Below are 113,319 nucleotides of genomic sequence, written 5' to 3' on the forward strand. Positions count from 1 at the left end.
AGTTCGGCGCGTGCAGCGTCCAACGCATTGGCAGCCGCCTGCAATGCGCGGTTTTTCTGCGCGGTGCTGGCACGGCCGATCACGCGGGAAGCTTCGCGGGCGGCGCGACCCAAGCGGGTCATATAGTCAAGAACGGACTCAGTCATGGTCTGCAATGGTCTTTGCTAAGGTCTTGGTAAAGAGTAAAGCGGCAGATTATAGCTGTCGCGTCCCGGGACTAACAGCGGTGACGGGCGGATGGTCGAAATGGAGCGCAATTTGCCGACGTTCAGCCGTGATTAAGTTGCATATTGTTATCATCACGACTCAATCAGCCCTGATAAACGCTGTTCATCATGACCAATCTGACTGTTCGTGCGTCCGCTACGCCCCCGCCCAAGGGGCTGCCGGACGCATTTTTCGACCGCGACGCCCAAACGCTGGCCCGGGATTTACTGGGCAAAATCATCCGCCATAAGGTCGGCGACCTGTGGCTCAGTGCCCGGATCATCGAGACCGAAGCCTATTACTACGAAGAAAAAGGCAGCCACGCCTCCCTTGGCTACACAGAAAAGCGTAAGGCTTTGTTTCTGGATGGCGGCCACATCTATATGTATTACGCCCGCGGCGGCGATTCGTTGAACTTCAGCGCTCAGGGCCCCGGCAACGCAGTGTTGATCAAATCCGCCTATCCATGGGTCGACGAACTGAGCGGGCCGGCGAGCCTGGCGCAAATGCTATTGAACAATCCCGATGCCCGGGGCCGCCCTCGCCCCTCGCAAAAGCTGTGTGCCGGGCAGACGCTGCTTTGCAAGGCGCTGGGGCTGAAGGTGCCAGTCTGGGACGCCAAACGCTTCGACCATGAAGTACTGCTGGTGGAAGATGTCGGGCCGGCGCCCGGCCACATCATCCAGACCACACGCCTGGGCATTCCCCACGGGCGCGACGAACACTTGATGTACCGCTTTGTTGATGCGGCTTATGCGCCTTACTGCACGCGCAACCCGTTACGCCGGGGGCAAGTCGAAGGGCACGATTATTTTTTGTTGTCCTGACAGCTGCTGAATCTTGATGCAAAGGAGATCCTTGTGGGAGCGGGCTTGCCCGCGATAGGGCCATACCGGTCGACATTAATGCTGACTGTCCCGGCGCCATCGCGGGCAAGCCCGTTCCCACAGGGTTTTATGGTGTTGTTTAAATTGTGTTCGCCCACCAAGGGCCAATTGAATTTGATGGAGTTGTTTTTATGGGCCCATGGCTCGATAGCGTGACCGGTTGGCTGACGGTCAATCCGCAGTGGTTGGCCGCGGCAGTGTTCATTGTGGCTTGTATTGAATGCCTGGCGATTGCCGGGCTGATCGTGCCCGGCACAGTCTTGTTGTTTGCCGTGGCAGTGCTGGCCGGCAGTGGCGCGTTGTCATTGGGTGAAACGCTGCTACTGGGTTTCCTCGGCGGCGTGCTGGGCGACATCGTTTCGTACTTTTTAGGGCGACATTTCCACCAGAACATCCGTCGCCTGCCGGGGTTGCGTCATCATCCGGAATGGATGGCCGGGGCCGAGGCGTATTTCCAGCGCTATGGCATCGCCAGCCTGTTGGTCGGACGCTTTATCGGCCCGCTGCGGCCGATGTTGCCGATGGTTGCCGGGATGTGTGACATGCCCTTCCCGCGCTTCGCCGTCGTCAGCCTGTTGGCTGCCGCAGGCTGGAGCCTCGCCTATCTCCTGCCGGGCTGGGCCACCGGGGCCGCTATCCGCTTGCCATTGCCGGAAGGTTTCTGGCCTGAAGCCGGGGTTGTCGCCGGCAGCATTGCGGTGATGGTCGGTCTGAGCGCAAACAGCAGCCTGCGCCGCCATCGCCGGGCGACCATCTGGATCAGCAGCATGAGCCTGTCGATCCTGATCGGCCTGTTCATCGGCTATCCGCACCTGACCGCCCTCGACCAAGGATTGATGACCTTGATCCAGGAACACCGCAGCCCGCTGCTCGATGAAGTGGCCGTGGTGTTCACGCTGATCGGTGAATTTCGCAACATGTTTATGCTCAGCGCGCTGCTGACCGTCTTGCTGTTGCTGACACGACAATGGCGACACGCGCTCTTCGCCGGCGGCACCCTGCTGTTCACCGCGCTGGGCAACACCGCGACCAAGCACTTTTTCGCCCGTGTGCGCCCGGAAGTGCTGAGTGATCCACTGACCAGCTACAGCATGCCCAGCGGCCATGCCTCGGGCTCTTTCGCATTGTTCTTGACGCTCGCGGTGCTGGCCGGTCGCGGACAACCGCCGCGCATGCGCCTGACCTGGTTATTGGTGGGCTGCTTGCCGGCGCTGATGATTGCCTTGTCACGGGTGTACCTGGGCGCGCACTGGCCGACCGATGTACTGGCCGGCGCGATGTTGGCGGCGTGCGTGTGTGCGGCGAGTCTTTGGCTCACTCAACGCCAGACTTCGCTCAACGCCATGCCGCCGAAAATCTGGTGGCTGGTACTGCCGTCGTTGGTGGCGTTGTTCGGTTTCTTTGTGTTGAGGCACATGCCGCATGCGATGTTGAGATACGCGTACTGAAAAGATCAAAAGATCGCAGGGGGCAGCGGGGGTAGCCATTTCATTAGGGTGTACGCCAATTTAATGTAGGAGCTGCCGCAGGCTGCGATCTTTTAGCGCACGTCAGGTAAACAACTCACCCTGCAACTCATCCAGCAACGCCTGAATCGCATCCAGGCGCTGCTGCGGATCATCAAGTTGCAGCAGGTCTATCTTGTCCACCTCGGCAAACGGCAACAGGTAGGCCAACTGGTTGGCCAGCGACTGTTGCCCCGTCGCTTCGGTTCCCATGCTCAGCGCTTCGACCATCGGGTGTTCCGCCAAAGCCTTGAGCAGCGCGACCAGGTCGGCGTCCTCATCCTGTAGCGGTTGCTCGGGCTCGTCTTCCAGCCACTCGACGTCGGCAACGATCAACTGGTCGCGCTGCACCTCGGTGCCCACAACATGGAAACGCCGCCCGCCCTTCACCCGAATGCCCAGCAGGCCATTGTCCTGCTGGTGGAAGTCGGTGATCAGCGCCTCGCACCCCACTCGTGCATAGCCTTCGGGGGCGATGCCGACTTCTTCGCCGTCGAGGATGCACACCACGCCGAAGCCGCCGCCCTGCTTCATGCAGCGACCAATCATGTCCAGGTAGCGCGCCTCGAAGATCTGCAAGTCGAGGATGCAATCCGGAAACAACACCGTGTTCAGCGGAAAAAGCGGCAGACTCATAGACATTTCCTTACACCACCATCGACACCGCCAACGGCAGGAACACCGCCGTGGCCACGCCCATCAGACTCATCGCCAGTGCCGCAAAGGCACCGCACTCTTCACTTTCCTGCAAGGCCACCGAAGTGCCGACGGCGTGGGCGGTCATGCCCAGGGCCATGCCGCGGGCCTCTGGGCTGTGAACACCGAGACGGGTCAAAAGACTCGGCCCGAAGATCGCCCCAATCACTCCGGTAATCAACACGAACACCGCCGCCAACGCCGCGACGCCACCAATCTGCTCCGCCACCAGCATGGCAATCGGCGAGGTGACTGATTTGGGCGCCATGGTCATCAGGATCATGTGTTCGGCACCGAACCACCAGCCCAGCAACACCCCCATGCCCGTGGCGACTACACCACCTATCACCAGCGTAGTAAATATCGGCCAGAACAACTGCCGGATCCGTCGCAGGTTGAGGTACAGCGGCACCGCCAGCGCAACAGTGGCCGGCCCGAGCAAGATGCTGAGGATCTCGGTGCTCTTGCGGTATTCGACGTAACTCAGACCGCAACCGACCAGTACAGCGATGACCAGCAACATGGAGACCAGTACCGGTTGCAGAAAAACCCAGCGGGTTTTCTCAAAGGCTGCCAGCACCAACTGATACGCACCCAGCGTAATGCCAATACCGAACAATGGATGATGAATCACCGACGCCCAGGCGCCGTGCCAATCGAAAATCATTGGCCGTCCTCGTGATCAGCGTGAGGCTTGACCATGCGCTGCATCAGCACGCCGGCGAAGGCCATCGACAACAGCAGCGACAGCACCAGCGCACCAGTGATCGCCCAGAAATCCGCGGCAATGTCGGCGGCGTAAACCATCACGCCCACGGCCGGTGGCACCAGCAGCAACGGCAGGTAACGCAACAGGCTGCTGGCCGCGAGGTTCAGGGGTTCACCGACTTGACCGCGGATAATCAGATATCCCAGCAGCAGCAACAGGCCAATGATCGGCCCCGGCAGTACCGGCAAAAACAGATGATTGAGGGCGGTGCCAAGCAATTGAAAAAGCACCAGCCAGGTCAGGCCACGTAACAACATCCACACCTCCCGCGCGCGTTCCCCACAAAGAAGGGGCCCGGCATTATAAGCATGCCAACGCTATGAATCGGCATTCGCCAAAAGCATGGATAGTTGACCGGAGCAATTTGCCATGTTGATCTAAAGTGGTTCGCAAGGGGGTCATACCCCCGCTCGAAAAACTAAAAACCGATGAACCCAAGGAGAGTCTCAATGCCCTATGTTCCAGTTGCGGAGCTCAAAGATTATGTCGGCAAGGAACTCGGACGTTCCCAGTGGCTCACGATCGATCAGGAACGCATCAACCTGTTCGCAGAAGCCACAGGCGATTATCAGTTCATCCATGTCGATCCGGTCAAAGCTGCGCAAACACCTTTTGGCAGCACCATTGCCCATGGTTTCCTGTCGTTGTCACTGATCCCCAAACTGATGGAAGACATCCTCATCCTGCCCGAAGGCGCGAAGATGGTGGTTAACTACGGTCTGGACAGCGTTCGTTTCATCCAGCCTGTGAAGGTCAATTCCAGGGTGCGTCTCAAGGTCGACATGAACGAGGTCATCGAGAAGAAACCCGGCCAATGGCTGCTCAAGGCCACCGCCACGCTTGAAATCGAAGGGTCGGACAAACCGGCGTATATCGCCGAGCCACTGTCCCTCTGCTTCGTGTAAAGCATCCCGGATGCGAAGCAGCTCACGCTGTTTCGCGCCGTGTCTGTGCCGTGTCTCTATAAATGCGACACATAGCTGCGGCATACTCGGTCGCCTAATTGCCCGGATCCCGCTATGCGCACACTTGCACTCCTTGCTCTGACCCTGTTGCTCACCGCTTGCGGCGATGGCGAATCGCTGTTGCCCCCCGATGCCCGTCTGCCGGACGGCGGACGCTATCGCGGTGATCTGGTCAATGGCTTGCTGCAAGGCGAGGGCCGCATCGATTACCCGAACGGCAGCTGGTACGCCGGCCAGTTCGACAAAGGCCAATGGCATGGCCAGGGCGAATGGCATGGCAGCAACGGCGAGGTCTATCGCGGGCAATTCCAGCAAGGGCTATTCGATGGCCAAGGCACCCTGACCACCACTGGCAGCAGCTATACCGGCGGTTTCAAGGCGGGTAGACGCGACGGTGAAGGTACCCTCAAAGAAAACGCCATGACCTACCGCGGCGAATTCAAGGCCGATCAATACTCAGGGCTCGGTCGTCTGGAACTCGAAGACGGCAGCCAGTACCAAGGTCAATTCGCCCACGGCAAACCCAACGGCGAAGGCCAGCGCAGCGATGCCAGCGGCAATCTGTTCACCGGGCATTTCGCCGACGGTCAGCTGGAAGGCAATGGCACCTTCAACAGCGCCGATGGCGATATCTATGTCGGCGGCTTCAAGAACAATCAACTGCACGGCAAGGGCCGCTACGAGAACGCCGATGGCGATGTCTGGCTCGGTCACTTCAAGGAAGGCGTGCTCAGCGGCAAGGGCGAGTTGATCGGCGCCGACGGCAGTCACTACATCGGCCAGTTCAGCGACTGGCGATTCACCGGCCAGGGTCGCCTGAACCTGGCTGATGGCAGTTTCTATGTCGGCCAGTTCGACGGCGACAACTATCAGGGCCAAGGCACTCTGGTACTGACCGATGGCACGGTGCAAAGCGGCACCTGGATCAGTAGTCAGCGCGTGCGCGACGCCGACGGCAAGCTGCTTCCCGACCCTCTCGAACTCGGCTTGCTGGCTCAGGGGCGCTTGCTCGACGATGCACTGGCCAACGTGCCGGCCTCGACCCCGGCGGTCGAACTGTACACCTTGACCCTGGGTGGCGACGGCAAGCAGAGCGTGTTCCTGCGCGAGTCCGACTACGTCGCCAACATGCTCGCCAGCCGTTTTGGCGCCTTCGGCCAGATCCGCCTGGTCAACCATCGCGATCACCTCGGCGACCGGCCGATGGCCACCCGGGAGAACCTGCGCCGCGCCGCCCAGACCCTGGCCGAACGCAGCGGCCCGGAAGACTTGCTGTTCATTTATCTGACCAGCCACGGCACCAGCGAACACGAACTGGTGCTCGACCAGCCCCGCATGGAACTGGCCGACCTGCCGGCCGACGAGCTCGCCGCCGTCCTCGCGCCCCTGAAGAAGCGCGACAAAATCATCGTGATTTCATCCTGCTATTCCGGCGGTTTCATCCCCGCCCTCAAGGACGAACGCACCCTGATCATGACCGCCTCGCGCGCCGATCGAGTGTCCTTCGGGTGTTCGGAAGAAGCCAACTTCACTTATTTCGGCGACGCGCTGTTCGCCCAGGCGCTGAACCAGACCGACGATCTGGAGCAAGCCTTCAAACTGGCCAGGGCCACCGTGGCCGAGCGTGAACTGGCCGACAGCTTCGAAGCTTCCGAGCCACAGATCTGGGCGCCGAAAACCGTTATCAGTCATTGGCAGCTGTTGCGTAAACAACAGGCACGAAAGGCACTGCAAAGTGTCTCTATCAGCAAGGATGAAAAGAGCAACTAAGCTGAATAGTATCAAGGGGGAATTACTATGTACTTGACGCCTCAGCATGTATTGCTTGCCGGAGCTACCGGATTAACCGGTGAACATTTGCTTGACCGTCTGCTCAACGAGCCAACGATTACACGGGTATTAGCCCCCTCACGCCGGCCATTGGCCGAGCATCCTCACCTGGAAAACCCGGTCGGCGACCCGGCGGTGTTTTTGCCGCAATTGAACGGTCGCGTCGACATTGCCTACTGCTGCCTCGGCACCACGATCAAGCAAGCCGGCTCCGAGCAAGCGTTTCGCGCAGTGGACCTGGACATGGTGGTGGCCTTCGCCAAACGTGCGCGGGAAATGGGCGCACGGCACTTGATCGTGATCAGCGCCTTGGGAGCCGATCGCAGATCCTCGATTTTCTACAACCGGGTTAAAGGCGAGATGGAACACGCATTGCGCGCGCAGAACTGGCCGCAGCTGACCATTTGCCGGCCTTCGCTGTTATTGGGCGATCGCGTCGAGCCGCGACTAGGCGAGCGGGTTGCCGGCCCGTTGTCGAAATTGATTCCGGGCAAGTACCACGGCATCGAAGCCTGCCAACTGGCCCGCGCCATGTGGCGCCTGGCGCTGGAAGAGCAGGATGGCGTGCGGATTGTCGAGTCGGATGAGTTGCGCAAGTTAGGCAAGTAATCTTGCGGCGTCTGATTGGACGCCATCGCGAGCAGGCTCGCTCCCACATTTGATTGGCGGCGTTCACATATTCTGTGTCCACTGAAGATCTAATGTGGGAGCGAGCCTGCTCGCGATAGAGCGCGAAGCGCTCTCCTACAATCCGCCAGTCGCTTGAAAACTTACGCCAATCACCGTCAACAACGACAGTGGCAACAGCAACGTGTCGAGCAATGCACTGGCCGGCAGATCAACACCCGGATAACTCGGCGCTTCGGCGCCAAATCTGTCCATGGCGCAGCAACCGCCATTCATCGCATACAAATCCAGACGCGTCCCCGAATAAACCACCGGCGCTCCAGGCTTGGCGGCATCAAGGGTTCGTGCCGTGGCGCAGCCCGCCAATTGCAAAGCCAACAGGATGATCAGCAGCTTATTCATCGCTGCTCAAATGGTGTTCGCCCCAGCGCGGCAGCATGTCTTGCGGGATATTCAAACAGTTGAGAATTCGCGCCACGACGAAGTCGATCAAATCATCAATGGTCTGCGGCTGGTGATAGAAGCCCGGTGACGCCGGCAGAATGGTCACGCCCATGTTCGACAGCTTGAGCATGTTCTCCAGATGAATGCTCGAATACGGCGCCTCGCGCGGTACCAGAATCAGCTGGCGGCGCTCCTTCAAGGTCACGTCGGCAGCCCGTTCGATCAAGTTGTTGCAGGCCCCGGTCGCGATAGCCGACAAGGTTCCGGTGGAACACGGCACCACCACCATCGCCGCTGGCGAGCCAGAGCCCGAAGCCACCGGCGACATCCAGTCTTCCTTGCCGTACACCCGAATCTGCCCGGCGGCGGCGCCGGTGTATTCAGTGAGGAAGGCTTGCATCATCTGCGGTTTCGACGGTAGCGAGACATCAGTCTCGGTGGCCATCACCAGTTGCGCGGCCTTGGAAATCAGGAAGTGCACCTCGCGGTCTTCACGCACCAGGCAATCGAGCAGGCGCAAGCCGTACTGGGCGCCCGAAGCGCCGGTCATCGCCAGCGTGATGCGTTCCGGACCATTGTTCATTGCAGCGCCTCGGCCAGTTTGCCGTGCAGGCCGCCGAAGCCGCCGTTGCTCATGATCACCACGTGAGTGCCAGGCTGAGCCTGGCTCTTCACGCGCTCGATGATACCTTCCAGCGAATCACTGACGATCGACGGCACGGTGCACAACGCCGCAGTGGCACCCAGATCCCAACCGAGGTTGGCCGGCGAATACCAGATCACCTGATCGGCATCGACCACACTTTCCGGCAAGCCATCGCGGTGAGCGCCGAGCTTCATGGAGTTGGAACGTGGCTCGATGATCGCGATCAATGGTGCGTCGCCAATGCGTTTGCGCAGGCCGTCGAGGGTAGTGGCGATGGCAGTCGGGTGGTGTGCGAAATCGTCGTAAATGGTGATGCCACGGACTTCCGCGACTTTTTCCATCCGCCGCTTCACGCTTTTGAACGCGCTCAGTGCCGCGATGCCCATCGACGGCACTACGCCGACGTGACGCGCAGCAGCCAAGGTAGCCAAGGCGTTGGCGACGTTGTGTTGACCGGTCATGTCCCACTCGACCACGCCTTGAACGGCGCCTTCGAACATTACTTCGAATTTCGAACCGTCTTCACTGAGCAGTTTGACTTGCCACTGACCGCCGGCACCGGTGGTTTGCACCGGGGTCCAGCAGCCCATTTCGATGACGCGCAGCAATGCCGGCTCGGTGGTCGGATGAATCACCAGGCCTTCGCTCGGGATGGTCCGAACCAAATGGTGGAACTGCCGCTCGATCGCTGGCAGATCAGGGAAGATGTCGGCGTGATCAAACTCAAGATTGTTCAGGATCGCCGTGCGCGGACGGTAGTGAACGAATTTCGAGCGCTTGTCGAAGAACGCGCTGTCGTATTCGTCGGCTTCGATCACGAAGAACGGCGTATCACCCAGACGCGCCGACACCGAGAAATTTTGCGGCACGCCGCCGATCAGGAAACCCGGGCTCATGCCGGCGTGTTCCAGGACCCAGGCGAGCATGCTGCTGGTGGTGGTTTTGCCGTGAGTGCCGGCAACCGCCAGCACCCAGCGGCCTTGCAACACGTGATCAGCCAGCCATTGCGGGCCGGAGACGTACGGCAGGCCTTTGTTCAGCACGTATTCGACGGCAGGGTTGCCGCGGGACATGGCATTGCCGATCACCACCAGGTCCGGGGCCGGATCGAGCTGCGCCGGGTCGTAACCTTGGGTCAACTCAATGCCCTGGGCTTGCAGCTGAGTGCTCATCGGCGGATAGACGTTGGCATCGGAGCCGGTCACGTGATGGCCCAGCTCTTTGGCCAGAACCGCCATCGAACCCATGAAAGTGCCGCAAATACCAAGAATATGAATGTGCATAGTCGACCTCGTAAAACATGGCCGCAGGTTAGCGTAGGGAGGGGAAAATCGCACCTTGTGTTTCAAGACAAACACCACACCCCCCCTGTAGGAGCGAGGCTTGCCCGCGAAGGCGTCCTCGAGTACGCCAAAAGCTTCGCGGGCAAGCCTCGCTCCTACAGGGGCAGGATCCGGTGTATCTAGCGAGCGATACCGTGTTTGCGCAGCTTTCTGTAGAGGGTATTGCGGCTGACGCCCAGTTGTTCGGCGGTGTGGGTCATGTGCCAGCGCTGCTGCTCCAGCACAGTCAGCAACGCCAACCGCTCGGCATCGTCCAGCGGATACTCGGACGGTTCGTCAACCACCGACACCGTTACTGCCCGGGCCTGGCGAATCGTCGCCGGCAAATCCTCCAGCCCGATCCGGCCGCCGTCACACAGCGCTACCAGGGTCCGCAGCACATTGCGCAGCTGCCGCACATTGCCCGGCCAGGCAAAATCCAGCAAGGCCTGCCGCGCCGGGGCATCAATCAGCACCATCTCCCCGCCCGCCTCTTCGGCCAGCAAAAAGTCGAGCAACTGTGATTTGTCAGCGCGCTCGCGCAGCGCCGGTAACGCAACCTCCAGCCCATTGAGCCGGTAATACAAATCCTCGCGAAAACTGCCGTCCTGAACCCGCTCAAGCAGATTGCGGTGAGTGGCGCTGATGATCCGCACATTGACCGATTCCGGCTCACCGCCAATCGGCACCACCTGACGATCTTCCAGCACCCTTAATAGACGGGTCTGCATGCTCAGCGGCATGTCACCGATTTCATCGAGGAACAAAGTCCCGCCATCAGCCTGCTGCAACTTGCCGCGCATGCCTTCCTTGCGGGCACCGGTGAAGCTGCCGCCGCGATAGCCGAACAGTTCGCTCTCGATCAAGCTTTCGGGGATCGCCGCGCAATTGAGTGCGACGAAAGATTTTTCCGAGCGTTGACTGGCCTGATGCACGGCTTTGGCGAAGGCTTCCTTGCCGGAACCGGTTTCGCCGTTGATCAGCAACGGCACGTCCCGTTCAAACACGCGCAAGGCCTTGCGGAAATCCTCCTGCAACGCGGCATCGCCCAGGCAAATGCCTGACAAGCGCGGATGCTCGGCAACCATCGGGCTTTGCACCACCGGCACCGGAATACTGCGCGGCTGGCCGCGCAATACGGCAAACAACCGCCGCCCGTCACGGGTGCGCAATGGCCAACTGGCGCTGGCATTGGCGCTCGCACGGCCGAGCAATTCATCCAGCGAGCAGTCGAAAAATGCCTCCACCGGTTTGCCCAACAGCCCGCCACGAATATGCCCCAGCAAATTCAGCGCACTCTGGTTCACCGCACAAATCCGCCCTTCCCCGTCAAACGCCAGCAACCCTTCGCTGAACAGCCCGACAGATTCGGCCTGCAGATGAAAACGCAGCAACCATTGATTGTCGAAGTAACGCAGGAAATAGCAGCTCTCGATCATCTTCGCCGACAGATTGACCAGGGCCATCGTGTGGAACTGGCTCTGACGTGAAACCTCGTGACGCGCCGAAGACACGTCGAGCACCGCCAGCAGCTCGCCGTGAGGATCGAACACCGGGCTTGCCGAGCAGGTCAGGCCGGTATGTCGGCCACGAAAATGTTCGTCCTGGTGGATGGTCAGGGACTGACGCTCCACCAGGCAGGTGCCGATGCCGTTGGTACCTTCGCAGGCTTCGCTCCAGTCAGCGCCGAGCCAAAGGCCGGCGCGCTCGAAAATCTTCCGTTCGGCGGGCGCGGTGACGCAATTGAGGATCACCCCGCGGGCGTCGGTCAGCAGCACCGCGTGGCCGGCGCCGGAGAGTTGCTGATGAAGGCTGGTCATTTCGTTGCCGGCGATCTGCAGTACTTGCTGCAAACGTTCACGGCTTTCCAGCACGCGGCCATGTTCGAGCACCGTCGGCGCCATGGTCAGGGCCGGGTCGAGGTGATAGTCCTCAAGACAACGCAGCCAGGAACGGGCAATGGACGGATCGCTGCCGGGACCGTGCAGGTGGGATTTGCCTTGGGTCACGGTCAGCACTTGCTGGGCATGGCGACTCAAATGGTTGTCGTGCATTTCTTATTATTCTCCCCGAGAGGTTGACACCGACCCTGTAGGAGCGAGGCTTGCCCGCGAAGAACGATAACGCGGTGCATCAGGCAAACCGAGTCATGGCCTTCGCGGGCAAGCCTCGCTCCTACAGAGAGGGAGGTTCGAGCATCCTCCAGCCTAGCCTCCAATGCAATGCTGGCAAAACCCATCGGTCACAAGCTGTGCCACAAACGGTACAAAGTGTCACGGAGGCTGTACCGCAAGCGTCACAAACGCCGCCCATCTGTCCGACAAAAAACACGCAAGGCCTTGATTTACCTGACCTGCAAGGCGCTGGCCCGACCTTTGCTCTACGCTTAATGCAGCGCTTTAGCGCGTCCTCCCTTATAAGCACAAAAGCCAAGGAGAAACCCATCATGCGTTACGCTCACCCCGGTACTGAAGGCGCTATCGTTTCGTTCAAGAGCAAATACGGTAACTACATCGGCGGCGAGTTCGTCGCGCCTGTCAAAGGTCAGTACTTCACCAATACGTCGCCGGTCAACGGCCAACCTATTGCCGAATTCCCGCGTTCCACAGCCGAAGACATCGAAAAGGCCCTGGACGCTGCCCATGCCGCCGCCGATGCCTGGGGCGCCACGTCCGCCCAGGCGCGCTCGCTGGTCCTGCTGAAAATCGCCGATCGCATCGAACAGAACCTGGAAGTGCTGGCGATCACCGAATCCTGGGACAACGGCAAGGCTGTGCGCGAAACCCTCAATGCCGACATCCCGCTGGCCGCCGACCACTTCCGCTACTTCGCCGGTTGCATCCGCGCCCAGGAAGGCAGCGCCGCCGAGATCGACGGCAACACCGTGGCCTATCACATTCATGAACCGCTGGGCGTGGTCGGGCAGATCATTCCGTGGAACTTCCCGATCCTGATGGCCGCCTGGAAACTCGCCCCGGCCCTGGCCGCCGGCAACTGCGTGGTCCTTAAACCGGCCGAGCAAACGCCACTGGGCATTACCGTGCTGATGGAACTGATCGGCGACCTGCTGCCGCCCGGCGTGCTCAACGTGGTGCAAGGCTTCGGCAAAGAGGCCGGGGAAGCCCTGGCCACCAGCAAGCGCATCGCCAAGATCGCCTTCACCGGCTCGACCCCGGTCGGCTCGCACATCATGAAATGCGCCGCCGAAAACATCATTCCGTCCACCGTGGAGCTGGGTGGCAAGTCGCCGAACATCTTCTTCGCCGACATCATGCAAGCCGAACCGACTTTCATCGAGAAAGCCGCCGAAGGCCTGGTGCTGGCATTCTTCAACCAGGGAGAAGTCTGCACCTGCCCGTCCCGCGCCTTGGTGCAAGAGTCGATCTACGACGAGTTCATGAAAGTGGTCATGAACAAAGTCCTGCAAATCAAACGTGGCGACCCGCTGGACACCGACACCATGGTCGGCGCCCAGGCGTCCGAGCAGCAATTCGACAAAATCCTTTCGTACCTGGAAATCGCCAAGGGCGAAGGCGCCGAACTGCTGACCGGTGGCAAGGTGGAAAAACTCGAGGGCAGCCTGGCGACCGGGTATTACATCCAGCCGACCCTGCTCAAGGGCACCAACAAAATGCGCGTGTTCCAGGAAGAAATCTTTGGCCCGGTGGTGAGCATCACTACCTTCAAGGACGAAGCCGAAGCCCTGGCCATCGCCAACGACACCGAGTTCGGCCTGGGCGCCGGCCTCTGGACCCGCGACATCAACCGCGCCTATCGTATGGGCCGCGCCATCAAGGCCGGTCGCGTGTGGACCAACTGCTACCACCTGTACCCGGCGCACGCTGCGTTCGGTGGCTACAAAAAGTCCGGCGTCGGTCGTGAAACCCACAAAATGATGCTCGACCACTATCAGCAGACCAAAAACCTGCTGGTGAGCTACGACATCAATCCGTTGGGCTTCTTCTAAAAATCGGGGGCGATGCAGGTAGTTCTGCATCGCCCTTCAGTTGGCCATCGCGGGCAAGCCCGCTCCCACAGTGATTTGGGTCAACCCCAATAGGTGAATGTATCCCATAACCCTGTGGGAGCGGGCTTGCCCGCGATGGCGTCCTTAAATACACCGTAAATCATCGCCCTGCTGGTCTGGCATGGGCTTTGCGTGCCCGCATCACACATAAACGCCATACCCGAAAGTCCAACAGATCAAACAATAAAAAAGACAGAGAGGACTTATGACTTCTACTACACAGCTCAAACCCACACTCGGCACCCTGCATTTATGGGGTATTGCCGTCGGCCTGGTGATTTCCGGCGAGTACTTCGGCTGGAGTTACGGCTGGGGCACCGCAGGGACCCTGGGTTTTCTCGTCACCGCCCTGATGGTGGCGACGATGTACACCTGTTTCATCTTCAGTTTCACCGAATTGACCACCGCCATTCCTCACGCTGGCGGGCCGTTTGCCTACAGCCGCCGGGCCTTCGGTGAAAAAGGCGGACTGATCGCCGGCATTGCGACCCTGATCGAATTCGTCTTTGCGCCACCGGCAATTGCCATGGCCATCGGCGCCTACCTCAACGTGCAATACCCGGAGCTGGACCCGAAGATCGCCGCTGTTGGCGCCTATTTCGTGTTCATGGGCTTGAATATCCTCGGCGTGAGCATTGCCGCCACCTTCGAGTTGGTGGTCACCGTGCTGGCGGTCGCCGAATTGCTGGTGTTCATGGGCGTGGTCGCCCCGGGCTTCAGCTTCAGCAATTTTGTGCTCAATGGCTGGTCAGGTTCCAACGAATTCACCATGGCCTCGATCCCCGGCATCTTTGCGGCAATCCCTTTCGCGATCTGGTTCTTCCTCGCCATTGAAGGCGCCGCCATGGCCGCTGAGGAAGCCAAGGACCCGAAACGCACGATTCCCAGGGCTTACGTCAGTGGCATTCTGACCCTGGTGTTCCTGGCCATCGGCGTCATGGTGATGGCTGGCGGCGTCGGCGACTGGCGCCAACTGTCGAACATCAACGATCCACTGCCTCAGGCGATGAAAGCCGTGGTCGGCAACAATTCGACCTGGATGCACATGCTGGTATGGATCGGCCTGTTCGGCCTGGTAGCGAGTTTCCACGGGATCATTCTTGGCTACTCGCGACAGTTCTTCGCCCTGGCTCGCGCCGGTTACCTGCCCAAAGGGCTGGCCAAACTCTCGCGTTTCCAGACGCCGCACCGGGCGATTCTGGCGGGCGGCGTAATCGGCATCGTGGCGATCTACAGCGACGGCCTGATCAACCTGCAGGGCATGACGCTGACGGCTGCGATGATCACCATGTCGGTATTCGGCGCCATCGTGATGTACATCATCAGTATGCTGAGCCTGTTCAAGTTGCGTAAAACCGAGCCGAACCTGGAACGCACCTTCCGTGCACCGGGCTACCCGATCGTACCGGGCATCGCGCTGTTTCTGGCCGTGGTGTGCCTGGTGGCGATGGCGTGGTTCAACACCTTGATCGGGTGTGTGTTCCTCGGGTTCATGGCCGCCGGTTACCTGTACTTCCAACTGACCGCCAAACAGCGTTCCGACGCGCCGGCGGATGCAATGCTCGAAGGTATTTAATTGCACCGGTGCCGGGCGCACGCCCTATTTGGGAGCGCCCCATTCCTGTAGGAGCGAGGCTTGCCCGCGAAGGTGTCCTCGAGTACGCCAAAAGCTTCGCGGGCAAGCCTCGCTCCTACAGGTCATCAATTAACCAGGAGGACACCATGGCCGTATTTGCCCATACCGTCGGCGCCCAGACCTACCGCTTCGACAGTCTCAAAGACGTCATGGCCAAGGCCAGCCCGGCGCGCTCCGGGGATTTTCTGGCCGGCGTTGCCGCCCTCAACGATGGCGAACGAGTGGCTGCGCAGATGGCCCTAGCTGACATCCCGCTGACTCACTTCCTGCAGGAAGTACTGATTCCTTACGAGGCCGATGAAGTCACCCGGCTGATCATCGACACTCACGATAAACAGGCTTTTAAAGCAGTCAGCCACCTCACTGTCGGCGGCTTTCGCGATTGGTTGCTCAGCGACGCCGCCGACGAACAGAGCCTGCGCGCCCTCGCTCCGGGACTGACTCCGGAAATGGCCGCCGCCGTATCGAAGATCATGCGCGTGCAGGACCTGGTGCTGGTGGCGCAGAAAATCCGCGTGGTCACGAAATTCCGCGGCACTCTGGGCCTGCGCGGCCGGCTCTCGACACGCCTGCAACCCAATCACCCCACCGACGAACCGGCCGGCATCGCCGCGAGCATTCTCGACGGCCTGCTGTACGGCAACGGTGACGCGATGATCGGCATCAACCCGGCTACCGACAGCATCGCTTCGATCTGCGCCATGCTGGAAATGCTCGATGCGATCATCCAGCGCTATGAAATTCCTACACAGGCCTGCGTGTTGACCCACGTCACCACCTCCATCGAGGCGGTGAATCGCGGCGTTCCGCTGGACCTGGTGTTCCAGTCGATCGCCGGCACTGAAGCGGCCAACGCCAGTTTCGGCATCAACCTCAACGTCTTGCAGGAAGGCTATGACGCGGGCCTGAGCCTGAATCGGGGCACGTTGGGCCAGAATCTGATGTATTTCGAGACCGGCCAGGGCAGCGCCTTGTCAGCCAACGCTCACCACGGCATCGATCAACAGACCTGCGAAACCCGCGCCTATGCCGTGGCACGCCATTTCAAACCGTTTCTGGTGAACACCGTCGTGGGCTTCATCGGCCCGGAATACCTCTACAACGGCAAACAGATCATCCGCGCCGGCCTCGAAGACCACTTCTGCGGCAAGCTGCTGGGCGTGCCCATGGGTTGCGACATCTGTTACACCAATCACGCCGAGGCAGATCAGGATGACATGGACACCCTGCTGACCCTGTTGGGCGTGGCCGGGATCAACTTCATCATGGGCATCCCCGGCTCCGACGACATCATGCTCAATTACCAGACCACCTCGTTCCACGACGCCCTCTACGCCCGGAAAACCTTGGGCCTGAAACCGGCGCCGGAGTTTGAACAGTGGCTGGCGAACATGGGCATCTTCACCCAGGCAGACGGCAAAATTCGCTTCGGCGACAACCTGCCGCCGGCCTTCCGCCAAGCCATGGCGCAACTGGGATGAGTATTGAGATGGATAAACCACCTGTCGATCCACAAAACCCATTGCTGGAACTGCGGCGCCTGACCCCGGCACGTATTGCCCTCGGTCGTACAGGCACCAGTATGCCGACCAGCGCACAGCTGGATTTTCAGTACGCCCATGCACAGGCCCGGGACGCGGTGCACCTGCCGTTCGACCACATGGGGCTCAGTTCGCAACTGACCGAGCGTGGACGTGAGAGTTTGCTGCTGCACAGCGCCGCCACGGACCGGAACAGCTATCTGCAGCGCCCCGATCTGGGGCGCAAGTTGAGTGATCAGTCGGCGCAGACCCTGCGCGACTACGCGCGGAGCCATCCTGGCGGGGTGGATCTGGCCGTCGTGGTGGCCGATGGTCTCTCGGCACTGGCCGTTCATCGCCACACCTTACCGTTTCTGGCGCGCATGGAAGAACAGACAGCCGCTGAGGGCTGGTCCCTGTCGCCGGTGATTCTGGTGGAACAGGGCCGAGTCGCTGTGGCTGATGAGATTGGTGAGCTGCTGGGCGCAAAAATGGTGGTCATATTGATCGGCGAACGCCCCGGATTGAGCTCACCAGACAGCCTGGGGTTGTATTTCACCTATAATCCCAAGGTCGGACTGACAGATGCCTATCGCAACTGCATCTCGAATGTCCGGCTCGAAGGCTTGAGTTACGGCATGGCGGCACACCGCTTGCTGTATTTGATGCGCGAAGCCTGTCGGCGGCAGTTATCGGGGGTCAGTCTGAAGGACGAAGCCCAGATTCAGACGCTGGAGTCGGACATTGGTGCAGATATGAAAGGTAATTTCCTACTGAGCCCGTCGGATACCTGAACCGTTTCCGCATTGCGTTTCTATTCAGGTTTCAGGCAGGATCGATGCACGGCCGCCAGGGTTCCCCGTCGCCGTCACCACGTAAGACAGCCACTTGAAGACGAGACCTACCATGCGGATTATTCAAGCGACCCTCGAACACCTCGACCTGCTGACCCCGTTGTTCGTCAAATATCGTGAGTTTTACGGTTCCCTGCCGTATCCGGACTCGTCCCGGGCGTTCCTCGAGAAACGCCTGCGGCGCAAGGAATCGGTGATCTACCTGGCCCTGGCCGATGACGACAACAACAAACTGATGGGTTTTTGTCAGTTGTACCCGAGCTTTTCGTCTCTTTCGCTTAAACGCGTGTGGATCCTCAACGACATCTACGTCGCCGAAGACGCCCGCCGCCAGTTGGTGGCCGACAACCTGATCCGCACCGCGAAAAAAATGGCCAAGGAAACCAATGCCGTGCGCATGCGCGTGTCCACCAGCAGCAATAACGAAGTCGCGCAGAAAACCTACGAATCCATCGGATTCAAGGAAGACACCGAGTTCAGGAACTACGTGCTGCCCATCAGTGACGGGCTGTAACGCACTGGGGCCTTTGTGGCGAGGGGGCTTGCCCCCGTTCGGCGGCGCAGCCGTCGTAAAACCTGAGCATGCGGTGTATCAGAAAAACCGTGACTACCTGGTTTAGGGGTCGCTTCGCAACCCAACGGGGGCAAGCCCCCTCGCCACAAGGATTGTGCAAAGCCAACAGACTCATGGTCGCCCCATCGACATCCCCCGCTACAAACTCGACGCGTTTTTCACTTGTCACCCCGTATAATGCCCATTCTTCCGGCTCGTAAGAAAAATCACACTTAGCTGTAGTCTTACGCGAAGCCATCCGCACAGGCCTGCAGAGTCGGGCCATCACCACAGGTGCTTTCCATGGATTTCAACCCGATCGACCTTATCCTGCATCTCGATGTTTACCTCGACCTGCTGGTAACTAACTACGGGGCATGGATTTACGCCATTCTGTTTCTGGTGATCTTCTGCGAAACCGGTCTGGTAGTTATGCCATTCCTGCCGGGCGACTCCCTGCTGTTCATCGCTGGCGCCGTAGCGGCCGGTGGCGGCATGGACCCGGTGCTGCTGGGCGGCCTGCTGATGCTGGCGGCGATTCTCGGCGACAGTACCAACTATGTGATCGGCCGCACCGCCGGCGAAAAGCTGTTCAGCAACCCGAACTCGAAAATATTCCGCCGCGACTACCTGCAACAAACCCACGACTTCTACGACAAGCACGGCGGCAAAACCGTGACCCTGGCGCGTTTCATGCCAATCATCCGTACCTTTGCCCCGTTCGTCGCCGGTGTCGGCAAAATGCCTTACCCGCGTTTCTTTGCCTTCAGTGTTCTCGGAACCATCCTCTGGGTGGGCGGCCTGGTAACCCTCGGTTACTTCTTCGGCAACGTACCGTTCATCAAGAAGAACCTGTCACTGCTGGTAGTGGGCATCATCCTGCTGTCGCTGCTACCGATGATCATCAGCGTGATCCGCAGCCGCCTCGGGAATGCCGCGTCCAAAGCCGAACCCCGCTGACTCACGATGTGGTCCCTTAGCGCCTGGCGACGCCAGCGCACCCTGACCAGGCATCCGATTGCCGACGACATGTGGCAACGGGTGCGCCATCACCTGAGCTTTCTCGATGGCCTCAGCGCAGCCGAAGACCAGTGGCTGCGGGAAGCCTGCGTGCTGTTCCTGCAAGACAAACACCTGACCGCCCTGCCCGGCGTCGAGCTTCACCAGGAGCAACGCCTGCTACTCGCCGCCCAGGCCCAATTGCCGCTGCTGCACCTGGGCGATCTGAACTGGTATCAGGGCTTTCACGAAATCATCCTCTACCCCGACGATTTCCTCAGCCCCCAGCGCCATCGCGATGCCAGCGGCGTTGAGCACGAATGGGACGGCGAACACAGCGGCGAAGCCTGGCAGCAAGGCCCGATCATCCTAGCCTGGCCCGGCGTGATGGCCAGCGGTGGCTGGGAAGGCTACAACCTGGTGATCCACGAACTCGCGCACAAACTCGACATGCTCAATGGCGACGCCAATGGCCTGCCCCCGCTGCATGCCGACATGCGCGTCAGCGACTGGGCCAGGGTCATGCAAGAGGCCTATGACGACCTCGACCGGCAACTGGATCGCAACCCTGACGCGCAAACAGCCATCGACCCATACGCGGCGGAAAACCCCGCCGAGTTCTTCGCCGTCACCAGCGAATACTTCTTCAGCGCCCCGGATTTGCTGCACGAGGCTTATCCACAGGTTTATGAGCAGCTGAAGCTGTTTTACCGCCAGGACCCGTTGGCCCGGTTGCGGCAACTTCTGGCCGAGAACCCGGTCTATCAGGCACACGACTAAGGTCTACACGACCTCTGGCACATAGCAACGGTGGCGGAATATGCCTATAATCGCCGCCACTTTTTGGTCAATCCGGCCAAGTTTTTCTGGTCAACTAACGGGGGCACCGCCCAATGAGCTACAGCAAGATTCCGGCTGGCAAAGACCTGCCGAACGACATCTACGTCGCGATCGAGATCCCGGCCAACCACGCGCCGATCAAATACGAAATCGACAAAGACAGCGATTGCCTGTTCGTTGACCGTTTCATGGCCACCCCGATGTTCTACCCGGCCAACTACGGTTACATCCCGAACACCCTGGCTGACGACGGTGATCCCCTCGACGTGCTGGTCGTGACCCCTTACCCGGTTGCCCCAGGTTCGGTGATCCGCGCACGTCCAGTCGGCATCCTGAACATGACCGACGACGGCGGCGGCGATGCCAAAGTGATCGCGGTTCCACACGACAAGCTGTCCCAGCTGTACGTCGACGTGAAGGAATACACCGACCTGCCTCCGCTGCTGATTCAGCAGATCGAGCACTTCTTCGCGAACTACAAAGATCTCGAAAAAGGCAAATGGGTGAAGATCGAAGGCTGGGCCGGCGCAGATGCCGCCCGCGACGCGATCACCAAGTCGGTTGCTGCCTATAAAGGCTGAGAAGCCGCGGTAAGCTTCTAGCTGCGACGTTTGAAGAAGAACCCCGGTTGATCCGGGGTTTTTTGTGGGTGCTCCGCTCAGACACTGACCTTTAACGGTACGTGGAACGCTTCTTGGCTTCGGTTTTTGCCTGTTTAATTTCCACTAAAAGCGCCTTACATCCAGTCTTAAATTTCCCTCGAAATTTGAACGGATCGTTTATTCAAACCCCCATCCTGCGCCAGTAGACTCGTGTTTATGAAAAAGAACACTAGCGGCCCACGATTTAAAGCGCTCCTTGAAGCAGCGAAAATCACAACCACAGGATTTGCCGCTTTCTTCGACACGGAAGCGCAAAATATCCATAACTGGTACACCCGAGGTGTGCCCGCCTACCGCATGGAAGAGGTCGCTAGACTACTGTCTGTAAACAGCGACTGGCTGAAAACCGGCGAGGGCCCAAAAGAGTCCTCACGCCTGCGCGTGCTCGACGAATCCGGCAACACCTTCGACGCCCAGGCCATCCGCGGCATCTATACGGTGATCGAGTCCATCGACGTCGAGCTGCCCTTCTACATAGAAACCGCCACCGCCCCGGGCTCCAACAAAACTCACGTTATCAAAGACCCCAGCCAATCCATCCGCCTGCCACGCGGCCACCTGGACTCCCTGGAAATCAACCACGCCGACGCCATTTGTACCCACATGATCGGCAACAGCATGGGCGAAAAGATTGAAGATGGTTCGACGCTTGCGATCGACCGCGGGCTTACCCAGGTTATTGATGGGGAGATTTATGCGATCGAGCACGACGGGATGTTGCGGATCAAATACCTGCATCGGATGCCGGGGAATGCGTTGCGGTTGCGCAGCTATAACAAAGCCGAGTATCCAGACGAGATCTTCAATGCCGAGCAGATCGACAAGCAAAACATCAGGGTATTGGGGTGGGTATTCTGGTGGTCGACGCTCAATAAACGCCGGCCGTCTGTGCCCTTCCTGTAAGCACGCAACCCTGTGATCCACTGTGGCGAGGGGGCTTGCCCCCGTTCGACTGCGCAGCAGTCGCAAACCATTCACTATGGCGGACAGTACGCTTACCGGGTTTACGACTGCTTCGCAGCCGAACGCGGCCTTCGGCAGCTGCTACACAGCGCAATCCCTCTACCCCGCATACCAAGCTGGGAATTTCTCAAAAAAATCAGTATGCTGCGCCCCACATTTGCGCATCGACCCTTCTTCAGGCTCAGATCGCACCGACAAGGCAGATGACTTTCTCGCCAAGTCCCACAGCCGGACGCAAGATCCGGGTGTACGTTTTGAAGGCTGGCGCGGTTTACCAAAAATAAACCAAGCCAGTCCCCGAGAAGCCGGCCACAAGCCGGCTTTTTAATGTCTGGAAATAAATCCTGAATATGCTTTGACCAATTCACCTGCAGACAACCCATATGTTGAGCCGCACATGAGGCGACATGCTGTCCGACAACTGGACGGTGAGCCGAATAGGCGTCATATTCGGCTCACTATATGAGCCGAATAGCATTTTTAATCGGCTCAGTCATTCCAAGAGTACCGACTCCATGGCACCTCACTGGATCTGGCAGCAGCCTGATTGGCCGAACTTTCAATGGCAAGCCGAGCGTTTGGCGCCACTGTTGCGCGACTGCGTTCAGGCGCAAGGTCGGTTGATGGGCATGGCCAGTTCGGTAGGCCGCTCGTTGAGCGCGCAAAGCGAACTGGATGCGCTTTTGCAGAACATCGTGACCTCGTCGGCGATTGAGGGCGAACAGCTGAATATCGGCTCGGTTCGTTCGTCATTGGCGCGACGATTGGGGCTGGAACAGGTCGCGGGCGATAAAATCAGCCAGCGCAGCGAAGGCCTTGCGCAATTGATGCTCGACGCGACCCGGCATTTCGCTGAACCACTGACATTGGTTCGATTGCTGGATTGGCACAAATGGCTGTTTCCTGAGCAAGACACGGATCTCGCCGCCCGATCGATCCATGTCGCAGCCTTGCGCGGCGACGAGCCGATGCAAGTGGTGTCCGGGCGCCTCGACAGGCCTACCGTTCACTTCGAAGCGCCGCCTCGCCTTGGTCTTGAACGACAACTCGATACCTTCCTGACCTGGTTTGAAGCCAGCCGAAATCAGATTGGCCTCGACCCTTTGCTGCGGGCCGGCGTCGCGCATTTCTGGTTCGTGACGTTGCATCCTTTCGACGATGGCAACGGTCGCCTGACGCGAACGATCACTGATCTGGCCTTGGCTCAGGGCGAGGCTCAGGCCATCCGTTTCTACGCCATGTCGGCGAGCATTCTGGGTGATCGTTCAGGCTATTACCGAGTGCTGGAAACCAGTCAGAAAGCCACGCTGGATATCACCGAGTGGCTGGAGTGGTTCCTGCAAACCTTGTTGTGCAGCTTGCAGCAAGCCATGACGCGGATTGAGTCGGTACTGGGCAAGGCGCGTTTCTGGCAGGCACATCGGGAATCCGGACTGTCGACCGAGCAGACCAAAGTACTGAATCGCTTGCTCGATGGTGGGGAACGAGGTTTCGATAATGGCATCAGCGCCGCTCAATACCAGGCAGTGGCAAAGGTTTCCAAAGCCACCGCAACCCGTCATCTGGCCGAACTGCTGGAGAAGGGCTGCCTGAAACGCCTGCCCGGCGGCGGGCGCAGTACTCGATATCAAATCTGCGATCCCGATGACTCAACAGATTAATCATGATCGATATAGCACTGTGGCGAGGGGGCTTGTCGGAACGCCGCATCGCCCCGTTCGGCTGCGTAGCAGTCGCAAATTGCTGAATGCGGTATGCCTGAAGAAACACGCCGTCTGGTTTAGGGGCCGCTCCGCGCCCCAGCGGGAGCAAGCTCCCTCACCACAGGGTGTGTTTTCACCCGGAAACTGCAGCGTCATAGACCCCGCTTATTTGCCCATAACCCCTATGTCTGCTAGTGTCGCGCCGGTTTAACGTCAACCGGAAATAGCCGCCATGGCCCGCAAAAAAGCTGCACTGGATTTCGAACAATCCCTCGCTGACCTGCAAACGCTGGTGGAGCGTCTGGAGAACGGCGAATTATCGCTGGAAGACTCGCTGACTGCTTTCGAGCAGGGCATCGGTCTGACCCGCGATTGCCAGGCGGCGCTGGCTCAGGCCGAGCAGAAGGTTCAAGTGCTGCTCGAGCGTGATGGTGAGCTGGCCGAGGAACCCTTCGACGCGGATCAGCCAGAATGATTGCGGCGTATTCGGCGACCAGCCAGGCCCGCGTCAATGCTGCACTGGAAACCCTGTTCAACGCCCCAGGCCCTGAACTCGCCCGCCTCTATGAAGCCATGCGCTACAGCGTGATGAACGGCGGCAAGCGCGTGCGCCCGTTGCTGGCTTACGCTGCATGTGAGGCGTTGGGCGGCAAGGCCGAGCAAGCCAACGGCGCGGCCTGTGCGGTTGAGCTGATCCACGCCTATTCGCTGGTGCACGATGATTTGCCAGCCATGGACGACGACGATCTGCGTCGCGGCCAGCCGACGACGCATAAGAAATTCGACGAAGCTTGCGCGATCCTCGCTGGTGACGGTTTGCAGAGCCTGGCCTTCAGCGCCCTGCTCGACCCGCGCCTGAGCAGTTGCGACGCCGAAATCCGTCTGCAGATGGTTAGCGCCCTGGCGTTGGCGGCGGGCCCGGCGGGTATGGTCGGCGGGCAAGCTATCGATCTCGGTTCGGTGGGTCTGAAGCTCGATCAAAAAGCCCTTGAATACATGCACCGGCACAAGACCGGCGCGTTGATCGAGGTCAGCGTCAAGCTCGGTGCCTTGGCCAGCGGTCATGCGGCGAAGGACGAACTGAAGTCCTTGCAGAGTTATGCACAGGCCATCGGCCTGGCATTTCAGGTCCAGGACGACATTCTCGACGTTGAAAGTGACACCGAAACCCTCGGCAAGCGCCAAGGCGCCGATATCGCTCGGGACAAGCCGACCTACCCGGCACTGCTCGGTCTCGACGCGGCCAAGGCCTACGCCCTGGAACTGCGCGATCAGGCCCTGCACGCGCTGCGACCGTTTGACGCGGCGGCTGAGCCATTGCGCGATCTGGCCCGGTACATCGTCGATCGCCGCAGCTAACGGCGTATCCGCCAAAAAAAACCAACGCGTGGGCAGGGGGCGATGCATCAGGTAAACTGCCGCATCTTTTATACCTATAACGATTCGCCTGATGCCCACGACGTTTCATGAGATTCCCCGCAAGCGCCCGACCACGCCCCTGCTCGACCGTGCCAACACGCCGGACGGCCTGCGCCGGTTAGGCGAAGCCGAGCTGGAAACCCTGGCCGATGAGTTGCGCCTGGAATTGCTCTACACGGTCGGTCAGACCGGTGGGCATTTCGGTGCCGGCCTGGGCGTGATCGAGCTGACCATCGCGTTGCATTACGTCTTCGACACCCCGGACGACCGGTTGGTGTGGGACGTGGGTCATCAGGCCTACCCGCACAAAATCCTCACCGGCCGTCGCGAGCGCATGGGCACCCTGCGCCAGAAGGACGGCGTTGCCGCCTTCCCGCGTCGTTCCGAGAGTGAGTACGACACCTTTGGCGTCGGTCACTCCAGCACGTCGATCAGCGCAGCGCTGGGCATGGCGATTGCCGCCCGCCTGCAACACAGTGATCGCAAGGCGATCGCAGTGATTGGCGACGGCGCACTGACCGCCGGCATGGCCTTCGAGGCGTTGAACCACGCGCCGGAAGTGAATGCCAACATGCTGGTGATCCTCAACGACAACGACATGTCGATCTCGCGCAACGTCGGCGGGCTGTCGAACTATCTGGCGAAAATCCTTTCCAGCCGCACTTACGCGAGCATGCGCGAAGGCAGCAAAAAGGTTCTGTCGCGTCTGCCCGGCGCCTGGGAAATCGCCCGTCGCACCGAAGAATACGCCAAGGGCATGCTGGTTCCCGGCACGCTGTTCGAAGAGCTCGGCTGGAACTACATCGGCCCGATCGATGGCCACGATCTGCCGACCCTGATCGCCACCCTGCGCAACATGCGCGATCTGAAAGGCCCGCAATTCCTGCACGTGGTCACCAAAAAAGGCAAAGGCTTCGCTCCAGCGGAAGTCGACCCGATCGGTTACCACGCCATCACCAAACTCGAACCTGTGGATGCTCCGGCCGCCGCGCCGAAGAAAGCCGGCGGGCCGAAGTATTCCGGTGTGTTCGGTGAATGGCTGTGCGACATGGCCGCGGTCGATCCGCGCCTGGTCGGGATTACCCCGGCGATGAAGGAAGGCTCCGACCTGGTGGCGTTCAGCGAGCGCTTCCCGGAGCGTTATTTCGACGTGGCGATTGCCGAGCAACACGCCGTGACCCTCGCCGCCGGTATGGCCTGCGAAGGCGCAAAACCGGTGGTGGCGATCTATTCGACCTTCCTGCAACGCGCTTACGACCAGCTTGTGCATGATGTGGCGGTGCAAAACCTCGATGTGCTGTTCGCCATCGACCGCGCAGGTCTGGTGGGCGAGGACGGTCCGACACACGCGGGCAGCTTTGACCTGTCGTTCCTGCGTTGCATCCCCGGCATGCTGGTGATGACCCCGAGCGACGAAAACGAACTGCGCAAAATGCTCAGCACTGGCCACCTGTACGACGGCCCGGCGGCGGTGCGTTATCCGCGCGGCACCGGCCCGAATGCGCCGATCGCGAAAGACCTCGAGCCGATTGAAATCGGTAAGGGTGTCGTCCGCCGTCAGGGCAGCAAAGTCGCCCTGCTGGTGTTCGGCGTGCAATTGGCCGAGGCACTGAAAGTCGCCGAGAAGCTGGATGCGACCGTGGTCGATATGCGTTTCGTCAAACCGCTCGACGAAGCTCTGGTTCGCGAAATCGCCGGCAGCCACGAGTTGTTGGTGACCGTCGAAGAGAACGCCATCATGGGCGGTGCCGGTGGTGCGGTCAGTGAGTTCCTCGCCCGCGAGAACATCCTCAAGTCGGTGCTGCACCTGGGCTTGCCGGATGCCTATGTGGAGCACGCCAAGCCTGCGCAAATGCTGGCCGAATGCGGGCTGGATGAGGTTGGGATCGAAGAAGCGGTGCGGCAGCGCCTGCAATTGCTGGTCTTGTAACCCCCCTCCCCTGTAGGAGCGAGGCTTGCCCGCGAAGGCGATTCAACAGGCAACATAGATGTTGGACGTTACGGCCTCTTCGCGGGCAAGCCTCGCTCCTACAAGTACCGTGTTTGTTACGGATTGCCGATGAAACTCCCCCATCTCACCCTGGCGCTGGCCCTCCTGCCGGCCGGCCAACTCTTGGCCGACACCTTCGAACGCGACCAAGCCCTGAAACTGCCGGACGTACTGATCAGCGCCAACCGTCAGGTCGAAGCGCGCAACGACAGCAGCGCCGCCAACACGGTGTTCACCCGCGACGACATCGACCGTCTGCAACCGAGCAGTGTCACTGACCTGCTGCGCCGCGTACCGGGCGTACAGGTCGGGCAAACTGGCGGGCGCGGCAGTCTGCCGGGGGTCTATATTCGCGGTACCAAGTCGGCGCAAAGTCTGGTGCTGGTCGACGGCCAGCGCATCGGCAACTCGACCTCCGGCGACAGCAACCTGCAACACATCAACATCGAACAGGTCGAGCGCGTGGAAGTGCTGCGGGGTTCGCGCTCAGTGATTTACGGCAGCGATGCGATTGGCGGGGTGATCCAGATCTTCACCCGCCGTGGTGGCGAACAGGGCTTGCAACCCCGCATGCACGTGGGGGTTGGCAGCAATCAGACCTGGGAACGCAGCCTTGGATTGTCTGGTGGCGATGGGCAGACACACTTCAATCTCGGCGCCAGCCTCGATGAAACCGCAGGCATCAATCGCACCCACCAGTCTTATCCCAGTGATGGCGATCACGATGAATACCGTAATAAATCGGTCAGCTTAAGCCTGAGTCACACCCTCACCGACGACATCGAAGTCGGCGCCAATCTGCTGGATAACCGGGGCAAAAGTGCGTTCGATAACCCGTTCGGTCGCTTCGACATGAACACCTTTGAATCGGTCCAGCAGCAGCCCTACAGTGAGTTCGCGGTGAGCAGCGTCAGCAGTTACGTCGATGCGCGCATCAATGACGCCTGGAAAACCCGCGTCGAATTCGGCCACAGCGAAAACCGCGAGAAGACGCTCGACAAGCTCAGCGACGAGCGCAGCGTGTTCAATACTTATCGCGATTCGGTGAACTGGCAGAACGACCTGACCCTGGATGAGCGCAACAGCCTGATCCTCGGCGGCGACTGGTACGAAGACCGAATCAACAGCAGCACAGCGTTCGACGAAGACAGCCGCTGGAACCGTGCAGCGTTTATCCAGCATCGCTATCAAGCCGACAGTTTCTCTACCGAACTGGGCCTGCGTCGCGACCAGAACCAGCAGTTCGGCAGCCAGAACAGCTGGAGCGGCACGTTCACGCTGCCGCTGAACCCGGACAACGATGTGCTGTTGACCTACAGCGAAGGCTTCCGCGCGCCGACCTTCAACGACCTGTACTACCCGGATTTCAGCAATCCGGATTTGAAACCCGAAACCTCAAAAAGTTATGAGCTGCAATGGCGCAGTCAGCTGACGCAGAACAGTCGCCTGGAAGCTTCGCTGTACCGCACCGACCTGCAAGACGCGATTATTTTCGGCAGCAACAACCGCCCGGCGAACGTCGCCTCGGCGCGGATCAACGGTTTCGAAGCGGCCTTGAAACAAGAGCTGTTCGGCTGGCAGAGCAACCTTGGCTTGGCGATCATCGACCCGCGGGATCGCGACAGCGGCCACACCCTCGCCCGTCGTGCACGGCGGACTTTGAGCCTGGACCTTGATCGACAATTCGATCGACTGGGCTTCGGTGCCAGTTGGCAGGCAGTGAGCAGCAGTTTTGACGACGAGAACAACCAGCAGCCGTTGGGCGGATATGCGTTGTTGGGGTTGCGCAGCAGTTGGGCGCTGAATCGCGAGATCAAGCTGGAATTGAAGGTCGATAACCTGCTGGACAAGGGTTACAGCCGGGCGCTGTACAGCCATGACGGCAGTCAGTATGGGTATCGCGAGGAAGGCCGGGCGTGGATGTTCGGGGTGACCTGGACGCCGGGGTTTTGACCAGAGATCAGCAGTGTTCAGGCGGGCCTCTTCGCGGGCAAGCCTCGCTCCTACGGGTTTGAGTCGTTCAAAAAAATTGAATAACTCCAATCCTGTAGGAGCGAGGCTTGCCCGCGAAGGCCGCGCCTCAGTCTCAACGGTCCGGCGCGATCACTTGGCACAACTTGGCAGTCGCTTCGATCATCTGCCCACTCGGCCGCTCCAGGCCTTTATCCGTCACCAGCAGCAATTGCCCCTGCACCACCGCCGTCACCTGGGGCCAGGCCTTCCATGCGTCGAGCTGCGCCTGATCGCTGGCCAGAATCACCTCGGGATTGCGCTGCAACACCGCTTCAACACTGACCTGCGGAGCAGGCTGCGTCAGGTCGGCAAACACATTGTGCGCCCCGCACACCTCCAGCGCATCGCTGATGATCTGCCCACCGCCCACGGTGTACAGCGGCCGGTCCCAGACTTGATAAAACACCCGTAACGGCTCATCTCTTCGATAGCGCTGGCGCAGGGAATCGAGTCGTTGAAGCAGATTTTCGGCCAATAAAACGCCACGTTCAGGCCTTCCGAGCTGCGTAGCGATCACTTCAATCTGGGCGGTAAGTTGTTCGAGGTTGCGGGGTTCGGCGACATAGGTGGGAATGTTCAGCCGTTTGAGCTGCTCACGCTGGGCCGGCCCTACACTGCCCGGCCAGAGCAGTAGCAGATCGGGCTTGAGGCTGAGCAGTCGCTCGATGTCCAACTGGCCGTAGCTGCCAACGGAAGGAATATCTTTGAGTTCAGCGGGACGTTCGCCGGCATCCAGCACACCGACCAGAAGGTCAGCCGAGTTCAGCTCAACGACAATCTCAGAAAGCGACGGCGCCAGACTGACGACCCGCTCAACCGCAACCGCCGAACCGCTGACGGCCAGCAGCAACACCGCCAGCCAGACACTGCGCATCAGCCGAGTTGACGCGGGATACGGTAGAGGTAGAACAGCACCGCGGTCGACAGCGCCAGCAGCACCAATGGAACGGCTTCAAGACCGACGAACACCGCCAGCGCACCGATCCAGGCGGGCAGGCCGGCCGCCAGAAACGCGGTGCGGCGTTTCGCGGCCAGGGCGATCCAGGCGTCGGGTTCATCAGGGGTATCGAGGGCTTTCTGGGTGGCGATCAGCGCGTGTTTGTAGCCGCCGAAGAACTTCAGGCTGACAAACATCGAGGCCACGCCGGCGATGAACAATGGCATGGCCAGCACCGGCACAATTGCCTCGCTCTGGCCGAATACGCCGTTGATCACGAACAATGGCACCAAGGCCAGCGCCAGGTATTGCCACCAGTTGACGGACAGTCGCCGCCGTACCTGACCGCGGGTCACGCCCGGTCAACCTCGCCTTGGTGCTCATTGCCCATCATGTGATCGAGCTTGCTGGCCTTGGTGGCCAGATAGAGTTTGTTGTGCGGGTTGTGCCCGGTGTGCAACGGCACTCGCTCGGCAACCACGATGCCCATGTCGGTCAAGGCTTTGACCTTGCGTGGGTTGTTGGTCATCAGACGCAGGGACTTCACGCCCAGGTGCTCCAGCATCGGCAGGCACATGGCGTAGTCGCGCTGGTCGGCGGCGAAACCCAGACGCTCGTTGGCTTCAACGGTGTCGGCACCGCCATCCTGCAATTCATAGGCGCGGATCTTGTTCAGCAGGCCAATGCCGCGACCTTCCTGACGCAAGTAGAGCAACACGCCACGGCCTTCACGGGCGATCGCCTGCAACGCCGCCTCGAGTTGCGAACCGCAGTCGCAACGCTGGCTGAACAAGGCATCGCCGGTCAGGCATTCGGAGTGCAACCGGCCGAGTACCGGAGCACCGTCGGCAAATTCACCCAGGCTTAGTACTACGTGCTCGCGCCCGTTCTCTTCATCGAGAAAGCCATGCATGGTGAATTGCGCAAAAGGCGTTGGCAGCTTGGAAGCGGCGACAAAAACGACAGGCACCGGTGTGCTCCTGATCTATAGGTACTGAAGATTCGCAGAGGCGGCATTGTAACAGCACGTTCCTACAGACGCTTAGGCTGAATTATGGGGCATAACGATCAAAAAGTTTGATATCAAACCCGCCTGTCCCCTGTGGGAGCGAGCCTGCTCGCGATAGCTGATTGTCAGTTACATCTGTGTTAGTTGACAGTCCGCCATCGCGAGCAGGCTCGCTCCCACAGGGAAGTCGTCGCCAACCGCATGATCTGTGCTCAGTTCGACTCAAACGGATAGGGTTGCTTCCAGCGTTCGAAAATCGGTTTCAACCGGCCATTTTTGACCAATACTTCCATGCGCTGATCGAACAGCGCCATCAACGTGCGAGCCCGAGGTGTATCGGCGAAGCACAGGTACAGTGGCAGGTCCACGATGTGCGTGCGGCGAAACTGCGACGGGTCCTTGGCTTGATTAACGATGTAATCGATTTCTGTCAGGGCATCGATGTAATAGTCGGCGCGATTGTGGGTCAGCATCGACACAATTCCCGTCCGCCGCACGACTTCGTTATAGCGCTGCACATTGGGCAGATAAGCCTGGTACTTGTAGCCGCGCACCCAGGCCAATCGATAGTTGCCCAGGGTTTGCAGAGTCGGCGCCGGATTGCTGGCCAGACCCAGTGCATAGATTGGATCGGTATCGAAACTCCAGCGCGGATAGAGCACGTCGCTGACTTCATCCCGATAGGCACCGACACAAGCGTCCACTTCGCCACGCTGTGCAAGGCCCGTGGCGCGTGTATACGGTTCGATTCGAATATCCAGTTTGACGCCAGCCGGCTCGAACACTTCGCGCAACACGTCCCAGCCCAAACCATGGCCATCGGCGGTGGTAAAGTCTTCCCAGGCTTCGCTGGCGAGGTGAATCACGGACGGCGTCGTCGGCGCATCCCCCGCCTGGGCGAACGAGCAAAATAGCGCGAAAACCATCAGCAGCAACCCGCGTCGCGCTATCCCCGGTTCTCTCACTTGGCGCCTCAGACGAAAATCCACACCAGCCCTTGCATCGCCAGCCACGCAAATACGCCTGCCAGCACGTCGTCGAGCATGATCCCGACACCACCGTGCACATGCCGGTCTATCCAGTGAATCGGCCAAGGCTTGAGGATGTCGAAGAAGCGGAACATCAGGAACCCCGCCAGCAACCAATACCAGCCTTCCGGCACCAGCCACAGGGTGATCCACATCCCGACCATTTCGTCCCAGACGATGCCTTCGTGGTCGTGCACGCGCAAATCATCGGCGACCTTGCCGCACAGCCAGAAGCCGAACAGCATGGTGATGCCGAGCATCAGCCAATAACCCCAATCGGGCAGCATCTGCCACAACGGAATGAAGGGTAACGCCACTAACGAACCCCAGGTGCCCGGCGCTTTTGGCAGGGTGCCCGAGCCGAAGCCGAACGCCAGGAAATGCCAAGGGTTGCGCCAGACCGACGGCGGTACGAACTCCGCCGGGACCTGTTTGGGATGATCTGTCACGGTGTCTCCCGAAAATGTTGATAACCCCGGATTGACGGGGTGATGTCGTGTCCGTCGGCATCCAGCAGTGTCACGCCCTGCCCTTCTACGACGCGCCCAAGCACATGGATCGGCCAGCCGTCCGCCAGCAATGATGGCAACTCGGCGGGCGGCAAGGTGAAGGCCAGCACGTAATCGTCACCACCGCTCAGGGCGGCTTGCTCCGCGCCGGACTGACCGAGGAAGGCCAGCAGCGCTTTCGACAACGGCAGTTTACTCCGCTCCACCTGAACCCCGACTTTCGACGCCAAGGCAATATGCCCACAGTCGGCGAGCAGGCCGTCGGAGATGTCCAGCGCCGCAGTGGCTCTGCCGCGCAACGCCATGCCCAGACCCAGCTGCGGTTGCGGCGACCAGTAATGGGCACGCAACGGATCAGCGATGGCCGCGTCAGCCATCCGCTGGCCGAGCACCAGCGGCAATGCGCCCGCGCCGTTACCCAGCTCTCCGCCCACGCAGAGCAAATCGCCCGGTTGAGCGCCGCTGCGGGTCAACGCCAAACCGGCCGGCACCCGACCGAATACGGTCATGGTCAGGCTCAACGGCCCGCGGGTGGTATCGCCACCCACCAGCGCCACAGCGCAATTTTGCGCCATGAGGTTCAAACCACGGGCGAAGGCTTCCAGCCAATCGGTGGTCACCGTCGGCAAGGTCAAGGCAAGGGTAAAGGCAATGGGAGTGGCGCCCATGGCGGCCAGATCACTGACGGCCACAGCCAGCGAGCGCTGACCGAGCAGAAACGGGTCGCAGGGGTCTGCGAAATGCACACCAGCCACAAGCGTGTCGGTGGAAATGGCCAACTGTTCCCCGGGAGGAACAGCCAGCAAGGCGCAGTCATCGCCAATCCCAAGGGCAACGCCTTCGCCGCCTTGCGCACAAGGCGCGGCGGCGAAGAAATTGCGGATCAACTCAAACTCGCCCATTGGGTGTCCTGTCTCACCAATACTGTTCATTTTTTAGCGGCGTCTAGTGTCGCCATACTGCGTTGCCACTCCTCGCCATAGCCAGCTATGACTCGTCGCGGCGCCTTGTCTGGCAACACCAGCCACTCGCTAAAAAACGAACGTATCGGCGAGACAGGACACTGAGACAAAGAGTTCAAGCGCCAATCAGCGCTTGAACGCCTTCACTTCAGCTTCACGCAGACGCGGGGCCAGCTTGTCGAGTACACCGTTGACGAACTTGTGGCCGTCGGTGGAACCGAAGACCTTGGCCAGTTCGATACCTTCGTTGATCACAACGCGGTACGGCACGTCCACACGCTCAAGCAGTTCCCAGGTGGACAGGCGCAGAACGGCCAGTTCAACCGGGTCCAGCTCTTCGATCGTGATGTCCAGGCATGGCGCCAGTGCGGCGTCGATCCGGTCCTTCTGAGCCGGAACCCCATGCAGGATTTCACGGAAGTAGGCGCCGTCGACATCGCTGAAATCGTTATCGACCCGAAACTGCGCTTCGATCTCGTTCAGCGACTGCTTGGCCATGTGCCATTGGTACAGCGCCTGAGTCGCGAGCTGACGGGCTTCACGACGCTTGACGCTTTTCGATGGCTTGCCGGCATCCGCAGGCTTTGGATCGCGCGGGTTGAAACGATCACTTTCGTCGCTAATCACTTGGCCTCCAACTGCGCCAGCAGGCTGACCATTTCCAGAGCGGACAGGGCAGCTTCAGCACCTTTGTTACCGGCCTTGGTGCCGGAACGTTCGATGGCTTGTTCGATGGAATCAACGGTCAGTACGCCGAAAGCGACCGGTACGCCGAACTCCATGGACACCTGGGCCAGGCCCTTGGTGCATTCGCCCGCCACGTATTCGAAGTGCGGAGTACCGCCACGAATGACTGCGCCCAGGGCGATGATTGCCGCGAACTCGCCCTTCTGAGCGACTTTCTGCGCAACCAGCGGGATTTCGAAGGCGCCAGGCGCACGGATGATGGTGATGTCGCTTTCGCTCACGCCATGGCGAACCAGGGCATCAACTGCACCGCTGACCAGGCTTTCAACGACGAAGCTGTTGAAACGGCCCACTACCAAAGCGTAGCGGCCTTTAGGGGCGATGAAGGTACCTTCGATGGTCTTCAGGGTCATTCGTTAGATCTCTTAAAGAGCCGGGACGCGTTTTCTACGCGTCCCTCAGTGATGTGTTAACCGCGAATACAGGCCCGCAAACTGCCGGTCATTATTCGGAGGGCACGTATTCTACAACTTCCAGATCGAAACCGGATATCGCATTAAATTTCATCGGCGCACTCATCAGGCGCATTTTGCGCACGCCAAGGTCGCGAAGGATCTGCGAACCGGCACCGACGATGCTGTAGGTGGTCGGTTTTTTCACGGCGCTGTGATCCGCGGTTTCGCGAATGTGCGCCAGCAACACGTCGCCATCGAGCGGGTGACCGAGCAACAGCACCACGCCGCTGCCAGCCTCGGCAACCGCAGCCATGGCGGCGCGCAGGCTCCAGCGGCCCGGTTGCTTGACCATCAACAGGTCACGCAGCGGGTCCATGTTATGCACCCGGACCAGCGTCGGCTCTTCGGCGCATACGGTGCCCAGGGTCAGGGCCATGTGCACGTCGCCTTCCACCGAATCACGATAGGTCACCAGGTTGAACTGGCCCAATTCGCTGTCCAGCGGCTGCTCGGCAATCCGCTGAACGGTACGTTCGTGGATCATCCGGTAGTGAATCAGGTCGGCGATGGTGCCGATCTTGATGTTGTGTTCAGCGGCAAACGCTTCGAGTTCGGCGCGACGGGACATGGTGCCGTCGTCGTTCATCACTTCGCAGATCACACCGCTCGGCTCGAAACCGGCCATGCGCGCCAGGTCGCAGGCAGCTTCGGTATGACCGGCGCGGGCCAGCGTACCGCCGGCCTGGGCCATCAGCGGGAAGATGTGGCCGGGGCTGACGATGTCTTCAGCCTTGGCGTCTTTGGCGGCAGCGGCCTGCACGGTGCGCGCACGGTCGGCGGCGGAGATACCGGTGGTCACGCCTTCGGCGGCTTCGATGGACACGGTGAACTTGGTGCCGAAACCGGAACCGTTGCGTGGCGCCATCAACGGCAGCTTGAGCAGTTCGCAGCGCTCGCGGCTCATTGGCATGCAGATCAGGCCACGGGCGTGCTTGGCCATGAAGTTGATGTGTTCAGGCTGGCAGCACTCGGCGGCCATGATCAGGTCGCCTTCGTTCTCGCGATCTTCGTCATCCATGAGGATGACCATCTTGCCTTGGCGGATGTCTTCAACCAGTTCTTCGATGCTATTGAGCGCCACAAGGCACCCCCTTGGGTCAGGATTTGAGATAGCCGTTGGCGGCCAGAAAGCTTTCGGTAATGTTACTGGACGGCCTTTGCGAAGAGTCAGACTCTGCGGCTTTATCGCCTAAAAGCAGACGCTCCAGATAACGGGCCAGCAAGTCGACTTCCAGGTTCACCCGGCGACCCGGCTGGTACGACGCCATGATGGTTTCGCTCAGGGTGTGCGGAATGATCGTCAGCAAGAACTCGGCGCCATCGACTGCGTTCACGGTCAGGCTGGTGCCGTCGACGGTGATCGAGCCTTTATGGGCGATGTACTTGGCCAGGTCTTTCGGGGCACGGATGCGGAACTCCACAGCGCGAGCATTTTCGGTGCGGGCAACCACTTCGCCCACGCCATCGACGTGACCGCTGACCAGATGCCCACCCAGACGCGTGGTCGGGGTCAGGGCTTTTTCCAGGTTGACCGGGCTGCCGCTTTTGAGGTCATTCATGGCGGTGCAGTCGAGGGTTTCGCGGCTGACGTCCGCCGCAAAGCCATTGCCCGGCAATTCAACCGCGGTCAGGCACACGCCATTGACGGCAATGCTGTCGCCCAGTTTGACGTCGCTCAGGTCGAGCTTGCCGGTTTCTACGTGGACCCGCACATCTCCGCCTTTTGGGGTCAATGCACGAATACTGCCGATGGATTCGATGATGCCGGTAAACATGGAGTCCTCCTCGAGAACAGGGCCAGCGCTAGAGCAATGGCCGGAATTATACGCTCGCCGATGGCACAGGGATGGCAGTGACTCGCCAGTCATCGCCAACCGCGCGGATTTCAGTGATTTTGAGCTCGGGCGCGTCTTTCATCTGCGCCAGTGGCCAGTCCAGTAAGGGTCGGGCCGAGGAACCGAGAAACTTGCCGGCGATGAAGACCTGGAACTCATCCACCAGCCCGAGCTGGGCAAACGCGCCAGCCAGTCGTGGGCCGGCCTCGACCAGCACGTCATTGACACCACGGTTGGCGAGTTCGACCAGCAACTGATGCAGATCGACCTGGCCATCATCACCCGGCACGATCAGGCATTCCGGGCCGTTGGCGTACTGTTCTTCCACCGCGACACACGTGGCGACCAGTGCCGGACCCGCCTTGAAGAACGGTGCATTCAGCGGCACCCGCAGGCGACCGTCGATCAGCACGCGAAGCGGCGGACGGCTCATGGCCAACGCGGTCTGTTCAGCATCCAGCCCCAACTCGTCGGCACGCACGGTCAAGCGCGCATTGTCCGCCAGTACCGTGTCGGCGCCGGTCAGCACCACGCTGGCCTCGGCGCGCAAATGCTGTACTGCCGAACGCGCCGCCGGTCCGGTGATCCACTGGCTCTCGCCGCTTTCCATCGCCGTGCGGCCGTCGAGGCTCATCGCCAACTTGACCCGCACGAACGGCAAGCCATGTTCCATGCGTTTGAGGAAGCCTTGATTGAGCTTGCGCGCCTCGCCTTCCAGCACGCCGCTTTCAGTGGCGATACCGGCCTGGGCCAGGCGCTGCAGACCGCGACCGGCGACTTCCGGGTTCGGGTCCTGCATCGCCGCAACGACACGCGCCACACCGGCATTCACCAGCGCATCGGCGCAGGGCGGCGTACGGCCGTGGTGGCTGCAAGGTTCGAGGGTCACGTAAGCCGTGGCGCCCCGCGCCTTGTCGCCAGCGGCGCGCAGGGCGTGGACTTCGGCGTGGGGCTCACCGGTGCGCACATGCCAGCCTTCGCCGACAATCTGCCCGTCACGCACCACCACGCAGCCAACCCGGGGGTTGGGATGCGTCGTGTAATGACCTTTGCGCGCCAGTTCCAGGGCCCGGGCCATGTAATGCGCGTCGAGGATGGCTTGTTCGGGAGGTGTGGTCATTCTTTCACCGGCTCACGGGCGAGGCGATCGATCTCTTCGCGGAACTCGTTGAGGTCCTGGAAGCGTCGGTACACCGAAGCGAAGCGGATATAGGCGACTTCATCAAGCTTCTTCAGCTCGGCCATCACCAGTTCGCCGACCACGAGGGATTTGACCTCGCGTTCGCCGGTGGCGCGCAGCTTGTGTTTGATGTGCACCAGCGACGATTCGAGGCGTTCGACACTCACCGGGCGCTTCTCCAGCGCCCGCTGCATGCCAGCACGGAGTTTTTCTTCGTCGAACGGCTGGCGACTGCCGTCGGTTTTGATCAGGCGCGGCAACACCAGTTCAGCGGTTTCGAACGTCGTGAAACGCTCGCCGCAGGCCAGGCATTCACGCCGGCGGCGCACCTGTTCGCCCTCGGCGACCAGACGCGAGTCGATGACCTTGGTGTCGTTGGCACCGCAGAAGGGACAGTGCATGGTGGCAGGCAACAAAAAATGGGAGGGCCATGGTAGCGCATCCCCGTGGCAAGACAAGCCATAGGGTTTGCGGTATACAGACTGGCTGTCTATGGATTTCACTTGCTGGAGCCGCCAATGTCTTTACGACCACTCATTTTGCTCAGTCTTTTCAGCCTGTTGGTGGCCTGTGGCAGCGATGCGCCCAAGCCCCAGCCGCCAACGCCCGGCCCTGCACCGCAACAGGCGCAGAAGAAAGCCAAGGCGTCGGCCGAGCTCGGTCCGCTGCCGGCTTACCAACGTGAAATCAGTGGCACCCTGCTGGGCGTGCCGGCCGATGCCGAAGTCGAACTGGCGTTGCTGGTGATCGACGAAAAGGATCGTCCGCAACTATTACTCGCCAGTGCCAACCTGATCGGTACCAATCAAGTGTTGCCGTTTCGCCTGCGCTTCAACCCTGAATCCTTTCCGGCCGGCGCCCGCGTCGAACTTCGCGGTCGAGCCAGCCAGTCCGGGCAGTTGATTCTGCATCTGCCGGCGCAAATGATCACACAGCCAACCACCCAGGCATTGGGTCAGCTGCAATTCGTCAAAGCGCCATGATTGCACCGCTCGACCTGCAACAGGCGTTAAGTGAACTGCTGGGCGATGCACAGCTTGTAGCCTGTGAGTTACCGGGCACCGAACTGAAACTCTGGCTGATCGACGGCGACAACATGGACCGTGCCTTCAGCCCGGAAGAAACCCGGCGGATTCTCCACGAGCCGCCGTACTGGAGTTTCTGCTGGGCCAGTGGGCTGGCCGTGGCGCGTTATCTCGCCGAGCACCCGCAATGGGTCGAAGGTAAACGGGTGCTGGATTTCGGCGCCGGCTCAGGGGTGGCCGCGATTGCGGCGGTGAAAGCCGGGGCGCTGGAAGTGGTGGCCTGTGACCTCGACCCGTTGGCGATTGCCGCGTGTCGGGCGAATGCCAAACTCAATGGCGTGCAGCTCAGCTACTCGACGGACTTTTTCACCGAGGCCGATCGGTTTGATCTGATTCTGGTGGCCGACGTGTTGTACGACCGGGCAAACCTGCCGTTGCTCGACGAGTTTCTCAGCCGTGGCCGGGAAGCGTTGGTGGCGGATTCGCGGGTGCGGGATTTTCGCCATCCGTTGTATCGGCGCATCGAAATGCTGGAGGCAATGACCTTGCCCGATCTGGCCGAACCTGAAGAGTTTCGGCATGTGAGCCTTTACCACGCGCGGCGTGGCTAAAAGCTTCGCGGGCAAGCCTCGCTCCTACAGGGTGGGTGTAGATTTCGAAACTGTAGGAGCGAGGCTTGCTCGCGAAGGCGTCCCGTCGGGCAGTACACCTCTCAATGGCACACCGCTTCCGGCCACCCCCCACCAAGCCGTATAGTTGACCCATCCACGCTTTTACGAGATCCCCCATGAGTCAGGAAACGCCGTACATTTTCGACGCCACGACTGCCGATTTCGACCAGTCGGTGATCGAGAACTCTTTTCACAAACCGGTGCTGGTGGATTTCTGGGCCGAATGGTGTGCCCCGTGCAAGGCCTTGATGCCGATGCTGCAAACCATCGCCGAGAGCTATCAGGGCGAGTTGCTGCTGGCCAAGGTCAATTGCGACATCGAGCAGGACATTGTTGCGCGCTTCGGCATTCGCAGCTTGCCGACTGTGGTGTTGTTCAAGGACGGTCAGCCGGTGGACGGTTTTGCCGGTGCGCAACCGGAATCGGCAGTGCGCACCATGCTCGAGCCCCACGTGCAAATGCCGCCGCCCGCTGCTGCCGACCCGTTCGAACAGGCTCAGGCGCTGTTCGATGACGGCCGTTACGCCGACGCCGAAGCCACGCTCAAAGTACTGCTGGCTGAAGACAACACCAACGCCAAGGCGCTGATTCTCTATGCCCGCTGTCTCACCGAGCGCGGCGAACTGGGTGAAGCGCAAATCGTGCTCGATGCGGTCAAGACCGATGAGCACAAGGCTGCCCTGGCCGGCGCCAAGGCGCAGATCCAGTTCCTCGGTCAGGCCAGGGATTTGCCGGATGCGGCAGACCTGAAAGCGCGTCTGGCGAAAAATCCGCAGGACGATGAGGCCGTCTATCAACTGGCGGTCCAGCAACTGGCCCGTCAGCAATACGACGCGGCGCTGGATGCCTTGCTGAAGCTGTTCATCCGCAATCGCAGCTACAGCGAAGGCTTGCCGCACAAGACCTTGCTGCAAGTGTTCGAACTGCTGGGCAACGATCACCCGCTGGTAACCACGTACCGTCGCAAGTTGTTTGCTGCGCTCTATTAAGATCAAATGATCGCAGCCTTCGGCAGCTCCTACAGGGGAATACAGATCCCACGTAGGAGCTGCCGCAGGCTGCGATCTTTCGTCCGTGTGAACCCGATTCCTACGCTGGCTCGATCCAGTGGTACAGCGGCGTATCCCCGCCGCTCACCACTTTGACGTTTGCGCAGTGGCGCAAGCGCACCAACAAACGCTTGCCCGCCGCTGCGCTGCCGGTCAGCCCTTCCAGCTGCTCCAGCAGATCCGGCCCGCTCAATTGCCCGGCCTTGCGCAGTAACTCTTGGGCGATCTGCCACAGCGCATCGTCCTGATTCACCGGTTTGGCGGGCGCAACACTCGCCTCGGGTTTTGCTGCCTGCAACTGCGCACCGAGCTGCGCCCAGTCGCCCTCATCCAGTTCCAGCGTCAAATCCACCGGCCAGTCGCCGATGCTTCCGCGTATTCGTAACATAAGTCTGCTCCTGCACATACCTGACTCGCATGCTCCCATGGGTCTTGCGCAACGCCAAGCAGACGGTCAAACTCTCGGCACTTTCGTTATAAGATTACATAACAAATTTTTCATTTTACTTTTCGGAGACCCGCCATGCGCCGTCTGCTGCTCGCTTTGCCGTTTGCCTTGTTGCCGCTGGCTGTCGCCCATTCGGCGGTCGAGCATGATCACGATCATGATGAACATGGCAGCCTCAGCGCCCACGAACATGGCGTCGGTCGCCTGAACGCGGCGCTGGATGGCCAGACCCTGGAGCTGGAACTGGAAAGCCCGGCGATGAACCTGGTGGGTTTCGAACACACCGCCACCAGCGATGCCGACAAGGCCAAAGTCGCTGCCGTCCGTGCCCAGCTGGAAAAACCGCTGGTGCTGTTCAACCTGCCAAAAGCCGCCGGTTGCGTGGTCGCGACTCAGGAACTGGAAAGCCCGCTGTTCGGTGACAAGCCGGATGCCGATGATGACCACGACGAAGCGGACAAGGACGGTCATGAACATCACCATGATCACAGCGAAATCCATGTCCATTACCAATTCAGCTGCTCGGCCCCGGGCGCGCTGAAGACCCTGGACCTGGCGAATATCTTCAACACATTCCCGGCCACACAGAAGATTCAGGTACAACTGATCAGCCCGAGCGGGCAGCAAGGGGTTGAAGTGACGGCCAAGGCGGCCGCCCTGAAATTCTGATCCACCACCCCCTGTAGGAGCGAGGCTTGCCCGCGAAGAGGCCGTCACATCCAACAGGGATGTTGACTGTGAGAACGCCTTCGCGGGCAAGCCTCGCTCCTACAGGGGTTGGTGTTGAATGTGAAATTGAGACAAACCCATGAAATCGGCGCCATGACCCAAGCACTCATCGAACTGTCCGACCTGGGCTTCAGCTGGCCCGGTCATCCGCCACTGCTGGACATCCCGGCGTTTCGTCTTATGCCAGGTGAAACCCTGTTCCTCAAAGGCCCCAGCGGCAGTGGCAAGACCACCCTGCTCGGCCTGCTCGGTGGCGTGCAAAAGCCTGATCGCGGCAGCATCCGCCTGCTCGGCCAGGAGCTGACCGAACTCTCTGCCGGTGCCCGCGACCACTTCCGGGTCGATCACACCGGCTACATCTTCCAGCAGTTCAACTTGCTGCCGTTTCTCTCGGTGCGCGAGAACGTCGAGTTGCCCTGCCACTTCTCCAAGCTGCGTGCCGAACGGGCGAAACAGCGCCACGGCAGCGTCGATCAGGCCGCGGGCACCCTGCTCGCCCACTTGGGCCTGAAGGATGAAAGCATCCTCAGCCGCCGCGCCGATTCGCTGTCCATCGGCCAACAGCAACGGGTCGCCGCCGCACGTGCGTTGATCGGTCAGCCGGAACTGGTGATCGCCGACGAACCGACCTCGGCGCTGGACTACGACGCCCGCGAGAACTTCATTCGCCTGCTGTTCGCCGAATGCCGAGAAGCCGGGTCGAGCCTGTTGTTTGTCAGCCATGACCAGAGCCTCGCGCCGCTGTTCGATCGCCACCTGTCACTGGCCGATCTCAATCGCGCCGCCACCCCGTCCGAGGTCTGAGATGTATTTGTTTCGTCTAGCCATGGCCAGTCTGGCTAACCGTCGCTTCACCGCGATCCTCACCGCGTTCGCCATCGCCCTGTCGGTCTGCCTGCTGCTGGCGGTGGAGCGCGTGCGCACCGAGGCCAAGGCCAGTTTTGCCAGCACCATCAGCGGCACCGACCTGATCGTCGGCGCGCGCTCCGGCTCGGTGAATCTGCTGCTGTATTCGGTGTTCCGCATCGGCAACGCCACCAACAACATCCGCTGGGACAGCTTTGAGCATTTCGCCAACAACCCGAAGGTGAAGTGGGCGATCCCGATGTCCCTCGGCGACTCCCATCGCGGATATCGGGTGATGGGCACCACCGAGGCGTACTTCGAGCATTACCAGTACGGCCATCAACAGCACCTCGAACTGGCTGATGGCCGCGCCTTCGCCAGCGATCCGTTCGAAGTGGTGCTCGGCGCCGAAGTGGCCGATGCACTGCATTACAAGCTCGGCGACAAACTGGTGCTGGCCCATGGCGTGGCGGTGATCAGCCTGGTCAAACACGACGACAAACCGTTCACCGTGGTCGGTATTCTCAAACGCACCGGGACCCCGGTGGACCGCACGCTGCATATCAGCCTTGGTGGGATGGAAGCGATTCACATCGACTGGCACAACGGCGTGCCAGCTCGCGGTAACGGCCGGATCGGTGCCGACCAGGCGCGCAACATGGACCTGACGCCGCAAGCGATCACCGCGTTCATGCTCGGCCTCAACAGCAAGATTTCGACGTTTGCACTGCAACGGGAAATCAACGAATTCCGTGGCGAACCGATGCTGGCGATCCTGCCGGGTGTGGCATTGCAGGAGCTGTGGAGTTTGATGAGCACGGCGGAAAAAGCCTTGTTCGTCGTCTCGCTGTTCGTAGTGCTGACCGGGTTGATTGGCATGCTCACGGCGATTCTCACCAGCCTCAACGAGCGGCGTCGCGAGATGGCGATTCTGCGCTCGGTGGGCGCGCGGCCGTGGCATATTGCGACCCTGCTGGTGCTGGAAGCCTTTGCCCTGGCGTTGTCCGGGGTGATTGCCGGTGTGGCGCTGTTGTACGTGTGCATCGCTGTGGCGCAGGGTTACGTGCAGGCGAATTATGGCTTGTACTTGCCGCTGGCATGGCCAAGTGAATATGAATGGACGCTGCTCGGTGGCATCCTGATCGCCGCGCTGCTGATGGGCAGTGTGCCGGCCTGGCGCGCCTATCGCCAATCCTTGGCCGACGGCCTGTCGATCCGACTATGAGGACATTAATGATGCCCCGCGCTGTGCTTGCGCTATTGATGCTGGTTGCCCTTCCGCTATGGGCGGCCGAGCCAAAGGACCTGACCTGGTCGGAAATGATCCCGCCGGATGCGGCGCCAGAAGTGCCGAATATGACGCCGCTGCATGATCTGTCGAAGATGAGCGACGCGTTGTCCGCAGAATCGGCCCCGGCCGCCAAGCAGGACATGCCGAATGCGCCGGTGGTGAAGAGCCTCGACGGCAAGAATATTCGTTTACCGGGGTACATCGTGCCGCTGGAAGTCAGTGAAGAAGGCCGCACTACGGAGTTTCTGCTGGTGCCGTATTTCGGCGCCTGCATCCACGTACCGCCGCCTCCGTCGAACCAGATCGTGCACGTCAAAAGTAAAGTCGGCGTGAAGCTTGACGAGCTGTATCAGCCGTACTGGATCGAAGGTGCGTTGCAGGTCAAGGCGTCCACCAGCGAGTTGGCGGATGCCGGGTATCAGATGGAGGCGGACAAGATTTATGTGTATGAACTGCCGGAGTGACCGGTAGTTTTGTTTTGATAGTGAGGACGCCTTCGCGGGCAAGCCTCGCTCCTACAGAGGTCACGCAAGCCCCGTAGGAGCGAGGCTTGCCCGCGAAGAGGCCATCAAAGGTTCCGCAAAAATCAAGGCTATCACTGTTTCATTGAGCTGAATCAAAAGACCGTATCAGTTGGATCCCTACCATTGGACATCGAACATTTTTAACGTCCTTTGGAGCTCCCATGCACAAGTCCTTGCTCTGCGCTTCGCTGTTCGCCCTCGCGCTCGCAGCCCCGCTCGCCCATGCTCACACCGCCGGTGACATCATCGTTCGGGCCGGTGCGATCACCGTCAACCCGGAAGCCGACAGTTCCAGCGTCAAGGTCGATCAAGGCCCGCTGAAGGGTGCCGATCTGGGTGGCAAGGCCACCATGAGCAGCGACACGCAACTGGGTCTGAACTTCGCCTACATGATCACCAACAACCTGGGAATCGAACTGCTCGCGGCCTCGCCGTTCGAGCATGACGTGAAGCTCAAAGGCACCGCGCTCGGCGCCGCCAACGGCAAACTCGGCACGCTCAAACACCTGCCGCCGACCCTGAGCCTGGTCTACTACCCACTGGATTCCAAGTCCGCGTTCCAGCCGTACATCGGCGGCGGTATCAACTACACCTGGATCTACGACGAGCACGTCGGCAGCGAAGCGAGCGCCAACGGTTTCAGTAACTTCAAGGCGGAAAACTCGTGGGGGCTGGCCTGGCAGGTCGGTGCCGACTACATGCTGACCGACAACGTAATGATCAACGCCCAGGTGCGCTACATCGACATCGACACCACCGCGACCGTGGAAAACAACGCCGTCGCACCGGGCACCCGGGCCAAGGTCGACGTTGATGTGGACCCGTTCATCTACATGGTTGGTTTGGGTTACAAGTTTTAAGTAACCCATCCTGGCGAAGGAGATCCTGTGGCGAGGGGGCTTGTCGGAACGCCGCATCGCCCCGTTCGGCTGCGCAGCAGGCGCCATCCAGTCGATGAGAACTGTCAGGCGAAATGCGCTGGGGCTGCTTCGCAACCCAACGGGGGCTAGCCCCCCCTCGCCACAAAAGACTGCACCAGACATAACCGTAATATTCGACACACAAAAAAGGCGCCGTCAAAGGCGCCTTTTTCATGGCTGTGTAAAACCTCAGTGCCCCAACAACCGCGCCAGGCCGACACTCATTGGCGTCTGCTCCGGGTAGGTAAACCGCTCCAGCAAACGTCGGTTGTTCGCCCGTGAATGGCGGATGTCACCGGAACGCGCCGGGCCGTAGCTCACGGGTGGCAGCTTGCCGACCACCGCTTCAAGGGCTGCAAGCATTTGCTTGAGGGTCGTAGCCTGATTCCAGCCGACATTCACCGCGCCGACTTCGACCTGCGGTTTCTCGATGGCTTGCACCAACACGTCCACCAGGTCCTCGACATAGACAAAATCCCGAGTCTGCTCGCCGTCGCCAAACACGGTGATCGGCAAGCCTTTCTGCGCGCGCTCGCTGAATATGCTGATCACCCCGGAATACGGCGAGGACGGATCCTGGCGCGGGCCGAAGATGTTGAAAAAGCGGAAAATCACCGGCTCCAGACCGTGCTGGCGACGATAGAAATCGAAGTAATGCTCGCTCGCCAATTTGTCCGCCGCGTACGGCGTCAACGGTGCCTTGGGCGTGTCTTCGTCAATCGACTCGCCTTCGCCATTGTTGCCGTAGACCGCTGCGCTGGACGCGTACAGCACCCGTTTGACGCCGGTCTGACGCATGGCTTCGCAGACATTCAGCGAACCGATGAAATTGCTCTGGTGAGTCTTCACCGGATCATCCACCGAAGCCTGCACCGAGGCCACCGCGGCCAAGTGCGCAACAGCGCTGCAACCGACCATCGCCTGCGCCACCAATGCGGCATCGGCGACGTCGCCCACGATCAGTTCGACGAGGGGATTGTCCAGCGGCAGGTTGCTGCGTTTGCCGGTGGAGAGGTCATCGAGAATGCGTACCGAATGCCCTTTGGCAAGCAAGGCGTCGGTCAGGTGCGAACCGATGAAACCGGCACCGCCGGTGATTAAAACAGGGCCGTCAGCCATGGCGATAAAACCTATCCAGTAAGCCCGGGAGTGCCGCGCGCCAGGCGCGGGGCTTGATCCCGAAAGTGTGCAGAATTTTCTTGCAGGCCAGCACCGCGTGTTGCGGTTCTTCGGCGGCGTCAGGCCGCGCGGCGTGAGCCTGGGCGGTCGGTGCTTCGATGGCCAACGGGTGCAGGGCGCGTGCTTCGGTAAGAATCGCCTGCCCCAGTGCCAGCGGCGTGGTCGCCTCATGCCCGGCGTAGTGGTAAGTGCCCCACAGCGGCGCGGAGCAATCGAGTTGCTTGAGCACTGAAATGATCACCCGGGCGGCATCGTCCACCGGCGTCGGATTACCCCGACGATCATCGGCCATCAGCAGCTCTTCAGCTTTCTCGGCCCGATTCAGGAATCGCCCAAGGGTGCCGTCGGGGCTGTCATCGAGCAGCCAGCCGAAACGCAGCAGCACGTGCTGCGGACAGGTGGCGCGTACGCTTTGCTCGATTCGCCACAAGGCCTGGCCGCGCAGGCCCAGCGGTACCGGTTCGTCTTTTTCGCTGTAGGCAGTCGCTCGAGAGCCATCGAACACGCGATAACTCGACGGTTGCAGCAGCACAATGTTGTGATGCTGGCACAGCTCGGCCAGCCGTTCGACGGCTCGCTCCTGCCCGGCCAGACGCTGTTCGCTGACGGTCTCCGCCTGGAACCAGTCAAAATAGTAGGCGAGATTGATCAACGCATCCGGACGGGTATCGTCGAGCAGTTGCGTCAGGCTCGCGGCGTCCCAGCCGTCTTGTGGTGGGCGGGGGGCGAGGAAACCGATGTCTTCCTCTGCACCGAGGCGAATCAGCGCCTGCCCAAGGGCATTTCCGCCGCCCAGTAACATAAGGCGCATTCGCATAGAGTCAGCAGGCCCAGTCTGATTGGAACGATGGCTTTATCGACAGCGCCCGCAGGCGATGTCCTCAATAATTGCCGGAATCGTTGCATTTTGCGGGTTTAGTGCGCAACCGTCATCCGTAAAGTGTAGATCCCAGGGATTTGTGGTGCTTGTGAGGGCCTCTTCGCGGGCAAGCCTCGCTCCTACAGGTTTAACGCTGTCCTTGTAGGAGCGAGGCTTGCCCGCGAAGGGGCCCTCAGCACCGACCCAGATCCTGAGCGGTACTTGCAACTTCCCGCCCCCACCCGCATAAATTACTCCATGAATCTGCCCATCCCCACGGACGCTGCACTGGCAGGCTTTCACCCCGCCGTCAGCGCCTGGTTCAGCAATACCTTCGCGACGGCCACCGCCGCCCAGGCCCGGGCGTGGCCGTTGATCCGTCAGCGCCGTTCGACCCTGATTGCCGCGCCCACCGGCTCCGGCAAGACCCTCACCGCGTTTCTGGCCGTGCTCGACGACCTGGTCCATCGTGGCCTGGAAAGCCCGGACGGCCTGCCCGACGAAACCCTGGTGGTCTACGTTTCACCGCTCAAGGCCCTGTCCAACGACATCCGGATCAACCTGCAAAACCCGCTGGCCGGCATCACCGAACAGTTGCGCGTGATGGGCTTGCCCGACGTGCCAATCAGCACCGCCGTGCGCACCGGCGATACGCCGCAAAAAGAGCGTTCGGCCATGCGCAAAACCGCGCCGCACATTCTGGTGACCACCCCGGAATCCCTTTACGTGCTGCTCGGCTCCGACTCCGGCCGGCAAATGCTCGGCACCACCCACACGGTGATCGTCGATGAAATTCACGCCATTGCCGCCAGCAAACGTGGCAGTCACCTGGCCCTGAGCCTGGAGCGTTTGCAGGCGCTCTGCCCGCAACCGCTGGTGCGTATCGGCTTGTCCGCCACGCAAAAACCCATCGAAGCGGTGTCGCGCTTTTTGGTCGGCCGTGACCGCGACTGCGACATCATCGACATCGGCCACGCCCGCCCACGGGATCTCGATATAGAGGTGCCGCCCGTGCCGTTGTCGGCGGTAATGGCCAACGACGTCTGGGAACGGGTCTATGACCGACTCGCCGCCCTCGCCCGTGAACACCGGACCACGCTGATTTTCGTCAACACCCGGCGTCTGGCCGAACGCCTGAGTCGACACTTGAGCGAACGCCTCGGCAAGGACGCGGTAGCGGCCCACCATGGCAGCCTGGCCAAAGAGTTTCGTCTCGACGCCGAGCAACGGCTCAAGCGCGGCGAGCTGCAAGTGCTGATCGCCACCGCTTCGCTGGAATTGGGGATCGATATCGGTGACGTCGACCTGGTGTGCCAGATCGCTTCGCCACGCTCGATTGCCGGGTTTCTGCAACGGGTCGGCCGCTCCGGGCACCAGGTCGGCGGCACGCCCAAGGGCCGGTTGTTCGCCACCACCCGCGACGACCTGATCGAATGCGCCGCCCTGCTCGATTGCGTGCGCCGTGGCGAACTCGACACGTTGCTGATCCCGGAAGCACCGCTGGACGTGCTGGCCCAGCAGATCATCGCCGAGGTCAGCTGTCAGGAATGGCAGGAACAGGCGTTGCTGGAAATGCTGCGAAAAGCCTCGCCTTACGCCACGCTCGACGAAAAGCACTATCAGGCACTGCTGCAAATGCTCGCCGAGGGCTACAACGGGCGCCTGGGCATTCGCAGCGCTTACCTGCACCGGGACGCCGTAAGCCGCACCCTGCGTGGCCGTCGAGGCGCCAAGCTGACCGCCGTGACCAGCGGCGGGACGATTCCGGACAACGCCGACTACAGCGTTTTGCTGGAGCCGCAGGGGTTGAACATCGGCAGCGTCAACGAAGACTTTGCGGTGGAAAGCATCGCCGGGTATATCTTCCAGCTGGGCAATACCTCGTATCGAATCCTGCGGGTCGAAACCGGCAAGGTCCGGGTCGAAGACGCTCAGGGCCAGCCGCCAACCATTCCGTTCTGGCTCGGTGAAGCACCCGGGCGCAGTGATGAACTGTCGTTCGCCGTGGCCCGCCTGCAAGCGCAACTCGACGAACGACTCGGCGCCACACCCGGCAACCTGCAGCCAGCCGTCGACTGGCTGACCGACGTACTCGGTTTGAACCTCGCCAGCGCCGAGCAACTGGTGGATTACCTGGCCCGGGCACGCCAGACCCTCGGCGCCTTGCCGTCGCAAGACACGCTGCTGATGGAGCGGTTTTTCGACGAATCCGGCGGTACTCAGCTGATCATCCACTCGCCGTTCGGCAGCCGCATCAACCGCGCCTGGGGCCTGGCCCTGCGCAAGCGTTTCTGCCGCACGTTCAACTTCGAATTGCAGGCCGCCGCCAGTGAAGACGCCATCGTGCTGTCGCTGTCCACCGGTCACAGCTTCGAGCTGGATGACATCTGGCGCTATCTGCACAGCAACAGTGCCGAACATATCCTGACTCAAGCGGTGCTCGAGGCGCCGCTGTTCGGCGTGCGCTGGCGCTGGAACGCCGGGGTCGCTTTGGCGCTGCCACGCTACAGCGGTGGACGCAAAGTACCGCCGCAGATCCAGCGGATGAAAAGCGAAGACCTGATTGCCAGCGTGTTTCCCGATCAGATCGCCTGCGTGGAAAACCTCGCCGGCGAGCGTGAGATTCCCGATCATCCGCTGGTGGAACAAACCCTCGACGATTGCCTGCACGAAGCCATGGACAGCGAAGGCTGGCTGGCGTTGTTGCGGCGCATGGAACAGGGCGACATCCGCCTGATCAGCCGCGACTTGCCGGCGCCCTCGCCACTGGCGGCGGAAATCCTCAGCGCCCGCCCCTACACCTTTCTCGACGATGCGCCGCTGGAAGAGCGCCGCACTCAGGCAGTGCTCAACCGCCGCTGGAGCGATCCGCAGTCCACCGACGATCTCGGTGCGCTGGACGCCGAAGCGATCACTGCGGTGCGTGATGAAGCCTGGCCTACGCCAACCGGCATTGATGAAATGCATGAAGCGCTGATGAGCCTGGCGTGCATTACCGAGACCGAGGCTCAGGCCAACCCGAATTGGCTCGAGTGGCTGAACACCCTGGCCGACAGTGGCCGCGCCAGCCGTTTGCAGATCAACGCCGAGCAATCGCTGTGGCTGGCGCTGGAGCGACTGACCTGTCTGCGGGCGATTTATCCACAAGCCATATTGGTTCCACCGTTGGAGGCGTTGCCCGGTTTCGATGAAACCTGGGAGCCGGACGAAGCGGTGCTGGAAGTGATCCGCGCGCGGCTCAGCGCGTTTGGTCCGCTGCCGCTGAAAGCGATTGCCGAACCGCTTGGATTACCGGCGACTCGAGTCACTCAGGCTTTGGCACAACTGGAGCGCGAAGGCTATGTACTGCGCGGGCAATTCACCCCAGGCGCCCCTGATGAAGAATGGTGCGAACGGCATCTGCTGGCGCGGATTCATCGCTACACGGTCAAACGGCTGCGACGGGAAATCGAACCGGTGGCATTGCAGGATTTCATGCGTTTTCTGTTCGACTGGCAGCATCTTTCCGCCGCAAGCCAAGGTCAGGGCCGCGCGGTGTTGCCGGCGATCATCAGTCAGTTCGAAGGCTACCCCGCCGCCGCTTCGGCGTGGGACAGCGACATTCTGCCGGCACGGCTCAAAGACTATTCGGCGAGCTGGCTGGATGAGTTATGCCGCAGCGGCAAACTGGTCTGGACCCGTCTGACCGCGCACAACAAGAGCGCCAGCACGGCATTGCGCAGCACGCCGATTCTATTGCTGCCGCGCAGTCAGGTCGGGTTGTGGAGCGGCTTGACCGAGCAGACGCCGGTCAGCGAACTGTCGCCCAAAACCCAAAAAGTCCATGAAGCGCTCAGCCAACACGGCGCACTGTTTTTCGATGAGCTGATGCATGAAGCCCATCTGCTGCGCTCGGAACTGGAAATCGCCTTGCAGGAACTGGTCGGTGCCGGGCTGGTAAACGCCGACAGCTTCGCCGGCCTGCGGGCGCTGATTACCCCGGCCAGCAAACGCCAGAATCGCAGCAGCCGACGCGGACGCGGAGCGTTTGTCGGCGGCATGGACGATGCCGGACGCTGGGCGTTACTGCGACGCGGAGCTACCGCGCCGGCTGTGGATAAGCAACGACCCGCGCCCACACCCAGCGAAACCCTGGAGCACATCGCCATGGCCTTGCTGCGCCGTTACGGCGTGGTGTTCTGGCGCTTGCTGGAGCGTGAGGCGGACTGGTTGCCGAGTTGGCGGGAATTGCTGCGCACGTTCCATCGGCTCGAGGCCCGGGGCGAGATTCGTGGCGGGCGGTTTGTCAGTGGCCTGGCGGGGGAACAATTTGCGCTGCCCGAGGCGATTCCATTGCTGCGCGACGTCAGGCGGCGACCTCACGATGGAAGTCTGATCGCGGTGTGTGGGGTGGATCCGCTGAACCTCGCCGGCACCCTGTTGCCAGGCGCGAAAGTGCCGGCGCTGGCGAGTAATCGACTGGTGTATCGCGACGGCTTGCCAGCCGCCGCCGAAATCGCCGGCAAGCAGCAGTTCTGGCTGGAGCTGGATCAGCAAGCCAGTGGCGAGGTGCGTAGCAAACTGATCCGGCATTGATGTTGTCCGGGCCGGCCCCATCGCGGGCAAGCCCGCTCCCACAGGGATCTTCTGTGAATGCAATTTTTGTGAATAACAGAAAACACTGTGGGAGCGGGCTTGCCCGCGATGGGGTCATCCGCACCAACACAAATCATTGGGTTCGCGGCAGATCCGACGCCCGATTCACCGCCTATTGCCTGCCCGACTCAAATACCTGTGGTGAGGGGGCTTGCCCCCTCGCCACGGGGTTTCATTCGTCACTCGATATTTGACCTGCACGCAAATATCAAATGCCCATCCCCGTATTTTTCCGCACGACCCAAACCCCGACACTGCGCTCCATCAATCAATCCACCGGAGTTGCAGCCATGCCCATTGCCTTGCTCGCGCTGACCCTCAGCGCTTTCGCCATCGGGACGACGGAGTTCGTCATCGTTGGCCTGTTACCCACCATCGGTGCCGATCTCGGCGTCAGCCTGCCGTCCGCCGGTCTGCTGGTCAGTCTGTATGCACTTGGCGTGGCCATCGGCGCGCCGGTGCTGACGGCCCTTACCGGCAAAGTCCCACGCAAATTGCTGTTGTTGTCGTTGATGGTGCTGTTCACGCTCGGCAATTTACTGGCCTGGAAAGCACCGAGCTACGAGTCGCTGATCATTGCTCGGATCGTCACGGGCCTGGCTCACGGGGTGTTTTTCTCGATTGGCTCGATCATCGCCACCAGCCTGGTGCCGAAGGAAAAAGCCGCCAGCGCGATTGCCATCATGTTCACCGGCCTGACCGTGGCGCTGGTCACTGGTGTGCCATTGGGGACGTTTATCGGTCAGCATTTCGGCTGGCGTGAAACCTTCCTTGCCGTGTCGGCATTGGGTGTGATCGCCTTCATCGGCAGCCTGCTCTACGTGCCGAAAAACATCGTCCACAGCAAACCGGCTTCGCTGTTGCAGCAATTGCAGGTGCTCAAGCAGCCACGCCTGCTGCTGGTGTATGCCATGACGGCGGTCGGTTACGGCGGCTCGTTCATTGCCTTCACCTTTCTGGCGCCGATTCTTCAGGACATTTCCGGCTTCGGCGCCAGCACTGTCAGCCTGGTGCTGCTGGTCTATGGCATCTCGGTAGCCGTCGGCAACATCTGGGGTGGGAAACTGGCGGACAAGCACGGTCCGATCAGCGCCCTGAAAATCATCTTCGCCCTGCTCGCCGCCGTGCTGTTCGTGCTGACCTTCACCGCCGGCAATCCATGGCTGGCCCTGGCCACCGTGCTGGTTTGGGGCGCCGTCGCTTTCGGCAACGTGCCGGGCCTGCAGGTGTATGTGGTGCGTCAGGCCGAACATCACACCCCGAATGCGGTGGACGTGGCTTCGGGCCTGAACATTGCGGCGTTCAACCTCGGCATTGCCGGTGGGGCGTGGGGCGGTGGTTTGATCGTGGCGCACATGGGCCTGATCCATACCGCGTGGATCGGCGGCCTGGTGGTATTGGTCGCACTGGCACTGACCGCCTGGAGTGGGCGCCTTGACCGATTGGGTCCGGTGTATGCCGAACCGGCTGAGGGTTCTGCCCGGATCGTCATAACTCATTAATAAATCAAAAGATCGCAGCCTTCGGCAGCTCCTGCACGGGCACATGAATACCTGTAGGAGCGAGGCTTGCCCGCGAAGCTCTTCGCTTTACCGTCCGTAGCCCCGTCGAAACTTTCCCGTACACCCCGCAGTCATCAAAAAACAGGGCTGTCCGAGGACGGGAGGCGACATGGCGGCGATTCATATCGGTATTTCAGGCTGGCGCTACACGCCCTGGCGGGGGGAGTTCTACCCGAAGGGGCTGACCCAGAAGCGCGAATTGCAATTCGCTTCACGGGCGGTCAACAGCATCGAAATCAATGGATCGTTTTACGCCCTGCAACGGCCCGAACGTTACGCCCAGTGGTACGACGAAACTCCAGTAGGCTTCGTGTTCAGCGTCAAGGCGCCGCGTTTTATCACCCATATCAAACGCCTGCGGGACATTCATAAACCCTTGGCGAATTTCTTCGCCTCCGGGGTGCTGGAGCTCAAGGAAAAACTCGGCCCGATCCTCTGGCAATTTCCGCCCAACTTCAAATTCGACCCCGAGTTGTTCGAAAACTTTCTTGAACAATTACCCCACGACACGGAGCAGGCTGCCGCCCTCGCCCGCCAGCACGAACCGCGCCTGAACGGTCACGCCAGCATGAAGGCCCATGGCAAAAAACCGCTGCGTCATGCCGTGGAAATTCGCCACGAAAGTTTCGTCGATCCCGCCTTCGTCCGTCTGCTCAAACGCTACAACACCGCGCTGGTCATCGCTGACACCGCCGGCAAATGGCCGTATCGCGAAGACCTCACCAGTGATTTCGTCTACCTGCGCCTGCACGGTGCCGAAGAGCTCTACGCCAGCGGTTACACCCCACAAGCGCTGCAACGCTGGGGCGACCGGATCGAGGCCTGGTATCACGGAAAACAACCAGCGGATCCGCAATTGATCGCCCCTCGACAAAAAACCAAGACATGCAAATCCCGGGAAGTGTTCTGCTATTTCGATAACGACATCAAAGTCCGTGCGCCCTTCGATGCTCGCCGCCTGCTTGAGCGTTTGCATCTCGACAAAGACCTTGCCACGGCCCCCGGTGAGCCGGTTGCCGAAGGAGTGCTGCCATGAGCATTCCCGAACCGGTCGGCACCACGGATGAACAGCAACCCATCATCAGCGCCGTGAGCCGTTTCACCGTGCTGACGGTCAACACCCACAAGGGTTTCACCGCGCTGAACCGGCGCTTCATCCTGCCCGAGTTGCGTGAGGCGGTGCGCAGTGTGTCCGCCGACGTGGTGTTTTTGCAGGAGGTGCATGGCACCCACGAGCACCATCCACAGCGCTACCTCAATTGGCCGGCGATGCCGCAGTACGAATTTCTTGCCGATACCCTGTGGCCACAATTTGCCTATGGGCGTAACGCGGTCTATCCCGCAGGCGATCACGGCAATGCGCTGTTGTCGAAATTCCAGATCGTTCGCCACGACAACCTCGACGTTTCCATCAGCGGCCATGAAAACCGTGGAATCCTGCATTGCGTGCTACGGATGCCCGGCGATGGTCGGGAAGTGCATGCCATTTGCGTCCATCTGGGGCTTCGCGAAAGTCATCGCAAGGCACAACTCAAACTGCTGAGCCAACGTATGGAAGAGTTGCCGGAGGATGCCCCAGTGGTGGTCGCCGGCGACTTCAATGACTGGCGCCAGCGCGCCGATGCGCTGCTCAAACCCTGCGGTTTGCGTGAAGTCTTTGCCGAGTTGCATGGCAAACCGGCGCGCAGTTTCCCGGCGCGTTTGCCGGCGTTACGCCTGGACCGCATCTACGTGCGCAACCTCAAGGCCAGCCATCCGCAAGTACTGGCGGCACGGCCCTGGTCACACCTTTCCGACCATGCACCGCTATCGGTGGAGATCGAGCTATGACCGGCCCATTGATGGAAAAAACCACGGTCGAACACGTTTCCACACCTCCGCCGGTGCGCAAGCCCGCAGTGGTTGGTGTCGAATACGGCTGGCACGGCAATAACCGGGTCCAATTGCTGGAGAACGGTGAGGAATACTTTCCACGGGTGTTTGAAGCGCTGCGCCAGGCCCAGAGTGAAATCCTGCTGGAGACCTTCATTGTGTTCGAGGACAAGGTCGGCAATGAGCTGCAAAAAATCCTGATTGAAGCGGCTCAACGCGGGGTGCGTATCACCGTCAACCTCGACGGCTTTGGCTGCGGCGAACTGAGCACGGAGTACCTCGCGGCGCTGAGCAATGCAGGTGTACGCCTGCAAATATTCGACCCTGCGCCGCGTCACTTCGGTATCCGCACCAACTGGTTCCGCCGCATGCACCGCAAGATTGTGGTGGTCGACGGCACGATTGCGTTCCTCGGCGGAATCAACTTTTCCGCCGACCATCTGGCCGACTTCGGCCCTGAAGCCAAACAGGATTATTCGGTTGAAGTGCAAGGCCCGGCGGTGGCCGATATTCATCATTTTGCCTTGCTGCAAAGCGGTCGCCCGGCCCGGGCCAAGTACTGGTGGCAACGCCGCAGACAGCGGCGCGCGGAACTGGCGGTCAGCGATCATGATGGTCAGGTTCGGCTGGTGTATCGCGACAATGGCGAGCACCAGGGCGATATCGAAGAGGTGTACTTGCGGGTACTGCGCGGTGCCCGGCATCGCGTGGTGATCGCCAACGCTTATTTCTTTCCAGGCTATCGGCTGCTGCGGGAGATCCGCAATGCGGCGCGCCGAGGGGTCGAGGTGCGCCTGATTCTTCAAGGACAGCCGGATTTGCGGGTGGCCAGGCTCGCCGCGCGCATGACCTACGACTATCTGCTGCGGGCCGGGGTAGCGATTTACGAATACTGCGACCGTCCCCTGCATGGCAAAGTCGCCCTGGTCGACGAGGACTGGAGCACCGTTGGCTCAAGCAATCTCGACCCGCTGAGCCTGGCCCTGAACCTGGAGGCCAACGTATTGATCCGCGACCGCGCCTTCAACCGCGACCTGTTCCAGCGCCTCGACGAGTTGAGCAGCAATCACTGCAAGGTCATGTCGGCGGACAAGGCACCTCGCGGACGGGTCTGGGACATGACCATCGGTTTTCTGGTGTTTCACTTCCTGCAGCATTTCCCGGCGTGGGCTGGTTGGCTACCGGCGCATAAACCGCGTCTGAAACCCTTCATCCATCCGACCGAGAGCGATAAGGCATGAGCCATTCTGATGCGCGGCCGGCCCCTCACTCCGACACGCCGAGAAAATCCCACTGGCACCGCTGGAAAAAGCCTCTGACGATGCTGTTTTTTCTGGCGCTGATCGTGCTGTTCACGATGCTCGCCCAACGCATCGAATGGGGCGAAGTGTTCGATACCCTCGCCGACTTCAAAGTGCGCACACTGATCATCGCGTCCGGGGTGACGCTGATGAGTTTTCTGGTGTACGCCTGTTTCGACCTGATCGGCCGCACCTACATCCGACAGGACCTGACCTGGCGACAGATACTGCCGGTGGGCATCATCAGCTATGCCTTTAATCTCAACCTGAGCGCCTGGGTCGGCGGCATCGCCATGCGTTATCGGCTGTATTCGCGGCTCGGCGTGAGCAAAAGCAACATCGCGAAAATCCTCGGGCTGAGCCTGGCGACCAACTGGTTCGGCTACATGGTGATTGCCGGCGCGGTGTTCAGCAGCGGCTTGGTGCGAATGCCGCCAGGCTGGAAACTGAGCAGCGATGCCCTGCAAGGCGTGGGCGTGTTGTTGCTGCTGTTGGGCGCGGGGTATCTGGCGGCCTGCCGGTTTTCCAGGCGACGGGAATGGTCGATTCGCGGCGTGGAAATCAACCTGCCGTCGTTGCACATGGCAGTCCTGCAACTGGCCCTCGGCGCGCTGAACTGGTCGTTGATGGCAGCGGTGATCTTCACCCTGCTGCCGAGCAAACTGGACTATCCGCTGGTGCTTGGCGTGTTGCTGATCAGCGCCATTGCCGGGGTCATCACCCACATTCCGGCCGGGCTCGGTGTGCTGGAGGCGGTATTCGTGGCGCTGCTGCAACATGAGGTCTCGCGGGGAAGCCTGGTGGCGGGGTTGCTTGCTTATCGGGCGATCTATTTCATCCTGCCGCTGCTGATTACCGTGGTGATGTATCTGGTGGTGGAAGCCAAGGCGAAGTCGTTGCGGATTTCGAAAAAACCTCAGAATTAAGAAGCAGAATCAAAAGATCGCAGCCTTCGGCAGCTCCTACGGGTATTCACATGTCCATGTAGGAGCTGCCGAAGGCTGCGATCTTTTTACGATGACTGAATGATGCTCAACCGCTCGCCCACCACCATTTCCGTGATCCAGCCCACCAGGATCGAGGTGTACGCCTGTTGCGAAACCGGATCACTCAAGGCGTGATCGGCGCCGTCGATAATCCGGTGAGTCAGCGAGTGGGTCTGCTGACACGCCGCGCGGTAACTCATGATGGTCGCGTGGGGCACATAGGCGTCTGTCTCGGACTCCACCAGCAACACATCCCCGGTAAATTGCGAACAGGCATGCAGTGCGCGATTGCTGTCGGCGCGGACCCGCGTGCTGCGGTAATCGCGCAAATCGACCTTGTCCAGATCACGCTTGGGGGTGTGCCAAAAGTCGTCGCGATACAACGCCGGCACCCGCAGCGCCAGCCAACGCACCGGGCGCAAGGACGTCAGGATCGCCGCCAGATAACCGCCATAACTGGTGCCGACCACGGCGATCGCAGACGTGTCGAGCGCCGGATGGGCGAGCAGTCGATCGTAGGCCGCCAGCAGGTCACGCAGGTTGTCTTCGCGGGTGACCCGGGACAACGGAATACCGGTCCCGCCGGTGTGGCCGCGCAAGTCGAATGTCAGGCACACGCAACCCAACCCGGCGATGCCTTTGGCGCGCTCCAGGTCGCGCTCCTGACTACCGCCCCAGCCGTGAACGAAAAGCACTCCCGGGACTTTCGATTTGGGGCTGAGGAACGTTCCGCTCATCTGTTCATCATCGATGTCGATCGCAATGGTTTCGCTTCTAGCCGTCATAGGATTTGACCGTTACGTACTTGAGAAGAAAGTCACTGTGTTCCGCAGGCCCCCGGTAGACCTCAATGGCGTTGGCCGGCAGAGGTTGATCGGTATAGGTTTCGACCGACGACACGCGAATCGCGCGCAAGCCTGGGTTGTTGACGAAGCTCTTCAGTGCCGCGACTTCAGCACTGCTGGCACCGCCCAGGCGCCAGGACTGTTCGAGCACGCCGCTGCGTTGTTTGCCGTCGCAATCCAGCCCCTGGGCAATGTCGTAGTTGCGCCGCGAGGCATAGAAACCGGGGTAGGCTTCATCGGCCGCGCTGTCGAATACCTGCGCTTGCTTGATCGCCAGTCGCACGTCATCCGGCAGCTCCAGCGCCAGCAGGTCCTCGTAATAACCCTGCACCACCAACAGATTGGACCCTCCATAAACCTGCTCGCCCTGACCGTCTTCGGTCAAGTATTGATCACCGCAATAACTCAGCACTTTGTCGCCGATAAAACTCTGACCGACGCTATGGGTGACCACCTCGGTCAAGTCTTGTTCCAGCACCACGCCGTCGGTGAACAATGTTTTGGCATCGGGGCGAGCGAGGATGGCGTCGAACTGGTCGAGGCTTTTGATCACTTCCTGACCACGTCCGGCGCAGGCATGAATAGGCTTCATGCGGATCGGGCCGCTGTAGAGCAAATGCTCCGCTGCCGGGCGGGCATCGTCCAGGGAGAACACGCTGAGGCCATCGAGCACAACGCTGCGTACCCGTTCGGAAAACAACGGTGACCAGCCTTCGGGGGCGAACGCACAGCGGCTCAACAACCCATGACTGATGGCTTTGGTGCAGATGAAAGCGTGGTCGACGTAACCGCCCCACAAATCCTCCGGCCCTTTGACGCCCAATTGCCTTGCGGCAGCGACACCCACCAGCGTCTGGGTCGGCAACAGATAAACATCACGGCCGCTATGCAGGTCCAAGTCATAACTGCCGCCGTATTCGAGCCCGACGACTTGCGCCAGCCAACGAGCGAGTGCGCGATTGGTTTCGACTTCGTGCAGCGGGGCATTGGGGCGTACCGAATGGGCGAGCACCAGTTTCTTGCGGTTTGTTGGGGTCATGCGTTCCCCTTCAATTTGCGCTTGATGAATGTAGCTGAAGGAGGTGCAGAGATCAGGCCAACAGCGGCTGGAGAGAAACGGGTTTCAAATCAGCCGTTTGTGAAATATGCGATAGCACAAGGCCTGTTTTATTCTGCACGACGCCTTTCAATACACCCGGCATTTTGCACGACTCAAAACCTGCCGCCTGCCCCATGTGGGAGCGAGCCTGCTCGCGATAGCGGCCTGACATTCCAGGTTTATGTTGAATGACACACCGCTATCGCGAGCAGGCTCGCTCCCACATTTTCTGATCTGGTGTGCTCTGATTACCGAGCCATGGCGGCAGTCGGCATCACCCCAAACCGCGCCCGGTAATCACTCGGCGCCAGCCCGGTAATCTTCTTGAACGTTGCCCGAAACGCCCCCGGGTCCTGGTAACCCACGGTCCAGGCAATGTGATCAATGGTGCCGTTGGTGAATTCGAGCATTTCCCGCGCCTTGCCAACCCGCAGGTGCTGGCAGTATTCGGTGGGTTTCAACCCGGTCGCCGCACGGAATCGCCGCAGGAAAGTGCGCTCTTCCAACCCCGCCCGCTCGGCCATTGCCGCCAACGAGACATCGGTCGCCCCAGTGCTTTGCAGCCAATGCTGGACCTTGAGAATCGACGCATCGCCATGATTGAGAATGGGTGCAAAGTTACTGCCGCATTCGCTCGCGCTGTCGCTGTGCTCCACCACCAGAAATCGCGCCGTGCCGGTGGCAATGCTCGGCCCGAGCAAGCGGTTCACCAAGCGTAATCCCAACTCTGACCAGGCCATCAACCCGGCAGTGGTGATCAGGTCACCGTCGTCGACAATCGGCGTGTCAGCCTTGAGCTTGATCGCCGGGTAACGCTCAGCGAAGGCCTTGGCCGAAGTCCAGTGGGTGGTGGCGCTACGGCCATCGAGCAGGCCACTTTCGGCCAACAGAATAGAACCCACACAGACTCCGCCAAGGGTCGCGCCGTTGGCGTGTTGCTGACGAAGCCAGCGAGTAAGCTCTTGGGGCGCCTGCCGCTCGGAAAAACCTCCGATCGAGGGCGGGATCAACACGGCAACCAATGCGCCGGCCGGACCTGGATGAGTGTCATAGACCCGCTCGGGCACTTGATCGCCATCGACCTGCCAGTGACTGACCCGCAGCAACGGTAGCTGCGCCGCCTGATGCTCGGCGGCGATCCGGTTGGCCACGCCGAACAGGTCCGTCAGCCCATGCACCGCCGCCATCTGCGCACCGGGATAGATCAGCACTCCCAGTTCGGCGACTGCCCTTTCTACACCCATTGTCAGTTTTCCCCCTTCTATTGTCGGTGCGGCCAATCCTCGGACGGCCAGCAAAACCTGATACTTGATGCACACCCAACAAACACTTCAAGGAAACACTCATGGCCAAGCAAGCACTCATCGTAGTCGATATCCAGAACGACTACTTCCCCCAAGGCAAGTGGCCGCTGGTGGGCGCCGACGCCGCAGCGGACAACGCCGCACGGTTGATTCAGGCGTTTCGCGAGGCCGGTGATCCGGTGGTGCACATTCGTCACGAATTCACCTCCGATGCCGCGCCGTTCTTCACTCCGGGCTCCGACGGCGCGAAGTTGCACCCCAAAGTTCTCAACCGCGCCGACGAGCCGGTGGTGCTCAAACACTTCGTCAACTCGTTCCGTGAAACCGAACTGGAGGCCATCCTCGACCAGCAAGGCATCGAGCATCTGGTAATCGTCGGCAGCATGAGCCACATGTGCATCGACGGCATCACCCGCGCGGCCGCCGATCTTGGCTATACCGTCACAGTGATCCACGACGCCTGCGCCACCCGCGACCTGGAGTTCAATGGCATCACCGTCCCGGCCGCCCACGTTCACGCCGCCTTCATGTCGTCCCTGGGGTTTGCCTATGCCAGCGTGGTGTCCACTGACGACTTCCTGGTTGGTTAAGTGAGAAACCTGTGGGAGCGGGCTTGCCCGCGATGAGGCCATCACATCTAACATCTTTGTTGACTGTTACATCGCTATCGCGGGCAAGCCCGCTCCCACAGGATTAATCGGTAGACACAACAGTCGAAAAAATCTCACGCGTGAGCTATTGAGATCCGCAAAAATTGCCTGTAGTGTTTCTCACGCGTGAGATTTTTCACAACGGGGTCAGCATCATGAAAAGCAGCTCTCCATCAGATCCGCCTACCGGATCTGTTACCGATTCAGCGAGCCAAAAGGGAGAGCGCTCGAAACCGTCCGCGAAAAAACCATCTAGTTTCTACATGAAGCAGATGCGCGCGGGCCTGGGTGCCGCCGGGTATGTGAAACACGAGACTTGGGTGCTTCCCGAAAACCGAAGCCTGCTCAAGCAGATGGAGAAACAGCTACGCCAACCGATTCTGGCTGGCTCATTCATGTCGGAGAATTACATGAGCGCAGGTAACAACTGGAACATCGATCGCCTCTACAGCGCCCTTCAGGCCCTCGACGAAGTGGTTTCGAACGACATCACCCTCTCCCTCGTTCAAGGTTCCGAGTCCAGCATCAAGCTGGAAATGAACGATTTCGGTGGCTTGCCGATTTACATCGCCGTGGTGGGTGATCAGATCATCGTGGACACCGTTCTGGTCGACGTCGAGTCCATCAACGACGTACCGGCATTCAACGATGCCGTCCTGCGCAGCCGGGAAATGTTCCCGCTGTCCTCGATCGGTATCGAGTCCATGCCCAACGGGCAGATCGTTTACAACATGTTCGGTGCCCTGAGCTCCGACTCCAGCCTGACCAACGTCGTGACCGAGGTCAAAACCCTCGTCGACAACGTCCAGCGCGCCAGCGAAGCCTTTGAACGTTTCTTCATCTAATTTTTCGGGAACAGGAAATATCCAATGACTCAGTCCATCTGGAGCAAATTGTTCACCGCGCTGCGTGGCGGTGCCAACGAAGTCGGCGAATCGATCGTCGACCAACAGGCCCTGCGCATCCTCGACCAGGAAATTCGCGATGCTGACAGCGCGCTGGCCAACGCCAAGCGTGAGCTGGTCACCATCATGGCCAAGCACAAACTGTCGGCGGATCGCGTCAGCGAGTACAACGCCAAGATCAAGGATCTGGAATCCAAGGCCCTGGCCGCGATCCAGGCCAACCGCGAAGACCTGGCACTGGAAGTGGCTGAAGCCATTTCGACCCTGACCAATGAACTGGATGTCGAGCAAAAGCAGGCCACCGAATTCGGCGGTTACGCGGACAACATGCGCAAAGACATCACCAAGGCCGAAAACCGCATCAAAAGCCTGCGTCAGCAAGTGGACATGGCCAAGGCGCGTGAAAGCGTACAGAAAGCCCAGGTCAGTGCTTCGATCGCCAGTGGCGGCGCCAACGGCAAACTGGAAACTGCCGTCGGTACGCTGAACCGCCTGCAAGCCAAGCAGCAGCAACGCGCCGCTGAGCTGGAAGCACAGGACCAACTGGCCGATGCGTCGACCGGCACCGACCTGGAGCGCAAGCTGCGTGAAGCCGGCATCACGCCGAACGAAGGCAGCGCCAATGCGATTCTGGAACGCCTGAAGAAAAAATCGGCTGAGTAACCGACTCAAGTGCCGAATGCATAACCTGTGGGAGCGAGCCTGCTCGCGAAGAGGTAGTGTCAGTCGACATCAATGTTGCCTGACAAAACGCTTCGCGAGCAGGCTCGCTCCCACAATGGATTGCGTTTCAATTTTCGTCGAGTCGAGTCGAGTCGAGGTCAAGGATGGATGCCCTGAAGGGTTTCAAGACGATCGCAGGCGTGGCCATCTTCATGGTCGCGCTGCAACTGCTCAATGTGGCGACCGGCTACAGCCTTATTACCTTCGGCCTGGTCCCGAGAACATTGCACGGACTGGTCGGCATCATCACCTCGCCTTTCTTGCACGTGTCCTTTGCGCACCTGAGCACTAACCTGATTGCCTTTTTGATCCTCGGTACTTTGGTCATTGTCGAAGGGCTCAGCCGGTTCATCGCCGTCAGCGCCATCATTATTCTGCTGGGCGGCTCACTGGTCTGGCTGTTCGGTTTTGCAGGCGTACACATCGGTGCCAGCGGATGGGTATTCGGGCTGTGGGCGTACCTGCTGTCGCGCGCCTGGTTCCAGAGGAGCTGGAGCAACCTGATAACGGCCAGTGTCGTGGTCCTGCTCTATGGCGGCCTGATCTTTGGCTTCCTTCCTCGCCAGGGCATGTCCTTCGAAGGGCATATCTTTGGTGCGATCGCCGGATTTATTGCAGCCAAGGTACTGTTATCTACGCCGCGCAGCAGGTTTAATGCCGCCCGGTAAGCGCATTTGAGCACTCAGACGCCAGAGCGATTACGTCGCCAGGAATGAGCCCCCCATGGAGTCAGGGATGTAATGTCGATTTTCCTTTTATTGCGCACGTACGCCTCGTCCTTCTTCCATCGATTCGGCTGGGCAGGCTTGGCCATTGCGTTGGCCATACACCTGAGCACGGCCTATATCGGCCTGGTGCTTCTGGGCGAACAACACCTCACCGCCCCCGCCACGTTTACCTACTTCTATCTCACCACCACGCTCACCGTCGGCTATGGCGATCTCGCGCCACAGACATCGGCGGGACGAATTTTCGTGGCCACCTGGGTCATGCTCGGGGGCATTGCGCTGCTGACGGCAGCCATCGGCAAAACCACCAGCAGTGTCATCGATGTATGGAGAAAAGGCATGAAGGGCAAAGGCGATTTCACCGGCAAGGTCGGCCATACCGTTCTCATTGGCTGGGAAGGCGCGTCCAGCGAGCGGGTCATTGATTTATTGCTGCAGGACGAAACCTCCAATGACAACCTGATCGTCATTTGCGATTGCGACCTCGAAGAAAATCCCATGCCGGGCAAAGCGGACTTTATCAAAGGCGAAAGCCTGTCCTCTGCCGCGCTTTTGCTGCGGGCCGGCGTTCCCGGTGCCGAACGCGTCCTGGTGCGAACCCATTCAGACGATCTGACCCTGGCCACCGTGCTGGCGATCAATCAACTGAACCCTGTCGGGCATGTGGTCGCCCACTTCAATGAAAGTGAAATCGCTGCCCTTGCCAGCGCCTACGCGCCCAGCCTCGAATGCACCTCGAGCATGGCCATCGAGATGTTGGTGCGCGCCTCTCAGGATCCGGGCTCGTCTGTGGTCATCAATGAACTGCTGTGCGTGGGTCAAGGCGCCACCCAATACCTGATGCGGCTGCCCGAGACCTTTGAAGCAACGTTCGGCGATCTGTACACGCAGATGAAAGAACAGCACAACGCTACTCTTATCGGCTACCGCGCCAAAGGCGCCCGACAGCCTTCGATCAACCCGCCCGGCGCCACTCGCGTTGAGGGCGGCGAACTCTTCTACATCGCCTCCACTCGCCTCAAGGAAATCACCAATGGGATGGTTTAAACAGTTGATGGGGCTTGAGGCCCCGAAAGCGAATACGGAATCGAAATGGACAGCCAACGAAACCCTGCCCGCCATCGGTCCGCTGGGCCTGGCATTGGGCAAGGGCGTGATGTTCGACACGACTCTGAAATTGTTGCTCGACGGCAACACTGCTGTGGTTATCCCTGGCTCCCAGCAAGTCTGGAGCGCCGGCACCATTGAGCTCGGGCAGTCGACCTGGCTGTCGCGCTATTACATGAACGACGAAGACTACTGGCTGCAAGTGCACACCACCGGCGACATCGCTGGACAGGTCGAGTCGGTGATCCTGTTCAATTACCTCAGTTACATCACCATCAACAGTGAAGCGGAGCTGCGTCGACTGGCCGGCCCTCAAAGCCTGATCGGCCTGCCGACCTACACCCACAACGGTGTCGAATACACCCGCGAATGGGGCACCGAGAACGGCCAGACAGAACTGGTGGCGTTGAGCGAACGCCTGAAAAACCCGGATGAGTCCTACAGCATCGAGCACCGTTCGATGCTGTACGCCCGCGAAACCGGCCTGACCGATCGCCGGGAATTCCTGCTGTTTTCCGTCGAAGAAGACGCCGAAGGCACTATCAGCTTGAGCACTTCGCTGGGCATTTCGCTGTACACCACTGACCTGAACACTTTTTAAAAAGGAAGAAGTCCATGCTTGAAGCGCTCTCCATCTCCCTGAATAAAGCCGCCGTGCTCGGGTTTGTTTTGTACATCCTCGGCGCCGCCGTGCTGTTCGCGCTGTTCCAGTTCATCTACACCCGAATCACGCCGCACAAAGAGTTCGAACTGATCCGCTCGGGCAACGTTGCGGCCGCGATCGCGCTGGGTGGCGCCATCATCGGTTTCGCCATTCCGGCCAGCAATGTGATTGCCTATTCGATCAGCATTCTGGATTTCGTCGTCTGGGCAGTGATCGCCGCTTTCGTACAACTGCTGGCTTTTCTGGTGACCAGCCTGGTGCTTAAAGGCGCCTCTGAACGCATTAAAAAAGGCGAAATCGCTGCGGGTATCTATATCGCGGCAGTGGCCATCAGCGTCGGCATGTTGAACGCCGCGTGCATGACCCCTTCCCAGAACTGATTGCGCCACGGAGATCCCGATGAAACGAAGCAAGTACGTTCAGCTCTCGCTGGCCGCGTCGGTCGCCATGGCGATATCAGGCTGCGGGCCGACGGAAAAAACCTACGAGATACACAAAAAGTACAACTTCCAGTCCGTCCAGCAGTGCGCCGACGAAAAGCTCCCGGTCGACATCTGTTCTGACGCCTATATGAAGGCCATGGCCCAGCATCGAAGCATTGCGCCGGTGTACGACAACCAGGCTGATTGCGACGCCGACTTTGTCGCCGACTGGTGTCAGCAGGATTCCGCCGGCAAGTTCATCCCCAAGCTCGGTGGTTTCGAGCTGAGTGCCGATGGCGAAGTGACACAAGCCGAAGTAGACGCAGCCAAGTCAAAACTGCCCGCTTCGGAAGCGACTGCCGCTGGGTCGGGATTCTCCGGCAGCAGCCTGCTGACCGGGCTGTTGATCGGCAACATGCTCAGCAACAACCGCAACAGCTACTACTCCGAGCCGGTCTACCGCTATCGCGATGATCGCGGCAGCTACTCGTCCTCGACACTCAGCCAGCGGGTATCGTCAGGTTCAACCTTCAACAGGTCCAATCAGGCGCGCTACGGCAGCAGTAGCAGTTACACCGACACCATCACCCGCAGTAAGCCGGTGTCTGTTGCGGCCTCCACTTCCCGCGGCGGCTTCGGCAGCCAGGCCAGCGCACGCAGCGGCTGGGGTGGATCGAGCAAGAGCTTTGGCGGGTCGAGCAGTTAAGGAAACAGAGCCATGAAGAAGATCCTCTGCGCAGAACGTCATGACTGGAAACAGACCGCCGAATCTCTTGGTTTTCTGTTCCATACCATCGACGACGAACCCTATTGGGACGAGAGCGCGTATTACCAATTCACGCTCAAACAGATCGAGAACGATCTCGAAGACCCGACCACCGAGATTCATGAGATGTGCATGGACCTGGTGGCCCGCGTGGTTCAGAGCGAAGAGTTGCTGGAGCGCCTGAGCATTCCCGCGCCATTCTTCGACATGGTTCGCACTTCATGGCTTGAAGGCCACCCGCACCTGTATGGACGCATGGATTTCTCCTACAACGGCAGCGGGCCGGCCAAGTTGCTGGAACTCAACTACGACACGCCGACCAGCCTGTATGAGGCCGCGGCGTTTCAATGGGGCTGGTTGGAGCAATGCATCGAACGCGGCTTGCTGCCCAAGCATGCCGACCAGTTCAACAGCATCGACACCAAGCTGCATCAGGCCTTTGCCCAACTGCAGCTCAAACACCCCTTCTATTTCGCCTCGATGAAAGACTCGGTCGAAGACAAAGGCACCACCGACTACTTGCGCCTGATCGCAGAAAAGGTCGGCATCGAATCGCGACACATCGATATCGAAGACATTGGCCTCACCAGTGACGGACGTTTCGTCGACCTCGAAGATCGCTGGATTCCTCACCTGTTCAAGCTGCATGCCTGGGAGTTCATCTTCCACGAACCCTTCGGCGCAGCGATTGCTCAGAGCGACACACAGTTTTTCGAACCGCCCTGGAAATCCATCATCTCCAACAAGGGCATCCTGCCGCTGCTGTGGGAGTTCAACAAAGGTCACCCGAACCTGCTCGCGGCGCACCTGGATGCCGACCCAGGCAAAGCGGTGCCCAAAGGCTGGGTGCGCAAGCCGTTCTTCTCCCGGGAAGGCGCCAACATTGAGCTGCAAACAGCTGACGGTCTGATCGTGAAAGAGGACGGGCCCTACACCGACGCGCCATTTATCCTTCAGGAATTCGCCCCGCTACCGAAGTTTGGCGACAGCTTTACGCTGGTGGGTTCCTGGGTTATCGGCGATCAGGCGGCCGGTATCGGCGTGCGGGAAGACAACAGTTTGATCACCAAGGATTCGAGCCGGTTTTTGCCGCACCTGATACTCGACTGACCCATCCATCGCCGGTGTGGACATAAGTACGATGTCCGCAAGACTTACGGCTGAAATACCGGATAATGGCGGCCATTCGTTTAGCCGTTATTCTGGTAATCCCCCATGGAAATCAAGGTCAACTTTCTCGACAACCTTCGACTTGAAGCCAAGTTCGATGACTTCACGGTGGTGGCCGATCAACCTATCCGCTACAAGGGCGATGGCTCGGCACCGGGTCCGTTCGACTACTTTCTGGCTTCATCGGCTTTGTGTGCGGCTTATTTCGTGAAGTTGTACTGCGACACTCGCAGTATTCCCACGGATAACATCCGCCTGTCGCAGAACAACATTGTTGATCCGGAAAACCGCTACAACCAGATTTTCAAGATCCAGGTCGAGTTGCCGGCGGACATCTCCGACAAGGACCGTCAGGGCATCCTGCGTTCCATCGACCGTTGCACCGTGAAAAAAGTGGTGCAAGCCGGGCCTGAGTTTGTGATCGAAGAAGTCGAAAACCTCGACGCCGATGCCCAGGCGTTGCTAATGCCTGCGTCCAGTTCAGAGGCGAGCACTTATATCGCGGGCAAGGATCTGCCGCTGGAGCAAACCATCGCCAATATGTCAGCCATTCTGGCGGACCTGGGCATGAAGATTGAAATCGCCTCGTGGCGCAATATCGTGCCCAATGTGTGGTCGCTGCACATCCGCGATGCGCACTCGCCGATGTGCTTTACCAACGGCAAGGGTGCGACCAAGGAAGGCGCGTTGGCGTCGGCGTTGGGCGAGTTTATCGAGCGACTCAACTGCAACTTCTTCTACAACGACCAGTTCTGGGGCGAAGACATCGCCAACGCAGCGTTTGTGCACTACCCGGACGAACGCTGGTTCAAGCCTGGCCGTAAAGATGAGCTGCCAACTGAAATTCTCGACGAGTACTGCCTGAAGATTTACAACCGTGACGGCGAGCTGCGTGGCTCCCATCTGATCGATACCAACTCGGGCAATGAAGAGCGCGGCATCTGCTCGCTGCCGTACGTGCGCCAGTCGGACGGCGAGGTGGTGTATTTCCCGTCCAACCTGATTGAAAACCTGTTCCTGAGCAACGGCATGAGTGCCGGTAACACGTTGGCCGAAGCTCAGGTGCAGTGCCTGTCGGAGATCTTCGAGCGCGCGGTAAAACGCGAAATCATCGAAGGTGAATTTGCACTACCGGATGTGCCGGCCGATGTGCTGGCAAAGTACCCCGGGATACTGGCCGGGATTCAGGCGCTGGAAGAGCAAGGGTTCCCCGTGTTGGTGAAGGATGCGTCCCTGGGTGGTGAATTCCCGGTGATGTGCGTCACGTTGATGAACCCGCGTACCGGCGGTGTGTTCGCCTCGTTCGGCGCGCATCCGAGCCTGGAAGTGGCGCTGGAACGCAGCCTGACCGAATTGCTGCAGGGCCGCAGCTTCGAAGGCCTCAACGACTTGCCCCAGCCGACGTTTGAAGGGCATGCGGTGACCGAGCCGAACAACTTCGTCGAGCACTTCATCGACTCCAGCGGCGTGGTGTCGTGGCGCTTCTTCAGTGCCAAATCGGATTATGAATTCGTGGAGTGGGACTTCTCCGGCCAGGGTGAAAACTCGAACACCGAGGAAGCCGCGACCTTGTTCGGCATTCTCGAAGGCATGGGCAAGGAAGTGTACATGGCGGTCTACGAGCATATCGGCGCGAAGGCGTGCCGCATCCTGGTGCCGAACTATTCGGAAATCTATCCCGCGGACGATCTGATCTGGGATAACACCAACAAAGCGCTGTTCTTCCGCACCGACATCCTGAACCTGCATCGCCTGGACGAAGACGAACTGAAAGCGCTGGTTGAGCGCCTGGTGGAAAGTGAGCTGGACGACTACACCGATATCACCTCCTTGATCGGCATCGAATTCGACGACAATACGGCTTGGGGTCAGCTGACGATCCTGGAGTTGAAGCTGCTGATTTATCTCGCCTTGCAGCAATTTGAAGAGGCGAAAGAGGCGGTGGAGATGTTCCTTCAGTACAACGACAACACGGTTGAGCGCGGCTTGTTCTACCAGGCCGTCAATGTGGTGCTGGAGATGAAGCTGGACGAAGATCTGGAACTGGAAGACTACGAGGCCAATTTCCGCCGGATGTTTGGCAACGAGCGGACGGATGCAGCGATCGGCTCGGTGGACGGCAACGTGCGCTTCCATGGCTTGACGCCGACCAGCATGAAACTGGAGGGGCTCGACAGGCACTTGCGGTTGATTGATAGCTACAAGAAACTGCACTCGGCACGGGCCAATGTGACTGCTGTATTCAGTTAACAGCGCCCACAAAAAAGCGAAGCCAGATCACTGGCTTCGCTTTTTTATTACTGACTGGATAGCTGCTTTTTAGAACGGGATATCGTCATCAAAGCTGTCGAAATCCGGAGCCGGCTGAGGAGCGGCCTGCTGCTGAGGAGCCGGACGCGACTGTTGCGGTGCCGACTGCTGCGGACGCGGAGCCTGTTGGCGTGGAGCCGGGGCGGATTGCTGGTAGTTATTGCCCCCCCCTTGTTGGTCGCCCTGCTGTGGACGGCCGCCCAGCAGTTGCATGGTGCCTTGCATGTCGACCACGATTTCAGTGGTGTAACGCTTGATACCGTCTTTTTCCCACTCGCGGGTCTGCAGCTTGCCTTCGATGTACACCTGAGAACCCTTGCGCAGGTATTCGCCGGCAATTTCGGCAACCTTGCCGAACATCGACACACGGTGCCATTCGGTCTTCTCGACCTTCTGACCGGTTTGCTTGTCGGTCCACTGTTCGCTGGTCGCCAGACTCAGGTTGGTCACGGCGTTACCGTTAGGCAAGTAGCGAACTTCGGGATCCTGGCCGCAAGTGCCGACCAATATGACTTTGTTAACCCCACGGGCCATAACGTTCTCCTAGGCTACGCACGCTGCCTCGGCCGGGTTGTTCACCAGGCGCTCAAGGGTGGTGCGATCCAATAGTTCTGTGTCCAATTTGATGTAAATCGCCGCTTCATCAGCAACGATCACCGCATCTGTTACCCCTACGACGGCCTTCAGGCGCTCGACCAGACCCGCTTCGCGGATCGCCTCGGGCGACAACGGCAAGCGCAGGCTCGTCACGTAAGGTGGTTCGCGCATGGTAACAGCAAAGGCCAGCCAGAGGGCAGCCAGGCCGGCGCATCCGAGGAATACAACCGACAAACCGCCGTGCTGGAACAGCCAGCCGCCGAGGATCCCGCCCAGTGCCGAACCGAGGAACTGGCTGGTGGAATAAACCCCCATTGCCGTGCCCTTGCCGCCTGCCGGTGAAACCTTGCTGATCAACGATGGCAAAGAGGCTTCCAGCAGATTGAACGCGGTGAAGAACACCACCGTACCAATCACCAGAGCCCGCAAGCTGTCGCCGAACTGCCAGAAGAATAGCTCAGTGAGCATCAGCGTCACGACGGCACCGAGCAAAACTCGTTTCATTTTGCGTCGCTTCTCGCCGTAGATAATGAACGGGATCATGGCGAAGAAGGAAATCAGCAGTGCGGTCAGGTACACCCACCAGTGCTGCTCTTTGGGCAGCCCGGCTTTTTCGACCAGTGCCAGGGGCAATGCAACGAAGCTCGACATCAACATCGCGTGCAACACAAAAATACCCAGGTCCAGGCGCAGCAGGTCCGGGTGCTTGAGTGTCGGTATCAGCGCCTGGCGCGCGACGCCGGATTCACGGTGCTGCAACGGCCCGGTTGCACGCGGCACCATGAACATGACGATGACGATGCCGACCAGCGCCATGCCACCGGTGGCGAAGAACAACCCGGACAGGCCGAAGGCGCGGGTCAGCAATGGTCCTACAACCATGGCGACAGCGAACGACAGACCGATCGTCATGCCGATCATGGCCATGGCTTTGGTCCGATGCTGTTCCCGGGTCAGGTCTGACAGCAACGCCATCACCGCCGCGGAAATCGCCCCGGCGCCTTGCAGGATGCGTCCAGCGATGACGCCCCAGATCGAATCGGCATTGGCCGCCAGCACACTCCCCAGGGCGAAGATGATCAGCCCCAGGTAAATCACCGGCCGGCGACCGATGCGGTCGGAAATGAAGCCAAAAGGAATCTGAAAGATCGCCTGGGTCAGGCCGTAAGCGCCAATCGCCAACCCGATGAGGGCCGGGGTCGCTCCTGCCAGGTCCATCCCATAGGTCGCCAGTACCGGCAACACCATGAACATGCCAAGCATACGGAAGGCGAACACCAGGGCCAGCCCGCTTGCTGCGCGGGTCTCACTGCCACTCATGCGTTCGCTGTGGGGATCGTGCATGGAAAAACCTCATGTGAACCGGCGGCGATTCTACCAGTCCCATCGATTGACGGGGTATATCGCGACGCTATGACGCGCACAGATGACACAGTCTTCATGCAAGGCTGCGCGCCCCGCATTTGATAGTGTGCATCCATCCAGTATTTGGCCGTATACTCCTACGTTTTCGACGCCCGCCGAGCGAGGCCACTTTGGACAAGATCCTGATTCGTGGGGCCCGAACCCACAACCTGAAGAACATCGACCTGACCCTGCCACGGGACAAACTGATCGTCATCACCGGCCTGTCCGGATCCGGCAAGTCGTCCCTGGCCTTCGACACGCTGTACGCCGAAGGTCAGCGCCGTTATGTCGAATCGCTGTCGGCTTACGCCCGGCAATTCCTGTCGATGATGGAAAAACCTGACGTCGACACCATTGAAGGTCTGTCGCCAGCGATCTCCATCGAACAGAAGTCGACCTCGCACAACCCGCGCTCGACGGTTGGTACCATTACCGAAATCTACGACTACCTGCGCCTGCTCTACGCTCGCGTCGGTATTCCGCGCTGCCCGGATCACGACATTCCGCTGGAAGCCCAGACCGTCAGCCAGATGGTCGACCTGGTGCTGGCACAACCGGAGGGCAGCAAACTGATGCTGCTGGCCCCGGTGATCCGCGAGCGCAAAGGCGAACATCTTTCGGTCTTCGAAGAACTGCGCGCCCAGGGTTTTGTACGAGCCCGGGTCAACGGCAGATTGTGCGAGCTGGACGAGCTGCCGAAGCTGGATAAACAGAAGAAGCATTCGATCGACGTCGTGGTCGACCGCTTCAAGGTTCGCGCTGATCTGCAACAACGCCTGGCCGAATCGTTCGAGACCGCGCTGAAACTGGCGGACGGTATTGCGCTGGTGGCGCCAATGGACGACGAGCCCGGCGAAGAAATCATCTTCTCCGCGCGCTTTGCCTGCCCTATCTGTGGCCACGCCATCAGCGAGCTGGAACCCAAGCTGTTTTCCTTCAACAACCCGGCCGGCGCCTGCCCGACCTGTGATGGCCTGGGGGTTAAACAATTCTTCGACACCAAACGATTGGTGAACGGTGAACTGACCCTGGCCGAAGGTGCGATTCGCGGCTGGGACAGGCGCAACGTCTATTACTTCCAGATGCTTGGCTCGCTGGCCTCGCACTACAAGTTCAGCCTTGAAGTGCCGTTCAACGACCTGCCGGCCGATCAGCAGAAGTTCATCCTGCATGGCAGCGGCTCGCAGAACGTCGACTTCAAATACCTGAACGACCGTGGCGACATCGTCAAACGTTCGCACCCGTTCGAAGGCATCGTGCCAAACCTGGAACGCCGCTACCGCGAAACCGAATCGGCTTCGGTCCGTGAAGAACTGGCCAAATTCCTCAGCACCCAACCCTGCCCGGATTGCCGCGGTACCCGTCTGCGTCGCGAGGCGCGGCACGTTTGGGTTGGCGAGAAGACCTTGCCGGCGGTGACCAATCTGCCAATCGGCGACGCCTGTGAATATTTTGGCGTGCTGAAGCTGACCGGCCGCCGTGGCGAAATTGCCGACAAGATTCTCAAGGAAATCCGCGAGCGCCTGCAGTTCCTGGTCAACGTTGGCCTGGACTATCTGTCACTGGATCGCAGTGCCGACACGCTGTCCGGCGGTGAGGCCCAGCGTATCCGCCTGGCCAGCCAGATCGGCGCCGGCCTCGTGGGGGTTCTGTATATCCTCGACGAACCGTCAATTGGCCTACACCAGCGGGACAACGACCGGTTGCTGGGCACCCTCAAGCACCTGCGGGACATCGGTAACACGGTGATCGTGGTCGAGCACGACGAAGACGCGATTCGTCTGGCCGACTATGTGGTGGATATCGGCCCGGGCGCGGGTGTACACGGTGGGCATATCGTCGCCGAAGGTACGCCGGCCGAGGTCATGGCTCACCCTGATTCGCTGACCGGCAAGTACTTGTCGGGGCGGGTGAAGATCGCAGTGCCAGCCAAACGCACGCCGCGTAACAAGAAGTTGTCGCTGGCCCTCAAGGGCGCTCGCGGCAACAATTTGCGCAACGTCGATCTGGAGATTCCGATCGGCCTGTTGACCTGCGTGACGGGTGTTTCCGGCTCGGGCAAGTCAACGTTGATCAACAACACTCTGTTTCCTTTGAGCGCTACGGCACTCAATGGGGCAACGACCCTGGAAGCGGCTGCTCACGACAGCATTAAAGGCCTGGAACATCTGGACAAGGTTGTAGACATCGACCAGAGCCCGATCGGTCGCACGCCGCGCTCCAACCCCGCGACCTATACCGGGCTGTTCACGCCGATTCGCGAGTTGTTCGCCGGCGTGCCGGAATCGCGCTCCCGCGGTTACGGGCCGGGGCGTTTCTCCTTCAACGTGAAGGGCGGACGCTGCGAAGCTTGTCAGGGTGATGGCCTGATCAAGGTGGAAATGCACTTCCTGCCAGACATCTATGTCCCGTGCGACGTCTGCAAGAGCAAGCGCTACAACCGCGAGACGCTGGAGATCAAGTACAAGGGCAAGAGCATCCACGAAACCCTCGAGATGACCATCGAGGAAGCCCGGGTGTTCTTCGACGCGGTTCCAGCCTTGGCGCGCAAGCTTCAGACGTTGATGGACGTAGGCCTTTCCTACATCAAGCTGGGGCAATCGGCGACGACGCTGTCCGGCGGTGAAGCCCAGCGGGTGAAACTGTCTCGTGAGCTATCCAAGCGCGATACCGGCAAGACCCTGTACATCCTCGATGAGCCGACCACCGGCCTGCACTTTGCGGATATCCAGCAACTGCTCGACGTGTTGCATCGTCTGCGCGACCACGGCAATACCGTGGTAGTGATCGAGCACAACCTGGATGTGATCAAGACCGCCGACTGGTTGGTGGACCTGGGGCCGGAGGGCGGTTCCAAGGGTGGGCAGATCATTGCCGTCGGAACGCCTGAAGAGGTGTCCGAGATGAAGCAGTCGCATACCGGCTTCTACCTCAAGCCACTGCTGGAGCGTGATCGGGCCTGAATCCGGCTCCAAAAAAAGCCCCTGTCACTTGCTCAGTGACAGGGGCTTTTTGTATCGATGCAATCAGGCGTGGGATTGCAGGTAATTCTCGAGACCGATCAACTTGATCAGACCCATCTGCTTTTCAAGCCAGTAGGTGTGGTCTTCTTCAGTGTCATGCAATTGAACCCGCAGCATCTCGCGGCTGACATAGTCCTTGTGCTGCTCGCAGAGTTTGATGCCCTTGCAGAGCGCGGCGCGGACTTTGTATTCCAGGCGCAGGTCAGCGGCGAGCATGTCCGGCACAGTGGTGCCAACATCAAGGTCGTCCGGACGCATGCGAGGCGTGCCTTCGAGCATCAGAATTCGACGCATCAAGGCATCAGCGTGCCCGGCTTCTTCTTCCATCTCGTGGTTGATACGTTCGTAGAGCTTGGTGAAACCCCAGTCCTCATACATCCGCGAATGGACGAAATATTGATCACGGGCTGCCAGTTCGCCTGTCAGCAACGTGTTGAGGTAATCGATTACGTCTGGGTGACCTTGCATCGCCCTACATCTCCCTGCTTGAAAGTCTGTAGTTTGAACCAACCTGACCGGAAGGTCACTCGCCCGACGCTATAAAAGCGAAGATATTCTGAGAAAAGCAGTTTAAATAACGCAAAAACCGCCCAAATGAGGGCGGTTCTGCTTATCGTTTAGACTTAGTTAAGCTGTACGTTGAGAGCCTTTGCGATTGCTTCTCCATACGCCGGGTCGGCCTTGAAGAAATGCTGCAATTGGCGATCAACCACATCGCTGGAAACACCAGCCATTGCGCCGGCAATATTGCTGATCAGCAGAGTTTTCTGCTCATCGCTCATCAAGCGGAACAGCGCACCTGCGTGGCTGTAGTAGTCGGTATCTTCGCGATGATCGTAACGATCAGCCGCGCCACTCAAGGCCAAAGCGGGTTCCGCGTAGCGCGGTGTCTGTTTCGGTGACTCTACGTAGCTGTTCGGCTCGTAGTTCGGTGCTGCGCCACCATTGGCGCCAAACGCCATGGAGCCATCGCGCTGGTAAGTGTTGACCGGGCTGCGAGGCGCATTCACCGGCAGCTGCTGGTGATTGGTCCCCACACGGTAGCGGTGAGCATCAGCGTAAGCGAACACGCGACCTTGCAGCATGCGGTCAGGCGACAGACCGACGCCCGGGACCATATTGCTCGGACCGAACGCCGCCTGCTCGACTTCAGCGAAGTAGTTCAACGGATTACGGTTGAGCTCCAACTCACCCACTTCGATCAGCGGAAACTCTTTCTGCGACCAGGTTTTGGTCACGTCAAACGGGTTTTCGTAATGAGCCTCGGCTTGGGCCTCAGTCATGATCTGGATATTGACACTCCATTTCGGGAAGTCACCGCGCTCAATGGCGCCGAACAGGTCGCGTTGTGCGTAATCCGGATCGGTACCCGCCAAGCGCGCCGCGTCTGCAGGAGCGAGGTTCTTGATCCCTTGCCTGGTTTTGTAGTGCCACTTCACCCAATGACGCTCGCCATTGGCGTTGATCAGGCTGTAGGTGTGGCTGCCGAAGCCATGCATGTGGCGATAGCCGTCAGGGATGCCACGGTCCGAGAACAGGATAGTGACCTGGTGCAACGCCTCAGGCGAATGCGACCAGAAATCCCACATCGCCTGCGCGCTTTTCAGGTTGCTTTGCGGCAGGCGCTTTTGGGTGTGGATAAAGTCGGGGAATTTCAGCGGGTCGCGAACGAAGAACACCGGCGTGTTGTTGCCAACGATGTCCCAGTTGCCTTCTTCTGTGTAGAACTTCAGGGCGAAACCGCGCGGATCACGCTCGGTGTCAGCCGAACCACGTTCGCCACCTACAGTGGAGAATCGCAGGAAGGTCGGAGTTTGTTTGCCGACGGACTCAAACAGCTTGGCGCTAGTGTACTGAGTGATATCGCGAGTCACGGTGAACGTACCGTAGGCACCCGAACCTTTGGCGTGCACACGACGCTCAGGGATGTTTTCACGGTTGAAGTGCGCAAGCTTCTCGATCAGGTGGAAATCGTCGAGCAGCAAAGGGCCACGAGGGCCGGCGGAGCGGGAATTCTGGTTGTCGGCGACAGGAGCGCCACTGGCGGTCGTAAGCGTTTTATTCTGGCTCATGCGATCTCATCCTTTGTCAGTTTCGGAACTACCGGCTAATCGGCGTGGAAGGGAGTATTGATCATCAATCATGGCACCTACAAATTCATTAATTTGCAGACATCAATAGAAAAATACTACCAACAATCCCGCTCATATACTGAAGGCATGAACCGCAAGGAAGCTTGTACGAACAGCGCTTTTTCTTACACGCACAAAAAACCGGGCACTAGGCCCGGTTCCTTGTTTCAGACTGACGTCTTACTCAGCGGATACAGCTTCACCGCCGACAGGACGATCAACCAACTCGACGTACGCCATAGGCGCGTTGTCGCCAGTGCGGAAACCGCACTTGAGGATGCGCAGGTAGCCACCCTCACGGGTAGCGTAACGCTTGCCCAGGTCGTTGAAGAGCTTACCAACGATAGCTTTCGAACGAGTACGGTCGAAAGCCAGACGGCGGTTAGCCAGGCTGTCTGTCTTGGCCAAAGTGATCAGCGGCTCAGCAACGCGGCGCAGTTCTTTGGCTTTTGGCAGTGTAGTTTTGATCAGCTCGTGCTCGAACAGCGACACCGCCATGTTTTGAAACATGGCCTTGCGGTGCGAGCTGGTGCGGCTCAGGTGACGACCACTTTTACGATGACGCATGGTTCATTCCTTACCAAACACAACGTTCGGTGATTACGACGATCAGGCAGTCGCCTTGTCGTCCTTCTTAAGACTTGCAGGCGGCCAGTTGTCGAGGCGCATGCCGAGGGACAGACCGCGGGAGGCCAGAACGTCCTTGATTTCAGTCAAGGATTTCTTGCCAAGGTTCGGAGTCTTCAACAGCTCTACTTCGGTACGCTGAATCAGGTCACCGATGTAGTAGATGTTTTCCGCCTTAAGGCAGTTAGCCGAACGTACAGTCAGTTCCAGATCGTCAACCGGGCGAAGCAGGATCGGATCGATCTCGTCTTCCTGCTCAACAACCACTGGCTCACTGTCACCTTTGAGGTCGACGAACGCAGCCAACTGCTGTTGCAGAATGGTTGCAGCACGGCGGATAGCCTCTTCAGGATCCAGGGTACCGTTGGTTTCCAGATCAATAACCAGCTTGTCCAGGTTAGTACGCTGTTCGACACGGGCGTTTTCCACCACGTATGCGATACGGCGAACCGGGCTGAACGAAGAGTCAAGCTGCAAGCGACCGATGCTGCGGCTTTCGTCTTCATCGCTCTGACGCGAGTCTGCCGGTTCATAACCACGACCACGAGCTACGGTGAGCTTCATGTTCAGGGCGCCGTTAGACGCCAGGTTAGCGATTACGTGATCGGGGTTAACGATCTCGACATCATGATCCAGCTGAATATCGGCAGCGGTAACCACCCCCGAACCCTTCTTCGACAAGGTCAGCGTAACTTCGTCTCGACCGTGCAGCTTGATAGCCAGACCTTTAAGGTTCAACAGGATTTCAATTACGTCTTCCTGTACACCTTCGATGGCGCTGTACTCGTGGAGCACACCGTCAATCTCGGCCTCGACTACTGCACAGCCGGGCATTGAGGACAACAGGATGCGGCGCAGCGCGTTGCCCAGGGTGTGGCCGAAACCACGCTCGAGAGGCTCGAGAGTGATCTTGGCGCGGGTTGGACTGACAACCTGCACATCAATATGGCGGGGTGTCAGGAACTCATTTACCGAAATCTGCATGGATGCACCTATTTTCTAGCCCTTACTTGGAGTAGAGCTCGACAATCAGGCTTTCGTTGATGTCGGCGGACAGATCACTGCGAGCTGGAACGTTCTTGAAAACGCCCGACTTCTTCTCAGTGTCTACTTCTACCCATTCTACGCGGCCACGTTGGGCACACAGATCGAGAGCTTGGACAATGCGAAGTTGGTTCTTTGCTTTCTCGCGAACTGCGACCACGTCACCAGCACGAACCTGGTAAGACGGAACGTTTACGGTCTGACCGTTAACGCTGATCGACTTGTGCGATACCAGCTGACGGGATTCGGCACGAGTAGAGCCAAAACCCATACGGTATACAACGTTGTCCAGACGGCATTCGAGCAGCTGCAACAGGTTTTCGCCAGTTGCGCCTTTCTTGCCAGCAGCTTCTTTGTAGTAGCCGCTGAATTGACGCTCGAGAACGCCGTAGATACGACGGACCTTCTGCTTTTCACGCAGTTGGGTGCCGTAATCGGACTGGCGACCGCGGCGTTGGCCGTGGATACCAGGTGCTGCTTCGATGTTGCACTTCGATTCGATCGCGCGCACGCCGCTCTTCAGAAAGAGATCGGTGCCTTCGCGACGAGCGAGTTTGCATTTTGGACCAATGTAACGAGCCATTCTTTACAATCTCCTGGATTACACGCGGCGCTTCTTCGGCGGACGGCACCCGTTGTGCGGGATTGGCGTCACGTCGGTGATGCTGGCGATCTTGTAGCCACAGCCGTTCAAAGCGCGGACTGCAGATTCACGACCTGGGCCTGGACCTTTGACGTTAACGTCGAGGTTTTTCAGGCCGTATTCCAGCGCAGCTTGACCAGCACGTTCAGCAGCTACTTGAGCAGCAAACGGGGTGGACTTGCGGGAACCGCGGAAACCCGAACCACCGGAGGTAGCCCAGGAAAGAGCGTTGCCTTGACGGTCGGTGATGGTCACGATTGTGTTGTTAAAAGAAGCATGGATGTGGGCGATGCCATCAACCACTGTCTTTTTAACTTTTTTACGAGGACGAGCAGCAGGTTTAGCCATGATTAATTTCCTGTCGATTCGCTGGGGCGATTACTTGCGGATCGGCTTACGCGGACCTTTACGGGTACGCGCGTTAGTCTTGGTACGCTGACCGCGCACTGGAAGACCACGACGATGACGCAGACCGCGATAGCAACCGAGGTCCATCAAACGCTTGATTTTCATGTTGATTTCGCGACGCAGGTCACCTTCAGTGGTGAACTTCGCCACTTCGCCACGCAGCTGTTCAATCTGCTCGTCGCTCAGATCTTTGATCTTTGCGGCTGGGTTTACCCCAGTCACTGCACAAATTTTCTGTGCAGTAGTGCGACCAACACCATAGATGTAGGTCAGCGAGATAACAGTATGCTTGTTATCTGGAATGTTAACGCCTGCAATACGGGCCATTCAGTGGGACTCCAATTGACAGCTACCTACGCCCCGGAAGCCAAGAAATAGGGCGCGAGATAATATCGCTGTAATAACAAATAATCAACCCGGCAGCGCACTAGCTGCCGGGCTTGAAGCACAATCACACTCAGCCTTGGCGCTGTTTGTGACGCGGTTCCGCGCTGCAAATTACTCGAACAACACCTTCGCGGCGAATAATCTTGCAGTTACGGCACAGCTTTTTCACCGATGCACGAACTTTCATCACCAACTCCTCGAACCTTATGGGTACTCAGCGCAACATGCCGCTGCCGTAACCCTTCAGGTTGGCTTTCTTCATCAGGGATTCGTACTGGTGCGAAACGAGGTGCGATTGTACTTGAGACATGAAGTCCATCACAACCACGACCACGATCAGCAACGAGGTCCCGCCAAGGTAGAACGGAACGTTTGCTGCAACCACCAGAAACTGGGGCAACAGGCACACGGCCGTCATATATAGAGCACCGAACAGGGTCAAACGAGTCAGAACGCCATCAATGTAGCGCGCAGACTGCTCACCTGGACGGATGCCCGGAATAAAGGCACCGGACTTCTTCAGGTTTTCCGCTACGTCTTTCGGATTGAACATCAACGCCGTATAGAAGAAGCAGAAGAAAATAATCCCTGCACTAAACAGCAGAATATTCAACGGCTGACCAGGAGCGATCGACTGCGAGATGTCCTGCAGCCAGCCCATACCTTCAGACTGACCAAACCAGGTACCCAACGAAGCCGGGAACAGCAAAATGCTGCTCGCGAAAATGGCTGGAATAACACCGGCCATGTTCACCTTCAACGGCAAGTGGCTAGTCTGCGCAGCAAAGACCTTGCGGCCCTGCTGACGCTTGGCGTAATGAACAGCAATACGACGCTGACCACGCTCAATGAACACCACGAAACCGATAATCGCTACTGCCAGCAAACCGATGGCAACCAAGGCAAAAATGTTGATATCACCCTGACGCGCAGACTCGAAAGACTGCCCGATCGCTCTCGGAAGACCGGCGACGATACCTGCGAAAATCAACATCGAGATACCGTTGCCAACACCACGCTCAGTAATCTGCTCACCCAGCCACATCATGAACATCGCACCAGCCACAAAAGTGGATACCGCGACGAAATGGAAGCCAAAGTCACCAGTGAACGCAACACCCTGCCCCGCCAGACCAATGGACATGCCAATTGCCTGAACGAGAGCGAGGACGACAGTGCCGTAGCGGGTGTACTGAGCAATCTTGCGACGCCCAGCTTCACCTTCCTTCTTCAACTGTTCCAGCTGCGGGCTGACGGCGGTCATCAGCTGCATGATGATCGATGCCGAAATGTACGGCATGATCCCCAATGCAAAGATGCTCATCCGTTCCAGCGCGCCGCCGGAAAACATGTTGAACAAGCTAAGAATGGTCCCCTCATTCTGTCGAAACAGGTCCGCGAGTCGGTCCGGGTTGATACCTGGAACCGGGATGTGTGCGCCTATTCGGTAGACGATAATCGCCAAGAATAGAAAACGCAGACGAGCCCAGAGTTCAGACATACCGCCTTTGCCGAGCGCAGAGAGAGCACCTTGCTTAGCCATTTATTCCTCGAACTTGCCGCCAGCTGCTTCGATAGCCGCACGCGCACCTTTGGTGGCGCCGATTCCCTTTCCGATGGTAACAGCGCGAGTAACATCGCCGGACAGCATGATTTTCACACGCTGAACGTTGACGTTGATCACGTTGGCATCTTTCAGGGACTGCACGGTGACGATGTCGCCTTCCACTTTAGCCAGCTCGGACAAACGCACTTCTGCGCGATCCATGGCTTTCAGGGAAACGAAACCGAACTTCGGCAGGCGACGATGCAGCGGCTGTTGACCGCCTTCAAAGCCTGGAGCAATGGTGCCACCGGAGCGGGAGGACTGACCTTTGTGGCCACGGCCACCGGTCTTGCCCAAACCACTACCGATACCACGGCCCGGACGATGCTTTTCGCGACGGGAACCCGGCGCTGGACTCAGATCATTGAGTTTCATCGATTAACCCTCGACACGCAGCATGTAGTAAGCCTTGTTGATCATCCCGCGATTCTCGGGAGTATCAAGTACTTCTACAGTGTGACCGATGCGACGCAGACCCAGACCCTTAACGCACAGTTTGTGGTTAGGGATGCGGCCGGTCATGCTTTTGATCAGCGTAACTTTAACGGTAGCCATGATCAGAAGATCTCCTTGACGCTTTTGCCACGCTTGGCGGCAATGGATTCAGGAGACTGCATAGCTTTCAAACCTTTGAAAGTGGCGTGAACCACGTTTACCGGGTTAGTCGAGCCGTAGCACTTGGCCAGAACGTTCTGAACGCCAGCAACTTCGAGGACAGCACGCATAGCGCCGCCAGCGATGATACCGGTACCTTCAGAAGCAGGCTGCATGTACACCTTCGAAGCGCCATGGGCGGACTTCATTGCGTACTGCAGAGTGGTGCCGTTCAGATCAACTTGGATCATGTTGCGGCGAGCAGCTTCCATTGCCTTCTGGATCGCAGCAGGCACTTCACGCGACTTGCCACGGCCGAAGCCAACACGCCCTTTACCATCACCAACCACGGTCAACGCGGTGAAAGTGAAGATACGGCCGCCTTTAACGGTTTTGGCTACGCGGTTAACTTGAACCAGCTTCTCAATGTAGCCTTCGTCGCGCTTTTGGTCGTTATTTGACATAACTTAGAACTCCAGCCCAGCTTCACGAGCAGCATCAGCCAGCGCCTTGACGCGGCCGTGGTACTTGAAGCCAGAGCGGTCGAAAGCCACCTGCGAGACGCCAGCGGCTTTAGCACGCGTAGCGACCAGCTGGCCAACCTTAGTGGCCGCGTCGATGTTGCCAGTGGCCCCATCACGCAGTTCTTTATCCAAAGTCGAGGCACTTGCCAGGACTTTGTTGCCGTCGGCCGAAATGACCTGGGCGTAGATGTGCTGCGACGAGCGGAACACGCAGAGACGCACGACTTCGAGTTCGTGCATTTTCAGGCGTGCTTTGCGAGCGCGACGCAGTCGAGTAACTTTTTTGTCGGTCATTTGCTATGCCCTACTTCTTCTTGGCTTCTTTACGACGGACGACTTCGTCCGCGTAGCGCACACCTTTGCCTTTGTACGGCTCTGGTGGACGGAAGTCGCGGATCTCGGCGGCCACTTGACCTACCAGCTGCTTATCGATACCCCTGATCAGGATATCGGTCTGGCTAGGAGTCTCAGCGGTGATGCCTTCCGGCAGTTCATAATCCACTGGGTGCGAGAAGCCAAGAGCCAGGTTCAGCACTGTGCCTTTTGCTTGCGCTTTGTAACCAACACCGACCAGCTGGAGCTTGCGCTCGAAGCCTTGGCTTACGCCTTGGACCATGTTGTTAACCAACGCACGAGTGGTACCAGCCATTGCGCGAGTTTGTTGATCGCCATTGCGAGCAGCGAAACGCAGCTCACCAGCTTCTTCAACGATCTCAACGGACGAATGGATGTTCAGTTCAAGAGTACCTTTGGCACCCTTCACCGAAAGCTGTTGGCCTGCGAATTTGACTTCGACACCGGCTGGCAGCTTAACGGGGTTCTTAGCGACGCGTGACATGCTTATCCCCCCTTAGAACACAGTGCAAAGAACTTCGCCGCCGACACCGGCAGCGCGCGCAGCACGATCCGTCATCACACCTTTGTTGGTGGAGACGATAGACACACCGAGACCGCCACGAACTTTTGGCAGATCATCGACGGACTTGTACTGACGCAGGCCTGGACGGCTAACGCGCTTCACTTCTTCGATGACCGGACGGCCTTCGAAGTACTTCAGCTCGATGGACAGCAGTGGTTTGATTTCGCTGCTGATCTGATAACCCGCAATGTAACCTTCGTCCTTCAGGACTTTGGCAACAGCTACCTTCAAAGTAGAAGATGGCATGCTTACGACGGACTTTTCAGCCATCTGGGCATTACGGATTCGAGTTAGCATGTCCGCTAACGGGTCCTGCATACTCATGGGCTAGACGCTCCTAATACACAAAAAATTAGCCTTGCGGCTACTACGTGTCGCCGAGTACATCCGCGCGAAAAAAGCACGGGCTCAGGCGAGCCGGGTATTCTAGACACACCCCACAAATGAATCAAGCCCCAATAGGGGCTTGATTCAAGTTCAAGGTCACCGATGGTCAGGATCTTGCGATCCCGAACACCGAGACTTTGATAGTGCTTACCAGCTGGCTTTAACCAGACCAGGTACGTCACCACGCATAGCAGCTTCACGCAGCTTGTTACGGCCGAGGCCGAACTTGCGGTAAACGCCGTGTGGACGACCGGTCAGGCGGCAGCGGTTACGCATGCGCGAAGCGCTTGCGTCACGTGGCTGCTTCTGCAGAGCTACTGTAGCTTCCCAACGCGCTTCTGGACTTGCGTTCAGATCAACGATGATAGCTTTCAGTGCTGCACGCTTTTTGGCGTACTTGGCAACCGTGAGCTGACGCTTCAGCTCGCGGTTTTTCATGCTCATCTTGGCCATTTTCCTACTCCAATCAGTTGCGGAACGGGAATTTGAAAGCGCGCAGCAGAGCGCGACCTTCATCATCGTTCTTGGCAGTGGTGGTCAGGGTAATGTCCAGACCGCGGAGAGCATCGATCTTGTCGTAGTCGATTTCCGGGAAGATGATCTGCTCTTTAACGCCCATGCTGTAGTTACCACGACCATCGAAGGACTTGGCATTCAGGCCGCGGAAGTCGCGAACCCGAGGCAGGGAGATCGACAGCAGACGATCCAGGAATTCATACATACGCTCACGGCGCAGAGTCACTTTGACGCCGATCGGCCAACCTTCACGGACTTTAAAGCCAGCGATGGATTTCCGAGCGTAAGTCACAACGACTTTCTGACCGGTGATCTTTTCCAGGTCGGCAACAGCGTGCTCGATGACTTTTTTGTCACCGACTGCTTCGCCCAGACCCATGTTCAGGGTGATTTTGGTAACGCGTGGAACTTCCATCACGTTCGAAAGCTTAAGTTCTTCCTTAAGCTTCGGTGCGATTTCCTTCCAGTAAATCTCTTTTAGTCGTGCCATGGTCTTCTACCTAGCAGTGTTCAAGCATCAACCGCTTTTTGGGTCGACTTGAAGACACGAATTTTCTTGCCGTCTTCTACTTTAAAACCAACGCGATCAGCCTTGTTGGTTTCGCCGTTGAAAATGGCAACGTTGGAAGCGTGCAGTGGCGCTTCTTTCTCGACGATACCGCCTTGTACGCCCGACATCGGGTTAGGCTTGGTATGACGCTTGACCAGGTTCAGACCACCAACGACCAGACGGTCGTCAGCGAGAACCTTAAGCACCTTACCGCGCTTACCTTTGTCTTTGCCGGCGATCACGATGATCTCGTCGTCACGACGAATCTTTTGCATGTCGGATCTCCTTACAGCACTTCTGGGGCGAGCGAGACGATCTTCATGAACTTCTCAGTACGAAGTTCACGGGTCACTGGCCCAAAGATACGGGTGCCGATCGGCTCTTGCTTGTTGTTCAGAAGAACAGCAGCGTTGCCATCAAAGCGGATAATGGAGCCATCAGCACGACGTACGCCGTGACGAGTGCGGACTACTACAGCAGTCATCACTTGGCCTTTTTTCACTTTACCGCGAGGAATTGCTTCCTTCACGGTAACTTTGATGATGTCACCGATACCAGCGTAACGACGATGGGAGCCACCCAGCACCTTGATGCACATAACACGGCGAGCGCCGCTGTTATCGGCCACATCGAGCATGGATTGAGTCTGAATCATATAATTTCTCCGACCCCTAGTCCTTAGACTTCCACAGCGCGTTCGAGAACATCAACCAGCGCCCAAGACTTGGTCTTGGCCAAAGGACGAGTTTCACGAATAGTGACTTTGTCGCCGATGTGGCACTGATTGGTTTCGTCGTGCGCGTGCAGCTTAGTCGAACGCTTAACGTATTTACCGTAGATCGGGTGCTTAACGCGACGCTCGATCAGAACGGTGATGGTTTTGTCCATCTTGTCGCTGACAACACGGCCAGTCAGCGTACGGACAGTTTTTTCGGCTTCAGCCATGATTACTTACCTGCCTGCTGGTTGAGCACAGTCTTCACGCGAGCGATGTCACGCTTAACTTGCGAGAGCAGATGAGACTGCCCCAACTGGCCAGTTGCTTTCTGCATACGCAGATTGAACTGGTCGCGCAGCAAGCCGAGCAGTTGCTCGTTCAGCTGCTGTGCGGATTTTTCACGAAGTTCATTCGCTTTCATCACATCACCGTCCGTTTAACAAAGGCGGTGGCGAGCGGCAGCTTTGCAGCAGCCAGGGCAAAAGCCTCACGCGCCAGCTCTTCAGAAACACCCTCGATTTCATACAGGACTTTGCCTGGCTGAATCTGGGCAACCCAGTACTCCACACTACCCTTACCTTTACCCATCCGAACTTCGAGTGGCTTTTTGGAAATAGGCTTGTCCGGGAATACACGGATCCAGATCTTGCCGCCACGTTTAACGTGACGGGTCAGAGCACGACGCGCTGACTCGATCTGACGAGCGGTGAGACGACCACGAGCTACAGACTTCAGCGCGAACTCGCCGAAGCTGACTTTGCTACCGCGCTGAGCCAGACCACGGTTGTGGCCTGTCATCTGCTTGCGGAACTTCGTACGCTTTGGTTGCAACATTTGGCGTACCCCTTACTTAGCAGCTTTTTTACGAGGCGCTGGTGCTTGTGGTTTCAGTTCTTCTTGGCGACCACCAATTACTTCGCCTTTGAAGATCCAAACCTTTACACCGATCACACCGTAAGTGGTGTGAGCTTCGTAGTTGGCATAGTCGATGTCGGCACGCAGGGTGTGCAGTGGCACACGACCTTCGCGATACCATTCAGTACGTGCGATTTCAGCACCGCCGAGACGACCGCTCACTTGGATTTTGATGCCTTTGGCACCAATGCGCATGGCGTTCTGAACAGCGCGCTTCATAGCGCGACGGAACATTACGCGACGCTCCAGCTGCTGAGCTACGCTCTGCGCAACCAGCATACCGTCGAGCTCCGGCTTGCGGATCTCTTCGATATTGATGTGCACAGGCACACCCATTTGCTTGGTCAGGTCCTGACGCAGTTTCTCAACATCTTCACCTTTCTTCCCGATAACGATACCTGGACGAGCGGTGTGGATGGTGATACGTGCAGTCTGAGCCGGACGATGGATATCGATACGGCTTACGGACGCGCTTTTTAGTTTGTCTTGGAGATACTCACGCACCTTCAGATCAGCGAACAAATAGTCCGCATAAGTCCGACCGTCTGCGTACCAGACGGAGGTGTGCTCCTTGACGATTCCCAGGCGAATGCCAATGGGATGTACTTTCTGACCCATCTCTTCGACTCCGTTACTTGTCAGCAACCTTGACAGTGATATGGCAAGACCGCTTGACGATGCGATCAGCACGGCCTTTGGCACGTGGCATGATTCGCTTCAGCGAACGCCCTTCGTTGACGAAAACGGTGCTGACTTTAAGGTCATCAACGTCTGCGCCTTCGTTATGCTCGGCGTTGGCTACGGCCGACTCCAGCACTTTCTTCATGATCTCGGCGGCTTTCTTACTGCTGAAAGCCAACAGGTTGAGCGCTTCGCCCACCTTCTTCCCGCGGATCTGGTCGGCGACCAAGCGGGCTTTCTGGGCGGAGATTCGAGCGCCCGACAACTTAGCGGCTACTTCCATCGTTCCTTACCCCTTAACGCTTGGCTTTCTTGTCTGCCACGTGCCCACGATATGTGCGGGTACCGGCAAACTCGCCCAGTTTGTGGCCGACCATGTCTTCGTTCACGAGAACTGGAACATGTTGACGACCGTTATGCACAGCAATGGTCAAACCGACCATTTGTGGCAGGATCATCGAGCGACGCGACCAGGTCTTAACTGGTTTGCGATCGTTCTTTTCCGCCGCCACTTCGATCTTCTTCAGTAGGTGAAGATCAATAAAAGGACCTTTTTTCAGAGAACGTGGCACTGTCGTATCCCTCTATTTACTTGCGACGACGGACGATCATTTTGTCGGTACGCTTATTACCACGAGTCTTCGCGCCCTTAGTCGGGAAGCCCCATGGCGATACCGGATGACGACCACCAGAGGTACGACCTTCACCACCACCATGTGGGTGGTCAACCGGGTTCATGGCAACACCACGAACGGTTGGGCGAACGCCACGCCAGCGTTTGGCACCAGCTTTACCCAGCGAACGCAGGCTGTGCTCGGAGTTCGAGACTTCACCCAGGGTCGCGCGGCATTCAGCCAGCACTTTACGCATCTCACCAGAACGCAGACGCAGGGTCACGTAGACACCTTCACGAGCGATCAGCTGAGCCGAAGCACCAGCGGAACGAGCGATTTGCGCGCCTTTACCTGGCTTCAATTCGATGCCGTGTACGGTGCTACCAACTGGAATGTTACGCAGTTGCAGAGCGTTGCCCGGCTTGATCGGTGCCAAAGCACCTGCGATCAGCTGGTCACCAGCACTCACGCCTTTAGGGGCGATGATGTAGCGACGCTCGCCATCTGCGTACAGCAGCAGAGCGATGTGAGCAGTACGGTTTGGATCGTATTCAATACGCTCGACAGTGGCAGAGATGCCATCTTTGTCGTTGCGACGGAAATCGACCAGACGATAATGCTGCTTATGGCCACCACCGATGTGACGAGTGGTAATACGACCATTGTTGTTACGACCACCAGTCTTCGATTTTTTCTCGAGCAGCGGTGCGTGAGGAGCGCCTTTATGCAGCTCCTGGTTGACCACCTTGACCACAAAACGGCGGCCAGGGGAAGTCGGTTTGCATTTAACGATTGCCATGATGCACCCCTTCCTTACTCAGCACTGCTGCTGAAATCGAGATCTTGGCCTGGCTGAAGGGAGATAACTGCCTTCTTCCAGTCATTACGCTTGCCCAGACCGCGAGCAGTGCGCTTGCTCTTACCCAGAACATTCAGGGTAGTAACACGCTCTACTTTCACGCTGAACAGGCTTTCGACGGCCTTCTTGATTTCCAGCTTGGTTGCGTCAGTTGCAACCTTGAAAACGAACTGGCCTTTCTTGTCAGCCAGAACCGTAGCCTTCTCGGAAACGTGCGGGCCAAGCAGAACTTTAAATACGCGTTCCTGGTTCATCCCAGCAGCTCCTCGAATTTCTTCACGGCCGACACGGTGATCAACACCTTGTCGTATGCGATCAGACTAACTGGATCGGAACCTTGCACGTCACGTACATCAACGTGTGGCAGGTTGCGAGCAGCCAGGTACAGGTTCTGATCAACCACTTCAGACACGATCAAGACGTCAGTCAGGCCCATGCCGGTCAGTTTGTTCAGCAGATCTTTGGTCTTCGGTGCATCAACAGCGAAGTCCTGAACCACAACCAGACGATCAGTACGCACCAGCTCAGCAAGGATGGAACGCATTGCTGCGCGATACATCTTCTTGTTCAGCTTCTGGGTGTGATCCTGAGGACGAGCTGCGAAAGTGGTACCGCCGCCACGCCAGATTGGGCTACGGATAGTACCGGCACGAGCACGGCCAGTACCTTTCTGACGCCATGGGCGCTTACCGCCACCACGAACGTCGGAACGGGTCTTTTGCTGCTTGCTACCTTGACGGCCGCCGGCCATGTAGGCCACGACTGCTTGGTGAACCAGCGTCTCGTTGAATTCGCCGCCAAATGTCAGTTCGGAAACTTCGATCGCTTGAGCGTCATTTACATTTAATTGCATGTCAGCTTCCCCTTAACCGCGAGCCTTGGCTGCTGGACGTACAACCAAGTTGCCGCCAGTAGCGCCAGGAACAGCGCCCTTGACCAACAACAGATTGCGTTCAGCGTCCACGCGCACTACTTCGAGGGACTGCACGGTCACGCGCTCAGCGCCCATATGACCGGACATTTTTTTGCCCTTGAATACACGACCAGGAGTCTGGCACTGGCCGATAGAGCCTGGAACGCGGTGGGACACGGAGTTACCGTGGGTATTATCTTGCCCGCGGAAGTTCCAACGCTTGATCGTACCCTGGAAGCCTTTACCTTTGGACTGACCGGTTACATCAACCAGTTGACCAGCAGCGAAGATTTCAGCGTTGATCAGATCGCCGGCCTGGTACTCGCCTTCTTCAAGGCGGAATTCCATTACGGTACGACCAGCGGCAACGTTCGCTTTAGCGAAGTGGCCAGCCTGAGCAGCTGTAACACGCGAAGCACGACGCTCGCCTACAGTGACTTGCACTGCACGATAGCCATCGGTCTCTTCAGTTTTGAACTGGGTGACGCGATTCGGCTCGATCTCAATGACCGTGACCGGAATGGAGACACCTTCTTCGGTGAAAATACGGGTCATACCGCATTTACGACCGACTACACCAATAGTCATGTTGTAAACCTCATGAGTGTACGGGGCTTTCACCCGCTATGGCCGCCCATTTCAGAGCGTTACACGACTAAGACCGAGTCTTAGCCGAGGCTGATCTGCACTTCCACACCGGCCGCAAGATCAAGCTTCATAAGTGCATCAACGGTTTTATCCGTTGGCTGGACGATGTCCAGAACGCGCTTATGAGTACGGATCTCGTACTGGTCACGCGCGTCTTTGTTGACGTGCGGGGAGACCAGAACGGTGAACCGCTCTTTACGGGTAGGCAGTGGAATTGGACCACGCACTTGAGCACCAGTACGTTTCGCGGTTTCCACGATTTCCTGGGTGGATTGGTCGATCAGGCGATGGTCAAAAGCCTTCAACCTGATACGGATTTGCTGATTTTGCATTGGATTTCAGACTCCGGCTGCTATTCCCACCGAGCGCAATACGCCCGTTAAAAGGAGGCGCAATTCTATAGACGCCCCATATAGGTGTCAACCCAATAAAAAAGCCCCCGCTAAGCGGGGGCTTTTTCAACTCATCGAAGCTTACTCAAAAAAGAGCTTACTCGATGATTTTGGCTACGACGCCAGCGCCGACGGTACGACCGCCTTCACGGATAGCGAAACGCAGACCGTCTTCCATTGCGATGGTCTTGATCAGGGTGACAACCATTTTGATGTTGTCGCCTGGCATTACCATTTCAACGCCTTCCGGCAGTTCGCAGTTACCAGTCACGTCAGTAGTACGGAAGTAGAACTGTGGACGGTAGCCTTTGAAGAACGGAGTGTGACGACCGCCTTCTTCTTTGCTCAGAACGTAGACTTCAGCTTCGAACTTGGTGTGCGGCTTAACCGAACCTGGCTTAACCAGAACCTGGCCACGCTCAACGTCGTCACGCTTGGTACCACGCAGCAGAACGCCGCAGTTCTCGCCAGCACGACCTTCGTCGAGCAGCTTACGGAACATTTCAACACCGGTGCAGGTGGTGACGGTAGTGTCACGCAGACCAACGATTTCCAGTGGATCCTGAACCTTGACGATACCGCGCTCGATACGGCCAGTTACAACAGTACCGCGACCGGAGATCGAGAATACGTCTTCGATTGGCATCAGGAACGGCTTGTCGATAACACGGACTGGATCCGGGATGTAGCTGTCCAGAGTCTCAACCAGTTTACGAACGGCAGTGGTGCCCATTTCGTTGTCGTCTTGGCCGTTCAGAGCCATCAGAGCCGAACCGATGATGATCGGAGTGTCGTCACCTGGGAAGTCGTAAGTGCTCAGCAGATCGCGCACTTCCATCTCAACCAGTTCCAGCAGCTCAGCGTCGTCAACCATGTCAGCCTTGTTCAGGAAGACAACGATGTACGGAACGCCAACCTGACGGGACAGCAGGATGTGCTCACGGGTTTGTGGCATCGGACCATCAGCGGCCGAGCAAACCAGGATAGCGCCGTCCATCTGAGCAGCACCGGTGATCATGTTCTTCACATAGTCAGCGTGACCTGGGCAGTCAACGTGAGCGTAGTGACGGATCAGCGAGTTGTATTCAACGTGCGCGGTGTTGATGGTGATACCACGAGCCTTTTCTTCCGGAGCGCTGTCGATTTTGTCGAAAGCAACAACGGCCGAACCGAAAACTTCGGAGCAGACGCGAGTCAGAGCAGCGGTCAGCGTGGTTTTACCGTGGTCGACGTGACCGATGGTGCCAACGTTGACGTGCGGGAGGGTACGGTCAAATTTTTCTTTAGCCACGACAATTAACTCCTAGCCTAAAGGGGCTGAATCAGCCTTGTTTTTTGGTAACAGTTTCGACGATATGCGACGGAGCTGTATTGTATTTTTTGAATTCCATAGAGTAGCTTGCGCGACCTTGGGACATGGAACGGACGTCGGTCGCATAACCGAACATCTCACCCAGCGGAACTTCGGCGCGAATCACTTTGCCGGAGACCGTGTCTTCCATCCCCAGGATCATGCCGCGACGACGGTTAAGGTCGCCCATCACGTCACCCATATAGTCTTCAGGCGTAACAACCTCTACCGCCATGATCGGCTCAAGCAACTCACCACCGCCCTTCTGGGCCAGTTGCTTGGTTGCCATGGAAGCAGCCACTTTAAACGCCATCTCGTTGGAGTCGACGTCGTGGTAGGAACCATCAAACACGGTAGCCTTCAGGCCGATCAGCGGATAGCCGGCAACAACGCCGTTCTTCATCTGCTCTTCGATACCCTTCTGGATAGCCGGGATGTATTCCTTAGGAACCACACCACCCACTACTTCGTTCAGGAATTGCAGACCTTCCTGACCTTCGTCAGCAGGAGCAAAACGAATCCAGCAGTGACCGAACTGGCCACGACCGCCGGACTGGCGAACGAACTTGCCTTCAATCTCGCAGCTCTTCGTGATGCGCTCACGGTACGAAACTTGAGGCTTACCGATGTTGGCTTCGACGTTGAACTCACGGCGCATCCGGTCAACCAGGATGTCCAGGTGCAACTCGCCCATGCCGGAGATGATCGTTTGACCAGTCTCTTCATCAGTCTTGACGCGGAAAGATGGATCTTCCTGAGCGAGCTTGCCCAGAGCGATACCCATTTTTTCCTGGTCGTCCTTGGTCTTAGGCTCTACGGCAACCGAAATAACCGGCTCCGGGAAGTCCATGCGAACCAGGATGATTGGCTTGTCAGCGTTGCACAAAGTTTCACCAGTGGTGACGTCCTTCATGCCGATCAAGGCCGCGATGTCACCAGCGCGTACTTCCTTGATTTCTTCACGGGCGTTTGCGTGCATTTGCACCATACGACCCACGCGCTCTTTCTTGCCTTTAACCGAGTTGATCACGCCGTCGCCGGAGGCCAACACGCCCGAGTAAACTCGAACAAAGGTCAAGGTACCCACGAATGGGTCGGTAGCGATCTTGAACGCCAGAGCCGAGAACGGCTCGCTGTCGTCTGCGTGACGCTCCATTTCCTTGGTCTCGTCATCCGGGTCAGTACCCTTGATGGCAGGAATGTCGGTAGGAGCCGGCAGGTAGTCGATCACGGCGTCGAGAACCAGGGGAACACCCTTGTTCTTGAAGGAAGAACCGCAAACAGCCAGAACGATCTCACCAGCAATAGTACGCTGACGCAGAGCGGCCTTGATTTCCGCGTTGGTGAGCTCTTCACCTTCGAGGTACTTGTTCATCAGCTCTTCGCTGGCTTCGGCCGCAGCCTCAACCATGTTGCCGCGCCACTCGTCAGCCAGTTCCTGCAGTTCAGCAGGGATAGGCTTGCGAACTGGAACCATGCCTTTGTCAGAGTCATTCCAGTAAACAGCTTCCATAGCCATCAGATCGATCTGACCCTGGAAGTTGTCTTCGGAACCGATGGCCAACTGGATTGGCACCGGAGTGTGACCCAAACGCTGCTTGATCTGACCGATCACGCGCAGGAAGTTGGCACCAGCACGGTCCATCTTGTTTACGTAAACAAGACGTGGAACGCCGTACTTGTTGGCTTGACGCCATACGGTTTCCGACTGAGGCTCAACACCCGAGGTGCCGCAGAACACAACGACCGCGCCGTCGAGAACACGCAGGGAACGCTCAACTTCAATAGTGAAGTCAACGTGGCCCGGGGTGTCGATGACGTTGAAGCGGTATTGGTCCTTGTGCTGCTTCTCGGAACCCTGCCAGAAGGCGGTAATGGCAGCAGAAGTAATGGTAATACCACGCTCCTGCTCCTGAACCATCCAGTCTGTGGTCGCGGCGCCGTCATGCACCTCGCCCATCTTGTGACTTTTGCCAGTGTAAAAAAGGACGCGCTCGGTGGTGGTGGTTTTACCAGCATCCACGTGAGCAACGATACCAATGTTACGGTAGCGGTTAATCGGTGTAGTACGAGCCATAAAGCCCTCGCAAAATTAGTGACGCTAAAATTAGAAGCGGTAGTGCGAGAAAGCCTTGTTGGCTTCAGCCATACGGTGCACGTCTTCACGCTTCTTAACTGCAGCACCTTTGCCTTCGGCAGCGTCCAACAGTTCGCCAGCCAAACGCAGAGCCATAGACTTCTCGCCGCGCTTACGGGCGAAGTCTACCAACCAGCGCATTGCCAGAGCGTTACGACGGGACGGACGAACTTCGACCGGAACCTGGTAAGTAGCACCGCCTACACGGCGCGACTTTACTTCGACCAGCGGAGCGATGGCGTCGAGAGCTTTCTCGAAGATTTCCAGGGGATCGCTGTTCTTGCGTTCTTTAACCTTTTCCAGCGCGCCATAAACAATACGCTCGGCAACGGCTTTCTTGCCGCTTTCCATTACGTGGTTCATGAACTTGGCCAGGATCTGGCTGCCGTATTTTGGATCGTCAAGCACTTCGCGCTTGGCTGCTACGCGTCTTCTTGGCATGGATAAGCCCTCAAACGGTCTTCAGGTTCGCTCGGAATCGGTGCCCTTTCGGGACGCCTCCGACCTTACTCTTATCGACTCAGAAAAATAGAAAATCAGTTTTTACAAAAAGCCACTACTACTTAGGCTTCTTGGTACCGTACTTCGAACGACCCTGGTTACGACCTTTAACGCCGGAAGTATCCAAAGAACCGCGTACGGTGTGGTAACGAACACCTGGCAAGTCTTTTACACGACCGCCGCGGATCAGTACCACGCTGTGCTCTTGCAGGTTGTGGCCTTCACCGCCGATATACGAGGAAACCTCGAAACCGTTGGTCAGACGCACGCGGCATACTTTACGCAGTGCCGAGTTAGGTTTTTTCGGCGTGGTGGTATACACACGGGTGCATACGCCACGACGTTGCGGGCAGTTCTGCAGCGCAGGCACGTCGGATTTCTCGACGATACGCTTACGCGGCTGACGTACCAGCTGGTTGATAGTTGCCATCTACTAGCTCCACTGTTGTCTTGCGACGCTATTGTCTTGCAAGAAAAGCAAAATGGCAGGAACGAATTCCCGCCAAATTTAGGGGTACAAGAGTCTAAAGAGGATCTTGCCCCCAGTCAAGGCAAGGCCCCGACCTCCCCACTCATCCAACCTCGACAAATTGTCTCGATTCGATGAACGGAACGGCCAGGGCCCTACGCTTATTTATCGCAGAACTCAGTTACCGCTAGAGTTCAGCGCTTCGGTCAGAGCCGCTTCCACTTCACTGGCGCTTACGCGCAACGGTTTGTCAGCATCACGGCGGCGCTTGCGCTCGCTGTGGTAAGCCAGACCGGTACCTGCCGGGATCAAACGACCCACGACCACGTTTTCTTTCAGGCCGCGCAGGTAATCGCGCTTGCCGGTTACCGCCGCTTCGGTCAGTACGCGAGTGGTTTCCTGGAAGGAAGCCGCCGAGATGAACGATTCGGTGGACAACGACGCCTTGGTGATACCCAACAGTACGCGAGTGAACTTGGAAACGAATTTCTCGTCGCCAGCCAGACGCTCGTTCTCTACCAGAACGTGAGTCAACTCCATCTGGTCGCCCTTGATGAAACTGGAATCGCCGGATTCAGCGATTTCAACTTTACGCAGCATCTGACGCAGGATGGTCTCGATGTGCTTATCGTTGATCTTCACGCCCTGCAGACGATAAACGTCCTGGATCTCGTTCACGATGTACTTGGCCAGCGCACTCACACCCAGCAGACGCAGGATGTCGTGTGGGTCGCTCGGGCCGTCGGAGATAACTTCGCCGCGGTTTACCTGTTCGCCTTCGAAGACGTTCAGGTGACGCCACTTCGGAATCAGCTCTTCGTACGGATCGCTACCGTCGTTCGGGGTGATAACCAGACGGCGCTTGCCTTTGGTCTCTTTACCGAACGCGATGGTGCCGCTGACTTCAGCCAGAATCGAGGCTTCTTTCGGACGACGGGCTTCGAACAAGTCGGCAACACGCGGCAGACCACCGGTGATGTCACGGGTCTTCGAAGTCTCTTGCGGAATACGAGCGATAACATCACCGATCGCGATTTTCGCGCCGTCCGCTACACCGACCAGGGCGTTAGCAGGCAGGAAGTACTGAGCAATTACGTCGGTACCCGGCAGCAAGAGATCCTTGCCGTTGTCATCAACCATCTTCACAGCAGGACGGATATCTTTACCGGCAGCTGGACGGTCTTTGGCGTCGAGTACTTCAATGTTGGTCATACCGGTCAATTCGTCAGTCTGACGCTTGATCGTGATGCCTTCTTCCATGCCCACGTAGGTCACGGTACCTTTCATTTCGGTAACGATTGGGTGAGTGTGCGGATCCCACTTGGCCACGATTGCGCCAGCGTCGACCTTGTCACCTTCTTTAACCGAAATCACGGCACCGTACGGCAGCTTGTAACGCTCGCGCTCACGACCGAAGTCATCAGCGATCGCCAGCTCACCGGAACGGGACACAGCAACCAGGCAACCATCCACTCGCTCTACGTGCTTCAGGTTATGCAGACGGACGGTACCGCCATTCTTCACCTGAACGCTGTCGGCTGCAGAGGTCCGGCTTGCCGCACCACCGATGTGGAACGTACGCATGGTCAGCTGGGTACCCGGCTCACCGATGGACTGGGCAGCGATAACGCCGACCGCTTCTCCGATGTTCACCTGGTGACCACGAGCCAGGTCACGGCCGTAGCACTTGGCGCAAATGCCGTAGCGGGTTTCGCAGCTGATCGGCGAACGCACGATCACTTCGTCGATGCTGTTCAGCTCGATGAACTCGACCCACTTCTCGTCTACCAGAGTGCCGGCAGGAACGATAATTTCCTCGGTACCTGGCTTGAATACGTCACGGGCAATGACACGACCCAATACGCGTTCACCCAACGGCTCAACAACGTCACCGCCTTCAATGTGCGGAGTCATTACCAGGCCATGTTCGGTGCCGCAATCGATCTCGGTCACAACCAGATCCTGCGCCACGTCTACCAGACGACGAGTCAGGTAACCGGAGTTCGCAGTTTTCAACGCGGTATCCGCCAAACCTTTACGAGCACCGTGAGTGGAGATGAAGTACTGAAGTACGCTCAAACCTTCACGGAAGTTCGCAGTAATCGGCGTTTCGATGATGGAACCGTCCGGCTTGGCCATCAGGCCACGCATACCGGCGAGCTGACGGATCTGCGCAGCAGAACCCCGCGCGCCCGAGTCGGCCATCATGTACATCGAGTTGAAAGACTCTTGGTCGACTTCGACGCCATGACGGTCGATGACTTTCTCTTTCGAGAGGTTGGCCATCATCGCCTTGGAAACTTCGTCGTTCGCCTTGGACCAAAGGTCGATCACTTTGTTGTACTTCTCGCCCTGAGTTACCAGGCCGGAGGCGTACTGACTTTCGATCTCTTTCACTTCGTCGGTGGCGGCACCGATGATGCGGGCTTTTTCATCCGGGATAACGAAGTCGTTAACACCGATGGAAACGCCGGAGATGGTCGAGTAAGCAAAACCGGTGTACATCAACTGGTCAGCAAAGATCACGGTCTCTTTCAAACCAACCACGCGGTAGCACTGGTTGATCAGCTTGGAGATCGCCTTTTTCTTCATCGGCTGGTTGACGACGTCGTACGACAGGCCTGGTGGAACAACCTGGAACAACAGCGCACGGCCGACAGTGGTGTCGACGATACGGGTGTTCTTGACGCTGCCGCCATCACGATCGTTGACGGTTTCGTTGATCCGCACTTTGACTTTAGCGTGCAGTGCGGCTTCGCCGGCACGGAACACACGGTCAACTTCTTGCAGATCCGCGAACACACGACCTTCGCCCTTGGCGTTGATCGCTTCACGAGTCATGTAGTACAGGCCCAATACAACGTCCTGCGACGGAACGATGATTGGCTCACCGTTGGCTGGCGACAGAATGTTGTTGGTCGACATCATCAACGCACGCGCTTCCAACTGGGCTTCCAGCGTCAGCGGTACGTGCACGGCCATTTGGTCGCCGTCGAAGTCGGCGTTGTACGCAGCACAGACCAGAGGGTGCAGCTGGATAGCTTTACCTTCGATCAGTACCGGTTCAAACGCCTGGATACCCAGACGGTGAAGGGTCGGTGCACGGTTGAGGAGAACCGGGTGTTCGCGAATCACTTCAGCGAGAACGTCCCAAACCTCTGGCAGTTCGCGCTCGACCATCTTCTTGGCAGCTTTGATGGTGGTAGCGAGACCACGCATTTCCAGCTTGCCGAAAATGAACGGCTTGAACAGCTCGAGAGCCATCTTCTTCGGCAGACCGCACTGGTGCAGACGCAGGGTCGGACCTACGGTAATTACCGAACGACCGGAGTAGTCAACACGCTTACCGAGCAAGTTCTGACGGAAACGACCCTGCTTACCCTTGATCATGTCAGCCAGGGATTTCAGAGGACGCTTGTTGGAACCAGTGATAGCGCGGCCACGACGACCGTTGTCGAGCAGCGCATCGACGGCTTCCTGCAACATACGCTTTTCGTTGCGCACGATGATGTCCGGAGCGGACAGATCGAGCAGACGCTTCAAGCGGTTGTTACGGTTGATCACTCGACGATACAGATCGTTGAGGTCGGAAGTCGCGAAGCGACCGCCATCCAGCGGGACCAGTGGACGCAGATCTGGCGGCAGAACCGGCAGAACGGTCAGCACCATCCACTCTGGCAGGTTGCCGGAACCCTGGAAGGCTTCCATCAACTTCAGACGCTTGGACAGCTTCTTGATCTTGGTTTCGGAGTTGGTTTGCGGAATTTCTTCACGCAGGCGACCAATCTCGTGCTCCAGGTCGATAGCGTGCAGCAGTTCGCGGACAGCTTCGGCACCCATGCGGGCATCGAAATCGTCGCCAAACTCTTCCAGCGCTTCGAAGTACTGCTCGTCGTTGAGCAGCTGACCTTTTTCAAGGGTGGTCATGCCTGGATCGATAACGACATAGCTCTCGAAGTAGAGAACGCGTTCGATATCACGCAGGGTCATGTCCATCAGCAAGCCGATACGCGACGGCAGCGATTTCAGGAACCAGATGTGGGCAACTGGCGAGGCCAGTTCGATGTGCGCCATGCGCTCACGACGAACTTTTGCCAGCGCGACTTCAACGCCGCACTTCTCGCAGATCACACCACGGTGCTTCAAGCGCTTGTACTTACCGCACAGGCACTCGTAATCCTTTACCGGGCCAAAGATCTTGGCGCAGAACAGGCCGTCACGCTCAGGTTTGAACGTACGGTAGTTGATGGTTTCCGGCTTTTTAACTTCACCGAACGACCACGAACGGATCATCTCAGGCGATGCCAATCCAATACGGATGGCGTCGAACTCTTCGACTTGACCCTGGTTTTTCAGCAAATTCAGTAGGTCTTTCAAGGCCTTTCCTCCTGGCGGAGCAGAGAGCGGGCAATCCTGCCCCGCTCTCGATTCGCGTCACGTGTTATTCGGTTTCCAGATCGATATCGATGCCGAGGGAACGAATTTCTTTGATCAACACGTTGAAGGACTCGGGCATGCCCGGCTCCATACGGTGATCGCCGTCCACGATGTTTTTGTACATCTTGGTCCGACCGTTCACATCGTCCGACTTCACTGTGAGCATTTCTTGCAGAGTGTAAGCAGCACCGTATGCTTCCAGTGCCCAGACCTCCATCTCCCCGAAACGCTGACCACCGAACTGTGCCTTACCACCCAGCGGCTGCTGGGTAACCAGGCTGTACGAACCGGTAGAACGAGCGTGCATCTTGTCGTCTACCAAGTGGTTCAGCTTCAGCATATACATGTAGCCAACAGTAACCGGGCGCTCGAACTTGTTGCCGGTACGGCCGTCGGTCAGCTGCATCTGGCCGCTTTCTGGCAGGTCTGCCAGTTTCAGCATGGCCTTGATTTCGCTTTCCTTGGCGCCGTCGAACACTGGAGTGGCCATTGGTACGCCGCCACGCAGGTTCTTCGCCAGATCCAGGATTTCCTGGTCGGAGAAGCTATCCAGATCTTCGTTACGACCGCCGATCTGGTTGTAGATCTCGTCCAGGAAGGTGCGAAGTTCAGCAACTTTACGCTGCTCTTCGACCATCCGGTTGATCTTCTCGCCCAGACCTTTGGCCGCGAGGCCCAGGTGGGTTTCAAGGATCTGACCAACGTTCATACGCGAAGGTACGCCCAACGGGTTGAGGACGACGTCGACCGGGGTGCCATTGGCATCGTGCGGCATGTCTTCAACCGGCATGATCACGGAGACCACACCTTTGTTACCGTGACGACCGGCCATCTTGTCGCCCGGCTGGATGCGACGACGGATTGCCAGGTAAACCTTGACGATTTTCAGCACGCCTGGAGCCAGGTCATCGCCCTGCTGCAGTTTGCGCTTCTTGTCTTCGAACTTGTCGTCCAGCAGACGGCGGCGATCAACGATGTAGGCCTGAGCCTTCTCGAGCTGCTCGTTCAGAGCATCTTCAGCCATGCGCAGTTTGAACCACTGACCATGCTCAAGACCGTCGAGAACTTCGTCGGTGATTTCCTGACCTTTCTTCAGACCGGCGCCGCCTTCGGCTTTGTGGCCGACCAGAGCGGAACGCAGACGTTCGAAAGTGGCGCCTTCAACGATACGGAACTCTTCGTTCAGGTCCTTGCGGATCTCGTCGAGTTGAGTCTTCTCGATCGACAGTGCACGAGCATCACGCTCAACGCCGTCACGGGTGAAGACCTGTACGTCGATGACAGTACCCTTGGTGCCGGTAGGCACACGCAGGGAAGTGTCTTTAACGTCGCTGGCTTTTTCACCGAAGATGGCACGCAGCAGTTTTTCTTCCGGAGTCAGTTGGGTCTCGCCTTTCGGAGTGACCTTACCAACCAGGATGTCGCCTGCGCCAACTTCAGCACCTACGTAAACGATACCGGCTTCGTCCAGTTTGTTCAGTGCAGCTTCACCCACGTTCGGGATGTCTGCAGTGATTTCCTCTGGCCCAAGCTTGGTGTCACGCGCCACACAGGTCAGTTCCTGAATGTGGATCGTGGTGAAACGGTCTTCCTGAACAACACGTTCGGACAGGCAGATGGAGTCTTCGAAGTTGAAGCCGTTCCATGCCATGAACGCGATGCGCATGTTCTGACCCAGAGCCAGTTCACCCATGTCGGTGGACGGACCGTCGGCCATGATGTCGCTGCGCTGAACCCGATCACCCTTGCTCACCAGCGGACGCTGGTTGATGCAGGTGTTCTGGTTGGAGCGGGTGTACTTGGTCAGGTTGTAGATGTCGACACCAGCTTCGCCGGTTTCAACTTCATCATCAGCAACACGAACCACAATACGGCTGGCGTCGACGGAGTCGATCACGCCGCCACGACGAGCCACGACGCAAACGCCGGAGTCACGGGCTACGTTACGCTCCATGCCGGTACCGACCAGCGGCTTGTCAGCGCGCAGGGTTGGTACAGCTTGACGCTGCATGTTCGAACCCATCAACGCACGGTTGGCGTCGTCGTGCTCGAGGAACGGGATCAGCGACGCTGCAACCGAAACTACCTGCTTCGGCGATACGTCCATCAAGGTGACGTCTTCCGGCGCCTTGACGGTGAACTCGTTCAAGTGACGAACAGCTACCAGCTCGTCGATCAGGACTTTCTTGTCGTTCATCGTGGCCGAAGCCTGAGCGATCACGTGATCAGCTTCTTCGATGGCGGACAGGAACACGATCTCGTCGGTGACCAGAGCGTCTTTCACAACACGGTACGGGCTCTCGAGGAAGCCGTACTGGTTGGTGCGCGCATAGGCAGCCAAGGAGTTGATCAGACCGATGTTCGGACCTTCCGGCGTTTCAATCGGGCATACACGACCGTAGTGAGTCGGGTGTACGTCACGCACTTCAAAGCCAGCACGCTCACGAGTCAAACCGCCAGGGCCGAGTGCAGAAACACGACGCTTGTGGGTGATCTCGGACAGCGGGTTGTTCTGGTCCATGAACTGGGAAAGCTGGCTGGAACCGAAGAACTCTTTCACCGCCGCAGCCACTGGCTTGGCGTTGATCAGGTCTTGCGGCATCAGGCCTTCGCTTTCAGCCATCGACAGACGCTCTTTGACCGCACGCTCAACACGCACCAGGCCAACGCGGAACTGGTTCTCGGCCATTTCGCCTACGCAGCGAACACGACGGTTACCCAGGTGGTCGATGTCATCGACGATGCCTTTACCGTTACGGATGTCGACCAGAGTCTTCAGTACCGCGACGATGTCTTCTTTGCACAACACGCCCGAACCTTCGATCTCGGTACGACCGATACGACGGTTGAACTTCATCCGGCCGACCGCAGACAGGTCATAGCGCTCAGGGCTGAAGAACAGGTTGTTGAACAGGGTTTCGGCAGCGTCTTTGGTTGGCGGCTCGCCAGGACGCATCATGCGATAGATCTCGACCAGCGCTTCCAATTGGTTGCTGGTGGAGTCGATCTTCAGAGTGTCGGAGACGAACGGACCGCAGTCGATATCGTTGGTGTACAGAGTTTCGATGCGAACAACTTGAGCCTTGGCGATTTTTGCCAGGATTTCGGTGTTCAGCTCGGTATTGCACTCTGCCAGGATTTCGCCGGTTGCCGGATGCACGATGACCTTGGCGGTAGTGCGACCCAGGACGTAGTCCAGAGGCACTTGCAGCTCTTTGATCCCTGCTTTTTCCAGCTGGTTGATGTGGCGAGCAGTAATACGACGACCTTGCTCGACAATAACCTTGCCTTTGTCATCCAGGATATCCAGGACAGCAATTTCACCACGCAGGCGCTGAGGCACCAGTTCCAGGCTGAGGTTTTCACCTTGCACGTGGAAGACGTTGGTGGTGTAGAACGCGTCCAGCACTTCTTCAGTGGTATAGCCCAGCGCGCGCAGCAGTACCGATGCAGGCAGCTTGCGACGACGGTCGATACGCACGAACACGCAGTCTTTCGGGTCGAACTCGAAGTCCAGCCACGAACCGCGGTAAGGAATGATGCGCGCGGAGTACAGCAGTTTGCCGGAGCTGTGCGTCTTGCCACGGTCGTGGTCGAAGAACACGCCCGGGGAACGGTGCAGCTGGGAAACGATTACACGCTCGGTACCGTTGATTACGAAGGTACCGTTTTCAGTCATCAGGGGGATTTCACCCATGTAGACTTCTTGCTCTTTGATGTCCTTGATCGCTTTGTTCGACGATTCTTTGTCGAAAATGATCAGGCGCACTTTTACCCGCAAAGGTACGGCGTAAGTTACACCGCGCAATACGCATTCTTTGACATCAAATGCCGGTTCGCCCAGGCGATAACCGACGTACTCCAGCGCAGCATTGCCGGAGTAGCTGATGATCGGGAAAACGGATTTGAAGGCCGCATGCAGGCCCACGTCGCGGAACTGATCTTTAGTCGCTCCCGCTTGCAAGAATTCACGATACGAATCCAGCTGGATGGCCAGGAGGTACGGCACATCCATGACGTCCGGCAACTTGCTAAAGTCCTTGCGGATACGTTTTTTCTCAGTATATGAGTAAGCCATCAGCGTTCCCCAGCTTGGTCACCTGCTTGTTTGGCCCCTCCCGACGGGAGCAGCCAGAAAATCGTGCAAACCCCATGGTTTGCGCCACCGCATCGGGTGGTTACAGCTCGTTACCAGCACCGACCCAGTCGGCTGCCAATAACGGAAAAAGGCCGGTGGCAAGAGCCACCAGCCATCAGCCTTTCGCTTAACGCTCGGGCTGGAGGTGCAAAGTCGATGCTTACTTCAGCTCGACTTTAGCGCCTGCTTCTTCCAGAGTGGCTTTTGCTTTGTCAGCTGCGTCTTTCGAAACAGCTTCCAGAACGATGCCAGGAGCGCCGTCAACTACAGCCTTGGCTTCTTTCAGGCCCAGACCGGTCAGTTCACGTACTGCCTTGATCACGTTAACTTTCTTCTCGCCAGCTTCGGTCAGCATGACGTTGAATTCAGTTTGTTCTTCAACAACGGCAGCAACAGCAGCTGGACCAGCGGAAGCAGCGGCAGCGGAAACGCCGAACTTCTCTTCCATGGCCTTGATCAGCTCAACGATTTCCAGAACGGATTTTTCGCCGATTGCTTCGATGATTTGGTCGTTAGTCAGAGACATGACTATAAATTCCTGTATTGGGGTGACAGCCTACGCGGCCATCGAAATAAACAATAAACGCTGAAAGGAGTCGCTCAGCCTTAGGCTGCAGCAGCTTCTTTCTGGTCGCGAAGGGCCGCCAGAGTACGAGCCAATTTGCTGGTTGCGCCTTGAATCACGCTCATCAGCTGAGAAATTGCTTCGTCACGGGTCGGCAGACTTGCCAGTACGTCGATCTGATTAGCTGCGAGGAACTTGCCCTCGAACGCAGCTGCCTTGATCTCGAACTTATCCTGACCTTTTGCGAATTCTTTGAAGATACGAGCAGCAGCGCCCGGATGTTCTTTCGAAAATGCAATCAAGGTCGGGCCGGTGAACACGTCGTTGAGCACGTCATATTGAGTGCCAGCAACGGCGCGCTTGAGCAGGGTGTTACGTACAACACGTACGTAAACGCCAGCTTCACGAGCCTCTTTACGGAGTCCGGTCATAGCGCCAACTGTCACGCCGCGGGCATCAGCCACAACAGCAGACAGGGCAACATTGGCAGCCTCGTTGACTTCAGCGACGATGGCCTTCTTGTCTTCGAGTTTAATTGCCACGGGTTTAACTCCTGCTTGTTACCGTTTCATCCAACCGAAGCCGGATGTCGTTTTGGTGTCTGATTCGGTAAGGAACCGGGAGCACCATCTGCGTAGGCTTGTGGTTTAAGACTTGCGTCGCCTACGGTCTTGGATAGCCCCCGCCAGGCAGGGACCCCAATCTTTCAATTGGCGCAATCGCTTGCGCCAACCTGTGTCTTACGCGTCGAGCGAGCCTTGGTCGATGACCAGACCTGGACCCATGGTGGTGCTCAGGGTAACGCGCTTGACGTAAATACCTTTCGAGGAAGCTGGCTTGATACGCTTCAGATCAGCGATCAGGGCTTCAACGTTTTCCTTCAGCTTGACGGCATCGAAGCCGACTTTGCCAACGGAGGTGTGGATGATGCCGTTTTTGTCGGTGCGATAACGAACCTGACCAGCCTTGGCGTTTTTAACCGCGGTAGCTACGTCTGGGGTTACAGTGCCGACTTTAGGGTTAGGCATCAGGCCGCGTGGGCCCAGGATCTGACCCAACTGACCAACAACGCGCATGGCATCCGGGGATGCGATAACTACGTCATAGTTCAGGTCGCCGCCTTTCATTTCGGCAGCCAGGTCGTCCATACCTACACGGTCAGCGCCGGCAGCCAGAGCAGCCTCGGCAGCTGGACCCTGAGTGAACACAGCAACGCGAACAGTCTTGCCAGTGCCGTGTGGCAGCACGGTAGCGCTACGAACGACCTGGTCGGATTTACGCGGGTCAACACCCAGGTTCACAGCAACGTCGAACGACTCGCTGAACTTGACAGTCGACAGCTCAGCCAGCAGAGCAGCAGCGTCTACAAAGTTGTAGGACTTGCCTGCTTCGATTTTGCCGGCGATAGCTTTTTGACGCTTGGTCAACTTAGCCATTACACACCCTCCACGTTAAGGCCCATGCTACGAGCAGAACCGGCGATAGTACGCACGGCTGCTTCCATATCAGCTGCAGTCAGATCCGCGTTTTTGGTTTTCGCGATTTCTTCCAGCTGAGCACGGGTCACGGTGCCAACCTTAACGGTGTTCGGACGAGCGGAACCGCTAGTCAGACCAGCAGCCTTCTTCAGCAGAACCGAAGCAGGTGTGGATTTGGTTTCGAAAGTGAAGCTACGGTCGCTGTAGACAGTGATGATCACTGGAGTCGGCAGACCTGGTTCAATACCCTGAGTACGGGCGTTGAAAGCCTTGCAGAATTCCATGATGTTCACGCCGTGCTGACCCAGAGCAGGACCAACAGGTGGGCTTGGGTTAGCCTGAGCGGCCTTCACTTGCAGCTTGATGTAAGCGGTAATCTTCTTGGCCATGAGGCACTCCAATTACGGGTTCGAACGCCTCGAAAGGCTCCCCGGTTACTTGCGCGTTTATCCCAGTGACGACAAAACCCCACAGCCTAGGGCTGCGGGGTTGGGATGCTTGCTCAGCTAGACCTTTTCGACCTGGCTGAACTCTAGCTCTACCGGAGTAGAGCGACCGAAAATGAGCACTGCCACTTGGATCCGGCTCTTCTCGTAGTTAACTTCTTCAACCGTGCCAGTAAAATCAGCAAACGGCCCGTCATTGACACGTACCGACTCACCCGGCTCGAACAACGTCTTCGGCCTCGGCTTGTCGCTACCATCAGCAACGCGACGCAGAATCGCTTCTGCCTCTTTATCCGTGATCGGTGCAGGCTTATCAGCAGTACCGCCGATGAAACCCATCACCCGAGGAGTATCCTTGACCAAGTGCCAAGTACCCTCATTCATGTCCATCTGGACCAGCACATAACCTGGGAAGAACTTGCGCTCGCTTTTGCGTTTCTGGCCATTACGCATTTCAACCACTTCTTCAGTGGGAACCAGAATTTCGCCAAAGCCATCTTCCATGCCAGCCAGCTTTACGCGCTCTACCAACGAGCGCATGACATGCTTCTCGTAACCGGAGTAAGCATGCACAACGTACCAACGCTTAGCCACGGGACACCCTTAGCCGACAATCAAGGAAACAAGCCAGCCGAGCAGGGAATCAAGCCCCCACAACAGCAACGCCATAACCAGGACAACAGCCACAACAATCAGCGTGGTCTGCGTGGTTTCTTGGCGAGTTGGCCATACGACTTTACGAATCTCGGTGCGAGCTTCCTTAACCAGTACAAAGAAAGACTTGCCCTTGACTGTCTGCAGGCCTACAAAGGCAGCTACAGCAGCAATGACGAGCAAAGCAAGTACGCGGTACAGGATCGGCGAAGCAGAGTAATACTGATTGCCAACAACGCCAACAACCACCAAAGCGACTACTACTAGCCACTTGAGCAGATCGAAGCGAGAGCCTTGAGCTTCAGCTTTAGGAGTCATCTATGAAGATCCTGTGAAAAGAAAGCCAGACACACCAAGTGAATCTGGCAGGTCAGGAGGGAATCGAACCCCCAACCTACGGTTTTGGAGACCGTCGCTCTGCCAATTGAGCTACTGACCTAAAACAAAATCAGGCCGACCATTATGCCGGCCCGAAAAAGACATTACAACAACTTACTCGATGACTTTTGCTACGACACCAGCGCCGACGGTACGACCGCCCTCACGGATAGCGAAACGCAGACCATCTTCCATCGCGATGGTTTTGATCAGGGTAACGGTCATTTGAACGTTGTCACCTGGCATCACCATTTCAACACCTTCCGGCAGCTCGCAGTTACCAGTCACATCAGTCGTACGGAAGTAGAACTGTGGACGGTAGCCTTTGAAGAATGGCGTATGACGACCACCCTCCTCCTTGCTCAGAACGTAAACCTCAGCAGCGAACTTGGTATGCGGCTTGACAGTGCCAGGCTTGACCAGAACCTGGCCACGCTCAACATCATCACGCTTGGTACCACGCAGCAAAACGCCGCAGTTCTCGCCCGCACGACCTTCGTCGAGCAGCTTGCGGAACATTTCAACACCAGTGCAAGTAGTTTTGACAGTGTCACGAAGACCAACAATCTCAACTTCTTCCTGAATGCGGACAATGCCACGCTCAACACGACCAGTCACAACAGTACCGCGACCGGAGATCGAGAACACATCCTCGATCGGCATCAGGAACGGCTTATCGATAGCACGCTCAGGCTGCGGAATATAGCTATCCAGAGTCTCAACCAACTTCTTGACGGCAGTAGTGCCCATCTCGTTGTCGTCTTGACCATTCAGCGCCATCAGCGCCGAACCAATGATGATCGGAGTGTCATCACCTGGGAAATCGTAAGTGCTCAGCAGATCGCGCACTTCCATCTCAACCAGCTCCAGCAGCTCAGCATCGTCAACCATGTCAGCCTTGTTCAGGAAGACAACGATGTACGGAACGCCAACCTGACGGGACAACAGGATATGCTCACGGGTTTGCGGCATCGGACCATCAGCGGCCGAGCAAACCAGAATCGCACCATCCATCTGCGCAGCACCGGTAATCATGTTTTTTACGTAGTCGGCGTGACCTGGACAGTCAACGTGTGCGTAGTGACGCACAGCCGAATCGTACTCAACGTGAGCAGTGTTAATGGTGATACCACGAGCTTTTTCTTCTGGGGCGCTATCGATCTTGTCGAAGTCAACCTTTGCCGAACCGAACACTTCGGAGCAGACGCGGGTCAGAGCAGCAGTCAAAGTCGTCTTGCCATGGTCTACGTGACCAATGGTGCCAACGTTGACGTGCGGCTTGTTACGTTCGAACTTTTCCTTAGCCATCGAAATCACCCCTAGCAGAAGAATTAAGCAAGTACTATCAGCCATTAAAACAAAGGCAGATATTTTCATATCTGCCTTGTCATATGGAGCTCTTGAGCGGATTTGAACCGCTGACCTCACCCTTACCAAGGGTGTGCTCTACCAACTGAGCTACAAGAGCGTAACACTTTGCAGGACCTGCAAACTTGGAGCGGGTAGCGGGAATCGAACCCGCATCATCAGCTTGGAAGGCTGAGGTTCTACCACTAAACTATACCCGCGGAGCTTGCAGCTCTCGCTAAAAATGGTGGAGGGGGAAGGATTCGAACCTTCGAAGTCGTAGACGTCAGATTTACAGTCTGATCCCTTTGGCCGCTCGGGAACCCCTCCTAAGCGAGCCGGCATTCTATATCATGCCAGCCTTCTGTCAAGCATTTTCTCATTAAAAACCTGAGGTTAGCTGCGTTGACCTCGCTTCACACTGCTGACCGTTAAAAGGTCTTCACTGCGAAGCGGGCGCCATTCTATGCAAACTATTCGACGGGTGCAACCCCCTCGCACGGCATTATTTTATGTTTTAACTCATTGAATTCTTTAGAAAGGTTTTGCAACTGCGAGTCCCCCAGCAAACGCCGGCTTTCCGGGGCTATGCGCACCCAGTAACCAGCATATTCAGGAAGATCCTTCGGCAAGGACTGAAACTTTACATCCATGTCACTCAATCGACGCTCGATTACCTGCGCGACCTCCTGTCGAGCAGAACCTCCCAGATAGAGACAACTGCTATCCGCCTGCGTAGATTTTCCTTTGTCTCGAACTGTATCAGCTGCCTCGCTCAACAAACGAATATCCTGCTGCGAGCCACGATACAAACTCAGGGGGGTTACATCTTTCGCGCGAAGCGGAGCCTCCTGTTGGTGCCAGACGTAATAAAACACATTGAGAACAAGCAACAGCAGGAACAACCAACGCATAAAAACCTCAGGACAAGGGACACGCCATCGCCAAACCTACAAATACCAGGTCTGGAACCACCCTGGCCTCGGGCACAATCTCGGAGATCAGATCAGCATCCCCTCCAGTCAGGAAGACTGCGAAATCTTCTCCCCAATAGCTGCGCGCCAACTCTAGCTGAGTCAGGACAAACCCTCTCAACATTAGCAAACAACCTCGCTCGACCGCCTCGACGGTTGTGCGCCCAGGAACAAGATTCTCCAAAGCGCGCTCGGCAGCAAGATCTCCATAGCGAATTCTACGGGTATGGGTACGCAACTGGTTGCGCATCAAAGGCATCCCCGGACAGATAAATCCTCCGAGATGCTCACCATCCCCTGCAATAAAGTCAGCCGTAACAGCCGTACCAAAGTCGAGCACCAGACAAGCACCCGAAGCCAGATGAAATCCTCCGAGCATTGCAAGCCAGCGATCAAGCCCTAACCGCTCGAACTCCTCATAACCATTTCGAACCCCGGACATCTCGCGAGCCGGTGCCGCGCACACGACGGAAACGCCGAAAGCCGCGGTCAACAGAGAAATCAGTGCACTGGTTTCTTCGGCGGTTCTGACACTGACCAAACGACAATGCATGAGAGCGAGCCCCTTAAGCCCTCTCAAGCTCTCCAGCAATGCGAGATCTGTATCAACGACCCCCTCGCCAATAACCCGCCGGACATCCTCGCCGAGCACACGCCATTTGATGAAACTGTTTCCACAATCGAGCTCAAGAATCATCACGCAACCTCAGGCTGAGCTCGCCACCACTAAAGACCTTCTCCACACCATTCACCTTCAAGCGCAAGGCACCCTGACTATCGATACCCAGCACCTCCCCATCTATCTGACTCACACCGGCAATCAACGATACCGCCCGCCCCTGCCATAGATGATTTTGCTCCCACTCCGCCTGGATAGCCGGAAATCCGCCGGCCTGGTGGCGATTTAAATAGGCCTGGAGCATCAACCCTAACTCCGCAACCAGATGATTGCGATCAACTGCCTTACCCGACTCGAGGCGCACGGACGTCCATTGCTGATCAACCTCATCGGTCATCTGCATGTTCACATTTATTCCGACACCGATCACCACGTGACACACATCAGCAGGATCCCCCACCAACTCGAGCAGTATTCCAGCAATCTTTTGCTGACCCACCAGAACATCATTCGGCCACTTCAACCCCACACCCGAGATACCAAGCTTTCGCAAGGCCTGCATTACGGCAAGCCCGACAACAAGACTCAGGCCTTCCAGCTGCCGCATCCCACCATCAATACGCAGCACCAGACTGTAATAGATGTTTTCCGCGAACGGACTGACCCATTTTCGCCCACGCCGCCCGCGACCGGCCGTTTGCCGCTCAGCGAGCACCAGAAATGGCGTAGGCTGGCCACGCTCGATAGCGCGCAGGGCTTCAGCATTGGTGGAGTCAATTGAGTCGAAGACTAGAATGGGCCACTCACAAGAAGGCGCCTGCGCGCTTATTTCCGCAGGATCAAGCAGTGTCAACGGCGCAGCCAGTTGATAGCCGCGACCGCGGACTTTATGAATGGATAAACCGAGCTCAGCTTCCAAGTGCTGAAGCTGCTTCCATACAGCGCTACGACTGACGCCCAAGGCAGCACCCAGGGCTTGGCCCGAATGGAATCGACCATCCTTAAGAAGCTTTAACAACGTCAGCATGCAAGTCTCGCCTCACAATGAGGCCCGCATGATAGCCATGCCCCGGGCTGTTGCATAGAAACCCTACAAGCGAGATTTTCCTGCGGACAAAACAAAACCCCTACCTGCATACGCAGATAGGGGTTTCGGAATTTAATCTTGACGATGACCTACTCTCACATGGGGAAACCCCACACTACCATCGGCGATGCATCGTTTCACTGCTGAGTTCGGGATGGGATCAGGTGGTTCCAATGCTCTATGGTCGTCAAGAAATTCGGTAGCCAGGTCGTTCTCTCTTGCGAGATCACGCTCCAGCGAATGGGTATGCGATAGTTTGTGTGTTTGTTCTCGAACTTTCGGTTCGTTTCGTCTTCACACACCGCAATCTGGCCTCTTTCGAGTTCACAAATTGCTTGGGTGTTATATGGTCAAGCCTCACGGGCAATTAGTATTGGTTAGCTCAACGCCTCACAGCGCTTACACACCCAACCTATCAACGTCGTAGTCTTCGACGGCCCTTCAGGGGACTCAAGGTCCCAGTGAGATCTCATCTTGAGGCTAGTTTCCCGCTTAGATGCTTTCAGCGGTTATCTATTCCGAACATAGCTACCCGGCAATGCCACTGGCGTGACAACCGGAACACCAGAGGTTCGTCCACTCCGGTCCTCTCGTACTAGGAGCAGCCCCTCTCAAATCTCAAACGTCCACGGCAGATAGGGACCGAACTGTCTCACGACGTTCTAAACCCAGCTCGCGTACCACTTTAAATGGCGAACAGCCATACCCTTGGGACCGGCTTCAGCCCCAGGATGTGATGAGCCGACATCGAGGTGCCAAACACCGCCGTCGATATGAACTCTTGGGCGGTATCAGCCTGTTATCCCCGGAGTACCTTTTATCCGTTGAGCGATGGCCCTTCCATACAGAACCACCGGATCACTAAGACCTACTTTCGTACCTGCTCGACGTGTCTGTCTCGCAGTCAAGCGCGCTTTTGCCTTTATACTCTACGACCGATTTCCGACCGGTCTGAGCGCACCTTCGTACTCCTCCGTTACTCTTTAGGAGGAGACCGCCCCAGTCAAACTACCCACCATACACTGTCCTCGATCCGGATAACGGACCTGAGTTAGAACCTCAAAGTTGCCAGGGTGGTATTTCAAGGTTGGCTCCACGCGAACTGGCGTCCACGCTTCAAAGCCTCCCACCTATCCTACACAAGCAAATTCAAAGTCCAGTGCAAAGCTATAGTAAAGGTTCACGGGGTCTTTCCGTCTAGCCGCGGATACACTGCATCTTCACAGCGATTTCAATTTCACTGAGTCTCGGGTGGAGACAGCGCCGCCATCGTTACGCCATTCGTGCAGGTCGGAACTTACCCGA

118 protein-coding genes, 4 tRNA genes and 2 rRNA genes (2 of these 124 running past the window's edge) are annotated in these 113,319 nt (G+C 58.3%); 44 read left to right on the forward strand and 80 right to left on the reverse strand.

The window, feature by feature from the left end; genetic code table 11:
- A protein-coding gene (locus AB7M22_RS23225) for a glutamate-5-semialdehyde dehydrogenase (protein ID WP_454187900.1) crosses the window boundary here: on the reverse strand, window positions 1-146 show its 5' end (the start). Its footprint begins 1,126 nt before the window's first position; only the first 146 of its 1,272 coding nucleotides appear in the window; its start codon is at window positions 144-146; the stop codon falls past the left edge of the window.
- Between the two features lie 189 nt (window positions 147-335).
- Here AB7M22_RS23225 and AB7M22_RS23230 point away from each other — a divergent pair, with 189 nt between their 5' ends.
- Together AB7M22_RS23230 and AB7M22_RS23235 are read left to right on the forward strand one after the other, a co-directional pair.
- Complete coding sequence (locus AB7M22_RS23230; protein ID WP_454187901.1) at window positions 336-1,034, forward strand: DNA-3-methyladenine glycosylase; 699 nt, start codon at window positions 336-338, stop codon at window positions 1,032-1,034.
- 191 nt (window positions 1,035-1,225) lie between these two features.
- Window positions 1,226-2,542 (forward strand): bifunctional DedA family/phosphatase PAP2 family protein, encoded by a 1,317-nt coding sequence (locus tag AB7M22_RS23235; RefSeq protein WP_454187902.1) that lies wholly within the window; start codon window positions 1,226-1,228, stop codon window positions 2,540-2,542.
- A gap of 102 nt (window positions 2,543-2,644) precedes the next feature.
- On the opposite strand, the gene AB7M22_RS23240 is transcribed toward AB7M22_RS23235, so the two are convergent.
- The 3 genes from AB7M22_RS23240 to AB7M22_RS23250 are packed head-to-tail and all read right to left on the reverse strand — an operon-like array spanning window position 2,645 to window position 4,321.
- On the reverse strand, window positions 2,645-3,235 hold the full coding sequence (locus tag AB7M22_RS23240) for an LON peptidase substrate-binding domain-containing protein (protein ID WP_454187903.1): 591 nt from the start codon (window positions 3,233-3,235) through the stop codon (window positions 2,645-2,647).
- A gap of 10 nt (window positions 3,236-3,245) precedes the next feature.
- A complete protein-coding gene (locus AB7M22_RS23245) occupies window positions 3,246-3,962 on the reverse strand; it encodes an LrgB family protein (protein ID WP_454187904.1) in 717 nt (238 codons plus the stop codon).
- Window positions 3,959-4,321 (reverse strand): CidA/LrgA family protein, encoded by a 363-nt coding sequence (locus AB7M22_RS23250; protein ID WP_008009035.1) that lies wholly within the window; start codon window positions 4,319-4,321, stop codon window positions 3,959-3,961. Before AB7M22_RS23250 ends, AB7M22_RS23245 begins: the two co-directional genes overlap by 4 nt.
- Window positions 4,322-4,513: 192 nt before the next feature.
- Between AB7M22_RS23250 and AB7M22_RS23255 the strand changes: the two genes are divergently transcribed.
- The 3 genes from AB7M22_RS23255 (at window position 4,514) to AB7M22_RS23265 (ending at window position 7,468) form a co-directional block, all read left to right on the forward strand.
- Window positions 4,514-4,969 carry a MaoC family dehydratase gene (locus AB7M22_RS23255; RefSeq protein WP_052967098.1) on the forward strand — a complete coding sequence of 152 codons (456 nt, stop codon included), beginning with the start codon at window positions 4,514-4,516 and terminating at the stop codon, window positions 4,967-4,969.
- Between the two features lie 114 nt (window positions 4,970-5,083).
- Entirely contained in the window at window positions 5,084-6,799 is a 1,716-nt protein-coding gene (locus tag AB7M22_RS23260) for a C13 family peptidase (RefSeq protein WP_454187905.1), read from the forward strand.
- A 27-nt stretch (window positions 6,800-6,826) separates the two neighbouring features.
- A complete protein-coding gene (locus tag AB7M22_RS23265; RefSeq protein ID WP_007894345.1) occupies window positions 6,827-7,468 on the forward strand; it encodes an oxidoreductase in 642 nt (213 codons plus the stop codon).
- A gap of 135 nt (window positions 7,469-7,603) precedes the next feature.
- On the opposite strand, the gene AB7M22_RS23270 is transcribed toward AB7M22_RS23265, so the two are convergent.
- The 4 genes from AB7M22_RS23270 to AB7M22_RS23285 form a co-directional block, all read right to left on the reverse strand.
- On the reverse strand, window positions 7,604-7,888 hold the full coding sequence (locus tag AB7M22_RS23270; RefSeq protein WP_008009029.1) for a YceK/YidQ family lipoprotein: 285 nt from the start codon (window positions 7,886-7,888) through the stop codon (window positions 7,604-7,606).
- Window positions 7,881-8,513 (reverse strand): flavin prenyltransferase UbiX, encoded by a 633-nt coding sequence (gene ubiX / locus AB7M22_RS23275; protein ID WP_007894343.1) that lies wholly within the window; start codon window positions 8,511-8,513, stop codon window positions 7,881-7,883. The genes AB7M22_RS23270 and ubiX overlap by 8 nt, the downstream gene beginning before the upstream one ends.
- Window positions 8,510-9,859, reverse strand: a complete 1,350-nt coding sequence (mpl, locus tag AB7M22_RS23280) for a UDP-N-acetylmuramate:L-alanyl-gamma-D-glutamyl-meso-diaminopimelate ligase (protein WP_008009026.1) — start codon at window positions 9,857-9,859, stop codon at window positions 8,510-8,512. The genes ubiX and mpl overlap by 4 nt, the downstream gene beginning before the upstream one ends.
- A gap of 179 nt (window positions 9,860-10,038) precedes the next feature.
- A complete protein-coding gene (locus AB7M22_RS23285; RefSeq protein ID WP_454187906.1) occupies window positions 10,039-11,952 on the reverse strand; it encodes a sigma-54-dependent Fis family transcriptional regulator in 1,914 nt (637 codons plus the stop codon).
- Between the two features lie 392 nt (window positions 11,953-12,344).
- Between AB7M22_RS23285 and exaC the strand changes: the two genes are divergently transcribed.
- The 14 genes from exaC (at window position 12,345) to AB7M22_RS23355 (ending at window position 29,017) form a co-directional block, all read left to right on the forward strand.
- Entirely contained in the window at window positions 12,345-13,865 is a 1,521-nt protein-coding gene (gene exaC / locus AB7M22_RS23290) for an acetaldehyde dehydrogenase ExaC (protein ID WP_030129557.1), read from the forward strand.
- Between the two features lie 265 nt (window positions 13,866-14,130).
- Window positions 14,131-15,501: an ethanolamine permease gene (gene eat, locus AB7M22_RS23295; RefSeq protein WP_008009023.1), complete on the forward strand. Its 1,371-nt coding sequence runs from the start codon at window positions 14,131-14,133 to the stop codon at window positions 15,499-15,501.
- A gap of 146 nt (window positions 15,502-15,647) precedes the next feature.
- Complete coding sequence (locus AB7M22_RS23300) at window positions 15,648-17,042, forward strand: ethanolamine ammonia-lyase subunit EutB (RefSeq protein ID WP_454187907.1); 1,395 nt, start codon at window positions 15,648-15,650, stop codon at window positions 17,040-17,042.
- 8 nt (window positions 17,043-17,050) lie between these two features.
- Window positions 17,051-17,875, forward strand: coding sequence for an ethanolamine ammonia-lyase subunit EutC (gene eutC / locus AB7M22_RS23305; RefSeq protein WP_454187908.1), 825 nt, complete (start codon window positions 17,051-17,053; stop codon window positions 17,873-17,875).
- A 112-nt stretch (window positions 17,876-17,987) separates the two neighbouring features.
- Window positions 17,988-18,449 (forward strand): GNAT family N-acetyltransferase, encoded by a 462-nt coding sequence (locus AB7M22_RS23310; RefSeq protein WP_008009015.1) that lies wholly within the window; start codon window positions 17,988-17,990, stop codon window positions 18,447-18,449.
- Between the two features lie 342 nt (window positions 18,450-18,791).
- Window positions 18,792-19,448, forward strand: coding sequence for a DedA family protein (locus AB7M22_RS23315; RefSeq protein WP_454187909.1), 657 nt, complete (start codon window positions 18,792-18,794; stop codon window positions 19,446-19,448).
- Window positions 19,449-19,454: 6 nt separating this feature from the next.
- Window positions 19,455-20,267: a M90 family metallopeptidase gene (locus AB7M22_RS23320; RefSeq protein ID WP_454187910.1), complete on the forward strand. Its 813-nt coding sequence runs from the start codon at window positions 19,455-19,457 to the stop codon at window positions 20,265-20,267.
- A 113-nt stretch (window positions 20,268-20,380) separates the two neighbouring features.
- Window positions 20,381-20,908, forward strand: a complete 528-nt coding sequence (gene ppa, locus AB7M22_RS23325; RefSeq protein ID WP_008052339.1) for an inorganic diphosphatase — start codon at window positions 20,381-20,383, stop codon at window positions 20,906-20,908.
- Between the two features lie 237 nt (window positions 20,909-21,145).
- Window positions 21,146-21,892, forward strand: a complete 747-nt coding sequence (locus tag AB7M22_RS23330; protein WP_454187911.1) for a S24 family peptidase — start codon at window positions 21,146-21,148, stop codon at window positions 21,890-21,892.
- 575 nt (window positions 21,893-22,467) lie between these two features.
- Window positions 22,468-23,613, forward strand: coding sequence for a Fic family protein (locus AB7M22_RS23335; RefSeq protein ID WP_454187912.1), 1,146 nt, complete (start codon window positions 22,468-22,470; stop codon window positions 23,611-23,613).
- A gap of 274 nt (window positions 23,614-23,887) precedes the next feature.
- Window positions 23,888-24,130: an exodeoxyribonuclease VII small subunit gene (locus AB7M22_RS23340; protein WP_007894317.1), complete on the forward strand. Its 243-nt coding sequence runs from the start codon at window positions 23,888-23,890 to the stop codon at window positions 24,128-24,130.
- Window positions 24,127-25,014 carry a (2E,6E)-farnesyl diphosphate synthase gene (gene ispA / locus AB7M22_RS23345; RefSeq protein ID WP_454187913.1) on the forward strand — a complete coding sequence of 296 codons (888 nt, stop codon included), beginning with the start codon at window positions 24,127-24,129 and terminating at the stop codon, window positions 25,012-25,014. Before AB7M22_RS23340 ends, ispA begins: the two co-directional genes overlap by 4 nt.
- 91 nt (window positions 25,015-25,105) lie before the next feature.
- Window positions 25,106-27,004 (forward strand): 1-deoxy-D-xylulose-5-phosphate synthase, encoded by a 1,899-nt coding sequence (dxs, locus tag AB7M22_RS23350; protein ID WP_454187914.1) that lies wholly within the window; start codon window positions 25,106-25,108, stop codon window positions 27,002-27,004.
- 129 nt (window positions 27,005-27,133) lie between these two features.
- On the forward strand, window positions 27,134-29,017 hold the full coding sequence (locus AB7M22_RS23355; protein ID WP_454187915.1) for a TonB-dependent receptor domain-containing protein: 1,884 nt from the start codon (window positions 27,134-27,136) through the stop codon (window positions 29,015-29,017).
- A gap of 133 nt (window positions 29,018-29,150) precedes the next feature.
- On the opposite strand, the gene AB7M22_RS23360 is transcribed toward AB7M22_RS23355, so the two are convergent.
- The 12 genes from AB7M22_RS23360 to nrdR form a co-directional block, all read right to left on the reverse strand.
- Window positions 29,151-29,951 (reverse strand): cobalamin-binding protein, encoded by an 801-nt coding sequence (locus AB7M22_RS23360; RefSeq protein ID WP_454187916.1) that lies wholly within the window; start codon window positions 29,949-29,951, stop codon window positions 29,151-29,153.
- Window positions 29,951-30,370, reverse strand: a complete 420-nt coding sequence (locus tag AB7M22_RS23365) for an MFS transporter (protein WP_454187917.1) — start codon at window positions 30,368-30,370, stop codon at window positions 29,951-29,953. The genes AB7M22_RS23360 and AB7M22_RS23365 overlap by 1 nt, the downstream gene beginning before the upstream one ends.
- Entirely contained in the window at window positions 30,367-30,984 is a 618-nt protein-coding gene (gene ribA, locus AB7M22_RS23370) for a GTP cyclohydrolase II (RefSeq protein ID WP_007906827.1), read from the reverse strand. Before ribA ends, AB7M22_RS23365 begins: the two co-directional genes overlap by 4 nt.
- A 251-nt stretch (window positions 30,985-31,235) precedes the next feature.
- Window positions 31,236-31,949 (reverse strand): substrate-binding periplasmic protein, encoded by a 714-nt coding sequence (locus AB7M22_RS23375; protein WP_454187918.1) that lies wholly within the window; start codon window positions 31,947-31,949, stop codon window positions 31,236-31,238.
- A gap of 47 nt (window positions 31,950-31,996) precedes the next feature.
- Complete coding sequence (locus AB7M22_RS23380) at window positions 31,997-32,500, reverse strand: phosphatidylglycerophosphatase A family protein (protein WP_007906829.1); 504 nt, start codon at window positions 32,498-32,500, stop codon at window positions 31,997-31,999.
- A complete protein-coding gene (gene thiL / locus AB7M22_RS23385) occupies window positions 32,497-33,462 on the reverse strand; it encodes a thiamine-phosphate kinase (protein ID WP_454187919.1) in 966 nt (321 codons plus the stop codon). The genes AB7M22_RS23380 and thiL overlap by 4 nt, the downstream gene beginning before the upstream one ends.
- 186 nt (window positions 33,463-33,648) lie before the next feature.
- The gene (nusB, locus tag AB7M22_RS23390; RefSeq protein ID WP_007906833.1) at window positions 33,649-34,149 is read right to left on the reverse strand and encodes a transcription antitermination factor NusB; all 501 of its coding nucleotides are present in this window, start codon (window positions 34,147-34,149) and stop codon (window positions 33,649-33,651) included.
- On the reverse strand, window positions 34,146-34,622 hold the full coding sequence (ribH, locus tag AB7M22_RS23395) for a 6,7-dimethyl-8-ribityllumazine synthase (protein ID WP_003228649.1): 477 nt from the start codon (window positions 34,620-34,622) through the stop codon (window positions 34,146-34,148). Before ribH ends, nusB begins: the two co-directional genes overlap by 4 nt.
- Window positions 34,623-34,713: 91 nt before the next feature.
- Window positions 34,714-35,805 carry a bifunctional 3,4-dihydroxy-2-butanone-4-phosphate synthase/GTP cyclohydrolase II gene (gene ribBA, locus AB7M22_RS23400; protein ID WP_007906834.1) on the reverse strand — a complete coding sequence of 364 codons (1,092 nt, stop codon included), beginning with the start codon at window positions 35,803-35,805 and terminating at the stop codon, window positions 34,714-34,716.
- A gap of 16 nt (window positions 35,806-35,821) precedes the next feature.
- Window positions 35,822-36,499: a riboflavin synthase gene (locus AB7M22_RS23405; protein WP_454187920.1), complete on the reverse strand. Its 678-nt coding sequence runs from the start codon at window positions 36,497-36,499 to the stop codon at window positions 35,822-35,824.
- A 46-nt stretch (window positions 36,500-36,545) separates the two neighbouring features.
- A complete protein-coding gene (gene ribD, locus AB7M22_RS23410) occupies window positions 36,546-37,679 on the reverse strand; it encodes a bifunctional diaminohydroxyphosphoribosylaminopyrimidine deaminase/5-amino-6-(5-phosphoribosylamino)uracil reductase RibD (protein WP_454187921.1) in 1,134 nt (377 codons plus the stop codon).
- Window positions 37,676-38,140 carry a transcriptional regulator NrdR gene (nrdR, locus tag AB7M22_RS23415; RefSeq protein WP_007906838.1) on the reverse strand — a complete coding sequence of 155 codons (465 nt, stop codon included), beginning with the start codon at window positions 38,138-38,140 and terminating at the stop codon, window positions 37,676-37,678. Before nrdR ends, ribD begins: the two co-directional genes overlap by 4 nt.
- Before the next feature lie 117 nt (window positions 38,141-38,257).
- Between nrdR and AB7M22_RS23420 the strand changes: the two genes are divergently transcribed.
- The 3 genes from AB7M22_RS23420 to trxA all read left to right on the forward strand — a co-directional run bounded on the left by AB7M22_RS23420 (window position 38,258) and on the right by trxA (window position 40,424).
- On the forward strand, window positions 38,258-38,722 hold the full coding sequence (locus AB7M22_RS23420) for a YbaY family lipoprotein (RefSeq protein ID WP_008008962.1): 465 nt from the start codon (window positions 38,258-38,260) through the stop codon (window positions 38,720-38,722).
- Window positions 38,719-39,375: a class I SAM-dependent methyltransferase gene (locus tag AB7M22_RS23425; RefSeq protein ID WP_454187922.1), complete on the forward strand. Its 657-nt coding sequence runs from the start codon at window positions 38,719-38,721 to the stop codon at window positions 39,373-39,375. The genes AB7M22_RS23420 and AB7M22_RS23425 overlap by 4 nt, the downstream gene beginning before the upstream one ends.
- Window positions 39,376-39,551: 176 nt before the next feature.
- Window positions 39,552-40,424: a thioredoxin gene (trxA, locus tag AB7M22_RS23430; protein WP_454187923.1), complete on the forward strand. Its 873-nt coding sequence runs from the start codon at window positions 39,552-39,554 to the stop codon at window positions 40,422-40,424.
- A 100-nt stretch (window positions 40,425-40,524) separates the two neighbouring features.
- Here trxA and AB7M22_RS23435 read toward each other — a convergent pair whose 3' ends face one another.
- On the reverse strand, window positions 40,525-40,872 hold the full coding sequence (locus tag AB7M22_RS23435) for a hypothetical protein (RefSeq protein WP_217858198.1): 348 nt from the start codon (window positions 40,870-40,872) through the stop codon (window positions 40,525-40,527).
- Window positions 40,873-41,007: 135 nt separating this feature from the next.
- On the opposite strand from AB7M22_RS23435, the gene AB7M22_RS23440 reads away from it, so the two are divergent.
- The 5 genes from AB7M22_RS23440 (at window position 41,008) to AB7M22_RS23460 (ending at window position 45,182) form a co-directional block, all read left to right on the forward strand.
- Entirely contained in the window at window positions 41,008-41,601 is a 594-nt protein-coding gene (locus AB7M22_RS23440; protein WP_454187924.1) for a DUF2796 domain-containing protein, read from the forward strand.
- A 153-nt stretch (window positions 41,602-41,754) separates the two neighbouring features.
- Window positions 41,755-42,465 carry an ABC transporter ATP-binding protein gene (locus tag AB7M22_RS23445; RefSeq protein ID WP_454187925.1) on the forward strand — a complete coding sequence of 237 codons (711 nt, stop codon included), beginning with the start codon at window positions 41,755-41,757 and terminating at the stop codon, window positions 42,463-42,465.
- Window position 42,466: 1 nt separating this feature from the next.
- The gene (locus AB7M22_RS23450) at window positions 42,467-43,732 is read left to right on the forward strand and encodes an ABC transporter permease (protein ID WP_454187926.1); all 1,266 of its coding nucleotides are present in this window, start codon (window positions 42,467-42,469) and stop codon (window positions 43,730-43,732) included.
- A gap of 11 nt (window positions 43,733-43,743) precedes the next feature.
- Window positions 43,744-44,262 (forward strand): DUF3299 domain-containing protein, encoded by a 519-nt coding sequence (locus AB7M22_RS23455; RefSeq protein WP_454187927.1) that lies wholly within the window; start codon window positions 43,744-43,746, stop codon window positions 44,260-44,262.
- Window positions 44,263-44,483: 221 nt separating this feature from the next.
- Window positions 44,484-45,182, forward strand: coding sequence for an OmpW/AlkL family protein (locus AB7M22_RS23460; RefSeq protein ID WP_454187928.1), 699 nt, complete (start codon window positions 44,484-44,486; stop codon window positions 45,180-45,182).
- Window positions 45,183-45,431: 249 nt separating this feature from the next.
- Here the strand turns inward: AB7M22_RS23460 and AB7M22_RS23465 are convergent, their stop codons facing one another.
- Window positions 45,432-46,361 (reverse strand): NAD-dependent epimerase/dehydratase family protein, encoded by a 930-nt coding sequence (locus AB7M22_RS23465; protein ID WP_454187929.1) that lies wholly within the window; start codon window positions 46,359-46,361, stop codon window positions 45,432-45,434.
- Complete coding sequence (locus AB7M22_RS23470) at window positions 46,354-47,238, reverse strand: sugar nucleotide-binding protein (RefSeq protein ID WP_032835255.1); 885 nt, start codon at window positions 47,236-47,238, stop codon at window positions 46,354-46,356. The genes AB7M22_RS23465 and AB7M22_RS23470 overlap by 8 nt, the downstream gene beginning before the upstream one ends.
- A gap of 300 nt (window positions 47,239-47,538) precedes the next feature.
- On the opposite strand from AB7M22_RS23470, the gene AB7M22_RS23475 reads away from it, so the two are divergent.
- The 6 genes from AB7M22_RS23475 (at window position 47,539) to AB7M22_RS23500 (ending at window position 57,576) form a co-directional block, all read left to right on the forward strand.
- Entirely contained in the window at window positions 47,539-51,855 is a 4,317-nt protein-coding gene (locus tag AB7M22_RS23475; protein WP_454187930.1) for an Lhr family helicase, read from the forward strand.
- 350 nt (window positions 51,856-52,205) lie between these two features.
- Window positions 52,206-53,417 carry an MFS transporter gene (locus AB7M22_RS23480; RefSeq protein ID WP_454187931.1) on the forward strand — a complete coding sequence of 404 codons (1,212 nt, stop codon included), beginning with the start codon at window positions 52,206-52,208 and terminating at the stop codon, window positions 53,415-53,417.
- A gap of 169 nt (window positions 53,418-53,586) precedes the next feature.
- Window positions 53,587-54,513 carry a DUF72 domain-containing protein gene (locus AB7M22_RS23485; protein WP_454187932.1) on the forward strand — a complete coding sequence of 309 codons (927 nt, stop codon included), beginning with the start codon at window positions 53,587-53,589 and terminating at the stop codon, window positions 54,511-54,513.
- Window positions 54,510-55,307 carry an endonuclease/exonuclease/phosphatase family protein gene (locus tag AB7M22_RS23490; RefSeq protein WP_454187933.1) on the forward strand — a complete coding sequence of 266 codons (798 nt, stop codon included), beginning with the start codon at window positions 54,510-54,512 and terminating at the stop codon, window positions 55,305-55,307. The genes AB7M22_RS23485 and AB7M22_RS23490 overlap by 4 nt, the downstream gene beginning before the upstream one ends.
- Entirely contained in the window at window positions 55,304-56,590 is a 1,287-nt protein-coding gene (clsB, locus tag AB7M22_RS23495; RefSeq protein WP_454187934.1) for a cardiolipin synthase ClsB, read from the forward strand. Before AB7M22_RS23490 ends, clsB begins: the two co-directional genes overlap by 4 nt.
- Window positions 56,587-57,576, forward strand: coding sequence for a lysylphosphatidylglycerol synthase domain-containing protein (locus AB7M22_RS23500; RefSeq protein WP_454187935.1), 990 nt, complete (start codon window positions 56,587-56,589; stop codon window positions 57,574-57,576). The genes clsB and AB7M22_RS23500 overlap by 4 nt, the downstream gene beginning before the upstream one ends.
- A gap of 86 nt (window positions 57,577-57,662) precedes the next feature.
- Here AB7M22_RS23500 and AB7M22_RS23505 read toward each other — a convergent pair whose 3' ends face one another.
- The 3 genes from AB7M22_RS23505 to AB7M22_RS23515 all read right to left on the reverse strand — a co-directional run bounded on the left by AB7M22_RS23505 (window position 57,663) and on the right by AB7M22_RS23515 (window position 60,824).
- Entirely contained in the window at window positions 57,663-58,421 is a 759-nt protein-coding gene (locus tag AB7M22_RS23505) for an alpha/beta hydrolase family protein (protein ID WP_454187936.1), read from the reverse strand.
- Window positions 58,411-59,520 carry a DUF3182 family protein gene (locus AB7M22_RS23510; RefSeq protein ID WP_454187937.1) on the reverse strand — a complete coding sequence of 370 codons (1,110 nt, stop codon included), beginning with the start codon at window positions 59,518-59,520 and terminating at the stop codon, window positions 58,411-58,413. Before AB7M22_RS23510 ends, AB7M22_RS23505 begins: the two co-directional genes overlap by 11 nt.
- A gap of 308 nt (window positions 59,521-59,828) precedes the next feature.
- Complete coding sequence (locus AB7M22_RS23515; RefSeq protein ID WP_454187938.1) at window positions 59,829-60,824, reverse strand: GlxA family transcriptional regulator; 996 nt, start codon at window positions 60,822-60,824, stop codon at window positions 59,829-59,831.
- Window positions 60,825-60,925: 101 nt separating this feature from the next.
- Here AB7M22_RS23515 and AB7M22_RS23520 point away from each other — a divergent pair, with 101 nt between their 5' ends.
- The 10 genes from AB7M22_RS23520 (at window position 60,926) to AB7M22_RS23565 (ending at window position 70,269) form a co-directional block, all read left to right on the forward strand.
- Window positions 60,926-61,474, forward strand: coding sequence for a cysteine hydrolase family protein (locus AB7M22_RS23520; protein ID WP_454187939.1), 549 nt, complete (start codon window positions 60,926-60,928; stop codon window positions 61,472-61,474).
- A 323-nt stretch (window positions 61,475-61,797) separates the two neighbouring features.
- Window positions 61,798-62,379: a YjfI family protein gene (locus AB7M22_RS23525; protein ID WP_008008922.1), complete on the forward strand. Its 582-nt coding sequence runs from the start codon at window positions 61,798-61,800 to the stop codon at window positions 62,377-62,379.
- Between the two features lie 24 nt (window positions 62,380-62,403).
- On the forward strand, window positions 62,404-63,102 hold the full coding sequence (locus AB7M22_RS23530) for a PspA/IM30 family protein (RefSeq protein WP_007896817.1): 699 nt from the start codon (window positions 62,404-62,406) through the stop codon (window positions 63,100-63,102).
- Between the two features lie 164 nt (window positions 63,103-63,266).
- On the forward strand, window positions 63,267-63,830 hold the full coding sequence (locus tag AB7M22_RS23535) for a rhomboid family intramembrane serine protease (protein ID WP_454187940.1): 564 nt from the start codon (window positions 63,267-63,269) through the stop codon (window positions 63,828-63,830).
- Window positions 63,831-63,902: 72 nt separating this feature from the next.
- Window positions 63,903-64,937 (forward strand): ion channel, encoded by a 1,035-nt coding sequence (locus tag AB7M22_RS23540; protein WP_454187941.1) that lies wholly within the window; start codon window positions 63,903-63,905, stop codon window positions 64,935-64,937.
- Window positions 64,924-65,598 carry a DUF2491 family protein gene (locus AB7M22_RS23545; RefSeq protein WP_454187942.1) on the forward strand — a complete coding sequence of 225 codons (675 nt, stop codon included), beginning with the start codon at window positions 64,924-64,926 and terminating at the stop codon, window positions 65,596-65,598. Before AB7M22_RS23540 ends, AB7M22_RS23545 begins: the two co-directional genes overlap by 14 nt.
- Before the next feature lie 14 nt (window positions 65,599-65,612).
- Window positions 65,613-66,041: a DUF350 domain-containing protein gene (locus AB7M22_RS23550; protein WP_008008913.1), complete on the forward strand. Its 429-nt coding sequence runs from the start codon at window positions 65,613-65,615 to the stop codon at window positions 66,039-66,041.
- 19 nt (window positions 66,042-66,060) lie between these two features.
- Entirely contained in the window at window positions 66,061-66,789 is a 729-nt protein-coding gene (locus AB7M22_RS23555) for a DUF1190 domain-containing protein (protein ID WP_008008911.1), read from the forward strand.
- A 12-nt stretch (window positions 66,790-66,801) separates the two neighbouring features.
- Window positions 66,802-67,959: a glutathionylspermidine synthase family protein gene (locus tag AB7M22_RS23560; RefSeq protein WP_454187943.1), complete on the forward strand. Its 1,158-nt coding sequence runs from the start codon at window positions 66,802-66,804 to the stop codon at window positions 67,957-67,959.
- A gap of 105 nt (window positions 67,960-68,064) precedes the next feature.
- Window positions 68,065-70,269 (forward strand): OsmC domain/YcaO domain-containing protein, encoded by a 2,205-nt coding sequence (locus AB7M22_RS23565; RefSeq protein WP_454187944.1) that lies wholly within the window; start codon window positions 68,065-68,067, stop codon window positions 70,267-70,269.
- A gap of 69 nt (window positions 70,270-70,338) precedes the next feature.
- Here the strand turns inward: AB7M22_RS23565 and AB7M22_RS23570 are convergent, their stop codons facing one another.
- Together AB7M22_RS23570 and AB7M22_RS23575 are read right to left on the reverse strand one after the other, a co-directional pair.
- Window positions 70,339-70,863 carry a single-stranded DNA-binding protein gene (locus tag AB7M22_RS23570; protein WP_007896798.1) on the reverse strand — a complete coding sequence of 175 codons (525 nt, stop codon included), beginning with the start codon at window positions 70,861-70,863 and terminating at the stop codon, window positions 70,339-70,341.
- Window positions 70,864-70,872: 9 nt separating this feature from the next.
- A complete protein-coding gene (locus AB7M22_RS23575) occupies window positions 70,873-72,270 on the reverse strand; it encodes an MFS transporter (RefSeq protein ID WP_454187945.1) in 1,398 nt (465 codons plus the stop codon).
- Between the two features lie 191 nt (window positions 72,271-72,461).
- Here AB7M22_RS23575 and uvrA point away from each other — a divergent pair, with 191 nt between their 5' ends.
- Window positions 72,462-75,296 (forward strand): excinuclease ABC subunit UvrA, encoded by a 2,835-nt coding sequence (gene uvrA / locus AB7M22_RS23580; protein ID WP_008008903.1) that lies wholly within the window; start codon window positions 72,462-72,464, stop codon window positions 75,294-75,296.
- A gap of 63 nt (window positions 75,297-75,359) precedes the next feature.
- Here uvrA and bfr read toward each other — a convergent pair whose 3' ends face one another.
- The 52 genes from bfr to AB7M22_RS23840 form a co-directional block, all read right to left on the reverse strand.
- Window positions 75,360-75,824: a bacterioferritin gene (gene bfr, locus AB7M22_RS23585; RefSeq protein ID WP_007943775.1), complete on the reverse strand. Its 465-nt coding sequence runs from the start codon at window positions 75,822-75,824 to the stop codon at window positions 75,360-75,362.
- 155 nt (window positions 75,825-75,979) lie between these two features.
- Window positions 75,980-77,428 (reverse strand): catalase, encoded by a 1,449-nt coding sequence (locus tag AB7M22_RS23590; protein WP_454187946.1) that lies wholly within the window; start codon window positions 77,426-77,428, stop codon window positions 75,980-75,982.
- A 240-nt stretch (window positions 77,429-77,668) separates the two neighbouring features.
- Entirely contained in the window at window positions 77,669-78,055 is a 387-nt protein-coding gene (gene rplQ / locus AB7M22_RS23595) for a 50S ribosomal protein L17 (protein WP_007896790.1), read from the reverse strand.
- 42 nt (window positions 78,056-78,097) lie between these two features.
- Complete coding sequence (locus AB7M22_RS23600; RefSeq protein ID WP_003186012.1) at window positions 78,098-79,099, reverse strand: DNA-directed RNA polymerase subunit alpha; 1,002 nt, start codon at window positions 79,097-79,099, stop codon at window positions 78,098-78,100.
- A gap of 22 nt (window positions 79,100-79,121) precedes the next feature.
- Window positions 79,122-79,742, reverse strand: coding sequence for a 30S ribosomal protein S4 (rpsD, locus tag AB7M22_RS23605; RefSeq protein WP_003176404.1), 621 nt, complete (start codon window positions 79,740-79,742; stop codon window positions 79,122-79,124).
- Between the two features lie 18 nt (window positions 79,743-79,760).
- Window positions 79,761-80,150, reverse strand: a complete 390-nt coding sequence (gene rpsK, locus AB7M22_RS23610; RefSeq protein ID WP_002555466.1) for a 30S ribosomal protein S11 — start codon at window positions 80,148-80,150, stop codon at window positions 79,761-79,763.
- Between the two features lie 30 nt (window positions 80,151-80,180).
- A complete protein-coding gene (rpsM, locus tag AB7M22_RS23615; RefSeq protein ID WP_003186020.1) occupies window positions 80,181-80,537 on the reverse strand; it encodes a 30S ribosomal protein S13 in 357 nt (118 codons plus the stop codon).
- Window positions 80,538-80,667: 130 nt separating this feature from the next.
- Entirely contained in the window at window positions 80,668-80,784 is a 117-nt protein-coding gene (gene rpmJ, locus AB7M22_RS23620) for a 50S ribosomal protein L36 (RefSeq protein ID WP_002555468.1), read from the reverse strand.
- A 27-nt stretch (window positions 80,785-80,811) separates the two neighbouring features.
- Window positions 80,812-82,140 (reverse strand): preprotein translocase subunit SecY, encoded by a 1,329-nt coding sequence (gene secY, locus AB7M22_RS23625; RefSeq protein ID WP_007896784.1) that lies wholly within the window; start codon window positions 82,138-82,140, stop codon window positions 80,812-80,814.
- Window positions 82,141-82,578 carry a 50S ribosomal protein L15 gene (rplO, locus tag AB7M22_RS23630; RefSeq protein ID WP_454187947.1) on the reverse strand — a complete coding sequence of 146 codons (438 nt, stop codon included), beginning with the start codon at window positions 82,576-82,578 and terminating at the stop codon, window positions 82,141-82,143.
- 3 nt (window positions 82,579-82,581) lie between these two features.
- Window positions 82,582-82,758 (reverse strand): 50S ribosomal protein L30, encoded by a 177-nt coding sequence (gene rpmD, locus AB7M22_RS23635; protein WP_003186033.1) that lies wholly within the window; start codon window positions 82,756-82,758, stop codon window positions 82,582-82,584.
- A 2-nt stretch (window positions 82,759-82,760) separates the two neighbouring features.
- The gene (gene rpsE / locus AB7M22_RS23640; RefSeq protein WP_003186035.1) at window positions 82,761-83,261 is read right to left on the reverse strand and encodes a 30S ribosomal protein S5; all 501 of its coding nucleotides are present in this window, start codon (window positions 83,259-83,261) and stop codon (window positions 82,761-82,763) included.
- 3 nt (window positions 83,262-83,264) lie between these two features.
- Window positions 83,265-83,615 (reverse strand): 50S ribosomal protein L18, encoded by a 351-nt coding sequence (gene rplR / locus AB7M22_RS23645; protein ID WP_003186037.1) that lies wholly within the window; start codon window positions 83,613-83,615, stop codon window positions 83,265-83,267.
- Between the two features lie 10 nt (window positions 83,616-83,625).
- Window positions 83,626-84,159 carry a 50S ribosomal protein L6 gene (gene rplF / locus AB7M22_RS23650; protein ID WP_007896774.1) on the reverse strand — a complete coding sequence of 178 codons (534 nt, stop codon included), beginning with the start codon at window positions 84,157-84,159 and terminating at the stop codon, window positions 83,626-83,628.
- A 12-nt stretch (window positions 84,160-84,171) separates the two neighbouring features.
- Entirely contained in the window at window positions 84,172-84,564 is a 393-nt protein-coding gene (rpsH, locus tag AB7M22_RS23655; RefSeq protein WP_003186040.1) for a 30S ribosomal protein S8, read from the reverse strand.
- Between the two features lie 210 nt (window positions 84,565-84,774).
- On the reverse strand, window positions 84,775-85,080 hold the full coding sequence (gene rpsN, locus AB7M22_RS23660) for a 30S ribosomal protein S14 (protein ID WP_003176414.1): 306 nt from the start codon (window positions 85,078-85,080) through the stop codon (window positions 84,775-84,777).
- Window positions 85,081-85,093: 13 nt separating this feature from the next.
- Complete coding sequence (gene rplE / locus AB7M22_RS23665; protein WP_003176415.1) at window positions 85,094-85,633, reverse strand: 50S ribosomal protein L5; 540 nt, start codon at window positions 85,631-85,633, stop codon at window positions 85,094-85,096.
- A 20-nt stretch (window positions 85,634-85,653) separates the two neighbouring features.
- On the reverse strand, window positions 85,654-85,968 hold the full coding sequence (gene rplX / locus AB7M22_RS23670) for a 50S ribosomal protein L24 (protein ID WP_007896770.1): 315 nt from the start codon (window positions 85,966-85,968) through the stop codon (window positions 85,654-85,656).
- Window positions 85,969-85,979: 11 nt separating this feature from the next.
- Window positions 85,980-86,348: a 50S ribosomal protein L14 gene (gene rplN / locus AB7M22_RS23675; protein WP_002555479.1), complete on the reverse strand. Its 369-nt coding sequence runs from the start codon at window positions 86,346-86,348 to the stop codon at window positions 85,980-85,982.
- A 23-nt stretch (window positions 86,349-86,371) separates the two neighbouring features.
- A complete protein-coding gene (rpsQ, locus tag AB7M22_RS23680; protein ID WP_003176419.1) occupies window positions 86,372-86,638 on the reverse strand; it encodes a 30S ribosomal protein S17 in 267 nt (88 codons plus the stop codon).
- Between the two features lie 2 nt (window positions 86,639-86,640).
- Window positions 86,641-86,832 carry a 50S ribosomal protein L29 gene (rpmC, locus tag AB7M22_RS23685; RefSeq protein WP_002555481.1) on the reverse strand — a complete coding sequence of 64 codons (192 nt, stop codon included), beginning with the start codon at window positions 86,830-86,832 and terminating at the stop codon, window positions 86,641-86,643.
- Window positions 86,832-87,245 (reverse strand): 50S ribosomal protein L16, encoded by a 414-nt coding sequence (rplP, locus tag AB7M22_RS23690; RefSeq protein ID WP_007896757.1) that lies wholly within the window; start codon window positions 87,243-87,245, stop codon window positions 86,832-86,834. The genes rpmC and rplP overlap by 1 nt, the downstream gene beginning before the upstream one ends.
- Window positions 87,246-87,257: 12 nt before the next feature.
- A complete protein-coding gene (gene rpsC, locus AB7M22_RS23695; RefSeq protein ID WP_003176422.1) occupies window positions 87,258-87,944 on the reverse strand; it encodes a 30S ribosomal protein S3 in 687 nt (228 codons plus the stop codon).
- Between the two features lie 13 nt (window positions 87,945-87,957).
- Complete coding sequence (rplV, locus tag AB7M22_RS23700) at window positions 87,958-88,290, reverse strand: 50S ribosomal protein L22 (RefSeq protein ID WP_003103908.1); 333 nt, start codon at window positions 88,288-88,290, stop codon at window positions 87,958-87,960.
- 13 nt (window positions 88,291-88,303) lie between these two features.
- A complete protein-coding gene (gene rpsS, locus AB7M22_RS23705) occupies window positions 88,304-88,579 on the reverse strand; it encodes a 30S ribosomal protein S19 (protein ID WP_002555486.1) in 276 nt (91 codons plus the stop codon).
- Between the two features lie 16 nt (window positions 88,580-88,595).
- The gene (rplB, locus tag AB7M22_RS23710; RefSeq protein ID WP_003176423.1) at window positions 88,596-89,420 is read right to left on the reverse strand and encodes a 50S ribosomal protein L2; all 825 of its coding nucleotides are present in this window, start codon (window positions 89,418-89,420) and stop codon (window positions 88,596-88,598) included.
- A gap of 14 nt (window positions 89,421-89,434) precedes the next feature.
- On the reverse strand, window positions 89,435-89,734 hold the full coding sequence (gene rplW, locus AB7M22_RS23715) for a 50S ribosomal protein L23 (RefSeq protein WP_002555488.1): 300 nt from the start codon (window positions 89,732-89,734) through the stop codon (window positions 89,435-89,437).
- Complete coding sequence (rplD, locus tag AB7M22_RS23720; protein ID WP_007896707.1) at window positions 89,731-90,333, reverse strand: 50S ribosomal protein L4; 603 nt, start codon at window positions 90,331-90,333, stop codon at window positions 89,731-89,733. The genes rplW and rplD overlap by 4 nt, the downstream gene beginning before the upstream one ends.
- A 12-nt stretch (window positions 90,334-90,345) precedes the next feature.
- Entirely contained in the window at window positions 90,346-90,981 is a 636-nt protein-coding gene (gene rplC / locus AB7M22_RS23725) for a 50S ribosomal protein L3 (protein ID WP_003186059.1), read from the reverse strand.
- Window positions 90,982-91,061: 80 nt separating this feature from the next.
- Window positions 91,062-91,373, reverse strand: coding sequence for a 30S ribosomal protein S10 (rpsJ, locus tag AB7M22_RS23730; protein WP_003186070.1), 312 nt, complete (start codon window positions 91,371-91,373; stop codon window positions 91,062-91,064).
- A 157-nt stretch (window positions 91,374-91,530) separates the two neighbouring features.
- Entirely contained in the window at window positions 91,531-92,724 is a 1,194-nt protein-coding gene (gene tuf, locus AB7M22_RS23735; protein WP_007896660.1) for an elongation factor Tu, read from the reverse strand.
- 31 nt (window positions 92,725-92,755) lie between these two features.
- Window positions 92,756-94,861 (reverse strand): elongation factor G, encoded by a 2,106-nt coding sequence (fusA, locus tag AB7M22_RS23740; protein WP_083375647.1) that lies wholly within the window; start codon window positions 94,859-94,861, stop codon window positions 92,756-92,758.
- A 30-nt stretch (window positions 94,862-94,891) separates the two neighbouring features.
- Complete coding sequence (gene rpsG, locus AB7M22_RS23745) at window positions 94,892-95,362, reverse strand: 30S ribosomal protein S7 (protein ID WP_002555493.1); 471 nt, start codon at window positions 95,360-95,362, stop codon at window positions 94,892-94,894.
- A 118-nt stretch (window positions 95,363-95,480) separates the two neighbouring features.
- The gene (gene rpsL, locus AB7M22_RS23750) at window positions 95,481-95,852 is read right to left on the reverse strand and encodes a 30S ribosomal protein S12 (RefSeq protein WP_002555494.1); all 372 of its coding nucleotides are present in this window, start codon (window positions 95,850-95,852) and stop codon (window positions 95,481-95,483) included.
- A gap of 216 nt (window positions 95,853-96,068) precedes the next feature.
- Window positions 96,069-100,268 carry a DNA-directed RNA polymerase subunit beta' gene (gene rpoC / locus AB7M22_RS23755; protein ID WP_007896632.1) on the reverse strand — a complete coding sequence of 1,400 codons (4,200 nt, stop codon included), beginning with the start codon at window positions 100,266-100,268 and terminating at the stop codon, window positions 96,069-96,071.
- A 64-nt stretch (window positions 100,269-100,332) separates the two neighbouring features.
- Entirely contained in the window at window positions 100,333-104,406 is a 4,074-nt protein-coding gene (gene rpoB / locus AB7M22_RS23760) for a DNA-directed RNA polymerase subunit beta (RefSeq protein WP_007896631.1), read from the reverse strand.
- Window positions 104,407-104,626: 220 nt separating this feature from the next.
- Complete coding sequence (gene rplL / locus AB7M22_RS23765; protein ID WP_007896630.1) at window positions 104,627-104,992, reverse strand: 50S ribosomal protein L7/L12; 366 nt, start codon at window positions 104,990-104,992, stop codon at window positions 104,627-104,629.
- 80 nt (window positions 104,993-105,072) lie between these two features.
- The gene (rplJ, locus tag AB7M22_RS23770) at window positions 105,073-105,573 is read right to left on the reverse strand and encodes a 50S ribosomal protein L10 (protein ID WP_007896629.1); all 501 of its coding nucleotides are present in this window, start codon (window positions 105,571-105,573) and stop codon (window positions 105,073-105,075) included.
- A 198-nt stretch (window positions 105,574-105,771) separates the two neighbouring features.
- Window positions 105,772-106,467 carry a 50S ribosomal protein L1 gene (gene rplA, locus AB7M22_RS23775; protein WP_007896626.1) on the reverse strand — a complete coding sequence of 232 codons (696 nt, stop codon included), beginning with the start codon at window positions 106,465-106,467 and terminating at the stop codon, window positions 105,772-105,774.
- Entirely contained in the window at window positions 106,467-106,898 is a 432-nt protein-coding gene (rplK, locus tag AB7M22_RS23780) for a 50S ribosomal protein L11 (protein ID WP_008008888.1), read from the reverse strand. The genes rplA and rplK overlap by 1 nt, the downstream gene beginning before the upstream one ends.
- A 117-nt stretch (window positions 106,899-107,015) precedes the next feature.
- Window positions 107,016-107,549, reverse strand: a complete 534-nt coding sequence (gene nusG, locus AB7M22_RS23785; RefSeq protein WP_454187949.1) for a transcription termination/antitermination protein NusG — start codon at window positions 107,547-107,549, stop codon at window positions 107,016-107,018.
- Between the two features lie 9 nt (window positions 107,550-107,558).
- Entirely contained in the window at window positions 107,559-107,927 is a 369-nt protein-coding gene (secE, locus tag AB7M22_RS23790; protein ID WP_007896620.1) for a preprotein translocase subunit SecE, read from the reverse strand.
- A gap of 45 nt (window positions 107,928-107,972) precedes the next feature.
- A tRNA-Trp gene (locus tag AB7M22_RS23795) sits at window positions 107,973-108,048 on the reverse strand.
- Window positions 108,049-108,101: 53 nt separating this feature from the next.
- Window positions 108,102-109,295, reverse strand: coding sequence for an elongation factor Tu (gene tuf, locus AB7M22_RS23800; protein ID WP_454187950.1), 1,194 nt, complete (start codon window positions 109,293-109,295; stop codon window positions 108,102-108,104).
- 84 nt (window positions 109,296-109,379) lie between these two features.
- A tRNA-Thr gene (locus AB7M22_RS23805) sits at window positions 109,380-109,455 on the reverse strand.
- A gap of 26 nt (window positions 109,456-109,481) precedes the next feature.
- A tRNA-Gly gene (locus AB7M22_RS23810) sits at window positions 109,482-109,555 on the reverse strand.
- 24 nt (window positions 109,556-109,579) lie between these two features.
- Window positions 109,580-109,664, reverse strand: a tRNA-Tyr gene (locus tag AB7M22_RS23815).
- A gap of 143 nt (window positions 109,665-109,807) precedes the next feature.
- Window positions 109,808-110,248 carry a hypothetical protein gene (locus AB7M22_RS23820; protein WP_454187951.1) on the reverse strand — a complete coding sequence of 147 codons (441 nt, stop codon included), beginning with the start codon at window positions 110,246-110,248 and terminating at the stop codon, window positions 109,808-109,810.
- 7 nt (window positions 110,249-110,255) lie between these two features.
- Window positions 110,256-111,005 carry a pantothenate kinase gene (locus AB7M22_RS23825; RefSeq protein WP_454187952.1) on the reverse strand — a complete coding sequence of 250 codons (750 nt, stop codon included), beginning with the start codon at window positions 111,003-111,005 and terminating at the stop codon, window positions 110,256-110,258.
- On the reverse strand, window positions 110,995-111,954 hold the full coding sequence (gene birA, locus AB7M22_RS23830) for a bifunctional biotin--[acetyl-CoA-carboxylase] ligase/biotin operon repressor BirA (protein ID WP_454187953.1): 960 nt from the start codon (window positions 111,952-111,954) through the stop codon (window positions 110,995-110,997). The genes AB7M22_RS23825 and birA overlap by 11 nt, the downstream gene beginning before the upstream one ends.
- A gap of 136 nt (window positions 111,955-112,090) precedes the next feature.
- Window positions 112,091-112,206 (reverse strand): 5S ribosomal RNA (gene rrf, locus AB7M22_RS23835).
- A gap of 154 nt (window positions 112,207-112,360) precedes the next feature.
- Window positions 112,361-113,319: ribosomal RNA gene (locus AB7M22_RS23840) — 23S ribosomal RNA — on the reverse strand (it continues 1,933 nt past the right edge of the window).

It is taken from the genome of Pseudomonas sp. ADAK2 TE3594 (genome assembly GCF_053628675.1).

Coding starts and splice junctions, on each gene's coding strand:
- AB7M22_RS23230 (WP_454187901.1), top strand. CDS start 336: ATGACCAATCTGACTGTTCGTGCGTCCGCTACGCCCCCGCCCAAGGGG.
- AB7M22_RS23235 (WP_454187902.1), top strand. CDS start 1,226: ATGGGCCCATGGCTCGATAGCGTGACCGGTTGGCTGACGGTCAATCCG.
- AB7M22_RS23240 (WP_454187903.1), bottom strand. CDS start 3,235: ATGAGTCTGCCGCTTTTTCCGCTGAACACGGTGTTGTTTCCGGATTGC.
- AB7M22_RS23245 (WP_454187904.1), bottom strand. CDS start 3,962: ATGATTTTCGATTGGCACGGCGCCTGGGCGTCGGTGATTCATCATCCA.
- AB7M22_RS23250 (WP_008009035.1), bottom strand. CDS start 4,321: ATGTTGTTACGTGGCCTGACCTGGCTGGTGCTTTTTCAATTGCTTGGC.
- AB7M22_RS23255 (WP_052967098.1), top strand. CDS start 4,514: ATGCCCTATGTTCCAGTTGCGGAGCTCAAAGATTATGTCGGCAAGGAA.
- AB7M22_RS23260 (WP_454187905.1), top strand. CDS start 5,084: ATGCGCACACTTGCACTCCTTGCTCTGACCCTGTTGCTCACCGCTTGC.
- AB7M22_RS23265 (WP_007894345.1), top strand. CDS start 6,827: ATGTACTTGACGCCTCAGCATGTATTGCTTGCCGGAGCTACCGGATTA.
- AB7M22_RS23270 (WP_008009029.1), bottom strand. CDS start 7,888: ATGAATAAGCTGCTGATCATCCTGTTGGCTTTGCAATTGGCGGGCTGC.
- ubiX (WP_007894343.1), bottom strand. CDS start 8,513: ATGAACAATGGTCCGGAACGCATCACGCTGGCGATGACCGGCGCTTCG.
- mpl (WP_008009026.1), bottom strand. CDS start 9,859: ATGCACATTCATATTCTTGGTATTTGCGGCACTTTCATGGGTTCGATG.
- AB7M22_RS23285 (WP_454187906.1), bottom strand. CDS start 11,952: ATGCACGACAACCATTTGAGTCGCCATGCCCAGCAAGTGCTGACCGTG.
- exaC (WP_030129557.1), top strand. CDS start 12,345: ATGCGTTACGCTCACCCCGGTACTGAAGGCGCTATCGTTTCGTTCAAG.
- eat (WP_008009023.1), top strand. CDS start 14,131: ATGACTTCTACTACACAGCTCAAACCCACACTCGGCACCCTGCATTTA.
- AB7M22_RS23300 (WP_454187907.1), top strand. CDS start 15,648: ATGGCCGTATTTGCCCATACCGTCGGCGCCCAGACCTACCGCTTCGAC.
- eutC (WP_454187908.1), top strand. CDS start 17,051: ATGGATAAACCACCTGTCGATCCACAAAACCCATTGCTGGAACTGCGG.
- AB7M22_RS23310 (WP_008009015.1), top strand. CDS start 17,988: ATGCGGATTATTCAAGCGACCCTCGAACACCTCGACCTGCTGACCCCG.
- AB7M22_RS23315 (WP_454187909.1), top strand. CDS start 18,792: ATGGATTTCAACCCGATCGACCTTATCCTGCATCTCGATGTTTACCTC.
- AB7M22_RS23320 (WP_454187910.1), top strand. CDS start 19,455: ATGTGGTCCCTTAGCGCCTGGCGACGCCAGCGCACCCTGACCAGGCAT.
- ppa (WP_008052339.1), top strand. CDS start 20,381: ATGAGCTACAGCAAGATTCCGGCTGGCAAAGACCTGCCGAACGACATC.
- AB7M22_RS23330 (WP_454187911.1), top strand. CDS start 21,146: ATGAAAAAGAACACTAGCGGCCCACGATTTAAAGCGCTCCTTGAAGCA.
- AB7M22_RS23335 (WP_454187912.1), top strand. CDS start 22,468: ATGGCACCTCACTGGATCTGGCAGCAGCCTGATTGGCCGAACTTTCAA.
- AB7M22_RS23340 (WP_007894317.1), top strand. CDS start 23,888: ATGGCCCGCAAAAAAGCTGCACTGGATTTCGAACAATCCCTCGCTGAC.
- ispA (WP_454187913.1), top strand. CDS start 24,127: ATGATTGCGGCGTATTCGGCGACCAGCCAGGCCCGCGTCAATGCTGCA.
- dxs (WP_454187914.1), top strand. CDS start 25,106: ATGCCCACGACGTTTCATGAGATTCCCCGCAAGCGCCCGACCACGCCC.
- AB7M22_RS23355 (WP_454187915.1), top strand. CDS start 27,134: ATGAAACTCCCCCATCTCACCCTGGCGCTGGCCCTCCTGCCGGCCGGC.
- AB7M22_RS23360 (WP_454187916.1), bottom strand. CDS start 29,951: ATGCGCAGTGTCTGGCTGGCGGTGTTGCTGCTGGCCGTCAGCGGTTCG.
- AB7M22_RS23375 (WP_454187918.1), bottom strand. CDS start 31,949: ATGGTTTTCGCGCTATTTTGCTCGTTCGCCCAGGCGGGGGATGCGCCG.
- thiL (WP_454187919.1), bottom strand. CDS start 33,462: ATGGGCGAGTTTGAGTTGATCCGCAATTTCTTCGCCGCCGCGCCTTGT.
- ribH (WP_003228649.1), bottom strand. CDS start 34,622: ATGACCCTGAAGACCATCGAAGGTACCTTCATCGCCCCTAAAGGCCGC.
- AB7M22_RS23405 (WP_454187920.1), bottom strand. CDS start 36,499: ATGTTTACCGGCATCATCGAATCCATCGGCAGTATTCGTGCATTGACC.
- ribD (WP_454187921.1), bottom strand. CDS start 37,679: ATGACCACACCTCCCGAACAAGCCATCCTCGACGCGCATTACATGGCC.
- nrdR (WP_007906838.1), bottom strand. CDS start 38,140: ATGCACTGTCCCTTCTGCGGTGCCAACGACACCAAGGTCATCGACTCG.
- AB7M22_RS23420 (WP_008008962.1), top strand. CDS start 38,258: ATGTCTTTACGACCACTCATTTTGCTCAGTCTTTTCAGCCTGTTGGTG.
- AB7M22_RS23425 (WP_454187922.1), top strand. CDS start 38,719: ATGATTGCACCGCTCGACCTGCAACAGGCGTTAAGTGAACTGCTGGGC.
- trxA (WP_454187923.1), top strand. CDS start 39,552: ATGAGTCAGGAAACGCCGTACATTTTCGACGCCACGACTGCCGATTTC.
- AB7M22_RS23435 (WP_217858198.1), bottom strand. CDS start 40,872: ATGTTACGAATACGCGGAAGCATCGGCGACTGGCCGGTGGATTTGACG.
- AB7M22_RS23440 (WP_454187924.1), top strand. CDS start 41,008: ATGCGCCGTCTGCTGCTCGCTTTGCCGTTTGCCTTGTTGCCGCTGGCT.
- AB7M22_RS23445 (WP_454187925.1), top strand. CDS start 41,755: ATGACCCAAGCACTCATCGAACTGTCCGACCTGGGCTTCAGCTGGCCC.
- AB7M22_RS23450 (WP_454187926.1), top strand. CDS start 42,467: ATGTATTTGTTTCGTCTAGCCATGGCCAGTCTGGCTAACCGTCGCTTC.
- AB7M22_RS23455 (WP_454187927.1), top strand. CDS start 43,744: ATGCCCCGCGCTGTGCTTGCGCTATTGATGCTGGTTGCCCTTCCGCTA.
- AB7M22_RS23460 (WP_454187928.1), top strand. CDS start 44,484: ATGCACAAGTCCTTGCTCTGCGCTTCGCTGTTCGCCCTCGCGCTCGCA.
- AB7M22_RS23465 (WP_454187929.1), bottom strand. CDS start 46,361: ATGGCTGACGGCCCTGTTTTAATCACCGGCGGTGCCGGTTTCATCGGT.
- AB7M22_RS23470 (WP_032835255.1), bottom strand. CDS start 47,238: ATGCGAATGCGCCTTATGTTACTGGGCGGCGGAAATGCCCTTGGGCAG.
- AB7M22_RS23475 (WP_454187930.1), top strand. CDS start 47,539: ATGAATCTGCCCATCCCCACGGACGCTGCACTGGCAGGCTTTCACCCC.
- AB7M22_RS23480 (WP_454187931.1), top strand. CDS start 52,206: ATGCCCATTGCCTTGCTCGCGCTGACCCTCAGCGCTTTCGCCATCGGG.
- AB7M22_RS23485 (WP_454187932.1), top strand. CDS start 53,587: ATGGCGGCGATTCATATCGGTATTTCAGGCTGGCGCTACACGCCCTGG.
- AB7M22_RS23490 (WP_454187933.1), top strand. CDS start 54,510: ATGAGCATTCCCGAACCGGTCGGCACCACGGATGAACAGCAACCCATC.
- clsB (WP_454187934.1), top strand. CDS start 55,304: ATGACCGGCCCATTGATGGAAAAAACCACGGTCGAACACGTTTCCACA.
- AB7M22_RS23500 (WP_454187935.1), top strand. CDS start 56,587: ATGAGCCATTCTGATGCGCGGCCGGCCCCTCACTCCGACACGCCGAGA.
- AB7M22_RS23505 (WP_454187936.1), bottom strand. CDS start 58,421: ATGACGGCTAGAAGCGAAACCATTGCGATCGACATCGATGATGAACAG.
- AB7M22_RS23510 (WP_454187937.1), bottom strand. CDS start 59,520: ATGACCCCAACAAACCGCAAGAAACTGGTGCTCGCCCATTCGGTACGC.
- AB7M22_RS23515 (WP_454187938.1), bottom strand. CDS start 60,824: ATGGGTGTAGAAAGGGCAGTCGCCGAACTGGGAGTGCTGATCTATCCC.
- AB7M22_RS23520 (WP_454187939.1), top strand. CDS start 60,926: ATGGCCAAGCAAGCACTCATCGTAGTCGATATCCAGAACGACTACTTC.
- AB7M22_RS23525 (WP_008008922.1), top strand. CDS start 61,798: ATGAAGCAGATGCGCGCGGGCCTGGGTGCCGCCGGGTATGTGAAACAC.
- AB7M22_RS23530 (WP_007896817.1), top strand. CDS start 62,404: ATGACTCAGTCCATCTGGAGCAAATTGTTCACCGCGCTGCGTGGCGGT.
- AB7M22_RS23535 (WP_454187940.1), top strand. CDS start 63,267: ATGGATGCCCTGAAGGGTTTCAAGACGATCGCAGGCGTGGCCATCTTC.
- AB7M22_RS23540 (WP_454187941.1), top strand. CDS start 63,903: ATGTCGATTTTCCTTTTATTGCGCACGTACGCCTCGTCCTTCTTCCAT.
- AB7M22_RS23545 (WP_454187942.1), top strand. CDS start 64,924: ATGGGATGGTTTAAACAGTTGATGGGGCTTGAGGCCCCGAAAGCGAAT.
- AB7M22_RS23550 (WP_008008913.1), top strand. CDS start 65,613: ATGCTTGAAGCGCTCTCCATCTCCCTGAATAAAGCCGCCGTGCTCGGG.
- AB7M22_RS23555 (WP_008008911.1), top strand. CDS start 66,061: ATGAAACGAAGCAAGTACGTTCAGCTCTCGCTGGCCGCGTCGGTCGCC.
- AB7M22_RS23560 (WP_454187943.1), top strand. CDS start 66,802: ATGAAGAAGATCCTCTGCGCAGAACGTCATGACTGGAAACAGACCGCC.
- AB7M22_RS23565 (WP_454187944.1), top strand. CDS start 68,065: ATGGAAATCAAGGTCAACTTTCTCGACAACCTTCGACTTGAAGCCAAG.
- AB7M22_RS23570 (WP_007896798.1), bottom strand. CDS start 70,863: ATGGCCCGTGGGGTTAACAAAGTCATATTGGTCGGCACTTGCGGCCAG.
- AB7M22_RS23575 (WP_454187945.1), bottom strand. CDS start 72,270: ATGCACGATCCCCACAGCGAACGCATGAGTGGCAGTGAGACCCGCGCA.
- bfr (WP_007943775.1), bottom strand. CDS start 75,824: ATGCAAGGTCACCCAGACGTAATCGATTACCTCAACACGTTGCTGACA.
- AB7M22_RS23590 (WP_454187946.1), bottom strand. CDS start 77,428: ATGAGCCAGAATAAAACGCTTACGACCGCCAGTGGCGCTCCTGTCGCC.
- rplQ (WP_007896790.1), bottom strand. CDS start 78,055: ATGCGTCATCGTAAAAGTGGTCGTCACCTGAGCCGCACCAGCTCGCAC.
- AB7M22_RS23600 (WP_003186012.1), bottom strand. CDS start 79,099: ATGCAGATTTCGGTAAATGAGTTCCTGACACCCCGCCATATTGATGTG.
- rpsD (WP_003176404.1), bottom strand. CDS start 79,742: ATGGCTCGTTACATTGGTCCAAAATGCAAACTCGCTCGTCGCGAAGGC.
- rpsK (WP_002555466.1), bottom strand. CDS start 80,150: ATGGCTAAACCTGCTGCTCGTCCTCGTAAAAAAGTTAAAAAGACAGTG.
- rpsM (WP_003186020.1), bottom strand. CDS start 80,537: ATGGCCCGTATTGCAGGCGTTAACATTCCAGATAACAAGCATACTGTT.
- rpmJ (WP_002555468.1), bottom strand. CDS start 80,784: ATGAAAGTTCGTGCATCGGTGAAAAAGCTGTGCCGTAACTGCAAGATT.
- secY (WP_007896784.1), bottom strand. CDS start 82,140: ATGGCTAAGCAAGGTGCTCTCTCTGCGCTCGGCAAAGGCGGTATGTCT.
- rplO (WP_454187947.1), bottom strand. CDS start 82,578: ATGAAACTCAATGATCTGAGTCCAGCGCCGGGTTCCCGTCGCGAAAAG.
- rpmD (WP_003186033.1), bottom strand. CDS start 82,758: ATGGCTACCGTTAAAGTTACGCTGATCAAAAGCATGACCGGCCGCATC.
- rpsE (WP_003186035.1), bottom strand. CDS start 83,261: ATGTCAAATAACGACCAAAAGCGCGACGAAGGCTACATTGAGAAGCTG.
- rplR (WP_003186037.1), bottom strand. CDS start 83,615: ATGACCGACAAAAAAGTTACTCGACTGCGTCGCGCTCGCAAAGCACGC.
- rplF (WP_007896774.1), bottom strand. CDS start 84,159: ATGTCACGCGTCGCTAAGAACCCCGTTAAGCTGCCAGCCGGTGTCGAA.
- rpsH (WP_003186040.1), bottom strand. CDS start 84,564: ATGAGTATGCAGGACCCGTTAGCGGACATGCTAACTCGAATCCGTAAT.
- rpsN (WP_003176414.1), bottom strand. CDS start 85,080: ATGGCCAAGATGAGCATGAAAAACCGCGAGCTGAAGCGTCAGCTCACG.
- rplE (WP_003176415.1), bottom strand. CDS start 85,633: ATGGCACGACTAAAAGAGATTTACTGGAAGGAAATCGCACCGAAGCTT.
- rplX (WP_007896770.1), bottom strand. CDS start 85,968: ATGCAAAAGATTCGTCGTGACGACGAGATCATCGTGATCGCCGGCAAA.
- rplN (WP_002555479.1), bottom strand. CDS start 86,348: ATGATTCAGACTCAATCCATGCTCGATGTGGCCGATAACAGCGGCGCT.
- rpsQ (WP_003176419.1), bottom strand. CDS start 86,638: ATGGCTGAAGCCGAAAAAACTGTCCGTACGCTGACTGGCCGTGTTGTC.
- rpmC (WP_002555481.1), bottom strand. CDS start 86,832: ATGAAAGCGAATGAACTTCGTGAAAAATCCGCACAGCAGCTGAACGAG.
- rplP (WP_007896757.1), bottom strand. CDS start 87,245: ATGTTGCAACCAAAGCGTACGAAGTTCCGCAAGCAGATGACAGGCCAC.
- rpsC (WP_003176422.1), bottom strand. CDS start 87,944: ATGGGTCAGAAAGTACATCCCATTGGCATTCGCCTGGGAATCGTCAAG.
- rplV (WP_003103908.1), bottom strand. CDS start 88,290: ATGGAAGTAGCCGCTAAGTTGTCGGGCGCTCGAATCTCCGCCCAGAAA.
- rplB (WP_003176423.1), bottom strand. CDS start 89,420: ATGGCAATCGTTAAATGCAAACCGACTTCCCCTGGCCGCCGTTTTGTG.
- rplW (WP_002555488.1), bottom strand. CDS start 89,734: ATGAACCAGGAACGCGTATTTAAAGTTCTGCTTGGCCCGCACGTTTCC.
- rplD (WP_007896707.1), bottom strand. CDS start 90,333: ATGCAATTAAATGTAAATGACGCTCAAGCGATCGAAGTTTCCGAACTG.
- rplC (WP_003186059.1), bottom strand. CDS start 90,981: ATGACTATTGGTGTAGTCGGTCGTAAATGCGGTATGACCCGTATTTTC.
- rpsJ (WP_003186070.1), bottom strand. CDS start 91,373: ATGCAAAATCAGCAAATCCGTATCAGGTTGAAGGCTTTTGACCATCGC.
- fusA (WP_083375647.1), bottom strand. CDS start 94,861: ATGGCTCGTACTACACCGATTAACCGCTACCGTAACATTGGTATCGTT.
- rpsG (WP_002555493.1), bottom strand. CDS start 95,362: ATGCCAAGAAGACGCGTAGCAGCCAAGCGCGAAGTGCTTGACGATCCA.
- rpsL (WP_002555494.1), bottom strand. CDS start 95,852: ATGGCAACTATCAACCAGCTGGTACGTCAGCCGCGTAAGCGTATCGTC.
- rpoB (WP_007896631.1), bottom strand. CDS start 104,406: ATGGCTTACTCATATACTGAGAAAAAACGTATCCGCAAGGACTTTAGC.
- rplL (WP_007896630.1), bottom strand. CDS start 104,992: ATGTCTCTGACTAACGACCAAATCATCGAAGCAATCGGCGAAAAATCC.
- rplA (WP_007896626.1), bottom strand. CDS start 106,467: ATGGCTAAGTTGACCAAGCGTCAAAAAGCTATCGCCGGCAAAATCGAA.
- rplK (WP_008008888.1), bottom strand. CDS start 106,898: ATGGCCAAGAAGATTACCGCTTACATCAAGCTGCAAGTGAAGGCCGCT.
- secE (WP_007896620.1), bottom strand. CDS start 107,927: ATGACTCCTAAAGCTGAAGCTCAAGGCTCTCGCTTCGATCTGCTCAAG.
- tuf (WP_454187950.1), bottom strand. CDS start 109,295: ATGGCTAAGGAAAAGTTCGAACGTAACAAGCCGCACGTCAACGTTGGC.
- AB7M22_RS23820 (WP_454187951.1), bottom strand. CDS start 110,248: ATGCGTTGGTTGTTCCTGCTGTTGCTTGTTCTCAATGTGTTTTATTAC.
- AB7M22_RS23825 (WP_454187952.1), bottom strand. CDS start 111,005: ATGATTCTTGAGCTCGATTGTGGAAACAGTTTCATCAAATGGCGTGTG.
- birA (WP_454187953.1), bottom strand. CDS start 111,954: ATGCTGACGTTGTTAAAGCTTCTTAAGGATGGTCGATTCCATTCGGGC.